The following is a 111780-nucleotide window of genomic DNA, read 5'->3' as shown; positions in this document are numbered from 1 at the left end:
AGCTGGGGGATGCCGAGGGTCAGCCGCTGCTGGCCGGAGGTCGGGTCGATGCCGACGGTCCCGATGAGCAGTCCGATGCCGAGTGAGGCGAGGCCACGGATCTTCGACGACCCCAGCACCGTGGTCACGGCGATGAAGGCCAACATCATGATGGCGAAGTAGTCGGGTGAACCGAGCTGGATCGCGAGCTTGACGATCTGGGGAGCGACGAGGGCGAGGGCCAGGGTGCCGATGGTGCCCGCGATGAAGGAACCGATCGCCGCCGTGGCCAGGGCAGCTGCGCCCCTGCCCTTCTTGGCCATCAGGTTGCCCTCGATCGCTGTGATGACCGACGCGCTCTCGCCTGGCGTGTTGAGCAGGATCGACGTCGTCGACCCGCCGTACATGCCGCCGTAGTAGATCCCCGCGAACATGATGAACGCCTGGGTGGGCTCGAGCGTGAACGTCAGCGGCAGCAGCAGGGCGATGGTCATCGCCGGGCCGATGCCGGGCAGCACGCCGATGGCGGTGCCGAGGACCACGCCGATGACGGCGTAGAGGAGGTTCGTCGGCGTCAGCGCGGTGCCGAAGCCGTCGATGAGGGCGTTGATTCCGTCCATCAGAGGATTCCCTTGAGCAGCCCGACCGGGAGCTTGATGCCCAGACCGAGGAAGAAGAGGTACCAGGACCCCACCGAGAGCACGATCGAGATCAGCGCCATGCGGACGTAGTGCCGCGCACCGAGGGCGTAGGTGGTCCCGAAGAACAGGATCGCCCCGGAGATCGGCCAGCCGAGCGGGTCGATGAGCAGCGCGTTGGCGGCGAACGAGCCCACGAGCAGGCCGATCGTGCGCCAGTCGCTGCCGTGGGTGAGGTCGACGTCCTCGCCACCCTCGGCCTCGCCCCGCCCACCACGGACCAGGTCCACGGTGAGCAGGACTGCCATGAGGATGAGCAGCAGCCCGACCGCGATCGGAACGGTGCGCGCATTGACGGGACCACGGGACGCAGTGTCGGTCACCCCGAGCGCGTCGACGATCGCCCAGGCGCCGAGGCCCAGCAGGAGGAGGGCCACCCCGTACTCGGAGCGGCCCCCCTTCTCTGCCGCAGTCGGGCTGCTGGACATCAGGCCAGTCCCAGTTCCTTGAGAACGCCGGCGACGCTGTCGTTCTGGGCGGTCAGGAAGGTCTTGAACTCGTCACCGGTCTGGAAGGAGTCCGTCCAGCCCTGGTCGGCCAAGGTCTTCTTCCACTGGTCGGTAGCGTGCATCTTGGTCAGCAGGGCGACGTACTCCTTGGTCTTGGCGTCGCTGAGCCCGGGGGGACCCACGATGCCGCGCCAGTTGGTGAACTCCATGTCCACACCGAGGCTCTTGAGGGTGGGAGCGTCCACGCCCTCCACGGGCTTGGCGCTGGTGACGGCAAGGATCTTCACGTCGCCGGACTTCGCCTGCTCGGCGACCTCACCGATGCCGGTCGCCGCGAAGGCGACCTTCTTGCCGAGGACACCGGTGAGCAGCTCGCCGCCACCGTCGTACGCCACGTAGTTGACGTCCTTCGGGGTGATGCCCACGGCCTTGGCGAGGAGCATCGGGGTCAGGTGGTCGGGGCCACCGGCGTTGGACGCGCCACCGACGGGGACCTTGCCCGGGTTGGCCTTCCACGCCGCGACGAGCTTGTCGAGGGTGTCGTAGGGGGAGCCCTTCGGCACGACGATCGCCTCGGACTCCTCGATCAGCTTGGCGATCGGGACGGTGTCGTTGAGCGTGGCCTTCGACTTGTTCGTGTAGACGGCGCCCACGACCCCGAGCCCCATCTGCATGAGGATGTCGTCGTGGCCCTTCTCGTTGACGAGGCGCTGGAGACCGACGGTGCCGCCGGCGCCTGCGGAGTTGAAGACCTCGATCGTCTCGCTGAGCTTGGCGTCCTGCATGGCCTTGGCCGCGAGGCGGGCGGTGGTGTCGTAGCCGCTGCCGGGTGAGTTCGGCACGAGGATCCGCAGACCCTTGACGGGGCCAGAGGAGCTGCTCGTCTCGCTTGACGAGTCGTCGCCGCTCACGCCACAGGCGCTCAGGGCGAGACCGGCGACCGTGGCGGCTGCCACGACCTTGAGGGGGGTCCGTACTTGCACGGGAGACTCCTTTGTCTGAGGGGGTTCGAAGCACACCGTGCCCCGGCCTCGATCGCGGTGTCACGGTTAGGTGCGCAAACTCTGTTTTGTCCTTTGTGCTCACGCGGTGCTGGTCGGACGCAGGCAGCCCAGACACAATCGAGCCGTGGACGTTCGATGGCGCGCGTGGCTGGCCCGCCGGCGCTGGCCCTGGCGGCGGCGCTGGACGCTCGCCAGCCGGATGCTGGCGATGCAGCTGGCCATCGTGTGCGTCGTCCTCGTCGGAGTGGCCGCGGTCTCCCTGGCCCAGTCCGACGCCCGCGCCCGCGAGACCGAGGGAAGCCGGGCCCTCGCCGTCGCGGAACGCCTGGCGGTCACCGCTGGAGTGCGGGAGGCTGCGGCATCGGGCGGTGAGGACTTCCTGGGCCAGGCCCAGTCGGTGGTCGAGTCGGGGCGCACCTTCTCGAGCTCGACCACGGTGCTGCTCGCGCTCAGGGACCGGCGGGTCATTGCCTCGAGCGACGCGCTTCCGCGGAGGGCCATGTACCTGCAGCAGACCGACGCCTTCGAGGGGCGGTCGTGGGTCGGTGCGCAGGAGGGCACGGGAGCGGCACTCGCGATGGCCCCGATCATCAACGTCGACACCCGTGAGACCGACGGTGTGGTGGCGGTCGTCCGCGCCTACCCCTCCATCCTCGACAACTTCGAGACCGCCCTGCCCAACCTGCTGACCTACCTGGGGATCGCGAGCCTGCTCGGGGTGGTGGGTTCGCTGCTCCTCGCCGGGCGCGTGAAGCGCCAGACCCTGGGGCTCGAACCACGCGAGATCGCCGGACTGGTGGAGCAGCGCGAAGCCCTCCTGCACGGCATCAAGGAGGGCGTGCTCGCGGTCGACCTCGACCACCGCATCACCATGGTCAACGACGAAGCGGCGCACCTGCTCGGCATACCCCTCACGTCCGGGGGGCGGACCCTCGCGGAGGTGGACGGCACGGGGCGGGCTGACCAGATCTTCGACGACGGGACCGAGCTCACCGACCACGTCATGCCAGTCCGTGGCAGGGTGCTCACCGTGAACCGGATGCCGGTCACCAGCCGTGGCAGGCACATCGGCTGGGTGGCCACGATGCGCGACCGCACCGAGATGCTCGAGCTCCAGCGCGAGCTCGACCTGACCAAGAGCACCACCGACACGTTGCGGGCGCAGGCCCACGAGTTCAGCAACCGGATGCACGTCGTGAGTGGTCTGATCGCGCTGGAGGAGTTCGACGGGGTGCGCAGCTACATCCGGCAGATCACCGACGACTCGAGCACCCTGACGACCAATGTCGCTGCGCACGTGCAGGATCCGGCGGTTGCCGCCCTGCTCATCGCCAAGGCCAGCCAGGCGGCGGAGCGCGGCGTCGAGCTGGTCGTCGACGCCACCAGCAACGTGCCCCCTCTCGACGACGCGCTGGCGGCGGACGTCAACACCGTGATGGGCAACCTCATCGACAACGCCTTCGACGCGGCCGCCGGTGGTGGCGCCGATCCCGTTGTGCAAGTGACTCTTTCGCACTCCGGCGACGCGATGACCGTGACCGTGCGCGACAGTGGCCCGGGCATCGACTCCACGATCGGTGAGCTGGTCTTCACCCGGGGGTTCAGCACGAAGTCCACGACGACGGCGCAGGAGCGTGGCATCGGACTAGCGATCGTGCGGCTCATCTGTCGCAATCGCGGCGGGGACATCATCGTCACCAACGACGAGGGCGCGGTCTTCGTCGCCACGCTGCCCGTGCTGGTGCACCAGGAGGCATCGTGATCAGGGTGCTGGTCGTCGACGACGACTTCATGGTGGCGCGGCTGCACTCCAGCGTCGTGGCGAGGCAGCCGGGCTTCGAGGTCGCGGGCATTGCCAGCACGGGCACCGACGCCCTCCGGGCGGTCGAGGTGACCCGGCCCGACCTGGTCCTGCTCGACATCTACCTCCCCGACATGACCGGGCTGGAGGTGCTGGCGCGGCTGCGCGAGGGCAGCGGCGAGGACGTCGACGTCATCGTGATCAGTGCCGCGCGCGACCTCGACACCTTGCGAACCGCCTTGCGTGGCGGGGTTTTCCAGTACCTCGTCAAACCGTTCGAGATCGAGTCACTCCAGCAACGACTCGGTGAGTATGCCGTGCACCGGGCTGAGCTCGCCGAGCTCACCGAGGCGGGGCAGGACGACGTCGACCGGGTGTTCCGGGCGAGCGGGGCCCGCTTGGTGGGAGGCTCACCCAAGGGCATCAGCCCGGAGACGACGGACCTGGTTCGCCAGGCCCTCGAGGCGGCCGACGAGGACGGGCTGTCGGCGACGGAATGCGCCGAGTCGACGGGCCTGTCCCGCAGCAGCACCCGGCGCTACCTCGAGCACCTCGTGTCGGTCGGCACGGCCGAGATGCGTCCGAGGTACGGCGCGGCCGGGAGGCCCGAGCGTCGCTACCGGCTTCGCTGACGCCGTGGACCGGGCCGCAGGCGTTCAGCCGGACTGCTCGAGCCGGTCGGAGATGGCGCTGAGCGCGGTGTCGCGCGCCGCGAGCACGTGCGCCTCGGCAACGGCGTGGGCGCGGACGGGGTCCCGGGCCACCAGGGCCTCGAGGATGTCCTGGTGCTCGCGCAGGGCAGCGGTCCGGCGTTCCTGGGACTGGTTGGTGAACGCGCGGTAGCGCGCCATCTGCCCGTCGACCTGCCCGTGCAGCCGAGAGGCCCACTCGTGCCCGGCGATCGCGCCGATGGCCAGGTGGAAGTCGTGTCCCGCGTTCATCGCGTCGCTGGGCAGGTCGACGAGCTTCTCGTTGCGGTCCACCAGTCGACGCAACGTGGCTGCGCCCTCGTCGTCGAGGCGGGCCGCGGCCTCGGCGGCCATCAGGCCCTCCAGCGCGGCGCGCACCGAGTAGAGCTCCTCGATCTCGCGCGCGCTCAACAGCCGGACCACCATCCCGCCGGTGGGCAGCTGGTCGAGCAGGTCCTCGGCGAGCAGCAACCGCAGCGCCTCGCGCAGGGGCGTGCGACTCACCTGCATCCGGGTGGCCAGCTCTGGTTCGTAGAGCCGTTCACCGGGCTTGAGCTCGAGGTCGAGGATCTGGCGGCGCAGCTCGCTGTAGACGAGCTGTCCGCCGGACGCCCGTCGTGGTCGATCCACCATCTGGTCTCTCCCATCTTGCACACTTGTATACAAGTATGCTTCCCTTCACGCAGTCTCGCACAGTCCGACCAAGGAGCGCCACGTGACCCAGGCCGAGCCCGCCGGAGGCGCTGCCCCTCGAGGGGCCAGCTTCGCGGCCACGGACCTCGCTGACTTCGCGACCCGCCTCCTGCGCGCCGACGGAGTGCCCGACACCGACGCCGTGCTCCTGGCCGACTCCCTCGTCACCGCAGAGCTGTGGGGCCACGCCTCGCACGGGATGCTCCGACTGCCCTGGTACCTCACCCGGCTGCGCAGCGGAGCGATGGAGGCGGTCACCGCCCCGGACGTGGCGCGGGACAGTGGCGCCGTGGTCGTGCTCGACGGACGGCACGGCATCGGCCAGGTCATCACGCAGCGGGCGGTCGACCTGGGGATCGAGCTCGCCCGGGAGCACGGCATCAGCGGGGTCGCGGTCCGCAACTCCGGACACTTCGGCACGGCGGCGTACTTCACCCGACAGGCGGCCGAGGCCGGCTGTGTCGCCCTGCTGGTCACCAACGCCAGCCCCGCGATGGCGCCCTGGGGCGGGACCGCGAAGAGCATCGGCACGAACCCCTGGTCCATCGCCGCCCCCGCAGGTCGTCATGGCGTGGTCGTCATGGACCTGGCCAACACGGCTGTCGCCCGCGGCAAGGTCTATCTGGCTGCCGAGCGTGGCGAGGAGATCCCCCAGGGCTGGGCCGCCGACAGCGATGGCGCGCCCACGACCGACCCCGCGGCGGCGATCGCGGGCCTGATCCTGCCGATGGCCGGGCCCAAGGGCTACGTCATCTCGTTCATGATGGACGTGCTGGCGGGGGTGCTCACGGGCAGCGCGTTCGGCGCCGGCGTCGCGGGTCCCTACGACCCGGAGCGGCGCAGCGGCGCCGGGCACCTCCTCATCACCATCGACGTGGCCGCGGTGTCCGACCCGGACGAGTTCTCGGCCCGCATCGAGGCGTTGGTCGACCAGACCCGCGGTGGCGCCCTCGCGACGTGGGCGGACGAGATCCTCGTCCCCGGTGAGCTCGAGGACCGCAGCCGGCGCCGGCTGTCCGCCGACGGCATACCCCTGGCCGATGCCACGACCGAAGCGCTCACCGCGCTCGGGCGGGAGGCGGGCATCGCCCTCCCCGCCCCACTCGCCGCCAACCCGACCGCCCCTGACGGACCGGAGGTCCCCGCATGATCGCCCTCGTCGTCTCTCTCGCCGTCGTCCCGGGGAGGCTCGACGAGTTCGTCGCCGCCATCGCCGTGAACGCCGAGCGCACCTTCGCCGACGAGCCGGGGTGTCTCTACTTCGACGTGACCCAGGACGTCACCGACGACCACCACTTCGTGTTCTACGAGGTCTACGCCGACGACGACGCAGTGGCCGCCCACCGCGCGACTCCGCACTTCGCGGACTGGCGCGCCGCCGCGAGCCGGTGCGTGGTGCCGGGCAGCCAGGTGAACACCCTCGCCACACGACGGTTCCACCACGACGGGAGCGAGCTGTGAGGATCCTCGTCCTGCCGGGGGACGGCATCGGCCCCGAGATCACCCGGGCGACCGTCGAGGTCCTGCTCGCCCTCGATCGCCGGCTGGGTCTGGGGCTCGAGCTGGAGCACCGTGACATCGGGCTGGCCTCGCTGGAGTCGGTCGGCACGACCCTGCCGGACGAGGTCCTGCAGCGGGTGACCGAGGTCGACGGCACCGTCCTCGGACCGGTCTCGCACTACGACTACCCGGCGCGGGAGCAGGGTGGCATCAACCCCAGCGCGGAGCTGCGGACCCGCTTCGCGCTGTACGCCAACATCCGCCCGTGCCGGTCGGTCGACGGCCTGAGCGTGCTGCGCACCCCGATGGACCTGGTCATCGTGCGGGAGAACACCGAGGGCTTCTACTCCGACCGCAGCATGTATGCCGGCAGCGGCGAGTTCATGCCCGACGAGGACTCCGCGTTCGCGATCCGCAAGATCACCGCCCCAGCCTCGCGACGCGTGGCTCGCGCAGCCTTCGAGCTGGCGCGCACCCGCCGGGGTCACGTGACCGCGGTGCACAAGGCGAACGTGCTCAAGCTGTCGGACGGGCTGTTCCTGCGCTCGGTGCGGGAGGTCGCGTCCGACTTCCCCGACGTCGAGCTGCGCGAGCTCATCGTCGACGCTGCCGCGGCCAGGCTGATCCGCGACCCCGGGTCGTTCGACGTGCTCGTGACCACCAACATGTTCGGCGACATCCTCAGCGACGAGGCCTCCGAGCTCTGCGGCAGTCTCGGCCTCGGTGGGTCGGTGAACGCCGGGGACGGGGTCTGCGTGGCGCAGGCCCAGCACGGGTCCGCGCCCGACATCGCCGGGCAGGGCATCGCCAACCCCACCTCGCTGATCCGTTCGGCCGGGATGCTCCTCGACTGGCACGGCGCACGATCCGGCAGGCCGGAGCTGCGCGAGGCAGGACGACTGCTCGACGCCGCGGTCACCGCCACCATCGCCGACCCCGCCACCCGCACCCGCGACCTCGGCGGCCCCCTCGGCACCGACGACTTCACCAGCGCCCTCATCGGCACCCTGACCCAGGAGCCCTCCCGTGCCTGACCAGCCCCTCGCCCCCACCCTGCTCATCCGCCCCGACGAGGTGCGGCCCTTCGACCGTGGCAACGGCGTCGTGACCGTCCCGTACGTCGGGAAGTGGAACTGCGAGGCCAACCGGATCACCACCGGCCAGACCCAGTTCCAGCCCGGCACCGGCCTGCCGCTGCACAGCCACAACGTCGAGGAGTCCGTCCTGGTCCTCGAGGGCGAGGCCGTTGCCGAGATCGGTGACGAGCGGTTCGACCTCGTCGCCGGCGAAGCCACGTGGGTGCCGGCCGGCGTCCCGCACCGCTTCTACAACCGCGGCGTCGGGCCGATGCGCATCTACTGGGTGTACGGCGGACGCGACGTGACCCGGACGATCACCGCCACCGGTGAGACGTTCGAGCACCTGTCGGAGAGCGACCGAGGCGGCCTGAGCACGCCATGAGCACGATCACGACAGTCAACCCCGCTGACGGGAGCGTCCTCTCTAGCTACGACTCGATGGGGGCCGACGACATCGAGAAAGCGCTGGTCGCCGGTGCCGCCGCAGCCCGTGCCTGGGGCCAGGTGGCGGTGGCAGACCGCGCAGAGCTGCTCGCCCGGCTCGCGGCCCACCTTCGCGCCGATGCCGAGAGGTATGCCGCGCTCGTCACCTCCGAGATGGGCAAGCCGCTGGCCCAGGCCCGCGGCGAGGTCGAGAAGTCAGCGGTCACCGCCGACTACTACGCGAGTCAGGCGGCCTCGATCCTGGCGCCCCGCCACGTCGAGATCGACTCGCCCGCAGGGGTTTCCGCCTTCGTGTCGCCAGAACCCCTGGGGCTGGTGCTGGCCGTGATGCCGTGGAACTTTCCCGTCTGGCAGGTGATGCGCTTCGCCATCCCGACCCTGGCTGCCGGCAACGGGGTCCTGCTCAAGCACTCGCCCAACGTCACCGGCTCCGCCCTCGCCCTCGCCGAGGCCTTCGTCCGGGCAGGGTTCCCCAGCGACCTGTTCACCACCCTGGTCGTGGCCGAGGAGGACGTTCCCGCGACCGTTGGGCGGCTCATCGAGGACGAACGCATCGCCGCGGTCACCCTGACCGGCAGCAACCGAGCGGGTGAGATGGTGGGCGCGGCCGCGGGTCGCGCGTCCAAGAGGTCGGTCCTCGAGCTCGGTGGGTCGGACGCGTTCGTCGTCCTCGCCGACGCGGACGTGCCCGCAGCGGCGGCGGCTGCCGTCGGCGCCAGGTTCACCAACTCGGGCCAGAGCTGCGTCTGCGCGAAACGGTTCATCGTCGAGGCGCCGGTCGCCGAGGAGTTCACCCGGTTGTTCCTCGCGGGCGTGCGGGCGCTGGTCGTCGGCGACCCCACCGACCCCACCACGACGGTCGGGCCGCTGGCCCGCTCGGACCTGCGCGACGCCCTGCAGCGACAGGTCGACCTGTCGGTGACCGCGGGGGCGACCCTGGCTGCCGGCGGGCACAGCGTCGACGGCGCGGGCTACTTCTACGCACCCACCGTGCTGCTCCACGCAGGTCCCGGGATGCCGGCGTTCGACGAGGAGACCTTTGGTCCGGTCGCGGCTGTCGCGGTGGCTTCCGACGAGGCCGACGCGATCCGGCTCGCCAACGCGACCCCTTACGGACTGGGCCTCAGCGTCTGGAGCCGGTCCCCCGAGCGGGCCGTTGCCGTCGCGCGACAGGTCACCTCGGGTGCGGCGTTCATCAACGCGGTGGTCGCTTCCGACCCCCGGGTCCCCTTCGGGGGCACCAAGCGCAGCGGTTACGGGCGTGAGCTGGCCGACGCGGGGATCCTCGAGTTCACCAACCAGCGCACCTACTGGGTGTCCGCCTGACCCATCGTCTCGCATCCGAGACGGTATGCCGCCTGCGCAGGGCGCGCACGCGGCATACCTCCGCTGCAATGGAGGCATGACCACCACTGTCACCTCAGCGCCGACCGTCACCGTCGGGACCGGGCCCGTCTCGTTCGACGACGTCGTCGCGGTCGCCCGGCACGACGCCAGGGTCGAGATCTCCCATGAGTCGCTGGCGGAGGTGCGCCGCACCCGCGAGGTGATCGAGGCGCTCGCCGACGACACGGTCGCGCACTACGGCGTCTCGACCGGGTTCGGTGCGCTGGCGACGCGGCACATCCCGGTCGAGCTGCGCGCCCAGCTCCAGCGCTCGCTGGTGCGCTCGCATGCCGCCGGGTCGGGCGCCGAGGTCGAGCGCGAGGTGGTTCGCGCGCTGATGCTGCTGCGCATCTCCACGCTTGCGACCGGGCGCACGGGCATCCGCGAGGAGACCCTGCAGACCTACGTCGCGATGCTCAACGCCGGCATCACCCCGGTCGTCCACGAGTACGGCTCGCTGGGCTGTTCGGGCGACCTCGCGCCGCTGTCCCACTGTGCGCTCGCCCTCATGGGCGAGGGAGTCGTGCGTGACGCGGACGGGGAGAAGATGGACACGGCCGCGGCTTTCGCCGCCGCCGGCATCACCCCGGTCGAGCTGCGTGAGAAGGAGGGCTTGGCCCTCATCAACGGCACCGACGGCATGCTCGGCATGCTCGTGCTCGCCATCACCGACCTGCGCTCACTGCTCAAGACCGCCGACATCTCGGCCGCGATGAGCGTCGAGGGCCAGCTCGGGACCGACGACGTCTTCGCGGCGGACCTCCACGCGCTGCGCCCGCAGCCGGGCCAGGCCAGGTCCGCCGAGAACCTGCGAAAGCTGATGCAGGACAGCGGGATCCGCGACAGCCACCGCGACCCCGAGGCTTGCACGCGCGTCCAGGACGCCTACTCGCTGCGCTGTTCACCGCAGGTTGCGGGCGCGGTCCGCGACACCGTGGAGTATGCCGCGACGGTGGCGGGCTTCGAGCTCGCCTCCGCGGTCGACAACCCCGTCGTCACGCCCGACGGACGGGTCGAGTCCAACGGCAACTTCCACGGGGCGCCGGTCGCGTACGTCCTCGACTTCCTGGCGATCGTCGCCGCCGACCTGGCCTCGATCTCGGAGCGGAGGACCGACCGGTTCCTCGACGTGTCGCGCAACCACGGGCTCAACGCCTTCCTCGCGGACGACCCCGGCGTCGACAGCGGCCACATGATCGCGCAGTACACCCAGGCGGCGATCGTGTCCGAGATGAAGCGCCTGGCGGTGCCCGCCTCGGTCGACTCGATCCCGAGCTCGGCGATGCAGGAGGACCACGTGTCGATGGGGTGGTCGGCTGCCCGCAAGCTGCGTCGCTCGGTGGACGGGCTGACCCGCGTCCTCGCGGTCGAGCTGCTCACCGCCGCCCGCGCCATCGACCTGCGGGCCCCCCTGACCCCGGCACCGGCCACCGGGGCCGTGGTCAAGGCGCTCCGCGACGCGGGCGCCCCCGCACCGGGTACCGACCGCTTCCTGGCCCCTGAGATCGAGGTGGCCGTCCAGCTCGTCGCGAGCGGCGCGGCCGTCGCCGCGGCAGAGTCGGTCACCGGCCCGCTCAACTGAACCCCCCGGCATACCCCGCTCGTCACTGAACCGTCTGACCAAGGCACTGAAGGAGAACGACATGGAAGGCGCCCGCCCCGTCCGCTCACCCCGCGGCTCGCAGCTCACCGCCCAGCACTGGGGGGCCGAGGCCCCGATGCGCATGCTGATGAACAACCTCGACCCCGAGAACGCCGAGCGTCCCGACGACCTCGTCGTCTACGGCGGCACCGGCCGAGCGGCGCGTGACTGGAAGTCGTTCGACGCCATGGTCCGCACCCTGACCACGCTCAAGCAGGACGAGACGATGCTCGTGCAGAGCGGTCGTCCGGTCGGCGTCATGCAGACCCACGAGTGGGCGCCGCGCGTGCTCATCGCCAACTCCAACCTCGTCGGCGACTGGGCGACCTGGCCTGAGTTCCGGCGGCTCGAGCACCTCGGGCTGACGATGTACGGGCAGATGACCGCGGGCTCGTGGATCTACATCGGGACCCAGGGCATCGTGCAGGGGACCTACGAGACGTTCGCCGCGATCGCCGAGAAGCGTTTCGGCGGAACGCTCGCCGGCACCCTCACCCTCACCGGCGGTTGTGGTGGCATGGGCGGCGCGCAGCCGCTCGCCGTCACGATGAACGAGGGCGCCTGCCTGATCGTCGACGTCGACGAGTCGCGGCTCCGGCGCCGCGTCGAGCACCGCTACCTCGACGAGGTCGCCTCGTCGCTGGACGAGGCGATCGACAAGGCTGTCGCCGCCAAGAACGAGCGGCGCGCCTGGTCGGTGGGTGTGGTCGGCAACGCCGCCGAGATCTTCCCCGAGCTGCTGCGTCGCGGGGTGCCGATCGACATCGTCACCGACCAGACCTCTGCGCACGACCCGCTGTCCTACCTCCCCGAGGGGATCGAGGTGGGCGACTGGCACGAGTACGCCGAGAAGAAGCCCGAGGAGTTCACCGACCGGGCGCGCGAGTCGATGGCCAAGCACGTCCAGGCGATGGTGGAGTTCCAGGACGCAGGGGCCGAGGTCTTCGACTACGGCAACTCGATCCGCGACGAGGCGCGGCAGGGCGGCTACGAGCGGGCCTTCGAGTTCCCCGGTTTCGTTCCGGCCTACATCAGGCCCCTCTTCTGCGAAGGCAAGGGCCCCTTCCGCTGGGTGGCGCTCTCGGGCGACCCGAAGGACATCGCGGCGACGGACAAGGCCGTCCTCGACCTGTTCCCCGACAACGACCGGCTGCACAAGTGGATCCGCGGCGCCCAGGACCGGATCGCCTTCCAGGGTCTGCCTGCCCGCATCTGCTGGCTCGGCCAGGGGGAGCGCGACAAGGCGGGTCTGGCGTTCAACGAGCTCGTCCGCACGGGAGCAGTGAGCGCCCCCATCGTCATCGGGCGCGACCACCTCGACACGGGTTCGGTGGCCAGCCCCTACCGCGAGACCGAGGCCATGCTCGACGGCTCCGACGCCATCGCGGACTGGCCGCTGCTCAACGCCCTCGTCAACACCTCTTCCGGCGCCTCGTGGGTCTCGATCCACCACGGTGGCGGCGTCGGCATCGGTCGCTCCCTGCACGCCGGCCAGGTCTCGCTCGCGGACGGCACGGAGCTCGCGGCGCAGAAGCTGGCCCGCGTCCTCACGAACGACCCGGCGATGGGCGTCATCCGCCACGTCGACGCCGGCTACGACATCGCCGAGCGCACTGCCCGGGAGCAGGGCGTGCGGATCCCCATGCGCGAGAGCTGATCTCGCACCAACGCGAGGTATGCCGGGTGGTCACCACCCGGCATACCTCGCGGTGGGGGTGGGTCCAGGCGGGGGGTTCAGGCCGGGTCGGTGACGTCGGCGACCTGGGCGCCGAGGGCGGCGACCACGTCGTCGGCCTGCGCGGTCGCGGCGACACCGTGGGCACCGGCGCCGATGGAGATGAGGCGTCCGGCCACGGAGGCGTCTGCCACGACGGGCCACGCCGTCAGTGAGCCGAAGGGCGTGATGGTGCCGCGCTCGTAGCCGGTCACGTCCTTGGCGGTGGCGGCGTCCGGCATCGACATCCGGTTGACGCCCAGCAGGGCACGCAGCTTGGGCCACGAGATCTCACGACCACCCGGCACGAGCACGAAGAGGTAGTCGTCCTCCGCCCGCCGCACCACGAGGGTCTTGATGATGTCGCCCGGTTGAACGCCCCGTGCCGCGGCCGCCTCCTCCAGCGAGCTGACCCGGCCGTGGCGCGTGATGGTGTGCTCGATGCCGCTCGCCGCAAGCGCTGCCGCCGCCCGCGCCGCGCCGTCGTCAGTCACGGTGGAAGCCTAGCCGCCACCCTGGGCGCCACCCTCTCGCCCGGCGCCTGTCTGTGATCCGAGACGGAATGGTGGAGGAGCCCGCACATCATCACGTCCGCTGGTGTGGAATGGTCTGGTCGTCGGTCTGCGTCCACCGCGGACCGGCCCCAGTCCTGCCGCCGCCGCCAGAGAGGGCACCGTGAGCTTCGAGTCGATGTGGGCTGACCTCCAGCCCGTCGGACGCAGCGCCCAGTCAGGTGGCTACCGGCGCTTTGCCTGGACCCGCGAGGACCACGACCTCCGCGAGTGGTTCACCGGCGAGTGCGGCGCGCGCGGGCTCGACCTCACCGAGGACCGGATGGGCAACCAGTGGGCCTGGTGGGGGGACCCCGATGCGGCGGCCGCCCGCGGGGACAAGGGAGTCGTCACGGGGTCGCACCTCGACAGCGTCCCCGACGGCGGTGCCTTCGACGGTCCGCTGGGGGTAGTCAGCGCGCTCGCGGCCATCGATGTGTTGCGGGACAAGGGGTTTGAGCCCTCCAGGCCGATCGGGGTGGTGAACTTCGTCGACGAGGAGGGCGCCAGGTTCGGCGTGGCCTGCGCCGGCTCCCGGGTCATCACCGGTGCCATGACCGCGCGTCGCGCACGCAGCCTGACGGACGCCGACGGCACCACCATGGCTGACGCGCTCAAAGCAGCTGGTCGCGACCCGCACCAGATCGGTCGGGACGACGACGCCATGCGCCGCATCGGGAGCTTCGTGGAGCTGCACGTCGAACAGGGACGCGGCCTCATCGACCTCGACCACCCCGTCGCGGTCGGCAGCGACATCTGGCCCCATGGCAGGTGGCGGCTGGACTTCACCGGCGAGGCCAACCACGCCGGGACCACCCGGCTCGAGGACCGCCACGACGCGATGCTCGGGTATGCCGGTGCGGTGCTCGCCGCGCGCGAGGCCGCCATCACGAACGGCTGCGTCGCGACCATCGGCAAGGTCGTGGTGACGCCGGGCGGTGTCAACGCCATCCCGAGCGCCGTGACGGGATGGCTCGACGCCCGTGGCGCCAGCCCTCGCGCCGTGCGCCGCGCGGTCGCCGACATCAGCGCGATGGTCGAGCAGTCCGGCGGGCGGATCACCGAGGAGTCGTGGACCCCGTCCACGCCCTTCGACGCCGGGCTGAGCGCGCGGCTGGGGACCCGGCTCGGCGGCATACCTGTCCTGGGCACGGGGGCCGGGCACGACGCCGGCATCCTCGCGAACGCCGGCATCCCCACCGCGATGCTCTTCGTCCGAAACCCCACGGGCGTCTCGCACTCACCCGAGGAGCATGCGGAGCTCTCCGACTGCCTCGAAGGGGTGGCGGCCCTGACGGCCGTCCTCGAGGACCTGACGGGGGCGCAGGCGTGACGGCTGGATCAACCCAGTACTGGGCGGAGCACGCGTGGCTCCCCACCGGACTGGCCACGGGTGTGCGGTTCGAGGTGGTCGACGGGGTCTTCGCAGGGGTGCACCGGGCCCGCCCCGAACCGGGTGACGAACGGCTGCACGGCGTGGTGCTGCCGGGATTCGCCAACGCCCACAGCCACGCCTTCCACCGCGCCCTGCGCGGGCGCACCCACGGAGACGGCGGCAACTTCTGGACGTGGCGACAGCAGATGTATGCCGTCACGCGGCACCTCACTCCGGACACCTACCTCGCCCTGGCCAGGGCGGTGTTTGCCGAGATGGTGCTCTCGGGGATCACCGTCGTCGGGGAGTTCCACTACCTCCACCACAGCGTGGGCGGCCGCCCCTACGCCGATCCCAACGCGATGGGGGAGGCGCTCATCGCGGCCGCGCGGGACGCCGGCCTGCGGCTGACCCTGCTCGACACCTGCTATCTCGCGGGTGGGCTGGCAGGGGACGGGCACGTGCCACTGGACGATGTCCAGCGGCGGTTCAGCGACGGCGATGTCGACGCGTGGGCAGCCCGGGTGGCCGCCCTGGCTCCGGACGCCACGACCCGGATCGGCGCCGCAGTGCACTCGGTGCGCGCCGTGCCGCGGGACGACCTGCGGGCGATGGCCGAGGTGACGCGTGGCCGCACGGTGCACGCCCACGTGAGCGAGCAGCCGGCCGAGAACCTCGCGACGCAGATGTTCTACAACGCCACGCCGACCGAGCTCCTCGACGAGGCCGGTCTGCTCGGCGGCCGGTTCAGTGCCGTGCACGCGACGCACCTGTCCGACCGGGACATCAGCCTGCTGGGCGAGTCGGGCACGACGGCCTGCTTCTGCCCGACGACCGAGCGCGACCTCGCCGACGGCATCGGTCCCGCGAGGGCGCTGACGGCTGCGGGCGCGCGCCTGTCGCTCGGCTCGGACCAGCACGCGGTCATCGACCCGTTCGAGGAGGTGCGGGGGCTCGAGATGCACGAACGGCTCGCCAGCAACGAGCGCGGCCGGTTCACCCCCGACGAGCTGCTGACGGCCGCCACCTCGGACGGCTACCGCAGCCTCGGCTGGCAGGACGCCGGTGTGATCGCGGAGGGGGCCGCGGCGGACTTCGTCGTCGTGCGCACCGACACCGTCAACACCGCTGGCGCCAAGGCGGGTCAGATCCTCTACTGCGCCACGCGATCCGACGTCGACCGGGTGGTGGTCGGCGGCAGCACGGTCGTGGAGGCGGGACGCCACCGGCTGGGCGACGTGGCGGCGCTGCTCGGCAAGGCGCTGGCCGACGTGAGGGAGCACCAGTGAGCAGCACCGTCGTCACCGGGATCGCCGAGCTCGTCACCTGCGACGGGTCGACCCCTGACCGGCTCGGCCTCGTGCGCGACGCCGCAGTGGTCATCGAGGGCGGGCACGTCGCGTGGATCGGTCCGGCGTCGGGCGCCCCGATGGCCGATGACCAGGTCGACGTGGGGGGTCGAGCAGTACTGCCGGGCTTCGTCGACTCGCACTCCCACCTCGTGTTTGCCGGGGACCGTGGTGACGAGTTCGCCGCGCGGATGGCCGGCACGCCCTATGACGGTGGTGGCATCGGGGTGTCGGTGGCCGCCACCCGGGCCGCCACCGACGACGAGCTGCGATCACTCGTCGCCCTGCGGGTCGCCGAGATGCGCGCCCAGGGCACGACGACCGTCGAGATCAAGAGCGGCTACGGCCTGACCATCGAGGACGAGGCGCGGGCCCTGCGCATCGCCCGCGAGTTCACCTCCGAGACGACCTTCCTCGGGGCCCACGTGGTGCCGCGCGAGTACGCCGAGGACCGGGCGACCTACCTCGAGCTCGTGACCGGCCCGATGCTCGAGGCGGCCACTCCGTACGCGAGGTGGGTGGACGTGTTCTGCGAACCACACTCGGCCCACGCGTTCACCGAGGACGAGGCGCGCACCGTGCTGCTCGCCGGACGTCGTGCGGGACTCGAGCTGCGGGTGCACGGCAACCAGCTGGGTCACGGGCCCGGGGTCCAGCTGGCCGTCGAGCTCGGAGCGGCCAGCGTCGACCACTGCACCTACCTCTCAGCCTCCGACGTCGACGCGCTGGCCTCCGCAGCGGACACCACGGTGGCGACCCTGCTGCCCGGGGTGGAGTTCTCCACGCGCTCGCCCTACCCCGATGCCGCTGCCCTGCTGGCGGCCGGCGTGTCGATCGCACTCGCCACGGACTGCAACCCGGGGACCTGCTACTCGTCGTCGATGCCGTTCGTCATCGCCCTGGCGGTGCGCGAGATGGGCCTGACGCCCGGCGAGGCGGTGCTCGCGGCCACGACGGGTTCGGCGAAGGCGCTGCGGCGCAATGACATCGGACGGATCGTCGTGGGGGCTCGAGCCGATCTCACCGTCCTCGACGCGCCGTCGCACGTCCACCTGTCCTACCGTGCGGGCGTACCGATCGCCAAGGCCCTCGACCTGGACGGGGCCTGACGCTCAGGCGTCGTGGAGGTCTGCGCCCTCAGGCGTCGCCGTGCTGCATCGCCTTGGGCAGGTGCCCGGCGGACTTCTCGTAGTACTCGGCGGCCTTGCGGGTCGCGATCACCCGGGCAGCACCAGCCGCCAGTCCGGTCAGCGCAGCGAACGCGATGGCGTCCTTCCACGGGGTGCGCGGGTCACGCGGGTCGACGACGGCGTCGCGGCCGGCCTTCTTCCACGCGGTGGTGACCAGCTTGTTGGCGACCACACCCGCGAGCACCGCCGATCCGGTCCCCAGCACTCGCCACACCAGTGGTCCCATGTCGCACACCTCTCCCGTACCTGTCGCGGACCCGTTGAGGATCCGTGTCCCCGCGTCGCGACCCGTCGCCACGCGAAATTGCCGCTGACCTGCGGCTCCACCCTGCCACACCCAGGAGTATGGTTCGACGGGTAACGACAGGGGAGCGCGCAAGCGCTGAGAGTGCGGGAGACCGCAGACCCTCACACCTGATCCGGTTCGCACCGGCGTAGGGAGTCGAGAATCTCAGACACCTGTCGGGTGAAGTGCGCCACCACAGGTGTCTTCTCCCGGCAAGGGGTCTCCCCGAGGCATCCACCGGATTCCACGGGAGAAGAACACATGAGCACCAAGAACACCCCGGCCACTTCGGCCGACACGGCACCATCCACCCCGGCCACCCAGGCCGACACCACCACCCCGGCCACCTCGGCCAGCGCGACCTCGTCCACCTCTTCCACCGGGACCCGCCGCGGCAGCATCCGCGCCAGCGGGAACCTCTGGGGTTGGCGCACTGTCGACCTCTTGACGGTCTCCTTCCTCGGCGCCGCGTTCGGTGTCGCCTACTGGGCCTGGGGTCTGGCCTACACCGCACCGGCGGCTGGGCTCGAGGCCCTCTTCCCACCGCTTCAGGGCATCACGGGAGCCCCCTGGTTGATGGCCGGGGTGGTGGGCGGCCTCGCCATTCGACGCCCGGGCTCGGCCTTGCTGTGTGAGGTGGTGGCGGCCCTCGTCTCGATGCTGCCCGGCACCAAGTGGGGTTTCACCACCCTCGTCTCGGGCATCGTGCAGGGTCTCGGCGCGGAGATCGCCTTCCTGATCCTCGGGTACGCGGCGTTCGGCCTCGGCGCCGCCCTGCTTGCCGGAGCCCTCTCGGCTCCGCTGGAAGCTCTCTACGAATGGCAGGTCTACTGGACCGACTGGGACATGGGCTACAAGCTCGCCTACGCCGGGATCCTCACCGTCGCGGGCGCGATAGTGGCCGGCGGTCTCGGGTGGCTGCTGACGCGCGGCCTGGCTCGAGCCGGCGCCCTGGGAGCGTTCCCGGCTGGGCAGGAAGCCCGGGAGTCACGCGCTGTCTGAGCACCCTCGTCCCGGCGCCCCCAAGGAGCGTCGGGGACATCTCGAGGTCCGGGGACTGACCTGGCGTCCGTACGGCCGCCGCGAACCGGTCATCCCCGGCCTCGACCTCGACATCCCCTCGGGACAGCGGGTCCTGCTCGTCGGTCCGAGCGGCTCCGGCAAGTCCACCCTCCTGCGTGGACTTGCCGGGGTGCTCGAGGTCGCCGACTCCGGGGAACGCACTGGCACCGTGCTGCTCGACGGCGCGGTTCCCGGGACGCGGGCCGGCGACGTCGGCCTCGTCCTCCAGGAGCCGGGCGCGGGCATCGTGTCGGCCACGGTCGGCCGCGACGTCGCGTTCGGCCTCGAGAACATCGGTATGCCGCGTGCGGACATGTCGGCGCGCGTCACCGCCGCGCTGGCCGCCGTCGGCCTCGACCTGCCCCAGGACACTCCCACCCATGCCCTGTCCGGCGGTGAGCAGCAGCGGCTTGCCCTGGCGGGGGCGCTCGCCCTCGAGCCCACGGTCCTGCTGCTCGACGAACCCACCGCGATGCTCGACCCCGCCAACGCCGACTCCGTCCGCAGGACCGTCGACGAGGTGACCCGGTCCCGCCGGCTGACGACGGTCGTCGTGGAGCACCGGCTCGGTCCGTGGCTCGACGTCGTCGACCGGCTCGTCGTCCTCGACCACAGCGGCCGGGTCGCAGCCGACGGCGAACCACTCGCCGTCCTCGCCCAGCACGGAGAATCCCTCGCGGCCCAGGGGATCTGGGTGCCCGGATTCCCCGACCCGCAACCACGCGGCATACCTGCGGGTGTCTTCGACACCTCGTCGACCGGAGCCAACCTGCTCACCCTCGACGCCGCCGACGTCACCATCACCCGGTCCGTGCAAGCGCTCGACGGCTCGACCCGCACCACGGTCGCGGTGCGGGACCAGTGGTTCCAGGCGCGCGCAGGGCAGGTGCACGCGCTGGTGGGCCCGAGCGGGGCGGGCAAGTCGACCTTGCTGCTGGCGCTGGCCGGGCTGCTGCGACGGCAGGCCGGTGAGGTGCGGCTGCGGCCCGACCTCGCCGTCGACGGGGAGCGCGACCCGCACGCGCTGGGCACCCTCGACCTGGCCCCGCGGGTTGCCTGGGTGCCCCAGTGGGCGAGCTCGACGATCGTCAGCCACACCGTGCTCGACGAGGTGATGACCACCTCGCGAGCGGTCGGGCTCGTCGAGTCCGAGGCGCTGGAGCGCGCCCGGGCCCTCCTGGACCACCTGGGCCTGGCCCACCTCGCGCAGGCTGACCCACGACACCTGTCCGGCGGAGAGCAGCGCCGGCTCGCCATGGCGTCCGCGGTGGTCCACCAGCCGGACCTCGTCTGCGCCGACGAAGCCACGGTCGGCCAGGACCGGCTCACCTGGGCCGCCGTCATGGGCATCGTCGAGGGCTTGCGGGACGCGGGTTCGGCGGTCGTCCTGACCACTCATGACGACGCAGTCATCACCAGGGCGGATGCGGTGACGATGATCGACCGGCCCGTGCAGCCACCCGTCGAACCGGCACGTCGACGCCCGCTGGTGGCGCGGGCCGGCCCCCTGTCGCTGATGGCGGGGGCGAGCCTCGCGATCCCGGCGGGCGTGGTCTCACCGCGCTGGTCCACGAGCCTCGTCGTGCTCGCGGTGCAGGTCGCGCTCGCGGGCCTGGCACTGCTGGCTCCTGGCGACGGGCCAGCGCCCACCGGTCGGCTGCGCGGGGTGCTCCTGCGGCTCGGCCCAGGACTCCTCGGCGCCCTGTCCGTGGCGTGGTCGACGTGGCTGCTGGGGGGCCACGACCTCGACACCGCCTTCACCGGGGGACTGCGGGTGCTCATCATCGTGCTGCCGTCGGCGGTGCTCATCCAGCACGTCGACGCGGATGCCCTCGGCGACCACCTCGGGCAACGGCTGCGGCTGCCCGCCCGTCCCGTGGTGGCCGTGGCGGCAGCACTGCAGCGGGTGCACACGTTCGGCGAGATCTGGTCGGAGATCGCGCGGGCCCGACGGGTGCGGGGGATCGGCGCCACGGCACGGTCGCCCCGGTCGGTGCTGGCCGAGCTCTGGGCCCTCACCATCGGGATCCTCGTGCGGTCGCTCCAGGCCGCGGCCACGCTCGCCGTGGCCATGGACGCCCGCGGGTTCGCCACGGCATACCGCCGCACGTGGGCTGCGCCGGCTCCGTGGCGGGGTGCGGACTGGCTGGTCGTCGCGGCGAGCATGCTGCCGGTGGTCGTGGCGGCCGGCTGGCGCTGACCGGGTGTCGTCCGGGTCTTGTGCGCCGTGGGTGACCGGAGCAAGGTGAACCCATGAACCGTGTCAGCGACGCCGCGGGTCCCTCATCGCCCGAGCAGATCCGCAACGTGGTCCTGGTGGGGTCGAGCGGGGCCGGCAAGACGGCCCTTTTCGACCAGTTCGTGGCGGCTCGGATCCCGGGCCGCCGCGCTCGTGAAGGGGACTCTTCGGCGACGTTGTCGCTCATGGCCGCGTCGGTCCCGACGGGTGGGCTGACTGTGAACCTGCTCGACACCCCGGGCCACCCGGACTTCATGGGCGAGGTGCGCGCCGGGCTGCGGGCGGCCGACGCGGCGGTGTTCGTCGTCTCCGCCGCCGACGGTGTCGACGAACCCAGCCGGCTGCTGTGGCGCGAGTGCGACGTCCTCGGTATGCCGCGCGCGGTCGTGGTCACGCGCCTCGAGCAGGCGCGGGCGGACTTCGAGGCGACGGTCGACGCGTGCCAGCGGGCGTTCGGTGACGCCGAGCCGCTTGCCCTCCCGCTGGTCGTCGACGGTTCGGTCAAGGGCCTGCTCAACCTCCTGCGTCGCACCGTGACCGAACAGCAGCCAGGGGGCGGTGAGGCCGACAGGGAGCCGAGCGTCGACGAGGGTGAGCTGATCGACGCCCAGCGTGGTGAGCTGATCGAGTCCGTGATCGAGGAGTCCGAGGACGAAGGGCTCCTCGAGCGCTATCTGGAGGGCGAGGAGATCGACACCGAGGTGATCGCCGCCGACCTGCGCATGGCCGTGGCCACGGCTCGGTTCTTCCCGATCCTGCCGACGCATGCACCCACGGGCGTGGGCATCGAGGCGTTGATCGAGCTGTGCGAGAAGGGATTTCCCTCACCCGTCGGAGCGGCGATCCCCACCGTCTACACCTCGGCCGGTGGGGACTTCGGTGCCGTGACCTGCGACCCGGCCGGCCCGCTCGTGGCCGAGGTGGTGCACACCACGACCGACCCGTTCGTGGGCCGGCAGTCGCTGGTCCGGGTGTTCTCGGGGACGCTGCGCCCCGACGAACCGGTGCACATCTCGGGGCACCTGCAGCACTTCGCGACCCACCTCGTCGACGAACACGCCGACCACGACACCGACGACGAGCGCATCGGGCCGCTGGCTGCCCCGCTCGGCGACGAGACCCGACCTGTCGGTGCGGGGATCGCCGGTGACATCGTCGTCGTCTCCAAGCTCGCGGGCGCGGAGACCTCCGACACGTTGTCGCGCAAGGACAGGGCCGCTCTGGTCGAGCCGTGGTTGTTGCCGAACCCGTTGCTGCCCGTGGCGATCCACGCCCGTTCCAAGGGGGACGAGGACAAGCTGGCCACGGCCCTGCAGAGACTGGTCGCCGAGGACGTCACGATGCGGCTCGAGCACAACTCCGAGACCCACCAGCTGGTGCTCTGGGCCATGGGGCCTGCCCACGTCGACCAGCTCATCGCGATGCTGGAGTCGCGCTACCACGTGCCGGTCGAGGTGGAGCCGGTGCGGACATCGCTGAGGGAGACCTTCGTGCGGCCCACCAAGGTCCAGGGTCGACTGGTGAAGCAGTCCGGCGGTCACGGGCAGTACGCCGTGTGCCACCTCGAGATCGAGCCCTTGGAGCGAGGGGCCGGCATCGAGTTCGTCGACAAGGTGGTCGGCGGGGCGGTGCCTCGCAACTACATCCCGTCGGTGGAGAAGGGCGCCCGAGTCCAGCTGGAGAAGGGCGTGCTGGCGGGCTACCCGGTGGTGGACGTGCGGATCACCCTCGTCGACGGCAAGGCCCACTCGGTCGACTCCTCGGACATGGCCTTCCAGACCGCCGCGGGGATGGCTCTGCGCGAAGCCGCCAACGACTCGACCGTCGCGATGCTCGAACCCGTGGACGAGGTGCACATCGAGGTCAGCGACGACGCCGTCGGCGGGGTCCTGGCCGACCTCCGCGGACGCCGCGGGCAGGTGCACGGCACCGAGCCTGCACAGGTCGGGGGGCGCACCCTGATCCATGCCGAGGTGCCCGCGCACGAACTGGCTCGCTACCCGGTCGACCTGAGGTCGGTCTCCCACGGCACCGGCACGTTCACGCGCAGCTTCGTCCGCTACGACTACATGCCGCCTGCCCTCGCCAGGGAGATCACCGCCGGCTGACGCCTCCCGGGCCGTCGGGCCGAGCCCGCTCTCGTTCTCCGGCGAACAGGTCGCTGGGGGTCTCGGCCCGGCCGCGACGCACGAGGTAGCCGTGCCACAGCAGTCGGGCAGCCGTCGATCGGTGCGGCCGCCAGCGCTCGCCCAGGGCTTCGAGGGCAGCCTGGTCGGGAACGGTGTCGAGCCCCAGGGTCTCGGCAGCGGCCACCTGCAGGGCGCGGTCGCCGACGGGCCACAGGTCCGGACGGCCCAGACAGGCCAGCAGGTACACGTCGGCGGTCCACCGGCCGATGCCCGGCAGGGCCGTCAGCGCACGACGGACGGCGGCGTCGTCGAGGTCACCCAGCCCGTCGAGGTCAAGGGTGCCCGTCTCGACGGCCGTGGCCAGGGCGCGCAGGTAGCCGTCCTTCTGCCGGGACACCCCGTCGAGCCGCAGCTCCTCCGGGGTGCTGGCGAGCAGTGCGCTGGGAGCCATGTCCCCGATCCGCTCCACGACCTTGCGGTATGCCGCAGCGGCACTGGCGAGGGAGACCTGCTGCTCGAGGATGAACAGGACCAGGCTCGGGAACCCCGTGGGCCGCAACCACAGGGCAGGAACCCCGTGGGTCGAGACGAGCTCGGCGAGCTGGGGGTCGGCAGCCGTGAGCCCCGCCACCGTCCGTCCGAAGAGGTCGTCGTCCACGTCGCGACGCTGCGGAGGGGACACCACCGCCGGACGCCACCCGCCAGCCTGCGGGCAGGGGACCCGTTCAGGCTGGCTCGCCCTCGACCTCACGGGCCGCGACCGTAGGGGATCGGTCGCGCCGGGGTCGGGCGAGGTGCAAGGTCCCCTCGGGGACAGTGTGGTGGGGGCCCGCCACACGTTCGGCTGCGGCGTCGTAGGCGTACGCCGTGCGCCACAGGACATCAGACCAGTCGTATGCCGGGCGCACAGACGTGTTGTACCGCTGGATTCGCGTCCGCAGACCAGCATCCGTGCAGAGCCGGACCAGCTGCCAGGCCAGCTCGGCGTCACTGCCGGCCAGCAGTCCCTCCACGCCGTCGGAGACGAAGTCGGCCACCCCGGTCCCGGATCGCGCGACCACGGCCAAGCCGGACGCGCGGGCCTCCAAGGCTGCGATCCCGAAGGACTCGAGCGTGGCAGGGGCCACGAACACGTCGGCTCGTGCATAGAGGGCCCGGATCTGCCCGTGCGCCAAGGCTCCCGGCGCTTCCACCCAGCCCTGCATGCCCCACTGCGAGATCCGACCCCTGACCTGGCCGAGCTGGGGTCCGTCACCGACCAGCACGACGCGAACCTCCACGTCCGGGGGAAGGGCCGCACGCATCCGGCGCAGGGTCGACACCAGCTGCAACGGCCGCTTGCGGCGGGTCATCCGCATGACGCTGACGATCGTGACCTGGCCGGCCTCGCGGTCGGTGGGGGCGCCGCCTGCCCCGAGGGGCCTGCCGTGCGCGGTGCGCCGGGCGGCGGGCGCCCACAGCGCTGTGTCGACGGCGTTCGGCAGGACCAGCACGGGACGACCTCGCAGGGCGCGACGCAGCGGTTCGGACGCCGCCTCGCTCACGGCTGCCCACTGGATCGGCAGCTCGGCCCAGCCCCGCACCGCCGAGGTCGCGCGATACAGCGGCCACGTGCCCGTCCACATCGAGTGGACCGTCGCCACGACCGGGATCCCTTGGGCAGCAGCGAACTCCGCAGTCCGCAGGGCGAGCGGGGAGATGGCCGACACGTGGGAGTGGACGGTGTCCGCCTGCGACGCCAGGGCCCGCGATGCGCGGACGTCACGCACGACGACCACGCCGTTCGCGCCGGGGCCGGTCGGGCCGGCGGTGCGGGTCAGCACGGTGACCTGGTGCCCTTCGGCCGCCTGGCGGCCGGCGAGGTCGTGGACCATCACCTCGATCCCGCCCACCGTGGGGGCATACGTGTCGGTGGTGTGCAGGATCTTCATCGCAGCACCCGGGCCATCCGGCTCCTGGCAACCAGCCAGCCCCCGAGCCACACTGCACCGACCGGGATCTCGAGCAGGAAGATGAAGCCGCGGTAGAGCAGGACCCCCGATGTCACGGCCAGCGGGTCGCCGCCCAGGGCAACGAGCGCCGCGACCGTCCCCGCCTCGGCCGTCCCGGTGCCCCCGGGTGTGACGACGACGAGCGAGAGGAGTCGTTCGACCGCGAAGGCCGCCAGCACGGCATACCAGGGCACGGTGGCCGCCACCACGTGCAGGCACCCCCAGAGCAGCGCCCCTTGGAGCAGCACGTAGGCGCCCATTCCTGCGCTCAGCTGCGGCCACGTGCGGGCCGCAACGGCGCACACCTGGGCACGCGTCTCGAGGACGCCGCGGGTGGCGCCCTCGAGCCACCGCTCGCCCCTCCCGCGCAGCAGTGCGCGGAGCACCCGCACCACGGCGCCGACGGAACGGCTGGCAGACCGTTCGCTGCGCAGCGCACCGAGGACGGCGGCCAGCACCGCCGCCAGCAGGAGCACGGCCCCGGCAGCGGTGGTTCGCACGAAGTGCCCGCTGCCGTGGCCGGCGAGGAGGAGGGCGCTGAGCGCAAGGACGGGCAGCAGCAGCTTGGAGAGGACGTCCCAGATGTTCGTGACCACGGTGAAGGCGGCGAAGGCGGTCTCGCGGAACCGCCAGGCCCGGACCATCGCCAGGTTGGTCGCCACCCCGAGGGCCCCGCCCATGGGCGCGACGTTCGAGACCGCGCTGCCCGTGAGGCTCAGGGTCAGCGCACGGCGTCGACTGAGCCCGGGGAGGGCGCCGGTGAGGACGAAGGAGTGGGCTACCAGGCCGGCGGCCCAGACCAGCGTGAGGACCACGAGCTCAGGTGTCCCGACCTTGGCGAGCACCCCGCCGATCGCGGACCACCGCGCTCCGGCGAGGGCGGGGAGGGCCCACCCGAACACCGCCCCGATGACGGCGGCCGCCGCACCGAGACGCAGCACGGCGCGACTCCACGGAGCTCGGCCCCATGGGGCGCGACCCGACGGCGCCCCTCGCCCCGGAGCGCGACCCGGCGGGGTGGCCCGTGGGGACGTCGGCGCTGCCAGTGCTGCCATGGGACCCCCTCGCTCGGCAGGTACCCACGGTGGCTACCCCGTCCACCATGATGCCTCGAACCTGAGCCATTCCTGAGAGTCACCTCGATGAGCTTCGCAGGGGTCCTCTCGCCAGTCCCGGGAGTCACTTCCTCAGGAATCGCTCAGACTCCGCGCCTGACACTGAGCACCCGAACCCCTGAGGAGCTCCGCCCATGAGTCACCCCGCCGCCCTGCCGACGTCGGCCGGACGCACGCCGCCATTCCCCTCGGTCCCGGGCGCCGTGGTGGCGTGTGCCGTGGCCGCCGTCGCCGCGGGACTCGGCGTCGTGGCGCTCGCGGACGGCGCCGGCGAGCACGGTGACCTCTCCGCCCACGACCCCGCCGTCACCGATGCGGTCGTCAGCCACCGGACCCCGGTCCTCACCGTGCTGGCCCACGCCCTGACCGCGATCGGCAGCGAGGTCTCGATCGGACTGCTGACCCTGGTCGTCGTGGCGTGGCTGGTGCTCCGCCGGCGCGACCTCGCCGCCGCAGCGGTCGTGGGCGGTGCGATGGTGGTCGGCTCGGCGTTGACCCTCGCCCTCAAGCACGTCGTCGGACGCGCCCGTCCCCCGGCCTCGACGATGCTGGGCGCCTTCGACTCGGGGTACTCCTTCCCCTCCGGGCACACGGCCTTCTCCACGGTCTTCTTCGGGCTGGTCGTCGGTCTGCTGCTCCGAGGGGCCTGGAGTGCGGCGCGCCGCTGGCTGGTCGTGTCGGCGTGGGTCGTGGTCAGTGGGGCGATCGGGGCCAGCCGGCTCTACCTCGGCTACCACTGGCTGACCGACGTGCTGGCCGCGTGGGCGCTGGCGGTGTGCGTGCTGGCCGTGACGGCGGCGGTGGTCCTGCTGTTCGGGCGGCGACTGTCGGACCTGTTGCGGCCCTACGCTGGGCGCTGGCAGTCCACCGACACCCGAGCCGACGAGAGTCGATCCGACAGAGGGGCAGGGTCCGATGCGCGTCTTGCTCGTTGAGGATGAGCTGGCCCTGGCCGACACGGTCCGCCGCGGCCTGACCAACGACGGCTTCGTCGTCGACGTGGCCCACGACGGCATCACCGGTCAGTGGATGGCGACCGAGAACCCCTATGACGTGATCGTCCTCGACATCATGCTGCCCGGGCGCAACGGCTATGACGTGCTGCGCAACATCCGCTCCCTCAAGATCTGGGCGCCCACGCTGATGCTCACCGCCAAGGACGGGGAGTACGACCAGACGGATGCCTTCGAGCTCGGCGCCGACGACTACCTCACCAAGCCGTTCAGCTTCGTGGTGCTCGTGGCCCGGTTACGAGCGCTCGTGCGCAGGGGCGCCCCTGCCCGACCGGTCACGCTGACCGTCGGCGACCTCGAGCTGGACCCGACGAAGCGCACGGTATGCCGTGCCGGTTACCAGATCTCGTTGACGGCTCGCGAGTTCGCGGTGCTGCACTACCTGATGCGCCACCCCGAGTCGGTGTTGTCGAAGGCCGAGATCCTCGAGAACGTCTGGGACCCGGCTTTCGACGGCAGCGAGAACATCGTCGAGGTCTACGTGGGCTACCTGCGCAAGAAGATCGACTCGGCCTTCGGGGTGACGTCGATCGAGACCGTGCGCGGCATGGGATACCGGCTGATGCCGGTCACGTCGACGGCCCCGGGTCCCGGGGGAGCCTGATCTCGAACCGGCACTGACCTGTCGGCGAGACGCCCGCCTGCGCAGTGCCGCCGTGGGCCTCCACCACCGTGCGGACGATCGCCAGCCCGAGCCCGCTGCCTCCGCGGTCTCGCTCGCGCGCCTGCTCCAGCCTGGCGAAGCGGTCGAACACCCTCTGCCGCTCGGTCTCCGGGATCGGTGGGCCGTCGTTGTCCACCGTCACCACCACCTCGCCACCCTCGACGCTCACCCCGAGGTCGACGCCGCCGGTGGTGTGCCGGGCGGCATTGTCGACGAGGTTGCGGATCGCCTGGCTGAGTCGCGCCGGGTCGCCGGTCACGCGGGCGGCCGCGATCGAGCCGGTGACCGGGAACTCCACGGTGGCGCGCAGCCGTCGTACCTCGACGTCCACCAGGTCGTCGACGTCGACTTCACGCAGGGACAGGGGTAGTCCGTCGTCGGCCTTCGCCAGGGTCAGCAGGTCGTCGACGAGCCGTTGCATGCGCAGCGCCTCGGACGCGATGACCTCGTCGCGGGCCGGGTCGGGGGTCGAGCTCCGGTTGGCGACGTCGATGGCGGCGATGATCGTGGCAAGCGGGCTCCGCAGCTCGTGCGACGCGTCGCTGACGAACCGCCGCGTCGTGGCGTCCGCCTGCTCCAGCCGGTCGAGCATCAGGTTCATCGTCTCGGCAAGTCGGGCGATCTCGTCCCCCGAAGGCGGCACCGTGAGGTGACCCCGACCGCGCACCTGGGTGATCCTGGCGACCTCACTGCGGATCCTCTCGACCGGTCGCAGGGCCTGCCTGAGGATGCGCCAGATGAGGAAGAGCAGCAGCACCAGCATGGCGGTCGCCCCGACCGCCAACAGACCGGTCGCGGTCTGCACCGTGGTGGTGGCCACGTCGAGTGGCGCGCCGACCACCACCACGAACTCGCTGCCGGCCGGGTCCCGGACCCCCTGCGCCACGATGGCGTGCGGCTCACCGGTCTCCCCGGGTATGCCGGTGACCTGGTCGACAGCGACGCTGCCGGGAGCGGGGCGCAGCTTGGTGATCGGTGCCCGCTGGGCCACCTCGGACGAGGCCACGACAACACCGCGACGCTCGATGATCTGAAGGATCGAGCCCGAGCCGGGGATCTGCTGGAGGGCGGCGCGGGCAGGCGCCTCACCGTCGGCCACGACCGCCGCGACCTGGGCGGCCTGGACCCGGGCGGCATCCTGCGCCGAGCGGTAGAGGATGCGGTCCAGGGTCAGGCCGAAAGCAGCCAGGCCCAGCACGAGCACGACCGTCGCGACGGCAGCGGCGACGACGAGCACGCGCCGCTGCAGCGACCAGGACCGCCACCGCTTCACGTCGGTCCCCCTCGTGGGCGTCTGCCGGGGTGGAGACCACGCGGCTCGGATCGTGCGCACCGGACTCTACCTTCGCGACCTGCTCCTCACCTGAGCAGGCACTGAACGGCAGCACGTCCGAAGAGAAAACTTCGCGGGAGTGGGAACACCCCGGCGCCGCACGAAGTTGAGTCGAGTGAACGCAAGTTTGGCGCCTCGATTTGCCACACGGCACACCGGCTTCTAACTTGAGTGCAGGCAACTCAACCCAGAGCTCTACCCAGACGTAACCCAGATACAACCCAGACACACAGGAGATTCACCATGGCACGTGCGGTCGGCATCGACCTCGGTACCACCAACTCGGCTGTCGCCGTCCTCGAGGGCGGGGAGCCGACGATCATCGCCAACGCGGAGGGCGGTCGCACGACCCCGTCCGTCGTGGCGTTCTCCAAGGGCGGTGAGGTCCTGGTCGGCGAGATCGCCAAGCGCCAGGCCGTCACCAACGTCGACCGGACGATCCGTTCCGTCAAGCGCCACATCGGCCGCGACTGGACCTCGCCGGAGATCGACGGCAAGACCTACACCGCGCAGGAGATCAGCGCCCGCATCCTGCAGAAGCTCAAGCGCGACGCCGAGTCCTACCTCGGTGAGGTCGTGACCGATGCGGTCATCACCGTCCCCGCGTACTTCGACGACCACGAGCGCCAGGCCACCAAGGAGGCCGGTGAGATCGCGGGCCTCAACGTGCTGCGCATCATCAACGAGCCCACCGCCGCGGCCCTGGCGTACGGTCTCGACAAGGGCAAGGAGGACGAGCTCATCCTCGTCTTCGACCTCGGTGGCGGCACCTTCGACGTGTCCCTCCTCGAGGTCGGCAAGGACCCCGAGGACGGCTTCTCGACCATCCAGGTCCGCGCGACCAGCGGCGACAACCAGCTCGGTGGCGACGACTGGGACGAGCGCATCGTCAACCACCTCCTCACCACCGTGAAGAACACGTCTGGAGTGGACCTGTCCAAGGACAAGATCGCCATGCAGCGGCTGCGCGACGCGGCGGAGCAGGCCAAGAAGGAGCTCTCCTCCTCGACCACCACCAACGTGTCGATGCAGTACCTCTCGATGTCCGAGAACGGCCCGATCCACCTCGAGGAGACGATCAGCCGCGCCCAGTTCGAGCAGCTGACCAAGGACCTGCTCGACCGGACCCGTCAGCCGTTCCAGAACGTCATCAAGGACGCCGGCATCGCGCTGGCCGACATCGACCACGTGGTCCTCGTCGGCGGTTCGACCCGCATGCCCGCCGTGAGCACCCTCGTCAAGGAGCTCACCGGTGGCAAGGAGCCCAACAAGGGCGTCAACCCCGACGAGGTCGTGGCTGTCGGCGCGAGCCTGCAGGCCGGTGTCCTCAAGGGTGAGCGCAAGGACGTCCTGCTCATCGACGTCACGCCGCTCTCGCTCGGCATCGAGACCAAGGGTGGGCTGTTCACCAAGCTCATCGAGCGCAACACGGCCATCCCGACCAAGCGCTCCGAGGTCTTCTCCACTGCCGAGGACAACCAGCCGAGCGTGCTCATCCAGGTCTTCCAGGGCGAGCGTGAGATCGCGCAGCACAACAAGCAGCTCGGCACCTTCGAGCTCAGTGGCATCGCGCCGGCGCCCCGTGGCGTCCCGCAGGTCGAGGTCACCTTCGACATCGACGCCAACGGCATCGTCAACGTGTCCGCCAAGGACCGTGGCACCGGCCAGGAGCAGAAGATCACCATCTCCGGCGGCTCGGCTCTCGCCAAGGAGGACATCGAGCGGATGATCAAGGAAGCCGAGGCCCACGCCGAGGAGGACAGGAAGCGTCGCGAGGAGACCGAGGCCCGCAACACCGCGGAGAACCTCGTCTACACCACCGAGAAGTTCCTCGGTGACAACGCCGACAAGATCCCTGCCGACGGTCGCGGCGACGTCGACGCGGCGCTCGCGGACCTCAAGGAGGCCCTCAAGCCGGAGTCGGGCGCGACGCCCGAGGACATCTCGGCGAAGAGCTCGAAGCTCTCCGAGGAGTCGCAGAAGCTGGGCACCGCGATGTATGCCGCGGCCGCCGAGTCCGAGCAGGCCGGCGCCGCCGGTGACGGTGCGCCTTCGGGTGACGCCCCCCCCCCCCCCCCCCCCCCCCCCGCCCCCCCCCGGCCCCCCTCGACGATGACATCCTCGCCGGCGACATCCTCGACGACGAGGCCCCCGTTGAGGCGGGCACGCCGCCCGAGGAGTCGGGGAGCGACACCGCTGCGTCCGACCTCCACCCGGACACGTTCCTGGCGGCGGAACGCCTCAGCGACCTCCAGCGGCTGCAGGCCGAGTACGTCAACTACAAGCGCCGCGTGGACCGCGACCGGGCGCTCGTGCAGGAGCGCGCCGCCCAGTCGGTGATCGAGGCGCTGCTGCCGGTGCTCGACGACATCCACGCTGCGCGGGAGCACGGCGACCTCACCGAGGGGCCGTTCTCCGCCATCGCCGACAAGCTCGAGTCCACCCTCACGAAGTTCGGGCTGCAGCGCTACGGCGCGATCGGCGAGGAGTTCGACCCGACCCTGCACGAGGCGCTGATGCACACCGCCTGGCCGCAGGACGGTTCCGTGGAGCCCACCGGTTCGACGACGGTCGTGCGCGTCCTGCAGCCCGGCTATCGCGCCGGGGAGCAGATCCTGCGGGCGGCGCGCGTGGCCGTGGCCGATCCTGAGTGACCAGGGGATGACCGCAGGTTTCCCACCCACTCGGAACGAAACCTGCATGACTCAGCAGAGAGGAGGGCGCCGACATGGCTAGCCAGGACTGGTTCGAGAAGGACTTCTACGCGATCCTCGGTGTTCCCAAGGATGCTGACAGCGCAACCATCAAGAAGGCCTACCGCAAGCTCGCCCGCAAGCACCACCCCGACCAGAACGCGGGGGATGCGGCAGCCGAGCAGCGCTTCAAGGACGTCGGCGAGGCGAACTCCGTCCTCTCCGACCCCGAGAAGCGCCGCGAGTACGACGCGATCCGGCAGATGGCGCACGGTGGCGCCCGCTTCACCGCGGGCGGTCCGGGCGGCGGCTCCGGGGGGTTCGACGACGTGTTCTCGGCGATGTTCGGGGGCGGCGGAGGTCGTGGCGGTGGCACCAGGGTGCGCTACTCGACTGGTGGCGGAGGCGGCGAGCCCAACCTCGAGGACCTGCTCGGGGGGATGTTCGGGGCCGGTGCCGGCCCGGCATACGGAGGGGCGGGTTTCCGTGCGCCGCAGGGGCCGCGCAAGGGTGCGGACCTGACTGCTCGCACGAGCCTGTCCTTCCGCGATGCGGTCGAGGGCGCGACGGTCACTCTGAGCACCACTGGCGGCGGCCAGATCACCACGCGGATTCCCGCCGGTGTCAAGGACGGCCAGAAGATCCGGCTGCGCGGCAAGGGCCAACCCGGCGACTCGGGCGCCGCGCCCGGCGACCTCATCCTCACCATCACGGTGGAGAAGCACCCGGTGTTCGGTCGCGACGGGAACAACCTGACGATCGACCTCCCGGTGACCTTTGCCGAGGCGACCCTCGGGGCCACCGTCTCGGTACCGACCCTCGACGGCTCGGCCGTCAAGGTGCGGGTGGCTCCGGGCACCCCCAGCGGCCGGGTGCTGCGTCTGAAGGGTCGCGGCGTGCCCCTGAAGGACAAGCCCGGCGACCTGATGGCCCGGGTCACCGTCGTGGTGCCGCAACGGCTGTCGGACGAGGCGAAGGCCGCCGTCGAGACGCTGAAGTCGCTGGACGAGGGCTTCGACCCCAGGGCCGAGCTGTTCGCCAACGCGAGGGCGTGACCGGGCGATGACCGAGGTGCGCGGTTTCTCCCCCGACGACGATGCGCCCATCTTCGTCATCTCCGTGGCGGCCACGTTGGCCGGCATGCACGCCCAGACGCTGCGCCAGTACGACCGGCTCGGGCTGGTCAGCCCGTCGCGGACCCGCGGAGGCGGCCGTCGCTACTCCGGCCGTGACGTCGCCATGCTCCGTGAGGTGCAGCGGCTGTCGCAGGAAGAGGGCGTGAGCCTCGCAGGCATCCAGCGCATCCTGGAGCTCGAGAACCAGGTGGCCGCTCTGCGGGGTCGGGTGCTCGAGCTCTCCGACGAGCTCGAGCGAGCACGGGTGTCGGCGGGGATGCGCCCGGCCTCGAGGGTCTTCGCCGTCGGCCCCACCGGAGATGTCATCGCCGTGCGGGCCGGTCAGCGCCCGCGCCTGCAACGGTCACAGGCACTGGTCGTCTGGCGTCCCTCGTCGCACTGACGACCAGGGCGAGAGCCCTCAGGCGTGGCGCAACGGTGCGGTGGCCAGCAGGGCGCGGTAGTCCTCGATCTGCAGCTCGCGCAGGAGAGCCGTGTAGAGCTCCGGGCTGACCCGCAGCTTGCTGCCGTTCTCGAGGTGCCTGATGTAGGACCTGTCGACCTCGAGCGCCGCGGCGAGATCTGCGACGCCACGCCCGCGGGCTTGGCGGATCACTCGAAGTGCGTAGCCGTGCACCTCGATGACACGGTGTGGCGATGTTCCCCCAGACATGACCATGAATGTAGTCAGGCACGGTCATTCGGGCAAGCGCCGCGCCTGGGAAACCACAGAAAGACGGCCCATCACGCGGCTGGTGGTCAGGAAGGGTGGTCGTGACGGGTCGTGATGTGACTGAGCAGGACCAGGAGTGACTGGATGTGACTGGGGGTGACTGGCAAGATGACGGCCATGAACCCGGAGCACCTGGAACAGCTGGGACACCGCGTCGAGCGCGCGCGGCTGGCCCGTGGCTGGAGCAAGGAGCAGGCGGCGAGGGAGGCGCGGATCTCCTCGATCACGTGGAAGCGGGTGGAGGACGGGCTCGGTGTCCAGGACGTCAAGCGCGCGCAGGTCCTCGACGCGCTGGGACTGGACGACCGCGGCGAGCCTGTCGGTGGGTCGACGCACAATGGCGGCTTCGTGACCGCTCCCGGTCCACGAGTCCGGCCAGGGGTCGGCGACGAGGAGGTCCTCGCGCTGATCGACGAGATGAGGAGCAGGCTTGATGCCCTCGAGCGACGAATCCGGGGTTCCTGACCCCTGGAAGCTGCTCCGCGAGATGCGTGACGTCGTCATGCTGCGGCAGCCCATTGCCGAGCCCGCCCGCTACTACCACGGTCGTCGCGCGATCGTGCTCCGCTCCGGACGCAGCCTCGAGCAGGAGCGGCAGTCCCTGTGGCACGAGCTCGTCCACGCCGAGCGCGGCGACACGGAGTGCACCGGCTGGGCAGGGTCGACCATCGAGCGCCGGGTCGAGCGTGAGGCGGCTCGCAGGGCCATGCCCGTGCCGGTCATGGAGCGACGCCTCGCCGTCGCCAGCGACTGGGAAGACTTCGTGTGGCACATGAAGGTGCCTGAAGCCTGGGTCCGGTTCCGGCTCGCGCAAGCCCGGCCGGCCGAACGGGTCCGACTGCAGCGGGCCTGTCGGTGGTCCGACTGGACGATGACCGCCTGACAGGCCTCCACGCGGCCACGCGGCATGAACGCGGCTCCACGCGGCCTCGACGCGGCATACTCCTGTCTGTGAGTGAACACCTGCTGGTCTTCCCGGACCGTGAGACCGCTGACGACGTGGCCGCGGAGCTGGCCCACGAGGGCTTCTCCGAAGTGCGCGTCGTGCGGGAAGCGCTTGCGGGAGAGGACGACTCCGAGGACCACGAGTGGGCCGTCCACGTCGTGGAGGAGATGGTCGCCGACGAGTCGGGGCCGGTCGAGTCAGGTCTTCGCGACCGGTTCAGCGCGCTCGCCGAGGAGCACGGCGGCTGGTACGACCCGGAGCCACGCACCGACTCCTGACGACAGCCAGCGTGTTCGGTCAGGGCGCCGGCGTCAGAGGGGTGAGGTCGAGGAAGTCGCCTACGTCGAGCAGGCCGAGGGCGGCCCGCTCGACCGGCCGGATGCCCTGACGCCCGGGGTCCCGGTAGACACGGGGCTGCCCACAGGCGACCAGCCTGCCGCGGGTCTCGATCGTGCAGCCGCCGGCGGCGAGGACGTTGCGCACCCAGTCGGTGTGCGGGCCGTAGGCGAGCGCGATGACGAAGCGGTCGCCGATCGTGAACAGGTTCACCGGTGTCTGGTACGCGCGGCCCGACCGCCGTCCGCGGTGGTGGACCACGGCGAAGCCGGGCAGGTGTCGCGCCACGGGCGTGCTCAACCGGTTGAAACCGACGCGGTTCCACCGCCCGACGACCAGGGGGATGGGCACGCCCCCACGGTATGCCGCGTGGCCGGCGCGCGCACGCGAGGTGCCCCGGTCCGGCTGGAGTCGGGGCACCTCATGGGTGGCCTCCTCCGGCGACGGGCTTCGGGGCGCCTGAGGAGGCGTTGGTAACTTGAGTGGAATAGACTCAACTTTGGTCCAGTTGTCGATAGTGGACCCAGTCACCGATCACAGGAGAGCATCCACGCATGGAGCTGAAGCCCACCGCCAAGGTGGCCGAGGCGCTCGCGCTCGCCCAGCGGGCGGCCCAGAGCGCCGGCAACCCCGAGATCACCCCCGACCACCTGACGAGCGCCCTCGTGCAGCTCGACACGGCGCAGGCCGACGCGCTGCTGCAGGCCGCCGGGACCGGCGCCGCCCACGTGCTCGGCCAAGCCGACGCCCGGCTGCGCGCCCTGCCGTCGACGACGGGCGCGACCCAGCCGCCCACGTTCGGTCGTGAGGCGTTGGCCGTCCTCCAGCAGGCGGACACCCTCATGCGGGCCAAGGGCGACACCTACCTCGCCCTGGACCTGCTCCTGCTGGCCCTCGCCGAGACGGGCCACCTCGCCGCCGTCCAGAAGCGCGGCGCCAAGGACATGGAAGCCAAGATCGAGGCGACCCGGGGCGGACGCACCGTGACGAGCGAGACGCCCACCGAGGGCGGGGAGGCCCTCGAGAAGTACGGCACCGACCTCACGCAGGAGGCCCGGGACGGCAGGCTCGATCCCGTGATCGGGCGCGACTCGGAGATCCGCCGCGTCGTCCAGGTGCTCTCCCGCCGCACGAAGAACAACCCCGTCCTCATCGGCGAGCCCGGCGTCGGCAAGACCGCGGTCGTCGAGGGACTCGCCCAGCGGATCGTCGACGGCGACGTGCCGGAGTCCTTGCGCGACAAGCGGTTGATCAGCCTCGACCTCGGCGCCATGGTCGCCGGCGCAAAGTACCGCGGGGAGTTCGAGGAGCGGCTCAAGGCCGTGCTCGAGGAGATCCGTGAGAGCAACGGGCAGGTCGTCACGTTCATCGACGAGCTGCACACCGTCGTCGGCGCCGGCGCCACCGGCGAGGGCGCCATGGACGCTGGCAACATGCTCAAGCCGCTGCTCGCCCGCGGGGAGCTGCGGCTGGTCGGCGCCACCACGCTCGACGAGTACCGCCAGCACATCGAGAAGGACGCCGCCCTCGAGCGACGCTTCCAGCAGGTGTTCGTCGGCGAGCCGTCGGTCGAGGACACGATCGCGATCCTGCGCGGCCTCAAGGAGCGCTACGAGGCGCACCACAAGGTCGAGATCGAGGACGCGGCCTTGGTCGCGGCGGCCTCCCTCTCCGACCGCTACATCAGTGGTCGACAGCTCCCGGACAAGGCCATCGACCTCGTCGACGAGGCGGCCTCGCGCCTGCGCATGGAGATCGACTCCAGCCCGGTCGAGATCGACGAGCTCCGACGGTCGGTCGACCGGCTCAAGATGGAGGAGCTGCACCTCGAGCGCGAGACCGACGACGCCTCCGTCGAGCGGTTGGCCCGGCTCCGCGAGGACCTCGCCAACAAGTCCGAGGAGCTGGCCGCACTCAACGCCCGCTGGGAGTCCGAGAAGTCCGGCCTCAACCGGGTGGGTGACCTGAAGACCCAGATCGACGAGGCCCGCACCCGGCTCGAGAAGGCGCGCCGTGAGTACGACTTCGAGACCGCCAGCCGGATCGAGTTCGGGGAGATCCCCGAGCTCGAGAAGGCACTGGCCGTCGCCAACGAGGACGAGGTCGCGTCCGGCCGCGCCAGCGCTGACCTCATGGTCAAGGAACGCGTGGGCGCCGACGACATCGCCGAGGTGATCTCGGCCTGGACCGGCATCCCGGCCGGCCGCCTGCTCCAGGGCGAGACCGAGAAGCTGCTGTCCATGGAGTCGATCATCGGTTCGCGGCTCATCGGGCAGAGCGCCGCCGTCGAAGCCGTCAGTGACGCCGTCCGTCGCTCCCGTGCCGGCCTCGCCGACCCGAACCGCCCGACGGGCTCCTTCCTGTTCCTTGGCCCGACCGGGGTCGGCAAGACCGAGCTCGCCAAGTCCCTTGCCGACTTCCTCTTCGACGACGAGCGGGCCATGGTCCGCATCGACATGAGCGAGTACTCCGAGCGGCACGCGGTCGCCCGCCTCATCGGTGCGCCACCCGGCTACGTCGGCTACGAGGAGGGCGGTCAGCTCACCGAGGCGGTCCGCCGCCGTCCTTACTCGGTGGTGCTGCTCGACGAGGTCGAGAAGGCGCATCCCGAGACGTTCGACATCCTGCTCCAGGTGCTCGACGACGGGCGGCTCACCGACGGCCAAGGCCGCACGGTGGACTTCCGCAACGTCATCCTCGTGATGACCAGCAACCTCGGCAGCCAGTTCCTCGTCGACCCGAGCATGGCCGACGAGGCCAAGCGCGAGGCGGTCATGGGGATGGTCCGGGCGAGCTTCAAGCCCGAGTTCCTGAACCGGCTCGACGAGGTCGTCATCTTCGACCCCCTCACGTCCGCCGAGCTGGGCCACATCGTCGAGCTCCAGGTCCGGGAGCTCGCCACCCGCCTGGTCGACCGCCGGATCACCCTCGAGGTCACCGATGCGGCACGCGAGTGGCTGGCGATCACCGGCTACGACCCGGCCTACGGCGCCCGCCCGCTGCGCCGGCTCGTGCAGAAGGAGATCGGCGACCGACTCGCCAAGGCCGTCCTCGGTGGCCAGGTCCGCGACGGCGACACGGTGACGGTCGACCTCGACCAGGAAGCCGACGCCCTGACCCTGCGCTGAGGCCACAGCGACGACCCGAGGGGTATGCCGCGTGGTGACCACCCGGCATACCCCTCGCCGCTGTGCCGCGTTGCGGCCATGGGGGGCGCTCCCTTCCGACTACCGTGGGTGGCATGCGCCTCAAGGGAATCGCCATCGCCGCCATCGCGGCACTCGCCCTCGTGGGTTGCTCGTCCAACGACAAGGCCCCGGCCAAGGAGGGCACCCCGGCCGAGCAGCTCGCGGCGGCGCGCACGAACCTCGAGAAGAGCCCGGCGGTCACGTTCACCCTCGATGCGACCGACCTGCCCAGCAAGGCGGTCGGCGTCTCGGCGGCCAAGGGGACGGGGCTGTTCACCCCGCCGTCGTTCCAGGGCACCCTCAACGCCACGATCGCCGGCGTGACAGGGACGGTCGACGTGATCGCCGTCGAGCAGGACGTCTACATGAAGTTCTTCACCCCGGACTACAACAAGATCGACCCGGCGACCTACGGAGCCCCCAACCCGGCGCAGCTCTTCAACAAGCAGACCGGGATCACCAGCCTGATCGGCAAGACCCAGTCCCTCGCCAAGGGTGAAAAGGTCCGCGACGGGGCGGATGTGCTCACGGCCTTCACGGGCAAGCTCCCGGGCGCCGCCGTGGCGGACCTGCTCGTCATCGGAGACCGCTCCGGGACGTTCGACGTGACCTACGGCGTCACCCAGAGCGGCCAGGAGCTGCGCACGGTCGTCCTCAAGGGACCGTTCTACGCCGGGGCCACCTCGACCTACTCCCTGCGGCTCAAGAGCCTGCCCCAGCCCGTTGCGATCACCCGCCCCTAGGGCGCTGCTCGCCACGGCGTCCGTGGCGGTGGCACTTGCAGCGGCGGACACCTACGTCGTCGTCCTGGCCCTGACGGACATGATGACCGGCGTCGGTCTCGGCATCGACGCCCTGCAGAAGGCCACGCCGATCATCTCGGGCTTCCTGCTCGGCTACATCGCCGTGCTGCCCCTCATTGGCCGTCTCGCGGATCTCGTTGCCAGACAACGGATCCTGGTCGCCTGCCTGACGATCTTCGTCGTCGGGTCCGCGATCACGGCCCTTGCTGTCGAGCTGCCGGTCCTGGTGACCGGGCGGGTTCTGCAGGGCATCGGGGGTGGTGGTCTCGTTCCAGCCACGCTCGCCATCGTGGCCGACCTCTGGCCGCCTGACCGGCGGGGCACCCCCTTGGGCGTGGTCGGCGCGGTGCAGGAGGTGGGCAGCGTCCTCGGGCCGGTGTTCGGAGCCGCCGTCCTCGCCATCTCCGGCTGGCGGACGATCTTCTGGCTCAACGTGGTGGCCGGTCTCGTCCTCGCTGGAGCGGTACTCGTCATCGGAGGCGTGCGGCCAGGACGACCACGCGGCATACCCCTCGTGCTCGGCGCCTCGGCGCTCGTCGTGGGCGGGCTCGCACTCGCTGCGCCGTCGCGGCTGGCGGCCGACGTGACGCTGGGAGTTCCGTTCGTGCCGTTCGGCGACTCGACGTCGCGGGTGTTGACCCCGATCGGGGTGGTCGCCCTGACCCTCGTGCTGGCGCTCGTCGTGGTGACGGCACCGCGGTGGTGGGTACTGCTGCGGCGCGCCGACCTGCCCGGTGCTGTGCTCCTCGGGCTGGCCCTCGGCAGCGTGGTGCTGACCTTTGCCGCCAGCGATCCCGAGCGTGAGGTGGTCGGGCCGCTGGGGTTCGCGTTGCTGCCGGTCGGGGCCCTCGCCCTGGGGCTCTACCTCTGGAGGCACCACACCGTTGCCGAGCCCCTCGTGGCGCGCGGTGTCGTGCGAGGCCGGGCGCGGACCTCCCTCGTCGTGAGCCTTCTCGTGGGCGCCGCCCTCGTGGCGGTCATCGTCGACGTGCCGGTGCTCGCGAGGCTGACGCTCACCGACTCGCAGACTGTCGCGGCGTTCGTGCTGGTGCGGTTCCTGCTGGCCGTGCCCGTGGGTGCGCTGCTCGGGGGCTGGTCGCTGCGCAGGCTCGGTGACGGGCTGGTCAGTGGGGCCGGCCTGCTGGTGGCGACCGTCGGCCTGTTCGCGATGAGCGGGTGGGGGGAAGGCTCCCTCGACGGGCCGATGGCCACGGTGGTCCTCGTGGCCGTGGGGCTGGGGATCGGGCTGGCGCTCGCTCCGGTCAACAACGCGGCCCTCGCCGACGCCCCGGCCGAGGCGCACGGCGTGGCCTCAGCCCTGGTCGTCGTGGCCCGCATGGTCGGGATGGTCGTGGGCCTGGCGCTGCTGACGGCGATCGGCCTGCACCGCTACTACGACACCGTCGCAGCGCTGCCCGACCAGACGGACACGAAGGCACTCCTCGCCGCAGGCCTCGTGCAGGTGCAGACGGTGTTCCTCGGCGCGGCGATCGCGGCCCTCCTCGGCGCCCTCGCGTCGGTGGGACTCGGTCTTCGCCGGAACGAGCAGCCGGTGGCTTCCCTCCAACCTTGGTGAACCCTTCTCGTGCGCTCGTGCTCGCCGGCGTGCTCGGCCTCGTGCTGACGACCGCGGCGTGTGTCCCACCGCCGCGGGCGTGCACGGAGATCGGCGCCACGAACGGTGTCCGCGTCACCATCGCCGGCTTTCCGCGGGCGTTCGACGCCCAGGCCCTCAACAACGAGATCAGCGTGCGCGCCTGCGTCAGAGGCAGGTGCGGGACGGCGGCCTTCATGGGTGCCGAGGAGGACTCGGCGTGGGTCGACCTCCCGGCCATCAGCTCCACCGAACCCGTCGACGTCACCGTCACCGCGCGCGACACGGCAGGCGCGGTGTTCGTCCCCGAGACCACGGTCCGCGTCACCCCGCGCAAGGTCCAGCCCAACGGGCCAGGGTGCGAGCCCACGGCCTTTCAGGCGCAGGTCACGGTCACGCCACCGGCGAGAGCAGTGTCGTGAAGGCCTCGACGACCTCGTCGGTGGCTTCGTACACCAGCATGTGACCGCGACCGGTGAGGATCCGCAGCTCTGCGTGGGGGATCAGCTCGGCGAGCCGTCGACCGTGCCGGGGCGGCGTGAGCCTGTCGCGGTCACCGACCAGCACCACGGTGGGTATGCCGGCCAGCTGGCTCAGTGCCTCGCTCTCGTCGTGCTCACCGAGGGCGCCGAAGAACCGGCCCATGGTCGGCAGCGACGTCCGCGCCACCATGTCGCGGGTCAGCTGCACGTGTGACGGGTCGGCGTCGGCACCGAACAGCAGCCGTCGCTGGCCCCGGTTCGTGACGAACCGGCCCGCCGGGATCCCTGGCATCCGCGATGCGAGGGCCATCAGGCGGGCCTCGACGGCTGAGAGGCGGTTCTGCAGGTCACCCGCGCTGGTCGCCACGAGCACCGTGCCGGCCACCCGGGTTCGGAACTCGTCGGGGTGCAGCCCCGCGTAGGCCATCACCGTCATCCCGCCCATCGAGTGACCTCCGAGGAGCACTCGTCCCCGCGGCGCCACCACGTCGAGCACCGCAGCCAGGTCGCCACCGAGCATCCGCACCGTCGGCCGGCCACGCAACGGGCTGGACCCGCCGTGCCCCCGCTGGTCGTAGGTCACCACCCGCACCCCCGCCGCGACGAGCTGCTCGACGACCGGGAGCCACGACGCCCGCGTGAGCGTCCACCCGTGCGCCAGGACCACGGTGGGGGCGTTGCCGACGGAGGTGGCGGCGCCCTTGGAGGCCGTGCCCGCGGCATACTCCTGCACCTGGAGCAGGGCTCCGTCGGGAACGGCGACGGTGAAGGTGCGGGACGTCATCCGCTCAGTCGTCCAGCTGCACGACGACGGGGGCGTGGTCGGAGGCGCCCTTGCCCTTGCGCTCCTCGCGGTCGATCACGGCGCCGGCCACCCGGGCCGCGAACGCCGGGGTGCCGAGGATGAAGTCGATCCGCATCCCGCGACGTTTCTGGAAGCTCAGCATCTTGTAGTCCCAGTAGGTGAAGGTCCCGGGCTCGGGGGTGTGGGGCCGCACGACGTCGACGAACCCGGCGTCCAGGAGCGCCTGAAAGGCCGCCCGCTCACCGGGGGAGACGTGGCTCTTGTCGAGGTAGTACTCCATCGACCAGACGTCCTCGTCCTGCGGTGCGATGTTCCAGTCGCCCATGAGCGCCGCCGTCTCGCCGGCCTCGACGGACGTCCTCGCCTGGTCGCGGAGCCGGGCCAGCCAGTCGAGCTTGTAGACCATGTGCGGGTCCTCGATGTGGCGACCGTTGGGGACGTAGACCGAGGTGACCTTGACGCCCCCGCACGTGGCGGTGAGGGCGCGTGCCTCGACGACCGGCGGGTCGCCCCACGCCGGGGCGTCGGGGAAGGACGGCGTGACGTCCTCGATCCCGACCCGGGACACGATGGCGACGCCGTTCCAGTGGTTCAGGCCGTGGTGGGCCACCTCGTAGCCGAGGGCCTGAAGCCGGTCGAACGGGAACTGGGCGTCGGTCGCCTTGGTCTCCTGGATCGCGAGCACGTCGACGTCGCTGCGCTGCAGCCAGGCCTCGACACGGTCGATGCGGGAGCGGATCGAGTTGACGTTCCAGGTGGCAATGCGCACGCAGGCAACCCTATGCGGACCCGCCTAGAGTGAGGACATGAGCACTGCCCTCGTCACCGGCGCCACCGCCGGCATCGGCCTGTCCTTCGCCCACGCCCTCGCGGAGCGCGGGCACGACGTCGTCCTCGTCGCCCGTGACCGTGCGCGGCTGGAGAACGTCTCCGACGAGCTGCACGCGAAGTACTCCGTCGGGACCGAGATCCTCGTCGCCGACCTTTCCGACCGGGCCGAGACGGGCAAGGTCGCCGAGCGGCTGGCCGACCTCGCCCGTCCCGTCGACCTGCTGGTCAACAACGCGGGTTACTCGCTCAAGGGCTCGTTCCTGCGCCACGACGTCACGGAGGAGGAGGCCAACTTCGACGTCCTGTGCCGGGCGGTCCTGGTCCTGTCGCACGCCGCGGGCAACGCGATGCGCAGCCGCGGGCACGGCGCCATCATCAACGTCTCGTCGGTCGCCTCGTTCATCACCGCGGGCACCTACTCCGCCAACAAGTCCTACGTCACGGTCTTCACCGAGGGCCTCGCCGCGGAGCTGCGCGGCACCGGCGTGACGGCCACCGCCCTCTGTCCCGGGTTCACGCACACCGAGTTCCACGAGCGGGCGCAGGTCGACATGTCGAGCATCCCCGACTTCATGTGGCTCAATGCCGACCGGCTGGTGCGCGACTGCCTCGACGACGTCGCCAAGGGCCGCGTCGTGTCGGTGCCGTCAGCGCAGTACAAGGCGATCGTCGCCGCGCTGCGCGTCGTGCCCCGCTCACTGGTGCGCCGCCGCGCCCGGAGCGTCCACCGCCCAGGGAAGTAGGTCTGTGCCGCGTGGCTGAGCCACGCGGCATACCTCGGCGTGGTCAGGGGTGGTCATCGGTGGCCCGCGGCGTAGTGCCGGGCCAGCAGGTCGCCACCCCAGTCGTCTGTGAGGTCCCGCCACACGCTGTGGATGTGGTTCGCGTCGTCCTGCGTGTTGTCGTACTCGAGCAGGAAGGTCGGTCCGAGCACCGAGTAGTAGTGGCCCTCGCCGGGACTCGTCCCGCCTGCCCACGCGAACCGGATCTCGTCGAGATCCGCCTTGTCGGCCGCTGCCCACGCGGCTGCCGCGGCTGTCTCGGGCGTGCGGCCGAAGTAGTGGCGCACCAGTTCGTGCAGTCGCTGCTGCTGCGTGGTGGTCAGGTCCGCGTGCCCGATGCCCGCGCTGATGCGGGAGGAATCGGCGACCGGGTCGTAGCGGGTCAGGATGTCGCGGGGGGCCTTGGCGGACGTGATGGCCCGCTGCCGCTGGGTTTCGTCGAGGGAGGCGAGCAGGTCGCGGGCGAGGTCCTCTTCGGCGGTGAGCGCACTCATTCCCTCGCGTGGACCCGTGGGCACCCGCGCCGGTTCGGACCCGAAGAAGCTCGGCGTCACGCTGAGGTCGTCACCGACGGCCGTCACGTGGACCGCCAGGTGGTGGCCGTTGACCCGCCAGGCCCACGCGCCCCCGTCCGACGGCGTGCCGAAGACCCGGAACCAGAACCGGTCGTCGCCCGGTTGTGGCTCGCCCCCGGCCAGCTGTCGGCGAACGAAGTCGAGCTCGATCACGGCCCGCGCGGTCTTCGCCCCTGCGGCACTGCAGCCGGTGTCGAGCAGGTTGAGAGCCGCCTCCCGCTGGTCCGTCGTCAGCTCGGCGAGCGACAGGCCGGGTCGGGGCCCGGGCAGGTAGGACCAGTCACGGAACCCCGGGTCGTCGAGGTCGGCAGCGAGGGCCCCCTGCTGTGGAGGCGTGAGCAACGCAACCAGTGCGGAGGCAGCGTCTGCCATCCGACCGGTGAGGCGCCGCGAGGTCGAGGCCATGACGTTCACCCTAGGCAGGGCGAGCGCGCTGACAAGGTCTGAGGCGGGGCCAGAACGGGCCTCGGTAGGCTGGCCAACCGTGACCGACACTGCCGCCGCCCGTGCCCGCCTGCTCGAGATCGTCAAGGAGAAGGCCATCGTCCACGGCCGGGTGACGCTGTCGTCCGGCAAGGAGGCCGACTACTACGTCGACCTGCGTCGCATCACCCTCGACGGCGAGGCCGCGCCGCTGGTCGGGATCGTCATGCGCGACCTGGTGGCCGACCTCGACTATGACGCCGTGGGCGGGCTGACGCTCGGAGCCGACCCCGTCGCCACCTCGATCCTGCACGCGAGCGCAGCTGCAGGGGATCGCAAGGACGCGTTCGTCGTCCGCAAGGCGGGCAAGGCCCACGGGCTCCAGCAGCGCATCGAGGGGCCCTCGATCGAGGGCCGCCGCGTCGTCGTCGTCGAGGACACGACGACCACCGGCAACTCACCGCTCGACGCCGTGGACGCCGCCCGCGAGGCCGGGGCCGAGGTCGTGGCCATCGCGACCATCGCGGACCGCGCGACCGGTGCCGGGCAGCGGTTCGAGGACGCCGGGCTCGAGTACCGGTTCGTCTACGGCCTCGACGAACTCGGTCTGGCCTAGGCTGCACTGCAGAAGGCGCACCGTGGAAGCTGCACCGCTGTAGGCGAGACGCCGCACAAGACGACGCCGCACAAAACAAGGGGATTGCTCATGTGGGTCTGGATCATCATCGCGGTCGTGCTCGTGCTGCTCGTCCTGTGGGCGGTCGGTGTCTACAACGGGCTGATCAAGCTGCGCAACCTCGTGCAGGAGGCGTGGCGCCAGATCGACGTCGAGCTCAAGCGCCGGCACGACCTCATCGGCAACCTCGTGGAGACGGTCAAGGGCTACGCCGCCCACGAGCGGGGCACGCTCGAGGACGTCATGAAGGCCCGCTCCGCCGCCATGGCCGGTGGTCAGAGCCCCGCGCAGCAGGCCCAGAGCGAGGGCTTGCTGAGCCAGGCGCTCGGCCGGCTCATCGCGGTCGCCGAGGCCTACCCCGACCTGAAGGCCAACCAGAACTTCCTGGCGCTGCAGCAGGAGCTGACCTCCACCGAGGACCGGATCGCCGCGGCCCGGCGCTACTACAACGCCAACGTGCGTGAGCTCAACACCAAGGTCGAGACCGTCCCGTCCAACATCATCGCCGGCATGTTCAACATCGGCCGCGCCGAGTACTTCGAGGTCGAGGGCGAGGAGCGCGACCCCGTGAAGGTCGACTTCGGCCAGCGCGACGCAACGATCCCCCCGCCCAGCGGGTATGCCGGGGGCACGCCAGCAGGCGCCCCCGCCACCCCGCCCGCCCCGCCCACGCAGGACACCCCGCCAACCCCGTAGGCGCGGCTGGGGTCCACCGGTCGGTGGACGGGGAATCAACCGGGTGGGGCTGACGCCGGCGCCTGCGGGCACGACAGGCTGTAGCCATGTCAACACCAGACGCACCCATCCGTTTGACCGGACTGCGCAAGACCTACGGAGCTCGCGAGGCCGTCGACGGCATCGACCTGCAGATCGAACGAGGCGAGGTGTTCGCGCTGCTCGGCCCGAACGGCGCGGGCAAGACGACGACCGTCGAGATCCTGGAGGGTTTCCGCAAGCGCGATGGCGGCACCGTCAGCGTCCTCGGCGAGGACCCGCAGACGGCGGGTCTCGCCTGGCGCAACCGGCTCGGCGTCGTGCTGCAGTCCTCGACCGGGCTGGACCTCATCACGCCTCGCGAGGCACTGGCCAGCACCGCCAAGGTGTTTCGCACCCCACGCGATGTCGACGAGGTGCTCGCCGCGGTCGGGCTCGTCGACAAGGCGAACGACCGGGTCGGCAAGCTCAGCGGTGGCCAGCGTCGCCGGCTCGACGTCGGCCTGGGCATCGTCGGCACCCCCGAGCTGCTGTTCCTCGACGAACCCACCACGGGCTTCGACCCCCAGGCCCGACGCGACTTCTGGGAGCTGATCGGCTCGTTGGCCGACGGCGGCACGACGATCCTGCTCACGACCCACTACCTGGACGAGGCCGAGCAGCTGGCCGACCGGGTGGGTGTCATCGCCGCGGGCAGGATGCTCGCCCTCGACACCCCGGCCAACCTCGGTGGCCGGGCCTCGTCCGAGGCCACGGTGACGTGGGAGGACGACGCGGGCACGCGGCATACCGAGAAGACAAGCACGCCAACGCAGTTCGTCGCGCGCCTCGGCGCCGAGCTCGGCGGCGAGGTCCGCAAGCTGACCGTGACCCGGCCCTCCCTGGAGGACACCTATCTCTCCCTGATCACCCCGCACCTCGCCGCCGCCGTGACCGGCCGCGAACCCGAACTGGAGGTCGTCGCGTGAACACGTTCGCCATCGGCTGGGACCGCACCGTCCTCGAGCTGAAGATGTACTTCCGCGAGAAGGAGGCGGTCTTCTTCTCGTTCGTCTTCCCGATCCTCATGCTGAGCATGTTCTCGGTGATCTTCGGCGACAGCTTCAGCAAGGGCGACGCTGCCGACGCCGGGGTCACCGCTGCCCGCTTCTTCCTCCCAGGGATGGTCGCGGCCGGCGTGATGCTGACCAGCTTCCAGTCGATGGCGCTGTCCGTCGCGGTCGAGAGGGACGACGGCACCCTCAAGCGCCTGCGGTCGACGCCGATGCCGCCGGTGGCCTACTTCCTCGGCAAGGTCGGGCTGGTGGCGATCACGAGCCTCGCGCAGTTCGCGCTGCTCATCGCCGTCGCCAAGCTCGGGTTCGGCGTCCAGCTGCCGACCGACGCGGGGCGGTGGGGCACCTTCGTGTGGGTGTTCCTGCTCGGTGTCGCCTCGGGCACGGTGCTCGGGATCGCCTTCTCCTCCCTGGCTTCCTCGTCCCGCTCTGTCGGCGCCATCGTCATCGCACCGACCCTCATCCTGCAGTTCATCTCCGGCGTCTACTTCGCCTTCACCGACCTGCCCGAGTGGCTCAAGCAGGTGGCTTCGGTCTTCCCCTTGAAGTGGATCGCGCAGGGCATGCGGTCGGTGTTCTTCCCCGGCGACTGGCAGGACCAGGAGATGGCCGGCGGGTGGGAGCACGGTCGCACCGCCCTCGTGCTCGCCGCGTGGCTGGTCGCCGGGCTCATCGTCTGTGCCCGCACCTTCCGCTGGACCAAGCGCGGCACGACATGATGGTCACGTGAGTGCCGGGATGAGGGCCACATGAGCACCGACAGCATCGGGCCGGCTGACTGCTCGGAGCAGGGCGCGTCAGCCGATGCCCTCGACGAGATGTGGCGCGGCCAGATGCGTTGGTGGCACGGACTGTTCGCCGTCCTCGTCGTGACGACCGTCGTGGTGATGGTGGCAGAGGACAAGGAGTACCTCGGCTGGCGGATCGCCTGCGTGGTCGCCATCGGCGCGGCGTATGCCGTGTGGGGCCGCCGCGGGATGGGTGAGCGTGACCCCGTGGCGGGCATCGCCTACACAGGGGTCGCCTGGGGGCTGATGATCGTCCTGATGTCGCTCGACGGCACGGGCACGGCCTGGATCCTGACGTTCGGGCTCTTCCCGCAGACCTGGGCGATCCTGCCACGCAACAAGGCTGCCGTGACGGTGATCCTCGCTGTGGTCGGGATCGGGCTTGCGCGCCTGTTGCAGGGCCCCCGCACCGGCGACGACGCCATCGGCATCGCGATCAGCACCGTCATCATGCTCGTGCTCTCGCTCACCCTGGGCCTGTTCATCGACCGGATCATCCGGGAGGCCGACGCCCGGGCGCGGACCATCGACGAGCTGCACCGCACGCAGGACGAGCTCGCCGCGGCCGAGCGCGCGCAGGGCGTCGCCGGCGAGCGCGAGCGCATCTCGCGCGAGATCCACGACACCTTGGCGCAGGGCTTCACCTCGGTCGTGACGCTGGCCCGGGCGACCGAGCTGGCGCTGGACCGCGGCGACCTCGCCGCGGTTCGCGAGCGGCTGCGGCTGATCGAGCAGACCGCCGCCGACAACCTCTCCGAGGCCCGGCTGATCGTCGCTGAGATGACGCCCGGCCACCTCCAGTCGCGGACGCTTTCCGAGGCCTTGCAGCGGCTCGTCGACGCTGTCTCGGCGGAGAGCGGCATGGCCGGGTCGCTCCGCGTGGACGGGGAGCCGGTCGTCCTGTCGGCCAACTCCGAGGTGGTGCTGCTGCGCACCGCCCAGGAAGGGCTGGCCAACGTGCGGCGTCACTCGGGTGCCTCCACCTTCGAGGTGTTCCTGTCGTATGCCGCGGACGGCCCCATCGCGCTCGTGGTCACCGACGACGGAGTCGGGTTCGACCCGGTCGCCGGGGCCCGGGGCTACGGGCTCGACGGAGCCACTGCCCGTGCCAGTGAGGTCGGCGGCCGGTTCGACGTCGACAGCACGCCGGGCGCGGGCTCGCGACTGAGGGTGGAGGTGCCCCGATGACCGAGGGTGGAGGTGCCCCGATGGCGTTGCGGCTCCTGGTGGTCGACGACCATCCGGTCGTCCGCATGGGCCTTGTGGCGATGCTGTCCGAGCACCCGGACTTCGAGGTGGTCGGTGAGGCCGCCGACGGAGCCGAGGCGGTGGTGCTGGCGGCCCGGCTCAGGCCCGACGTGGTGCTCATGGACCTGCGCATGCCGGTCATGGACGGTGCCGACGCCACCGCCAGGATGCGGGCGGGCGAGCCTGCTCCGGCGGTCCTGGTGCTCACCACCTATGACACGGATGCCGACATCGTCAGGGCGGTGGAGGCGGGAGCCAACGGCTACCTGCTCAAGGACGCGCCCCGCGAGACCCTCGCCGACGCCATCCGCCGTGCGGCGCGGGGCGAGACCGTGCTGGCGCCGCCCGTCGTCGCACGACTGGCCAGTCGGATGCGCGCGCCCGCGCCTCCCACCCTGACCGAACGCGAGACCGAGGTCGTGCGCTGCGTCGCCAAGGGCCTGTCCAACGCCGAGGTCGGTCGCGAGCTGCACATCGGGGAGGCGACCGTGAAGACGCACCTGCTGCGGGCCTTCGAGAAGCTCGGGGTGACCGACCGCACGGCAGCCGTGACCGCGGCATACCGGGCCGGGCTGATCGAGCTCTGACGACCGAGCCCGAAGGATTGAGCGCTGAGGATCCAGCCCTGAGTCACGCCGCGGGTGTCTGGCGGGCCCTTGATCCGGGTAAGACCCGGTTCGTCCGATGCACCTGGGGTAGTACCAGTGTCCCTGTCGGCGTGCGCTCGGGCCCGCGACCATGGGTGATAGACCGCGGCGCATCCGCACGCGCCCCGCGGCGAATGGAGAGGGGTCAACAATGCGCAATGTCTACCGGGTACTGGCGTTCCTCGTGGCGATCGAGGTGGCCATCCAGGCGATGTTCGTCGTCTATGGCGACGCAGGGTTGGGGCTGTGGATCGAGAACGATGGTGGTGTGGTGGACAAGGCGACGTTCGATGCGGCGATCGAAGGGGGCGAGGCGCCCTTCCCGGAGTTCCAGGCCCTCCTCCTGCACGGAATGAACGGGATGATGGTCATCCCCGCGTTGGCGCTGTTGCTGGTCATCTCGTCGTTCTTCGCGAAGGTGCCGCGCGGCATCCTGTTCGCGTTCGCGGTGCTGGTGCTCGTCCTGCTGCAGGTCACCCTGGGCCTGATGGGTCACAGCATCGCGGCACTGGGCGCCCTGCACGGGCTCAACGCGCTGGCGCTGTTCTCGACGGCGGCCTGGACGGGAATCAGGGTGAAGCGGGCGGCTCCGGCGAGGACCGGAGCGCGCGAGTCCGCTGATCGCGTTGCCGTCTGAGGGGCAGGCTCGCCGGCGTGGCCGGGTCCGACTGGTGGTCGCGCTTGCGGCGACCCTCGCGGTCCTGGTCCCGCTGGCCTGGATGTGGGCCGCCAGCCTGGTCCCGTCGTCCTACTCGGTGATGCGGATGGGGCCGGTCGACCTCGGTGGCGTGGCCGAGCTGCATGCGCACCTGCCGGGCGCCACCGGAGGCCGCGACGTCACCACCCTCGTCGAACCCGACGACGGGACTCCCGACGTCGAGGTCACCCTGACCGCGCGCCGGCAGAAGGTGACCATCGCCGGCGGACCCACGCTCACGGCATACACCCTCAACGGCACGACGCCGGGGCCGACGATCCGTGCGCAGGCGGGTGACCTCGTGCAGGTGACCCTCGTCAACGAGTCGGTTCCGGGCGGCACGACCCTGCACTGGCACGGGATCGATGTGCCCAACGCCGAGGACGGTGTCGCCGGGGTCACCCAGGACGCCGTGCCGATCGGCGGTCGGCACGTCTACCGGTTCCGCGCCGACCAGGTGGGCACCTTCTGGTACCACTCGCACCAGGTCTCGCACGCGCAGGTGGTCAAGGGCCTGCTGGGAGCTGTCGTCGTCACCCCTCGCGGTGGCATCGGCGGCGACGTCGACGTCGTGGGGCTGTCGCACCTGTACGCCGGCAAGCGGGCGGTGCAGGGCAGGGCCGGAGATGTGCCGGTCGAGGTCGCGCCCGGGGCGAGTGCCAGGGTGCGGATCATCAACACCGACAACGGAATCATGCCGGTGTGGGTGAGTGGGGCGGCGTTCGAGCTGGTAGCCGTCGACGGCACGGACGTGAACCAGCCGACGGCCGTCGAGGGCCGGAAGGTGCTGGTGCCGGCGGGAGGTCGGGCCGACCTGCGGGTGAGGGTGCCGACCTCGGGTGAGGCCGTACGGGTGGAGATGGGCGGAGCCGCGCTCGTGCTGGGTCCGGCCGGTCGCTCGGGGACCGCCACCCGCGCGCCCAGGCCCGTCGTCGACCTGCTGACCTACGGCTCGCCTGCCGCACTGCCCTTCGACCCGGCGAGTCCCGACCGGCGGTTCGACTACGAGATGGGTCGGCGCCCGGGCTTCCTCAACGGACGCCCCGGGGTGCAGTGGACGATCAACGGCCAGATGTTCCCGGCAGTCCCGATGTTCATGGTCTCCGAGGGCGACGTCGTCGTGATGCACATCGACAACCACTCGGGCGAGACGCACCCGATGCACCTGCACGGGCACCACGTCGTCGTGCTGGCGCGCGACGGGGTAAAGGCCACGGGCAGTCCGTGGTGGACCGACTCCCTGGAGGTCAACAGCGGTCAGACGATGGATGTGGCTTTCGTCGCCGACAACCCCGGCATCTGGCTGGACCACTGCCACAACCTGCCGCACGCCCAGGAGGGTCTGGTCGCCCACCTGATGTACGAGGGGGTGACCACCCGGTTCCGACTGGGGCGGGACACCCCCAACAGCCCTGAGTAAGTGGGGTGCCTTGGGGTGGCGTCACCCAAGTCCCTGAACCCGAGAAAGGTAGGACTGGTGGGTCAGACGCGGTCGTCGCGCAGGTCCTCGATGGCCTCGCCGGTCTCATCGACGATCTCCTCCGCGTCGGTCCGGCCGCGGCGAGCCCGGATCACCTCGACGACCATGGGGACCAACGACACGGCCACGATCGCCAGGATGGCCAGCTCGAGGTGGTCCTTGAGCGCGGGGAACGAGTTGCCCAGGAAGTAGCCGAGCAGCGTCACGACCCAGACCCACAGGACTGCGCCGACCCCGCTCCACAGGAAGAAGTGCCGGCGCTCCATCCGGCTCACCCCGGCGACGACGGTGATGAAGGTGCGCACGATGGGCACGAACCGGCCGATGACCAGTGCCTTGGCGCCGTGCTTCTCGAAGAAGGCGTGGCTGTCGTCGAAGTACTTCTTCTTCAGGATGCGGCCGTCGCGCTCATAGAGCGGTCGGCCCACGGCGCGGCCGATCTCGTACCCGACGACGTTGCCCGCGAACGCCGCGACGCTCAGCACCACGAGGGCGACGACCAGGTTCATCGAGAAGTCACCGGTGCTGATGAACAGCCCGATGGCGAAGAGCAGCGAGTCACCGGGCAGGATCGGGAAGAGCAGCCCGCACTCGATGAAGACGATCGCCACGCTCACCCAGAAGAACTGGGATCCGAAGTGGTCCAGGAGCCACTGGGGGTCCATCCAGTTGGTGCTGAGTGAGTGCATGGACTACAGGGTATGCCGCGTGCCCGCGACCGCCCGAATCCTCACCTGAGAGCAGCCTGAGCCCGACAGCAACCCCTCGGGCGCGAGTTTGAAGGATCTGCCGGACCAGGGTCCGGCAGATCCTGCAAAGACTCCAAGGTCAGTCGGGGTGGGCAACCGGCTTTCGGTCCGGCAGGGGCACGATGCCCAGCCCGAGGACCGCGGCGACGGGCAGCAGCGGCCACACCCAGTGGACACCTTCACGCGAGACGATCCCGGACGCCGCCATCACCCCGAGTCCACCGCACACTGCCGCGGTCGCGACCGCCGGGCGTCACACGGAGGGCGCGGGGCGACGGTCGCGGATGGGCTTCTCGAACCGGCCGAAGAGCAGGACCAGCCCGGAGGTCACAGCGCCGAGGACGGCGAACCACACAGGCCGGGTGGTCCACCAGGAGCCGGTGAGGGGAGTGGCCCGTAGCCCGAAACCCCCTGCCAGCAAGGACATCCCGATGACCAGCACCATGGCCGTGAGGTGCCAGAGGTAGAGCGACATGATGCGCAGGTTCACCGCCACGGTGACGGCCCACACCCTCGGCCGCTCCAGCAGGAGAGCCAGCCGCCGCTCGGCCAGCAACACCACCCCGGCCTGGACCATCCCCAGGAAGGCCAGCGTGACACGGGTCGGGTAGGAGTTGTTGAGGACGGCACCGTCGACCCCGATCATCGAGACGGGGTAGGGGCCGGCCCAGACGAGGGCCGCGAGCCCGACGAGGCCGACGGCGGCGAGCGAGGCCCGCCGCCCCGTGGTGGCCAACGAGCCGTCGAGCCAGGCGAAGCCCAGCTGGTGCACCGTCGCCCAGACGACGAGGTAGTTGGCGAAGCCCACCCAGTGGTTGTCGCCGGCGATGCTCCCCCAGTCGACCAGGCTCCCGAGGGCGAGCCCGGCCCCCACGCTCCACCAGCCCAGGCGCTCCCAGGCTGCGAGCAGGAGGGGCGCCACCGCGACCACGACGATGTAGGCCGCGAGGAACCAGGTGGGCACGAGGGCGACCTGCGACGCAGTGCGCAGCGTTGCCCCGGGGACGCCCGCGGCATACGCGATGGAGGCGATCGCCAGCCACACGAGGAGGAGGGGGACCACCGGAGCCGCGAGTCGCTGGAGTCGAGCCCGCAACCACGTGGCGTAGGTCTCGCCACGGCGGCGGGCCGAGCGCCAGGACAGGCCGTTGGCGTAGCCGCCGACGATGAAGAACAGCGGCATCACCTGGAAGACCCAGGTGAGCGGGTGGCTCCACGGCGCGATGTTGAGCACGGCGTTCGGCACGAGCTTTCCGTCCCGCACCATGACCGCGGCCATCAGCCAGTGGCCGAGGACGACGGTCAGGATCGCGGCGGCGCGCAGGAAGTCGACGACGCGGTTTCGGTCAGCGGGGGTGGCGGCAGCGAGGGCGCGGGGGTCCATGGGTCGAGCGTGGCGGGTCGGGGGGCGCGGCGCCTGAGTAGCAGCGCCCATCCGCTGGCAGCGGCTTGGCACACTCCGCCCCCTAGGGTGGCGGGCGTGAAGGACGAGGCGAGCCCGAGCGACGAGGTCGGCGTGGGCCCGTGGTCGGGCGACTGGCCGGCCGGCGACCACTGGGACCCCGAGCTGCTGCGTGACGGTGACCGCCGCAACGTCGTGGACGGCTACCGCTACTGGCGGCACGACGCGATCGTCGCTGACCTCGACACCCACCGCCACGACTTCCACGTGGCCGTCGAGAACTGGGGCCACGACTTCAACATCGGGTCGGTCATCAGGACGGCGAACGCCTTCAACGCCAAGGCTTTCCACATCGTCGGCAAACGACGGTGGAACCGCCGGGGAGCGATGGTCACCGACCGCTACCAGCACGAGCACCACCACCCGACCGTGGAGGACCTCGTCACCTGGGCCGCGACGGCGGGCACCGGCGCGGGCGCTGCGGATCCCGGTGCCGGCGCGGGCGGCGCGCCACGCGGCATACCCCTCATCGGCATCGACAACCTGCCGGGCTCGCTGCCCCTGGAGACCTATGACCTGCCGCGCGAGTGCGTGCTCGTCTTCGGACAGGAGGGGCCAGGGCTGTCGGCGCCGATGCGTGCGGCCTGTGAGGTGGTGCTGCACATCGAGCAGTTCGGGTCGACGCGCTCGATCAACGCCGGCGCTGCAGCAGCGATCGCCATGCATGCCTGGGTGCGGCGGAACATTTTCGGGCAGGCTGTCGATTAGCACTCCGCTCGCCCGTCATCAGGATGGAAGCACCCACCGATGAGAGGAACAGCCATGACCCAGTACATCGTCCTGCTGCCGGCCGACGAGACCCGCTACGCCTCGGCCTCCGCCGAGGAGCGCACCGACCTCACGGCGGCCCACGGGGAGTTCGTCCAGCTGCTCGCCGAGCGCGGGCACAAGATGACCGGCGGTGCGCAGCTGACCCCGGCCGGGGCGGCGCGGGTGGTCCGCGGGTCCGCCACCGACGAGGTCTCCGTGACCGACGGCCCCTATGCCGAGAGCGCCGAACAGGTCGGCGGCTACTACGTCGTCGAGACCTCGGACGTCGACGACCTGGCCAAGGTCTGCGGCCGGCTGCTCGCGACGCCGTTCCACGACGCGATCGAGATCCGGCAGCTCGTCGAGGGCATGTGAGGTCGTCATGACCGAGTACGTCGTCCTCATCGTCGGTGATGCCGACCGCTGGTGGACCACCATGAGCCCGGAGCGACGCCAGGCCGGGTATGCCGAGTACACCCGGTTCGGGGAAGAGCTGGGCCGGCGTGGTCACAAGATCGTTGGTGGAGCGGAGCTGCACGCGACCTCCGAGGGGCGTCGCATCCCGCGTGGCGGCGGCCCGGTCACCGACGGCCCCTTTGCCGAGGTGACGGAGCAGGTCGGCGGCTTCTACCAGATCGAGACCGACGACCTCGACGACCTGTTGGAGTGCTGTCAGATCATCGCCGCCGTCGGGGACGGCATCGAGGTGCGGCGGGTGGTCAAGCCCGAGGACCGCGGGTCGTGAGGTACGTCGTCCTCATCGCCTACGAGCCCGGCCGCTGGGCCGAGGCCGGCGAGGAGGTGCGGCAGGAGTACTTCGATGCCCACCACGCCTTCGAGCGGTTCGTCGACGAGCACGGACGGCGACTCGGCAGCGCGGCGTTGAGCGATGCCGACCTGGCGACGACGATCCGGCGTGACGGCGACGGCTCGGACGTCGTCACCGACGGACCCTTCGTCGAGCTCGCCGAGCAGATCGGCGGCTACTACGACGTCGAGCTGCCCGACCTCGACGCCGCCATCGCGGCCGCTCGGCTGCTGCCGCGGGACTACACCCTCGAGATCCGTTCCGTGGTCGGCGTGGAGGGCTACGAGAGCCGGTGAGCTCCGACGAGGTCGGCGGGTCGGCCGAGTACCCGGCCGAGGTGCTGGCCACCGTGGTGCGGGAGGAGTGGGGACGGCTCACGTCCCTGCTCCTCGCCCGCTTCCGCCGACTCGACCTCGTCGAGGACGCGCTCGCCGACGCTGTCGAGACCGCGACGCGGCGCTGGACCCGCGACGGCGCACCCGACAACCCGGCGGCCTGGCTCCACACGGCGGCCCGGCGCCGCGTGCTGGACCGGCTGCGCGCCGAGTCGATGGCGCACCGCAAGGTGCCACTGCTGATCATCGAGGCCGAACGCGAGGAGGGATCGCCCGTGCGCGCAGACCCCGGCGACCTCGTCGAGGACGACCTCCTGCGGCTGGTCCTCATGTGCACCCACCCCGCGCTCGACCCCGCCACGGCGAGCGCCCTCGCGCTGCGCCTGGTGCTCGGCGTGAGCACCGCCGACATCGCCCGCCTGTTCCTCGTGCCGGAGCCGACCATGGCGGCCCGCATCACCCGCGCCAAGCGCAAGATCGTCACGGCAGGTATCCCCTTCGCCTTCCCTTCCGCGGAGGGGCTGCCCGACCGGCTCGACACCGTGGCCCAGACTGCCTACCTGGCGTTCACGGCCGGCTACGCCCCCGGCTCCGGACCGGACGCCGTGCGCACCGGCCTCGCCGGTGAGGCGATTCGGCTGGTCCGCGTCGTGCTCGCCCTGCGCCCCGAGACGCCAGTACTGGTGGCCCTCCTCGCCCTGATGCTGCTCCAGCACTCTCGGCGTGACGCCCGGGTCGACGAGGCGGGCCGCATCGTGCTGCTGCCCGACCAGGACCGGTCCCGCTGGCACCTCGACGAGGTCGACGAGGCGGTGGAGCTGCTCGGGTCGCCGAGCCTCACCGGCCCGATCACCCTCCAGGCGGCGGGGTATGCCGTGCAGGCCCGGATCGCGGTCGAGCACGCCACCGCACCCACTGCCTCCGCGACGCCGTGGGATCGGGTCGTCGCCCTCTACGACGAACTCCTGGCGCTGACGCCCACTCCCAGCGCGCGGCTGGCGCGCGCCGTCGCCGTCGCCGAGGCCCGCGGACCGCAGGAGGGACTGGCGGCCCTCGAGGGACTGGACGACCTGCTCGCGCACACCCACCGGCTGCCTGCCGTCCGCGCCGAGCTGCTCACCCGCGCCGGCGACCGCGAAGGTGCGGCCGCGGCATACGCCGTCGCCTTCGAGCGCTGCGGCAACGAGGCGGAACGCGCCCTGCTCAGTGAGCGGCAGACGGCCCTGGGCATCAGCGGGGACTGAGCCAGGGGCGGGGCACTGGACCGACCCACCAGCCTGAGACACGGGTGTCCGCCTTCGCGCGGGTCGTGCAAAGATCGGCGACGACGCAAGGCCGCCCCACGCACGAGTCGAAGGAGACTTCCATGCCCATCGCCACCCCCGAGGTGTATGCCGACATGCTGGACCGCGCGAAGGCCGGCTCCTTCGCGTACCCCGCGATCAACATCTCGTCCTCGCAGACGCTGAACGCGGCGATCCGCGGCTTTGCGGAGGCCGGCAGCGACGGCATCGTCCAGGTGTCGACAGGTGGCGCCGAGTACCTCTCCGGCCCGACCGTCAAGGACATGGTGACCGGATCCATCGCGCTCGCGGCCTACGCCCACGAGGTCGCCAAGAAGTACGACGTCAACATCGCGCTGCACACGGACCACTGCCCCAAGGACAAGCTCGACGGCTTCGTCCGCCCGCTGCTGGCGGCCTCCGCCGAGCGCGTGAATGCCGGTGGCACGCCGTGGTTCCAGTCGCACATGTGGGACGGCTCCGCCGTGCCGCTCGACGAGAACCTCGAGATCGCCCGCGAGCTGCTGGGCCTCGCCAAGGCGGCCCACATCATCCTCGAGATCGAGGTGGGCGTCGTCGGCGGCGAGGAGGACGGCGTCGAGGGCAAGATCGACGACAAGCTCTACTCGACCCCCGAGGACGCGCTCGCGACCGTCGAGGCGCTGGGCCTGGGCGAGCAGGGTCGCTACCTCACCGCGCTGACCTTCGGCAACGTCCACGGCGTCTACAAGCCGGGCAACGTCAAGCTCCGCCCCGAGATCCTCAAGGCAGCCCAGGACGCCGTCGTCTCGGCCAAGGGACTGGCTGCGGATGCCAAGCCGTTCGACCTCGTCTTCCACGGTGGGTCCGGCTCGACGCCTGAGGAGATCGCGGCTGCGGTGGACTACGGCGTCGTCAAGATGAACGTCGACACCGACACCCAGTACGCCTTCACGCGTCCCGTCGCCGGTTACATGCTCAGCAACTACTCGGGCGTCTTCAAGATCGACGGTGAGGTCGGCAACAAGAAGCAGTACGACCCGCGCGCCTGGGGCAAGGAGGCCGAGGCCGGCATGGCGGCCCGCGTCGTCGAGGCCTGCGAGAACCTGCGCTCGGCCGGCACCCACGCATGAGCGACAACCTCCTCGGCATCCCCGAGACCCGGCTGCCCGTCGACCCCGCTGCGGCCAAGCTCGAGGAGGGGGTCGCCGCGGACCAGGTGGCCGCGGCATACCCGACCTCGTCGCTGGCCTGGGCCACGCTGGCCGAGGACGCGCTGGCGGACGGTCGCACCGTCGAGGGCTACGCCTACGCACGCACCGGCTACCACCGCGCCCTGGACTCGCTGCGCAAGAACGGCTGGCGCGGTCAGGGTCCGGTGCCGTGGGAGCACGAGCCCAACCGCGGTTTCCTTCGCGCGCTGGCCGCCCTGTCCAGGGCCGCCGGAGCGATCGGCGAGACCGAGGAGGAGCTGCGGTGTGCGCAGTTCCTGCGCGACTCCTCCATGACGGGGGCGCGCGAGCTCGGTCTCTGAGCGGGTCGGGCCGTCCTCTCGCCGGCGCGAGGACGGCGGGCTCGCGCACCCACGAGAAGCAGTGACGCCGGGGGACCGGACCCGATTTCCCAGATCCCGTCCCCCGGCGTCGCCCCCTGCCGCGGACCGGGGCCCGCGGGTGGCAACTCGTCAATGTCGTCCCCTGCCGCCTGACGAGCAGCGCTCGGTCATTGTGCACATACGAGGGGCACCCGAGGTGGCACTATGCTGCCAAAGGACAGAGGATGTCACTACCGTGTGGGAGGCGTCTTGACCAGCGGCGATGCCTTGTCTCGCGACGTGGAACGGATGCTCACCGAACCCATGGAGCGCCTGTTCGGCGTCCTCGAACGTGGCGAGCGAGAGCTGGAGGCACGCCGGGCCGAGCTCGCCGAGGTCCGCTACGCCCTCTTCCAGCTCTCGGCGGGCGGCGCGGCCGCCCAGCACGCGCGGCACAGCGTCGTCGAACCGCTCGCCGCCGACATGGCGGCTCCGATGCTGCGCTACCTGCTGCAGAACACCACCGGCTTGTCCCGGGTCAGCACGATGAGCGTCGACGTGGGGGCCGGGGTCGTGCAGGAGAACTACCGGCTCAACCAGGACCTGCTGACGCAAGGCCGGTTCCGCCAGCGGACGATCTACCCGATGGACATCATGGCCGGCGAGGACGGCCGCGCCTGGGTGCAGTCCTTCGCAGCGGCAGGCGAGGAGCAGCGGCTGTCACTGTCACCGCCGAGCGAGTTCTCCATCTTCGACCAGCACTCGCTCGTGGCCGTGTCCGAGTGGGGCAACCCCGACAGCGACTACGTCATGGTCCGTGACCCGATGCTCATCGCGGCCTTCACACAGCTGTTCGACCGCGCGTTCGACCTGGCCCTGCCGGTCGTGCCCCACGATGACCAGGACGACGAGGACCTGCGCCTCGTGAAGCTGCTGGGACTCGGTCTGAAGGACGAGTCGATCGCCCGCTACCTCGGGTGCAGCCTGCGGACCGTTCGCCGACGGGTGGCCTCGCTGATGGCTCGACACGGCGTGCAGACCAGGTTCCAGCTCGGGCAGGCGGCGGCCAGCGGTGAACTCGGCTCCCCTCGCGAGACCGTGGAACGGTAGCCTTTCCCGGTACGGGCCCCGTGCGAACACCACGGGGCCTGCTGCATGACCACGGTGACCGACTCCGTCACCGACGCAGACATGGAGAGGTGCGGTATGCCGGCAATCGTGCTCGTGGGCGCTCAGTGGGGCGACGAGGGCAAGGGCAAGGCCACCGACCTGATGGGCAGCGACGTCGACTACGTCGTGAAGTTCAACGGTGGCAACAACGCAGGCCACACCATCGTGATCGAGAAGGACGGCAAGCGAGAGAAGTACGCCCTCCACCTGCTCCCGTCGGGCATCCTCACCCCGACCTGCACCCCGATCATCGGCAACGGCGTCGTCGTGGACCTCGCGGTGCTCTTCGAGGAGATCGACGGCCTCGAAGCGCGAGGAGTCGACACCTCACGACTGCTGGTCAGCGCGAACGCGCACATCATCGCCCCCTACAACCGGGTGCTCGACAAGGTCACCGAGCGCTTCCTCGGGTCGCGCAAGATCGGCACGACCGGCCGCGGCATCGGCCCGACCTATGCCGACAAGATGGCGCGCAACGGCATCCGTGTGCAGGACCTGTTCGACGAGAAGATCCTGCGCCAGAAGGTCGAGGCGGCGCTGGCCCTCAAGAACCAGATCCTCGCCAAGATCTACAACCGCCGTGCGGTCGAGGTCGACGAGGTGATGGAGGAGCTCCTCGGGTATGCCGAGCGGTTGCGTCCCATGGTCGCCGACACCTCCCTGGTGCTCGAGCAGGCACTCAACGAGGGCAAGACCGTGCTGCTGGAGGCCGGGCAGGCGACCCTGCTCGACGTCGACCACGGGACCTACCCCTTCGTCACGTCGTCCAGCGCGACGGCTGGTGGCGCCTGCACCGGCTCCGGCATCCCGCCGACTCGGGTCAACACCGTGATCGCGATCCTCAAGGCCTACTCGACGCGAGTGGGTGAGGGCCCCTTCCCGACCGAGCTGTTCGACGCCAACGGCGAGTTCCTGCGCAAGACCGGCGCCGAGTTCGGCACGACCACCGGCCGCCCGCGCCGCTGCGGATGGGTGGACACCGTGGTCGGTCGCTACGCCACGCGGATCAACGGGGTCACCGACTTCGTCATCACCAAGCTGGACGTGCTGACGGGTCTGGACACCATCCCGGTGTGCGTGGCCTACGACGTCGACGGGGTCAGGCACGACGACATGCCGGTCAACCAGACCGACTTCCACCACGCCAAGCCGATCTACGAGGACCTCCCCGGCTGGTGGGAGGACCTGACAAAGTGCCGGACGTTCGAGGACCTGCCGGCGAACGCCCAGGCCTACGTCCTGCGGCTCGAGGAGCTCATCGGCGCTCGGGTCTCCGCCATCGGCGTGGGCCCGGGTCGCGACGAGATCATCAGTCGCCACTCCCTGCTCGGCGCCTGAGCTCACTGGTTCGTCCCGCCAAACCCTCCGGGCACGTTGTGCGGGACCCGCGCCGAGGTCAGGTGTGGGTCAGGCGGGGCGCAGCACAGTCATCCGGTGCGCGGCGCGGGTGAGGGCGACGTAGAGGACGCGCACTCCCCCCGGGGACTCGGCCGCGATCTCCTCGGGGTCGACGATGACCGTCGCGTCGTACTCCAGACCCTTGGTCGACATGGGGTCGATGACGCCGACCCGGTCGCTGAGGGCGCCCAGCCCGGCCAGCGACGCGGCATACCTGGTCGGGGTGATGACCGCGATCGAGCCCTCCACCTCGTCGAGCAGCGCCTCGACCGCGGAGGTCGCAGCGGCCTCCCAGCCGCCGTCGGCGACGGTCGTGTCGACTGGGTCGAAGCCGGTCTCACGGACAGCTCGGGGGATGTCGGCATCCGGCACGTGGGCCTGGACCACCTTCGCCGCGTAGTCGAAGATCTCGCGGGCGTTGCGGTAGTTGGTGTCCATGTGGAAGAGGCGACGCTCCTGTGACCCGAAGGCTTCCTCGCGGGCACGGCCTGCCTCCACGGCGTCGGGCCACGACGCCTGCGCAGCGTCGCCGACGACGGTCCACGACGAGTAGCGGCCGCGGCGACCGAGCATCCGCCACTGCATCGGGGACAGGTCCTGAGCCTCGTCGACGAGGACGTGGGCGTACTCGCCGGGGCCCTCGATGCGGCCCTGGAGGAGCAGCTCACGCGGGTCGGTGGGGGAGGTGCGTGACGACTTGGTGCCGACGGCGCGGGAGTCCAGACCTGCCCGCACCTCGGCGACACCGAACTGCGAGACGTCCTCGAACTCCTCGATCTCGTAGAATCCGCGCTCCTCGGCCGGGCCGTCCTGGACAGGACCGAGCCGGGCGGAGAGGTCGTCGACGAGGGCGGCGTCGGCGGCCGACCAGGTGCCGACCTCCAGCGCGTGGCGCATCGAGGCGGCGAACAGGTCGCACTCGTGCGGCGACAGGACACCGGCACCGTGCTGGCGGGCGCGCTCGGGATCGGCGAGCCACAGCAGCACCTCACGGGGGTCCACCTGCGGCCACCAGGCGGCGAGGAACGCGTCCACCTCCAGATGGTCCTCGAACCGGTCCATGAACTCGGCCCGGTCGCCCTCGCGGACGCTCGCCCAGGCAGCCTCGGCGAGCGCGCTCTGGACCGCCTTGGCCGACAGGTTGCGCTGGTGGTTGCGCAGCACCTGCGCCCGGATCCGGTCGAGCGCGGGTGCGTCGACCCGGACCGCCTTGCCGTTGACGAAGGCGCGGAACGCCTGCGGCGCGTCCGGGGGTGCGTCCGACGAGGCGCGCGCCAGCAGCCGCCGGATGCGCAGGGAACCCTTGATGGCGGCCACCTCTGGCGTGTCCAGCCGGGTCGCCGTGATGCCGTCGACGACGTCGCCGAGCGAACGCAGCGTCACCGACTCCTCACCGAGCGAGGGCAGCACGCGCTCGATGTATGCCGTGTAGGCGGACGAGGGGCCCACCACCAGGATGCCGCCCGCCTCGAACCGGCGGCGGTCGGAGTAGAGCAGGTAGGCGGCGCGGTGCAGGGCGACGACCGTCTTGCCGGTGCCCGGGCCGCCGGTGATCTCGGTGATGCCGCGCGCCGAGGCCCTGATCGCCTCGTCCTGGTGGCGCTGGATCGTGGCCACGATGTCGCGCATCTGGGCACCACGGCTGCGGGTGAGGGCTGCGAGGAGCGCGCCGTCGCCGACGACCACGAGGTCGTCGGGGGCATCGGTCACCATGAGGTCGTCCTCGACGCCGACCACGTCCGGGCCCTTGCACCGCAGGACCCGGCGGCGCAGGACATCCATGGGTTCGACGGGAGTGGCCCGGTAGAAGGCGGCGGCCGCGGGCGCGCGCCAGTCGATCACGAGGGGCTCGTAGTCGTCGTCGCGGACTCCGAGCCGGCCGATGTAGCGGATCTCGCGGTCCGGCTCCTTGGCCTCGTGGGCCAGGGCGTGGTCGAGGTCGAGCCGCCCGAAGACGAGGCCTTCGTACTGGGTGTCGAGCGTGGACCGGCGACGGGCGGCATTGAAGACCAAGGCATCCCGCTCGAACAGCCCGGTCAGCTCCTCGTCGCGGACGTCGCCGGTGCGGTCGGTCCGGCCGCGGGCCAGGCCATCGGCCTCGACCAGGCCGGCCCGGGCCTGGGCCTTGAGGAGCTCGGCATAGACCAGGTCGACATGGGCCTGCTCGATGGCGATCTCACGGGCGACCTCGGCGCTGGACGCCTTCGCGCTCGAGTGGTCCGATCCCGTCACGGTGCAACGCTTTCTGGTTGTGCGGCTTGGTGTGGTGCGACGTGCTTCCTCCCGGGGGAGAACGCACGAGTCTAGCGAGCACGAGGAGCCCCGCCGTGCACCAGTTCACAGGGTGGCGAGGGCTAGATCATCCCGCGGCGGGCGGCCTGGACGCCGGCCTGGAACCGGGTGCCGGCGCCGAGCTGGTCCATCAGCGCCCGGACTCGGCGCTCGACGGTGCGCTGGGACACCCCGGCCTGACGCGCGATCGTCGCGTCGGGAGCCCCGGCCGCGAGGAGGGCAAGGATCATCTGGTCGCGCCGTTCGTTGGCCATCCCGCCGAGGCCGAGTGGCGAGCCGAGGTCCCAGAGGTGGTCGGACAAGGCGATCAGGGCCAGCACCATCGACCGGGCGCGGATGAGGGCCGACCCGAAGCCCGAGGGGTCGAAGGCACTCACGTCGACGATCGCCGCGGCCTCGTCGACGATCACGGCGGAGAACGGCACCGAGGACGTCAGGCGGAACCGTTCGCCGCCGCGCTCGCGGGCCTCGAGGATCTCCAGCGCCCCGTCGATCTCCAGGACCTCCGTGTCGTAGACCGTCGTGTAGTCGAGCTGGTTGCCGCTCACGCCCCGTGTCGGCTCCTCGTGGCTGTGCAGCGGGCTGGCGAAGATCGCCCGCGTGCGCGGTGACAGCGACCGGAAGCTGCGGATCTGCCGGGTGCCGGCGGCCACGGCTTCCGCGGTGACCGCCGCGATCTCGTCCATGGAGTTCAGGATCCGCACTGTGCCCACGTCGGGTGTGCGGGACGCCGACCTCGCCTGGAAGAACACCTGCGCGAGCTCGTGTGCGGCAGAACGGGTTTCGCGCGCCCGACGCTCGTAGTCGAGGGCAAGGGCAGGCAGGGAGATGTCCGGCGGGATGACCTCGATCCGGTCGCCCGGGTGGACGCGGATCAGCCCGCGGCTCGCCAGGACCTCGAGCGAGTGGTCGATCAACGGAGCCTTCATGCCCTGGGCGACCAGCAGCGCCTTGGTGGGGTCCGGATGCTGCAGTGCGGCCAGGAAGACCCGGGTGATCACTCCTTCGGCCTCGTCGTCGTCGGCGGCGAGCTCCAGGCTGCTCGCCAGCGCGCGCTCGTCGATCGCCGGGTCCTTCGGCCGGTTGGTCGCCTGGCCCCTCCCGTCCACGGTCCCCGCTGACTGGCTCTCGACGACCATGGGGCACATGCTCGTCTCCTGGCGAGATTCCGTCAATGACGCAAGTCCGCCACCTCTGGGCTTTACCTCCGGGCCGACCATGGTCCACTCTGGAGTCAGTCGACAGCGTCGACCCACGTGCATGGTTGCAGGTTCCCCCGCCAGGCGACCGCACGTCGGCTGCGCGGCGTCCCCGGGAGATGTCCCCCCTGCCTCCCCGGGACGCCGCGCACTCATCTCCGGCGGACCGCTGACGACGACTTTCGCGACGACTCTCTACGCTGGGGGCCGTGAAGGTACTCGTCATCGGCTCCGGTGCTCGCGAGCACGCCCTCGTCAAGTCCCTGGGCGCCGACCCGGAGGTGGAAGCGGTGATCGTCGCCCCCGGAAACCCGGGGATGGACGCGATCGCCCTGTGTGAGGCCCTCCCGGGCGGCGTGCTGGACGGGCCGGGCATCGCGGCGCTCGCCCGCAGGCACGGTGTCGACCTCGTGGTGATCGGCCCGGAAGCGCCCTTGGTGGCCGGGGTCGCCGATGCGGTGCGCGACGAGGGTTTCGCAGTGTTCGGACCCTCCGCTGAGGCCGCCCGCCTGGAGGGCAGCAAGTCCTTCGCCAAGGAGGTCATGGCGGCAGCGGACGTGCCCACGGCCCTGGCCCGGGTCTGCGGCACCCTCGACGAGGTCGCCGACGCCCTCGACGCACTGGGCGCACCGCATGTGGTCAAGGACGACGGGCTGGCCGCCGGCAAGGGCGTCGTCGTCACCGACGACCGCGACCAGGCGTTGGCCCATGCGCAGCTCTGCCTGGCCAAGGAGGGCGGCACCGTCGTCATCGAGGAGTTCCTCGACGGTCCCGAGGTCTCGTTGTTCTGCCTCTGCGACGGCAGCACCGTCGTCCCACTGGCCCCGGCCCAGGACTTCAAGCGGGTCGGTGACGACGACCAGGGCCCCAACACCGGTGGGATGGGCGCCTACTCGCCGCTCGACTGGGCGCCGGCCACGATGGTCGACGAGCTGGTCAGCCGCGTGGCCCAGCCGACCGTCGACGAGATGGCTCGCCGGGGCACTCCGTTCGTAGGGGTGCTCTACATCGGGGTGGCGATCACCTCCCGTGGTCCACGGGTCATCGAGTTCAACGCCAGGTTCGGTGACCCCGAGACCCAGGTCGTGCTGGCTCGGCTGCAGACCCCGTTGGGTGGACTGCTGAAGGCTGCAGCCACCGGTCAGCTCGACGACATCGCCCCGCTCACGTGGTCGCGGCAGCATGCCGTCACGGTCGTCGTCGCGTCCCAGAACTACCCGGACACCCCGCGGACCGGCGACCCCGTGAGCGGCGTCGAGGACGCGGCTGACGTGCCCGCGGCATACGTGCTCCATGCGGGCACGGCCCGCGACGAGGACGGGGTGCTCGTCTCAGCGGGGGGACGGGTGCTGTCCGTGGTCGCCCTGGGCGAGAGCCTCACCCAGGCGCGCGAACGCGTCTACGAAGCCGTGGACCACATCGAGCTCGAGGGTTCGCACCACCGCACCGACATCGCGCTCGCGGCCCAGCGCAACGAGCTGCACGTCGGCTGAACCCCACGCATCACCCCGCCCGGCGCGCCGCCACGAAGCCGACGACGCCGACCATCGCGCAGCTCGCCATCGTCGACGCGAAGAGCCAGCCGGGCAGGTGGGGCGCCTGCCACGCGATGAGGGCGCCGGCGACGGCCAGTCCGACCGCCTGGGCCACGGATGCGGTGAGGCTCGACGCCGCCGTGATCCGGCCCTGGTCCTGCATGGGAGCGAAGCGCAAGAGCTGGGTGGACAGCGTCGGAGACACCACACCCATGCCCAGCCCCGCCACCCCCCAGAGCGCCAGGCCTGCGACGACGGGCAGCGCGTCGAGGCTCGTGAGGGCCGGGCCCAGGACACCGACGGCGATGAGCCCGAAACCGATCTCGAGCCGACGGACCGGGCTGACCGCACGCTGGACCGCGCCGAGCCCGTGGACCTGCGAGCCCGCCGCCCAGCACAGCCCGGTCACGGTGAGGCTGACGCCCGCCGCCGCGGGGCCGAGGCCGTGGATCGTCGTGAGCATGAGGGGCAGGAGGCTGCCGGCCGTGCCGAACGCAGCCGCCACGAGCCCGCGGAGGGCGACGAGCGCCGGTATGCCGTGGGCGAACCTGAGCGTCCCGGCCGGCAGGACGGCGCGCACGGCCGGGGCAGCGGAGGCGACCCCGATGAGGACGAGGCCGGCTCCGAGCAGCTCGACGGGTCCGGATCTGCCGAGCAGCGACCCGCCTGCGGTGAGGGCTGCCAGACCTGCCGCCGCCAACGCCGCGGCCCGGACGGCGCGGTGTTCGCGAGCGGTCCAGGCGGTGGGGTGCTCGTGGGGGGTGGCGGCCGTCATGGACGGTCGTAGGAGGAACCACGCCGGCGGGAGGAGCGCCACCCCCACGGCAAAGACCGCGCGCCACGACACGGCCTCCGTCAGCAGTCCGGCGACCGGTGGACCCAGCAGCGAAGGCAGCACCCAGGCTGCGGCGAACGCCGCGAAGACCTTGGCACGCAGCTCCTCCGGCAGCGCTCGCGCCATCAGGACCGTCAGCGAGACGTCCATCAGCGCCTCGGCGATCCCGGAACCGAACCGGCCCGCAGCGAAGACCACCATTCCCGGCGCGAGCGCCATCGCCACCTGCGACGCGGCGAACACCACCATGCCTGCCTGCAGCGGCCGCACCGGCCCACGGTGGTCGGCCCACGCGCCGGCCACCACCGTGGCGACGACGAACGACACCAGGGGTGCCGCACTCGCCGCGCCGAACAGCCACAGCCCGTCGAGCTCGCGAGCGACCGTGGGCAGCACGGTCATCGTGGCGCGGTTCTCGAAGGCGCCCAGCGTCACCAGCGCCACCGCCCCGATGGCGAACGGGAGGTGTGCGCGGTCCCGCAGCGTGGCGGTCCTGGTGGCGGCGTCGTGGGTCGCAGTGGGCATGGCGAAGAGTCTGGAAGTTGAAGTGGACTTCAAGTCAAGCGAGGAATCCGGCACGTCTTGCGCTGCCGTTGTCACGTGACGTCGAACTGGGGTCCACGTGCCGACCTGACGGCAGCACGTCGGGGCTACGGCTGGGAGGATGTCGGCCATGACGTCCTCCCAGCCCGACTCGACGCCCGCGCCCCTCGCCCTCCCCGGCTACGCCCACGTCTACTCCGGCAAGGTCCGCGACCTCTACGCCCCGCTGGACGACTCGGGCGAGCCGCGTGACGACCAGCTCCTGCTCGTGGCGAGCGACCGGCTCTCGGCGTTCGACTTCATCCTCGACACCCCCATCCCCGACAAGGGCGCGGTGCTGACCCAGCTGTCCCTGTGGTGGTTCGAGCAGCTCGCCGACGTGGTGCCCAACCACGTCGTCTCGACCGACGTCCCGGCCGAGGTGGCCGGTCGCGCGGTCCTGGTCAGGCGGCTGAACATGCTCCCGGTCGAGTGCGTCGCCCGCGCCTACCTCACCGGCGGTGGCCTGCGCGAGTACGTCACCGACGGCCACGTGAGCGGCGTGGCGCTCCCGGACGGTCTGGTCGACGGGTCACGGCTCCCCGAACCGGTGTTCACCCCGTCCACCAAGGCGCCCGTCGGCGAGCACGACCAACCCATGCCGTATGCCGCCGTGGAACGCGAGCTGGGCGCCGATCTGGCCGCACGCGCCAAGGACCTCACCGTGGCGATCCTCAAGCGGGGCAACGAGATCGCGGCCGATCGCGGCATCCTCATCGCCGACACCAAGGTCGAGTTCGGCCTCGAGGATGACGCCCTGGTGCTGGCCGACGAGGTGCTGACGCCGGACTCCTCGAGGTTCTGGCCGGCCGACCAGTGGGAGCCCGGCCACACGCAGCCGTCGTTCGACAAGGAGTTCGTCCGCGAGTGGCTGATCTCCCCGGCCAGCGGCTGGGACAAGGCCTCCGGCGAGGCCCCGCCCCGGCTGCCCGACGACGTCGTGGAGCGCACGCGTGCCAAGTACGTCGAGGCCTACGAACGCCTCACTGGACGCACCTTCACGGCTGGCTGAGCGGCCTACCGGCCGCCCTCAGGCCAGCGCCGCGTCCTCAGGAGCCTTCCTGCACCGCGTAGATCTCGTCGGCCACCAGGCCGTGCGCTTCGCGGTGGACGGTGTTGGCAGCCTCGGCGTCGGGCGCGTCGACGAGGCAGAAGATCTTGCCCTGCGACTCGTCGACCCAGTAGCGCAGGTACTGCACGTCGTGGCTCGACTGCTCCTGCAGGTCGGCCATGTGGGCCTGGGCGACGTCGCCGATGGCCACCCCGCCGTCGATCGTGTGCACGTCCATGAACAGTGGCATCGTTCTCGCCTTTCGTCCGGGACCCCGGTGGTCCCTCTCCCCGAAAGGTAGGAGTCGGCGGGGCCGCTCCTCATCGGTGACCGGTGCCTAGATTGCGGGGGCGACGGTGCCCATTTCCGTCGTGGGTGATGCGGCAGTGCCGGCCCCGTTCGCACGTGCCCTGGCCACGGCCTCGGTGCGCGACGCCGCGCCGAGCTTGGCGAGGACGGACGCCACGTGGTGGTCGACCGTGCGTTCGGAGATGAACAGGCGGGCGCTCACCTCGCGGTTCGAGAGCCCCTCACCGACGAGGGCGAGCACCTGCTGCTCGCGACCCGTGAGCCCGTGCGGGTGAGCCGTCGCCGCGGCCCGCGGCCCTCGGGGTATGCCGCGCGCCCCGGCCTCCTTCAGCCGTCGCCGTGCCAGGGTGGCGCCCGGCGTCGACCCGATCGAGGTGAACAGGTCGAGCCCCCGGCGCAGGTCGTCCTCGTCATCGGAGGCCATCAGCGCTGCCGCCGCCTCGTAGGGGCACCCGAGCTCCTGCCAGGTTGCGGCCGCGCGTCGGGGGTCTCCCGCGAACTCGGCCGCATAGGGGTCGGGCGCGTCGGCGGGCGCTGCCTCGAGCAACCCGGTGCGCCCCAGCCAGAGGGCGAGCTCTGCCCGGGGCCAGGGCCCCTCGTGCTCGCTTCCCTTCCACACGTCGAGCACCCAGGCCTCGTCGCCGACCGGGCCTCCGGACAGCCACGCTTGCTGGAGCACGGCGACGGCGGCGAAGGCCCGCCAGTAGGGCTCGCCGTTCGCGTCGGCCAGCTCTCTGCACTCGGCGAGTCGGGTCGTGGCCCGGGGGTCACCGAGCCGGGCGAGGGCGGGCCCCATGCCGATCAGGACGTGCAACCGGTTCACCGGGGAGATCTGCTCGGCCAGCATGCTCGTGCACAGGGCGACGGCCTCCGTCAGGCGGCCCATCCGCACCAGGGCCGTGACCCTCGACCCGAGCAGGCACCACCAGAACGTCGGCATCTCGCAGTCCTGGTTGTAGGCCGCCCCCTCCTCGTAGACCCACTCGTACTCGGCGACACGGAGGTGGTCGACGGCCGCCTGGTAGAGGTTGGCGTAACCCCGGGCCGCGTCCCGCTGGAAGCCACCGTCACGGGCGAGGACCAGCGCCTTCTCCATCTGGCCCCACCCGTCGAGGCCGTGGTTGATCCGGTCCCACCCGAGGTTCTGGAGGGTCGAGGCATACATCTCGTCCGACCCGAGCTCCTGTGCCATGGCAAGGCACTGCTCGGCCATGGCCATCCCTTCGTCGGCGCGACCCGTGTCCGACAGCAGGCCGGCCTTGTAGCCGTAGGCCATCACCTTCTCCGTCGACAGTGGGGCGTCGCGCATCATCGAGAAGATCTGCTCGACGAGCTCGGCATGGCCGTTGCCGTCGCAGAGCCGCCACCGCGTGATGGCGAGGGCGCGCAGGTTGCGGCACAGCTGCTCCAGGTCGCCGCTGGCGCGGGCGAACGCGACGGCCAGCTCGCGTGGCGGCAGCGACTCCTCCCACCGGTCCATGAGCGAGAGGGCGTGAGCCAGGCCTTCGTGCAGCTCCGCACGTTCGGTGTCAGTGGCCGACCCGGCATACCGAAGGGCCCGAGTGAACTGCGCGACAGCCTCGGTGGTGGACGACAGGGCGGCTGCCTCCCGAGCAGCCGCGGTCGACTCGGCGAAGGCCTCGTCGACCAGGCCGGCGGCATCCGCGTGGTGGGCGAGGCGCGCGTGGTCAGGGTCCCGGTTCTTCGTGGGGTCCGCAAACCATCGGTATGCCGCGGCGTGCAGCTGGGTGGCGCGGTAGGCGGGGACGTTGGTCTCGACGGCGAGCCGAGCCAGCTCGTGCCTGAAGGCGAACAACCGAACGGGGTCGCCCGGCCCGCCCGCCGGTACCAGTCCACCGGAGGCCAGGCACTCGTCGAGGTGGGCGGGCTCGCGTCCGGACACTCCGGCGATGGTCGCGGCCGAGGCCGGCTGCCCGATGATGGCGGCCGCCCACACGAGCTGCCGCGCGTCGTCGGTGAGCTGTGCCGTGCGGGCAGCGACCACGTCGCTCACGGAGGACGGGACGTGGTCGCTGGGGTTGCTGAGGAGCTCCTCGACGTAGAACGGGTTGCCACTGCTCAGCCGGTAGATGGCAGCCGCGTCCGCACGGCCCTGCGACCGCGCGAGCTCGGCAACCGCTGCGGGTGTCAGCGGCGGGAGGGTCATCCGCCTTGTCGGCCGCTGCGTGGCCAGGGATGCCAGCGCACTGCGCAGCGGACTGTCGGCGCCGACCTCCTCGTCGCGATAGGTCAGCAGCACCATCGTCGGCATGCTCGTGAGCCGTCGCGCCAGGTAGGTCAGCCAGTCGAGGGTCGCTTCGTCGGCCCAGTGCACGTCCTCGACAACCACCGCGGTCGGTCGGCCTGCCGCTCCGAGCCGCTCCAGCGACGTGGCGAAGAGGGTGTTCCGGTCGGCTCCCGTGCGGAACTGGTCGAGCAGGCCGTCGCCGTCCGCCGTCGCGATCTCGAACAAGGGGCCCAGCGGACGAGGGGTGAAACCACCGTCGCACGCCCCACGCAGCCATCTCAGGTCGGGCCGCTGCGCCGCGAAGGTGTCGAGCAGCGCGGTCTTGCCGATGCCGGCCTCGCCGGCGACCAGGACGAGGCGGCCGTGCCCGCGAGCCGCCTCATCGGCATACTCGCCCAAGGTCTCCAGGAAAGTGGCTCGTTCGAGCAGCTCCACGCCTCGAAGTGTGTCGGAGAAGCCGTCGGGACGACATCCTCCATTGTGCGGAGTTCAGCCCGCGGGCGTGAGCACGGCCACGGGGATGGTCCGCCCCGCCTTCCGGGCGTACTTCGCGACTCCTGGGAGCCTGGCCAGGATGACGTCGTTCCAGGCCTGGTCGCGCTCTTCGCCGTGCAGCTCGCGAGCCGATGCGCGCATGCGTTCGGCAAGCACCTGCAGGTCCGTCTCGCCCGCCACCCGCAGGTTCCTGAACCAGTCGGGGTCCCTTGGGCTGCCGGAAGCGCTGCCCCACACCAAGTAGCCCTCGGGCCTCGGAATCGCCCTCACGCAGGTCGAATGCGGCTCTCCGGTGCGGCGGCCCGGCGTGGTCAGCATGACCACCGGGGCATCCTTGGTCCCGCCCATGGCGCGACCGTTCAGCCGGCGGTACATCCACGCGCCGATGAGGGTCGACCAACGGGCCATCGACATGATCCGAGTGTCCCGCTCGCCCGGGCGCGTGAAAAGGGTCCCGGGCGGACCGCCGACCTGTCGTCCGGGAGGTGACCGTGCGGCATACCCACTGCCGTGGCGCGGATAGACTGCGGTCGCTTCCTTCCCCGCGCCACCGTGCTCAACCCAGGAGACCCCCGAATGGGCCACGTCGTCATTGACGTCATGCTGAAGCCAGAGATCCTCGACCCCCAGGGTCAAGCCGTGAACGGGGCTCTTCCCCGGCTCGGCTTCGAACAGTTCACGGACGTGAGGCAGGGCAAGCGGTTCGTCCTCACCGTGGACGGCGAGGTCACCGACGAGCACCTCGCGGCCGCCGCGGAGGCAGCTGAGAAGCTGCTGTCCAACCCCGTGATCGAGGACGTCGTCAGCGTCCGTGCCGAGGACCCCGACCAGTGAAGGTCGGGGTCGTCACGTTCCCGGGGTCGCTCGACGACCGCGACGCAGCCCGCGCCGTGCGCGCCGTCGGTGCCGAGGCGATCACCCTCTGGCACGGCGACGCCGACCTCAAGGGTGTCGACGCGGTCGTGCTGCCCGGCGGGTTCTCCTACGGCGACTATCTGCGGTGCGGGGCGATCGCCCGCTTCGCGCCCGTCATGGACGCGCTCATCCCGGCCGCGCAGGGCGGGCTGCCGGTGATCGGGATCTGCAACGGGTTCCAGGTCCTGTGCGAGTCGCACCTGCTGCCGGGCGCGCTGATCCGCAACGACCACCGCAAGTTCAACTGCGTCGACCAGCGCCTCGTCGTCGAGAACAACCAGACAGCCTGGACCTCGGACTTCGAGGCCGGCCAGGAGATCACGATCGTCCTCAAGAACGGCGAGGGCGGTTTCGTCGCCGACGAGGCCACCCTCGACCGGCTCGAGGGCGAGGGCCGCGTCGTCTTCCGGTATGCCGGTGACAACCCCAACGGCTCGTACCGCAAGATCGCGGGCATCACCAACGACCGCGGCAACATCGTGGGCCTCATGCCCCACCCCGAGCACGCCGTCGAGGAGGGCTACGGCCCCTCGACCGACGGGCTCCCGTTCTTCACCTCCGTCCTGAAGGCAATGGCCAGCGCATGACCGTCCAGACCCACAAGCCCACGCTCGACACCGTCTCGCACGCAGCCGACACCCCCGAGGTCGAGCAGCCGTGGGCAGAGCTCGGCCTCAAGGAGGACGAGTACGCCAGCATCCGCGAGATCGTCGGCCGTCGTCCCACCAGCGCTGAGCTCGCGATGTACTCGGTGATGTGGAGCGAGCACTGCTCCTACAAGTCGTCCAAGGTGCACTTCTCCCTCTGGGGTGAGAACACCACCGACGAGATGCGCGAGAAGCTCCTCGTCGGCATCGGCGAGAACGCCGGCGTCGTCGACATCGGCGACGGCTGGGCGGTGACCTTCAAGGTCGAGTCGCACAACCACCCGTCCTACGTCGAGCCCTACCAGGGTGCGGCCACCGGGGTCGGTGGCATCATCCGCGACATCATGTCGATGGGTGCCCGCCCGATCGCGATCATGGACCCGCTGCGGTTCGGCAACCTCAACCATCCCGACACCCAGCGGGTGCTCCCCGGCGTCGTCGCGGGGGTCGGCGGCTACGGCAACTGCATCGGCCTGCCCAACATCGGTGGCGAGGTCGTGTTCGACGACTGCTACCAGGGCAACCCGCTCGTCAACGCGTTGTGCGTCGGCGCCATGCGCATCGAGGACATCCACCTCGCCAAGGCCTCCGGCGTCGGCAACAAGGTGATCCTGTTCGGTGCCAAGACCGGTGGCGACGGCATCGGCGGGGTCTCGGTCCTCGCCTCCGAGACGTTCGACGAGGGCGGCCCGACCAAGCGCCCCGCGGTGCAGGTCGGCGACCCGTTCGCCGAGAAGGTGCTCATCGAGTGCTGCCTCGACCTCTATGCCGCGCACGTCGTCGACGGCATCCAGGACCTGGGTGGCGCAGGACTGTCCTGTGCCACCAGTGAGCTCGCGTCCAACGGTGACGGTGGCATGCAGATCGAGCTCGACCGCGTGCCGCTGCGCGACGCGTCGCTGCGACCTGAGGAGATCCTCATGTCGGAGAGCCAGGAACGCATGATGGCGGTCGTGGCACCCGAGCACCTCGACGAGTTCATGGCGATCACGGACCGCTGGGACGTCGAGGCCACGGTCCTCGGCGAGGTCACCGACGGCGAGCACCTCGTCATCACCTGGCACGGCGAGGTCATCGTCGACGTGCCGCCGCGGTCGGTCGCCCACGAAGGGCCGACCTACCACCGCCCGCTGGAGCGGCCGGCATACCTGGATGACCTCCAGGCCAACGGCACCGACACCCTGGGTCGCCCCGTCGACGGCCTCGGGCTCAAGTCCGACCTGCTCACGCTGCTTGCCTCCCCGAACCTCTGCGACAAGTCGTGGGTCACCGACCAGTACGACCGCTACGTGCTCGGCAACACGGCGCTCGCGATGCCCGACGACGCGGGTGTCGTCCGTGTCGACGAGGAGACCGGTCGCGGTGTCGCCGTCTCGACCGACTGCAACGGCAGGTTCGCCAAGCTCGACCCCTACGTCGGAGCCCAGCTGGCGCTGGCTGAGTCCTACCGCAACGTCGCGACGGCGGGCGCCACCCCGCTGGCGGTGACCGACTGCCTCAACTTCGGCTCGCCCGAGGACCCGGGCGTGATGTGGCAGTTCCGCGAAGCCGTCAAGGGCATCGCCGAGGGCTGCAAGACCCTGGGCATCCCGGTCACCGGCGGCAACGTCTCCTTCTACAACCAGACCGGTGACGTGGCGATCCACCCGACGCCGGTGATCGGCGTGCTCGGTGTCATGGACGACGTGTCGCGGCGGACCCCGTCGGGCTGGAAGACGCCCGGCCAGGTCATCTACCTGCTCGGCAGCACCCGCAACGAGCTGGCCGGCGGCGAGTGGGCCCACGTCGTGCACGGCCACCTGGGTGGCCTCCCGCCCGCGGTGGACCTCGGGGCCGAGCAGCTCCTGGGCGAGATCCTGGTCAACGCCAGCCGCGACGGCCTGGTCGACGCCGCCCACGACCTGTCCGACGGTGGCCTGGCGATCGCGCTCGCCGAGGCGACCATGCGCTACGGCGTCGGGGCCAGGATCTGGCTCGACGCGGTGTGCGAGCGCGACGGAATCGACCCCTTCACCGCGCTCTTCAGCGAGTCCACCGCCCGGGTGATCGTCTCGGTGCCGCGCTCGGAAGAGGTGCGCTTCACCGACATGTGCACCGCCCGTGGGCAGGTGCACGCCCGGATCGGGGTCGTCGACGACGAGACCGACGGCCTCGACGTGCAGGGCAATTTCGAGGTGAGCCTCGCCGACCTGCGGGAGGCCCACACCGGAACGTTGCGAGCGGTCTTCGGCGGCTGACCCTTCGGGGCGCGCGAGCGGCCCGGTCGCGTCCCCCAACGCGTCCGGGCCGTTCGTTCCCCTGGGTGTCCCCGCAAGGAACAGTACGTCCGTGGTCTGACAGCGTCGATGGGTAGAAGTACTCATCTTCGCCCGCCGAACGGCCATTTCCACGCAACCGCGGACGCCCGGGCGCCTCGTGCGACGATGCCGGTATGCCGCCGCGCCGCCGAGTTCCCGTCATCGACGGCCGCGCCGCCGTGGCCGCGTGGCAGGCGGGGGCGGAGTCGACGTCCCGGGCGGACCTGGCGACGGCGGTGCGCTACACGCTGGAGGAGCTGTCGGTCGTGGCGCCCGGTCGAAGCGTCGAGGTGCGGGTGCCACCCTTCGGGGCGGTGCAGTGCATTGCCGGGACCACCCACACCCGCGGCACCCCGCCCAACGTCGTCGAGACGGATGCGCAGACCTGGCTGGCGGTCGCGACCGGCGCGCTCAGCTGGGACGGCGCCTGGGAGGCGGGCACCCTCCGGGTGAGCGGCCACCGCGCCGACCTCGCGGCATACCTGCCCCTGGTGGAATGGTCTGGCGCACCCGAACAGCCGAAGGAGATCTGATCCCATGCAGATGAAGCTGGAGCTCGTCCCCGTGCCAGTGGCGGACGTGGAGCGGGCCATCGAGTTCTACGTCGGCAAGCTCGGCTTCATCAAGGACGTCGACGTGCAGCCCGCCGAGGGTGTCCGGATCGTGCAGGTGACCGCAGCGGGCTCTGGTTGCTCGATCGGCTTCGGGACGGGGCTGGACGTCTATCGCGGAGAGCCGGGCAGCATCAGGGGACTGCACCTGGTCGTCCAGGACATCGATGAGGCGCGGGCCGACCTCGTCCGCCGCGGTGTCGAGGTCAGCGAGGTCCACGACTTCGGCGGTGGGGTGAAGGGGGCGGAGTTCGCCGACCCCGACGGCAACTCCTTCGAGCTGCAGGAGATGCAGTGGCGCCGGGGCGAGACCTTCTAGCGAGTTGGTCTCCCTGGCAGAGTCCGTCCTGCCAGAGCTATCGGATCGTCCAGGTGTCGCCTAGGCACGCGCGCCCCAGGGTGGCGATGGCAGGACTCCGGGTGATTTCGTCCGGGCCCTTGGCTGGATAGGCCGAGAACCCGGCATCAGGAGTGCAGCCGGCGTCCCCGTGCTCGATGCGGACGTTGCGCCTGTCGTGGGGCAGGAGATCCGCGACCAGCACATTGCTGTCGGCCGTCAGCAGGATCTGAAGACGCTGATCGGTGTCGTTCTCGATCGTCATTCCCTCCGGAGTGCACCCTGACGCGAGAGTCGTGGCCATGACGACGCCCACGACCTGGGCGCACCCGCCCCAACCCGTCTTTCGGCCCATTCTCGCCCCTGGTCCAGTCCCCACTGATGCATGGTGTCAGGGCGACCCACCGCACCGCCGCCGAACGCAGTTTCCCGCCGGAGCTCCGCGACTTGTTGCGCGCGGATCGTCACCGAACCCCGAATTGGGGGTCCAGTGACCACGAGGCGGCAACAAGTCCGATGGTGTGGCGACCTGTTGCGCGCAGATCGTCACCGGACCCCGAATCGCAGCTCCGGTGACCACGAGGCGGCAACACGTCGCCTTCGTGGACGCGGGCTTCACTCGCCCGGGTAGCGCACCCCGACCTGGGCCCGTATGTCGTCCAGGGCGTCCATGATCCGCAGGGTCTCGGCGTGCGGCATGAGAGGTGACTCCACCTCGCCCCCCGTGACCCGGCGCGCCACCTCGACAGCCTCGAAGTGCAGCCCGTGCTCGGTGTCCTCGTTGACGTAGCGGTCGAGCTCGGTGCCGTCGTTGGCCACGAGCCGAACGACGGCGCTGGGCGCGTAGAACGGGCCGCTGATCTCGAGGCGCGCCTCAGTGCCGCAGACGGCTGCCACCGTCGGGGTCCTGGTCGCCATCGTCGTGCCGAGGACACCCATCGCCCCGCTGCCGCTCGTGACGCCGATGGCGGCCTGCGCGTCGACGCCGGTGTCCGTGAGCACCCCGGTCGCAGTCACGTCGACGAAGTCGCCGAGGACGAAGTGGGCGAACGACACCGGATAGATCCCCAGGTCGAGCAGGGCTCCGCCGGCGAGGGCAGGGTCGGCCAGTCGTTGCGGACCGTCGGGATACAGCGCCTGTCCGTGGTCTGCGTGCACGGTGTGGATCTCACCGAGCAGCCCGTCCTCGAGACAGCGACGCACGACGTCGACGTGGGGGAGGAACCGGGTCCACATCGCCTCCATGGCGAAAACGCCTGCGGCGCCGGCGGACTCGACGATGTCACGGGCCTCGGTGGCATTGCGGGCGAAGGCCTTCTCGACGAGCACGGGCTTGCCGGCACCGGTGGCGAGCAAGGCCTGGGTGCGGTGCTCCGAGTGCGGTGAGGCGACGTAGACGACGTCCACGTCCGGGTCGGAGACCAGGTCCGCATAGGACCCGTGCGCCGTGTCGATGCCGAAGTCGGCCGCGAAGTCCTGCGCGCGCGGCAGGCTCCGTGACGCGACAGCCTGGAGGTGTTGTCCCGTGCGGGCCTGCAGCGCGCTGGCGAACGAACGCGCGATGCCGCCAGGCGCGAGGATCCCCCAGCGGAGCGTCGGCGCGTCACGCGGATCCGGGGTGCGGGGAGGAGGCAGCGTCAGGGAGGGCACCGACCCATCATCGGTCCTGTCCGGTGACCGCGCACTCGGCATCCATCAGGTGTCACGGGGGGTCGCGACGAACGCGACGGCTCAGCGGATCCGCCAGGCATCGGGAGGGGTCGGTGGTGAAGGAGTCGGCGCCGCATCGGCGTCGGTGAACGGTCGACCCGAACCCAGGGCCCGGCTGAGCGCGGCTCCGTCGCGCACGGTGCTGGGGAACGCGCCCTTGGCGACGCTGCGGACGATCGAGCCCATCGCCAGTGGCTGACGGGAGCCGACCAGCACGAGGTTGCCGAAGCGGCGCCGTTTCCAGATGTCGACCTGAGCGATGGCGGCCGTGTGCGGGAGGTGGCGCGCGAGGCCGGCGTGGACGCGCGCCACGTGCCGATGGTCCGGCTCGTCGGCGGTGTTCATCACCAGCACACCACCGGGCCGCAGCACCCTCGCCACGTCGGCGAACCACTCCACGCTGGTGAGGTCGGCCGGCACCTGGCTGTCGGCATACGCGTCGACGACGATCGCGTCGGCACTCGAGTCCTTCAGGGCGGCCACTCCCTCTCGACCGCGCTGCGGACGCACGCGGATGCGGTGCCCGCGCGGCAGCGGCAGCTCGCGACGCACCTCCTCGGTGAGCGCCGCATCGGGTTCGAGGACGACCTGCGGCGACCCCGGCCGAGTGTGGTGGACGTAGCGCGGCAAGGTCATCGCAGCGCCCCCGACGTGCGTCACCGCCACCGGACCGTCGGGCAGGGAGTCGATCACCGCGGCCAGGTGCTGGACGTAGCCGAAGACGAGGAGCTCCGGATCGGTAAGGCTGACGTAGGACTGCGGGTAGCCGTCGACGAGGACGGTGCTCCCGCCGTGTTCGTCGACCTCGAAGCGGAACTCCTGCATCAGGTCGGGTCGGGTCAGGGACGGATCAGCGACTTGACGGCACGACGCTCGTCCATGGCGGCATAGGCCTCGCCGACCTCGGAGAGCGGGACCTCGAGGTCGAAGACCAGCCCGGGGTTGATCGCCCCGGAGAGCACGTCGTCCCGCAGCTGCGGGAGGTACTGGCGAGCCGGCGCGATCCCGCCGGCGATCCCGACGTTGCGCGCGAACATGTCCCGCACGGGGTACTCGATCCCGTGCGGCACGCCCACGTAGCCCACCGTCGCCCCGGGCCGCGCGGCAGCGATCGCCGTCGACATCGACTCGTTGGTGCCGACGCACTCCAGCACGGCGTCCGCGCCCACCCCGTCGGTCAGCTCCTTGACCGCAGCGACGGCCTCGTCGCCGCGGACCTCGACCACGTCGGTGGCGCCGAACTCGCGTGCCATCCGCTGGCGGGACTCGTGGCGGGACATCGCGATGATGCGTTCGGCGCCCATCCGTGCGGCGGCGAGGACGCCGCTCAGGCCGACCGCGCCGTCACCGACGACCACGACGGTGTCACCCTCCTGCACCTGGGCCGCGACGGCGGCGTGCCAGCCAGTGCCCATCACGTCCGACAGGGCGAGCAGGCTCGGCACCAGGTCGTCGCCGGGTACCTCTCGCGTGGCGACGAGGGTGCCGTCGGCGAGCGGGACGCGGACGTACTCGCCCTGGCCGCCGTCGGCCATGATTCCGTCGCGGTCGGGACCACCCCAGAAGCCGCCGTGGTCGCAGCGTGACTGGATCCCGACCCGGCAGTGCGGACACGTGTTGTCGGAGTACATGAAGGGCGCGATGACGAAGTCTCCCGCCCGCACGCTGCGGACGTCGCTGCCGACCTCCTCGACGATGCCGACGAACTCGTGGCCGATGCGGGTCGGCTCGGTGACCGCGTTGATCCCGCGGTACGGCCACAGGTCGCTGCCGCACACGCACGCTGCGGTGACCCGCACCAGCGCATCGGTGGGCTTGGCGATGCGGGGGTCGGGGACGTCTTCGACACGGATGTCGCGGGGCGCGTTCAGGATGGTGGCCTTCATGGTTGCCAGCCTGCCACGGTCCAAGGCGTCGGTATGCCGCGTGGTGACCACGCGGCATACCCTCGCTGCATGCGCTTTGGCATCACCATCCTCCCGGAGCACCGCTGGTCCGAGGCCGAGCCCCTGTGGCGGCGCGCCGAGGAGTACGGCTTCGACCACGCGTGGACCTACGACCACCTGGTCTGGGCGGGGCTCCAGGACTCGCCGTGGTTCGGCGCCCTTCCGACGTTGACGGCCGCTGCGATGGCGACGTCGACGATCCGGCTGGGAACCTTCGTGAGCTCTCCGAACTACCGTCACCCCTATGTCTTCCTCCGGGATCTGCTTGCGCTGGAAGACATCTCGAACGGTCGGCTGATCTGTGGCCTGGGAACGGGTGGTGACCTCGATGCGGCGATCCTCGGCGAGGAGCGGCCCCTGAAGGAGCGCGTCGACCGGTTCCACGAGTTCGTCGAGGTGCTGGACCGACTGTTCCGTGAGGACCACGTGTCGCACGACGGCACCAGCTACCGGACCGTCGACGCGCGCACCCTGCCCGGTTCGGTCCAGCAGCCTCGAGTGCCCTTCGTCGTCGCCGCCAACGGCCCGCGGTCGCTGCGGCTCGCCTCCGCCCACGGCCAGGGGTGGGTTACCTACGGCAAGGGTGGCGAGACCCTGGACGAGTGGTGGGCCGGGATCGCCGAGCTCAGCGCGAAGCTCGACGATGTCGAAGGTGCTGCCGCACGCCAGGTCCCACTCGACCGGTACCTCTCTCTCGACGGTGCACCACGCTTCTCGCTCGAGAGCGTCGAGCTCTTCACCGACCAGGTGGGACGGGCAGGTGAGCTCGGGTTCAGCGACGTCGTGACGCACTGGCCACGGCCGAACGGCGTCTACGCCGGCACCGAGTCGGTGCTGGCGGAGGTCGCCGGCCTGCTGCCCGGTCTGAGGTAGGCCTGGTTAGGAGAATGCGAACAGTGCGAGTGGTTCGGTCGTCGGTGCGGTCGAGCCGCCGGCCGGCTCCATCGTGATGCCGGCGCCGGTGGCCGTTGCGGCATCGCCGCTCAGGAGCACCGTGACGGTGTCGGCCGATCCGTGGGGCATGACGCCGGCACTGACCATGCCCCGGTTGGGCTGGTCCAGCCAGACCTGGAAGTCCTTGCCGTCGGGCGCAGCCGGCATGTGGTCGGCAATGATGACGGCCTTGCCGAGAGAGGCGCTGCGGACGATGGTCGCCTTGGCGCCACCGATGACCTTCTCGTAGCGCTGGGCGTCCTTGGCCTCGAGCACCTGCTCGGTGGCGCTGACGTTGCCGCGTCCGTTGGAGTTGTCGTCCCACGGGCTCCACGCGATTCCGCCGACGAGGAGCACGGCAGCTGCGGCCGCACTGGCGAGCCAGGCGGTCACCCGGCGCCGCGGGCGCAACTGGACCACGTTGGAGTCAGCCGGGGTCGGCGCGTCAGCGGGCGAGGATCCGCCAACGGGCCCAGAGGCGACTGGGCCACCGGACTGCGCCTCGAGAGGGGGGAGCGGGCGGACCATCTTGATGCCCGCCAGGACGGAGTCACGCATCGAGGAAGGAGGGGCGGTCTCGGTCATCAGGGAAAGCTGGGTCGCAGCCTCCTGCAGGGAGGCCACCTCCGCCTGGCACTCTGGGCACTCGGCGAGGTGCAGCTCGAAAGCGCTGCGCTCCTGCTCGTCGATGGCGTCGACTGCATAGGCGCCGACCAGTCCGTGGATGTCGGCACTCATGACTGCACCCCCATGGTGTCTCTCAGGCGGATAAGTCCGTCACGTATTCGGGTCTTGGCGGTGCCGAGGGGCACCCCCAGGAGGGAGGCCACCTCGGTGTGCGTGTAGCCACCGAGGTAGGCGAGCTCGACCGCGCTGCGCTGGGTCTCGGTGAGCGAGTCCAGGGCGTTGCGCACTCGTTGGGCGTCCAGGCGACGGTCGACCGTCTCGGCGGTCTCGTCGAAGCTGCGTTCCTGGTTCCGTGAGCCGTAGGTGTCCTCACGGTCGGTGGACGCCTGCGCGGACCGCACCCGGTCGACCGCCTTGCGGTGCGCGATGGTGAGCATCCAGCTCACCGCGCTGCCCCGCGCGGGGTCGAACCGGGCGCTGGTGCGCCAGATGTCCAGCAAGGCTTCCTGGGCGACTTCCTGCGACTGCGCCGGGTCCCGCACCACGCGGAGGACCAACCCGTAGATCCGGGCGGACACTGCGTCGTACAGGCGGGCGAAGGCTGCCTCGTCACCGAGGGCGCTGGCCCGCAACAGCCCGGCGAGGTCGGTGCCCACGGCAGCACCTCCCCAGGTCGGTTCGGGACCCGGGGTGGTTGCTGCCATGGACACCATCATCGCTGATTCAGCTCAGCCGGGGAGGAGAACGCCGTCGATGATGTAGACGGTGGCGTTCGCGGTCTGCACGTTGCCGCAGATTACGTTCGCCTCGCCGACCTTGAACGACTCACCGGAGCCGGTCACCTTGATGGTGCCGCCGCCGAGGGTCTTGTGCTCGCCGGCGAGCATCTCCGGGGTGAGCTTGCCGGGCACGACGTGGTTGGTGAGCACCTTGGTGAGCAGACCCTTCGGGTCCTTCATCGCGGCATCCATCGTGGCCTTCGGCACAGCAGCGAAGGCGTCGTTGCTCGGAGCGAAGACGGTGATGTCCTTGGCCGAGTTCAGGGTCTCGCCGAGGCCGGCCTCGGTCACCGCGGTGACGAGGGTCGACAGCACGGGGTTGTTGCTCGCGGCGGTCGCGACCGGGTCAGTGGCCATGCCGGAGAACGAGCCCTTGCCGTCCGCGGGAACCGCGGAGCAACCAGCACCGAACGGCTTGGCCGTCATGTCCTCGGACGTGCTCGAGGAGCTGGACGAGGAGCTGGAGCTCGGCATGGACGAGGTGCTGGAGGCCGCGGTGTCGGAACCGGAGTTCCCACAGGCAGCGAGGCTGAGCGGAAGGGCGAGGCTGAGGGCAGCAATGGTGCTGCGGCGTGCGAGTCGCATGATGGTGGCTCCTTGTTGTGGACTGTCTGACACCCGGTATTCGGACCTGCCCAACAGGTGGATTGGTCGCATTGAAACCTTTCTGGCACAAGGGTTTCCGTGGCCCGAGCGCAACGACGTCTGGCCACTGGTTCCCGATGGTGGGCGCTCAGAGCGCGACCATCGGGCACCAGTGGCCAGACGTGCAGGAAGAGTCTGCAGGGTCAGGAGATGAGGACGACGATCGAGTGCCAGCCGGACGCGCCACCCGGGAACGGGTCGGCCCGCTTCTCGGTCTGCACCTGGCCGGTCCCGTCGGTCGCGCGCACCGTCAGGTCGTGCCGGCCCGTCGTGGCGTCCCACACCCAGAACCACTGACGCCAGTAGTCGGTGCCGCCGTCCGGGCCGAGGGTGGCCTTCTGCCACGGACCCTTGTCGACGCGTACCTCGACCTCCTTGATGCCACGGAGCTGCGCCCAGGCGACACCACCGATGGCGACCTTGCCGGGCTTGTAGGTGGCGAGCCCGGCGGGGGTGTCGATCCGCGCCTGGGTCTTCACGGTGCCGTCGATCGCCCAGTCGCGCTTGGTCCAGTAGGCCTTCTCCGCCGCATACGTCGTCGCAGTGAGCTTGGTGAGCCACTTGGTGGCGCCCACGAACCCGTAGAGGCCGGGGGTGACCATCCGCGCGGGGAACCCGTGGCGGGCAGGCAGCGGCTGACCGTTCATCGCGACGGCGATCAGGGCGTCGCGGTCGTCGGTCAGCGCCTCGATCGGCGTCGAGATCGTCATGCCGTCGGTGGACTCGCTGAGGATCTGGTCGACGCCGTCCTGCACGCCGGCCCGTTCGAGCAGGTCACGGACGCGCACACCCAGCCAGCGGGTGGAGGAGATGTAGGGGCCGCCCACCTCGTTGCTGACGCAGTTGAGGGTGATGTCCTTCTCGACCATCGGCATCTTGAGCAGTTCGGCGAACGTGATCGAGAGCTTGTTGTCGACCTTGCCGTCGATCTCCAGCACCCAGTTGTCGATGTCGATGCGCGGGATCACCAGCGCGGTGTCGACGCGGTAGAACTGGTCGATCGGCGTGCTGAATGCGCTGACGCCCTTGACCTTGCCCTCGATGCCGGTGGGCAGCGCCGGCAGCGAGTTCTGCGGCGTGGGGAGGGTGACCGAGGACGGCAGGCTCGCGGGGGCCGCCAACTTCTGGCCCAGGGCGCCGAGCGCCGCGGCGCCGACCGTGACCCCGGCGGCACCGATGAGGAAGTTGCGGCGGGCGGGCGCGCCCTCCGCCCCCTTTGCGTATGCCGTGTGGTCCAGCGGCGACTCGGGCGTCACCCTGTCGGCCGTCCCCTTGTCGGGCGTCCCCTTGGCGGTCGTGACCGCACCGGGGGTGGGCAGGTTGGGGATCAGCGCGCGCAGGCCGGTGAGGGTCGCCACTCCGACGGCGGCCGTCACGAGGGCGGGCACGATGTCGAACGGTGCGGAGGCCGGACGGAACCAGGCGGCCAGACCGGCGAGCATGGCGAGAGCGACCACGAGGACGTTGGCCAGGCTCGGCTTGGTGCGCGACACCAGGCCGATCAGCGCGGCGGCGATGACGACGACGAGGGTGACGCTGCCGAGCAGCACCGGCTTGTCGGCCGTGCCGAAGTTCCGGACCGCCCACTCCTTGACCGGTGTCGGGGTGGCGTCGATGACCGTCGAACCGACGGCAAGCACGGGTGAGGCCGAGGGGTTGACGAACGCCGCCACAAGGTGACCCACCGCCATCCCGGCGGCGGCCGCGAGGACGCCGCTCACGGCATACCTGAGGCTTTGGCTCCGGGTGCCGGGTGACCTTGCGATGTGTTCCATAAGTGCTATTCGTACTCGCCTCTCCTGCGGATGGGTCCCTGGGCGAGGCGTCCGGGTGCGTCGCGGGTAGCGTGAGCACGTGCCACCGACCCGCCGATACCCCAACTTCGTCGCGTTCATCTCGACGGGCGTCATCCTCGGCTTCGTCGCGGGCTCGGCCGTGGCCTACCTCAGCGACGACACCGCGACCTACGGCCACGACTACAGCGTGACGAGCGCGGTGCTGTTCCTCGGCATCGTGGGCGCGTGCGTCTTCGGGCTCCTGGCCGCAGTCATCGCTGTGCTGCTGGACCGGCGCGGATGACGGCTGGGGCAATGCCGCTCGTCCCTGTGGGAGACTGAGCCACGTGGCACGCGGCGACGGACAGCTCTCGCACGATCTGCTTCCCGGCGAGAAGGGCCCGCAGGACGCCTGCGGGGTCTTCGGCGTCTGGGCTCCCGGCGAGGACGTCGCCAAGCTGACCTACTACGGGCTCTACGCCCTGCAGCACCGTGGGCAGGAGTCGGCAGGCATCGCCACCTCCGACGGGCGCTCGATCCTGGTCTACAAGGACATGGGCCTGGTCTCCCAGGTCTTCGACGAACGGTCGCTCGCGTCGCTGCGCGGGCACCTGGCCGTGGGTCACTGCCGCTACTCCACGACCGGCGGCTCGACGTGGGAGAACGCCCAGCCGACCCTCGGCGGGCACGCCGAGTCCACGGTGGCCCTGGCCCACAACGGCAACCTCATCAACTCCGCCGAGCTGCGCGAGCTGGTGGCGGACCGCCGCGCCGAGGGCTACGGCACCGGTGGTGGCGAGCTGGTGCGCGGCAACACCACCGACACGGCGCTCGTCACGGCGCTGCTGGCTGACGACCCCGACCGCTCGCTCGAGGCCGCGGCGCTGGACCTGCTGCCCAAGCTGCGCGGCGCCTTCTGCTTCGTCTTCATGGACGAGCACACCTTGTATGCCGCGCGCGACCCCCAGGGGATCCGCCCGCTGGTACTCGGTCGCCTCGAGCGCGGCTGGGTGGTGGCGTCGGAGACCGCAGCGTTGGACATCGTCGGTGCCTCGCTGATCCGTGAGGTCGAGCCGGGCGAGCTCCTCATCATCGACGAGGACGGCCTGCGTTCCCAGCGGTTCGCCGAGACCGACCGCAAGGGCTGCGTCTTCGAGTACGTCTACCTCGCTCGCCCCGACACCACCATCAACGGCCGGGGGGTCCACGAGTCGCGGGTCGAGATGGGACGCACCCTGGCCCGCGAGCACCCGGTCGAGGCCGACCTCGTGATGCCGACGCCCGAGTCGGGCACGCCCGCCGCGATCGGCTATGCCCAGGAGTCCGGCATCCCCTACGGCCAGGGGTTGGTGAAGAACTCCTACGTCGGCCGCACCTTCATCGCCCCCTCGCAGACGATCCGTCAGCTCGGCATCCGGCTCAAGCTCAACCCGCTCCGCGAGGTCATCAAGGGCAAGCGACTCGTCGTGGTCGACGACTCGATCGTGCGCGGCAACACCCAGCGGGCGCTGGTGCGGATGCTCCGCGAGGCGGGGGCCGCCGAGGTGCACGTGCGCATCTCGTCGCCGCCGGTGCGCTGGCCCTGCTTCTACGGCATCGACTTCGCGACGCGGGCCGAGCTGATCGCCACCGGCATCGGGGTCGAGGAGGTCTGCACCTCCATCGGTGCCGACTCCCTGGGCTACATCTCGGAGGAAGGCATGATCGCCGCCACCGAGCAGCCCGGCAACCAGCTCTGCACCGCCTGCTTCACCGGGACCTACCCGCTGGAGCTCCCCGACGCGAGCCGGCTCGGCAAGAACCTCTTCGAGACGCTGCCGATCGACGTCGAGGGCGTGGGCGGGGTCGACGTCGACGGTGTCTCGCTCGGAGTGCCCGGCGGCGCAGCAGACGCCCTCACCCGACCCTGACCCGCCCTCTCCCCGGGTCGATCTGCCGCGACGTGTTGCGCGCAGATCGTCACGGGACCGCGAAAACGCGGCTGAGTGACCACCAGATCGCAACAAGTCGGCATGCGCCGCGACTTGTTGCGCGCAGGTCGTCACGGGACCCCGAAATCGCCGCTGGGTGACCACCAGGTCGCAACAAGTCGGCCAAGGGAAGAGGGTCAGGCGCCGGCGACGGGGGCGTCCTGGCGCCGGGGCTCGCGCCACAGGTCGATCGTCTGGGTCAACCAGAACGTCGCGAACTGGCCGATCAGGGCCGCCTCGAGCCAGAACACCCAGTGGTCCAGCCACCCCAGCCAGGGACCGGTCACGGCGATCACGACGATCGAGGCCACCATCAGCACGAAGCCCCAGAAGTAGCGGTTCCAGAAATGGTCGCGCACCGGACGGTGGTCCTCGCGAGCCTGCTCGCGGGCCAGCCCGCGCGCATTCACGAAGACCACGGCGACGATGCCGAGGAAGAGCAGGATGGCCGCCGTGTCGTGGCCGTGGCACATGAACGCTCCCCGGTTGAACAGGTAGAAGGCGACCAGCCCGACGAAGGCCAGCACCGACAGGCCGATCGCCACCCCGACGCCCTTCGACAGCTCGCGCTCGTCCTCAGGCGTGGCGAAGAGCTGGATTCCCATGACGACGGCGAACGCCAGCACCGCGACGATGAACAGCGACCCGACGTTGTTGGAGATCGCCTCGCGCACGTCGGGAGCAATCGCCGAGGACACGCACTTCTCCTCCGGACGGGTGGGCACGAACGCCACGATGAAGGCGAAGAAGCCCGACCCGTTGAGCAGCACGTCCTCGAGCTCGCTGCTCCCCTGGTAGACGATGAGGCAGGTCCCGATGGCGCACAGCCCGGCGACGAAGACCGCCCGCACCGGCGTGTAGTAGGACGCGCTGATGGACTGGAGCATGGTGTCGGTGGACCAGATGTGGCCCACGACCGAGATGAAGATGACCAGGACTAGCAACACCATGGCCAGCCGTAGGAACCGGTAGGTGCGCAACAGGTCGAACTGGTAGCTCGTGGACATGGCAGATTCCCCTCCCTGACGAAACGGTCCCTGCCCGAGCAGGATCCCGCCGCCCGGACCGCCTCGGCTCAGTCATTCGTACCGGTCTAGGGTGGGCGCGTGAGCGAGCCGATCACCTATGCCTCCGCCGGTGTCGACGTCGAGGCCGGTGACAAGGCCGTAGAGCTCATGAAGGCTTCGGTCCGCCGGGCGACGCGTCCCGAGGTCCTGGGGGGTCTGGGCGGTTTCGCCGGCCTGTTCGACGCCACGGCGATCGCGCGGATGAGCCACCCGGTCCTGGCGACCAGCACCGACGGGGTCGGCACGAAGGTCGCGATCGCCCAGGCGCTCGACAAGCACGACACCATCGGGTTCGACCTCGTGGGCATGGTCGTCGACGACATCGTCGTGTGCGGCGCAGAGCCGTTGTTCATGACCGACTACATCGCCACGGGCAAGGTGGTCCCCGAGCGGATCGCGGCCATCGTGTCCGGCATCGCCGCTGCGTGCGAGCAGGCCAGGGTCGCGCTCGTGGGCGGCGAGACCGCCGAGCACCCCGGGCTGCTGCGGCCCGACGAGTACGACGTGGCAGGTGCCGCGACAGGCGTCGTGGAGTACGCCGAGGTGCTGGGTCCCGACCGCGTCGTGCCTGGCGATGTGGTCCTGGCGCTCGGGTCGAGTGGTCTGCACTCGAACGGATACTCGTTGGTGCGCAAGGTGATTGGCGCCGCGGGCTGGCAGCTCGACCGCCAGGTCGAGGAGTTCGGCCAGACCCTGGGCGAGGAGCTGCTCACCCCGACCCGCGTGTACTCCGCCGACCTGCTGGACCTGATCCGCACGGACGGCGTCGACCTGCATGCGCTGTCGCACGTGACCGGTGGTGGGCTGGTGGCCAACCTCGCCCGCGTCCTGCCGCCCACCGTCTTCGCCCGACTCGACCGCTCCACCTGGACCCCGCCGGCGGTGTTCTCGACGGTCGGCGGCCTCGGCCAGGTTCCCCGAGCCGACCTCGAGCGCACCCTCAACATGGGCGTCGGCTTCGTGGCGATGCTCCCGGCCGACCAGGTCGACGCCGCAACCCGGTTCCTCGAGGTACGCGGCATACCGGCCTGGGCGATCGGTGAGGTGACGGGTGCCGAGGACGCACCCACGGACGACGGCCATGAGGTGGTGCGCGGCGCCAAGGGCGTCGAGGGCGGCGCAGTCCAGCTCGTCGGGGACCATCCCGCGGGCTGAGTACCCGACCCCATGCGGTGGGCGCCCTTCGCCGACAACACTGAGCGGCATGAGCACCCGCTCGAGAAGCACCTTGGCCTGGTCCCTCGCGGTCGGGTGGGTCGGCGCGCTCGCCATCGGGGCGGCCGGACTGGTGCTGACGGTCATGTTGGGCGCCGTGTCCACAGCACTCGACGTCCTCGGCCACGCTCCGTCGGATCCGACGTCGGGCACCGACCTCTGGGTGGTGACCGGCGCGTCGATGGCGTTGTGCCTGGCCGTGGCCGGCGGTGGGGGCTGGACCCTTGCGGGGGCGCCTGACGGCCTGACCCCCCGCTGGCTGGCCGGACTGGCGGCGGGACTGGTGGGCGTGGCGGCGGGTGCGGCCCTCTTCGCGATCGTGGTCGGGTTCGCACCGGTCTGAGCACGCACGGGCCCACCGAAGCCGTCACTCAGCGGCTTCCGCCCGTGACGGCGGCGGGGTTACCGTCGGGCTGTGTGGGCGCCACAGCACGAGGACCAGGCGGTACGCCAGTACCGCTTCCTCCTGCGCACCGCCCCGCTCGACGCGCTCGAAGAGGCCCACGTGGAGGTGCTGGCGGCCATGGCCCGGGCTCGCCGGGCGATGGTCCTGTGGGCCGTGCAGGACGGGCTGGTGGCCGGGCTGCGCCTGCGGCCGGATGACGTCCGCCCCATCGCCCACCTGGTGACCCTGGGCGAGCGCCGGCGCCCGGGTGAGTTCCTGCGTTCCTGTCTTCCCAGCGTGCTGCTGGAGGTGGCCGAGGGCGTCATCGTGGCCGAGGCCATGTTCGGCCGCTTCGGCGGGTATGCCGCGTGGGACGGGGCCGAGCCCGAGCTCACCGAAGAGGGTGAGTGGGTCGACGGCGGCTTCGGCGAGCAGTGGCACGACGCGTTGATGGGACATGTGCTCTACCGCAACTTCGCGGGCGGGCCCAGCTCTCCGGACACCGCGTTCGGCGGCCACTGAGATCCAACGGAGGTCATGGGATCCCCCATCTGGTGGAGTCCGAAAACGCATTCTGGGTGAGCCCCTTTGCATGGCGGCTGCCTACCGTCGGTGGAGTGAGCATGACCCTGTTCAAGCGGCGGCAGGTCGAGCCTCCGGCCCCCGTCGAGCGTCCGGAGGTCCGTCAGTACCGCTACGTGCTCCGCACGGCCCACCTCGAGCAACTGGAAGCCCTCCATCGCGAGTCGATCGCTGCCCTCGACGTCCTGAACCGTGCCCACGTCCTGCGCACCGCGCAGGATCGCCTGCTCAGCGGGCGGGAGCTCACGGTGGACGACATCGCCGGGATCGCCCACCTCGTCACGGTCGGCGAGCTGCGGACACCCGGGATCATCGTGTCCGCCCTGAACGAGGCGGCGCTCGCACGGCTCGCCCACCTGGTCATCACCAGGTCGGCGGCAGTCCCGCTGCTCGAGGGCCACGAGGACTGGGACGGCCAGGACGGCGACGTCCGCGAGGCGCTCACCCGGTCGTCGCTGAAGGCAGCGTCGCGAGCAGCGCGGAGAACGGCGCCCGGGCTGGCTCCCGAAGGTGCCCACCAAGGCGCCTGACTGCGGCCTGGCATGAGGCATGGGGACCATCGCTGACCGTGCGCCGGAGGACCAGATCGTCCGGCAGTACCGCTTCCTGCTCCGCACCGGGCCGCTGGACGCACTCCAAGCCGCTCACCACGAAGCGCTCGACGACCTCGGCCAGGACGTTCGGGGCCGCGTCCTGACGGCAGTCCAGGACGGGTTGGTGGCCGGCCAACGGCTCGGTCCCGGCGACACGGCTGCGATCGCCCGGCTGATCAGCATCGGCGAGCGCCGCAACCCGCGGGGCTTCCTCGACGCCTGCGACCCGTCGGTGCTGCGGGTGCTCGCCCAGGCGGTCATCCACGCCGAGGCCGCCTTCGGCCTCTTCGCCGGGTATGCCGCGTGGGACGGCGTCGATCCCGCGCCCACCGATGTGGGCGTGGACCACGGTGGCGACTCGCAGTCGACCAGCACCGATGCGGCGGTGGCCGAGGCCCAGGCGCTGGCCTACGGGCACGCCATGGTCGTGTCGCCCTGGGTTGGCGGGGGAGGCTTCTAGGCCTGGGCCAACACCTCGGCCGTCGTCGCGAGTGACACCAATGGCGCGTAGAGCGACATCACGTCGAGGGCCTTCTGGTGGTTGTCATCGGTCGACCCCGCGCAGGCGTCGGTCACCACGGTGACGGTCGCCCCGGCATCGGCTGCGGCCAGCACCGTCGACACCACGCAGCAGTCCGTCGCCACGCCGGCCACGAACAGGGACGGCTGTTCGCCCACCACGGCTCGCAGGTCGGGGGTCCACTTGCCGAACGTCGTGGCGACGACGGTCGTGGTCGCGTGGGCGGCCACGTCGTCGGTCAGCTCGTACAACGGGTCGTCCGCGGGCTGAAGTGCCCACGCGAACTCCTCGTAGTAGCGCGCCCAGGCACCGGCGGGCTCGGCCGGCGCGACGAACCGGGTGAAGACCGTGCGGTCACCGAAGGCCGTGGCGAGGCGTACGACGTTGGCCGCGGCCGCGGCATACCGGGGAGCACGCCAGGCGCTGGCCGGGTCACCGAAGACACGTTGCAGGTCGATCGCCACGAACCAGGGGCGACCACTCACGTGCCGGCCTCCTGGCGGCGGACGGTGCCGCGACGCAGGACCAGCGTGACCACGAAGGAGAGCACCAGCGCCAGCAGGACCCCGAGGTTGGCGTAGGGCCAGTTGCCCTCCCAGTAGGGACCGGCCGGGTCGTCGACGAACTTCCCCAGCCCGAGGGGCTCGAGCAGGTAGCCCTGCCAGTTGTTCCACGACGCGTCGCCGGCGAAGCTGTTGACGACCAGGCCCCAGCCGAGCACGGTCGCGACGACCATGGTGCCGATCGAGGTCCAGTCCCAGGTGCCGTAGCGGCCGCGCGGGTCGAAGAGGGCGTCGTCGTCGTAGTCGCGCTTGCGCAGGACGAGGTCGGAGATCATGATCCCGGCCCACGCCGCCAGCGGGACACCGAGCGTGATGAGGAACGACTGGAAGGGGTTGATGAAGCTTTCGGCGAAGAAGACCACCCAGATGGTGCCGATCGTGAGGATGACGCCGTCGATGAACGCTGCGCGGGGCCGGGGGATCCGGACGCCGAGCGAGAGCAGGGTCAGGCCGGACGAGTAGATGCCCAGCACCGCCCCGCTCACCAGGGCGAGGATCGCGGCCACGAGGAAGGGCAGCAGGAACCACGTCGGAAGGATCGTGGCGAGGGTGCCGATCGGGTCTGCCTGGATGCCGTCTCGCAGCTTCTCGTCGGAGCCCGCCAGCAGCAGCCCGTAGATGACCAGCACGGTCGGTGCCAGCGCGCCGCCGAAGGTGTTCCAGGCCACGATCGAGGCGCCCGAGGCGTCCCGCCGCTGGTAGCGCGACCAGTCGGCGGCGATGTTGATCCAGCCGAGCCCGAAGCCGGTCATGACCAGGACCAGGGCCCCGACCACGGCGCCGGTGGAGCCGCTCGGCAGCGCGTTGACCGCTGACATGTCCACGTCGTCGACCGTGAGGGCGATGTAGACGACCGTCGCGATGCCGGTGATCCACGTGAGGTACGACTGCATCTTCATGATGATGTGGTAGCCGGCCACCGACGCCGCCACGATGAGGGTAGCGACGACGACGCACGCCACGATCTTGGTGCCGGTGCCGCCGCCCCAGCCGAGCTGCTTGAAGATCGTCGCCGTGGCCAGTGTCGCCAGGATCGCCAGGAAGGTCTCCCACCCGATCGAGGTCAGCCAGGAGATGACCCCGGGCACCTTCTGGCCGGTCACGCCGAAGGCCGAGCGCGACAGGATCATGGTCGGCGCCGAGCCACGCTTGCCGGCGATCGCGATCAGTCCGCACAGCAGGAACGACACGACGACGCCGACGACGGTGACCAGCACGGCCTGCCAGAACGAGATCTTGAAGCCCAGCACGAAGCCGGCGTAGCTGATCCCGAAGACCGAGACGTTGGCCGCGAACCACGGCCAGAAGAGGTCCTTCGGACGGGCCGTGCGAGCGGCCTCGTCGATGATCTCGATCCCGGTGGTCTCCACCCCAAGGCGCTGGGTCTCAGCGCGCGTGTCAGTGCTCATGACGCGAGCGTAGTGCTCACCCGAGCACAAACCGCTGCGCCACGGCACACGGACATGGCCGCACGCCGCGGCGCGGCGGAGGTGACACACGAGCCCGAGGGCCCGCGCATGAGGTGGAGGTCAGTCAGGACGTCGGGTCATTGCTGACCCGAGGCCCACTTTCCGTATTCGTCGTACTCGTCCTCGCCCACAGAGCTGTCGGAAACAGGTTCCGGCTCCGCGTAGGAAGACCCGTGCAGTTCTCGCTCAAGCGCCGTCAGGTCGGTGTTGGGAGAGAAGTACTTCAGCTCCCGAGCGACCTTGGTCTGCTTGGCTTTGGCCCGGCCGCGCCCCATGGCGTGACCCCCTCATGCGTCTGCCGGGACGGCATCGCCTTGTCGAGTCACCATGTCGGCGCCTCGGCTCGACGGAGCGGTCCCGGGAATCGTGTATTTGTCGTGAGGACAACGCTACATGAGCGATGCAAGTTCTGTGGCGAGACCCGCGTCTCACCGGGCGATCGCGTGCTCAGCGGGCAGGGAGCCAGATCCCGGCGGCCTGCCTGGCCGCCATCCGCTCCTCGGCGATGTGGTCGGCGGCCGCGGCAGGGGTGATGTTGCGCGCATCCGCCGTCTCGAGCACCTCGAGGGTGTGGTCGAAGATCGCCGTGGCGCCCTTCTTGGCGCGCTCGAAGTCGAAACCGTGCAGCTCGTCGCTGACCTGGATGACGCCGCCCGCGTTGACGAGGAAGTCCGGGGCGTAGGTGATGCCGCGTTCGCGGAGCCGGTCGGCCGTGCCGCCCTCACCCTCCACCACGAGCTGGTTGTTCGCGCCGCCACAGACGACGGTGGCCTTCAGGTTCTCGACCGTGGTGTCGTCGAGTGCGCCGCCGAGGGCGCACGGCGCGTAGACGTCGATGTCGGAGGTCACGAGGGTCGCGGTGTCGGGGACGACCTCGATCTCGGGGTGCTGCGCCGTCAGGGCCGCCAGCGCCTGCTCGTTGACATCGGTCACCACCACCGTGGCGCCGTCCTCCAGGAGGTGTCCGGCGAGGATGCGGCCGACCTTGCCGACCCCGGCGATGCCGACGGTCCGGCCCTTGAGCGTCGGCTGGCCCCACAGGTGCTGGGCGGCAGCGCGCTGGCCCTGGAAGACGCCGAAGGCCGTGAGCACGGAGGAGTCGCCGGCGCCGCCGTTGGCCTCGGAACGACCGGTCGCGAAGCGGGTGGTCTCGCTGACGATGTCCATGTCGGCGACGTAGGTGCCCACGTCGCACGCCGTGACGTAGCGGCCGCCGAGGGACTCCACGAAGCGGCCGTAGGCGCGCAGCAGGTCGGGGGTCTTGTCCGTCGCCGGGTCGCCGATGATGACCGCCTTGCCGCCGCCGAGGTCCAGGCCGGCCACCGCGTTCTTGTAGGCCATGCCCTTGGACAGGCGCAGCACGTCGGCCAGTGCCGCGTCCTCGCTGGCGTAGGGGTAGAACCGCGTGCCGCCCAGGGCCGGTCCGAGAGCCGTGCTGTAGATCCCGATGATGGCCCGCAGGCCGGTCGCCCTGTCGTGGCAGAAGACCACTTGTTCGTGCTGGGACGTGGAGGTGGCAGGCGTCGAGATGCTGGGCGACGAGGACGCGGTCACGGTGGTGACTCCTTGAGCTCGGTGAGGCGCAGGGCGGGGAGGTCGGCGCGGATCGCGCGCCTGGACCCAGCGTAATCCCGCTCACGGGTTGGTCCGGTGACTAGTCCCAACGGGCCATATCGGATGACCCGTTGGGAATGTTCCCAAAGGGTCCCGCTTGTCCGATTATGGAACCACGTCCCCTGCACAAGGAGTTAGACATGGTTACTCGCACCACCGAGGTCGAGAAGTTGCTCACGCCTGCGGAGGTGGCCTCACTGTTCCGGGTCGACCCCAAGACAGTGACGCGTTGGGCCAAGGCGGGGAAGCTCAACTCCATCCGCACGCTCGGTGGCCATCGCCGCTACCGCGAAGTCGAAGTTCGCGCGCTTCTCACTGACGTCCTCTGACAGTTCACTGACCTCCGCTGACGGACTCGCGCGTCGAGGGGCAGGGCCTGGCGCGCACCTGACAGCGGTGCTGGCGGTACGTTCGGTCCCATGGACTCGGCGCGCCGTTCTGGCCCTCTCGCGGGCGTCCGGGTCGTCGAGGTCGGCGGGATCGGTCCCGGCCCTTTCGCCGCGATGATGCTGTCCGACCTCGGTGCGGACGTCGTACGCGTCGACCGGCCAGGTGAGGACCTGAGGGCCACCCATGGAGTGCTGCTGCGGGGGCGGCGGTCCGTGGTCGTGGACCTCAAGTCCGACGAGGGTCTGGCTGTCGTGCTCGGGCTGATCGCTGCGTCCGACATCCTCATCGAGGGATTTCGTCCGGGTGTCGCCGAGCGGCTCGGCTTCGGTCCAGACGTTGCGCTGCAACGTAATCCGCGCATCGTATACGGCCGCATGACGGGGTGGGGGCAGGACGGACCGTATGCCGCCCTGGCCGGTCACGACATCACCTACCTGGCGGTGGCGGGCGTTCTCGACGCCTTCGCCGGCCCCGACGGGCGGCCGGTGCCGCCACTGAACCTGCTCGGGGACTTCGGCGGCGGGGGGATGCTGCTGGCACTCGGGGTCGTCTCGGCGCTGTGGCACGCGCGCGAGTCCGGGCAGGGCCAGGTCGTCGATGCGGCGATCGTCGACGGCGTCGGGGCGATGACCGCGATGCACCAGTCGATGCTCGGCTCGGGGATGTGGCCGGCGGCCAGGGGGTCGAACCTGTTCGACGGGGGAGCGCCGTTCTACCGCTGCTACCGCACGAGCGACGACCGCTGGGTCGCGGTGGGCGCGATCGAGCCGATCTTCTACGAGCGGCTCCTGGCCGGGCTCGGGCTGGACCGCGCCGCGGTGGGTGCCGACCAGATGGAGCTCGCCTCCTGGCCGAGGGTCTCGGAGATGGTTGCCGACCGCTTCGCCGCACGGTCCCTTGCGGAATGGGTGGCGGTCTTCGGTGACCTCGACGCCTGTGTGGCGCCGGTCCTGACCGCCCAGGAGGCGCGCTCCGATGCCCACCTCGACGCCAGGCAGGCGTATGCCGCCGTCCCCGGCACCCCCGGGACGGTCCAGCCGGCCCCGGCCCCGCGCTTCTCGGTGACCCCCACGACGGCGGGGCAGCCCGCGGGCCCGCCGGGACGGCATACCGACGAGGTCGTGCGTGGGCTAGCCGAACGTTAGGCGGATTGACGGTCCACCGAACAGCCGACCCAATGGTCAAGGCTTGGCAAAGTTCGTTCTCCGGAGCCGAAATCCGCGCTTCCATCAGGGGCACACCTCTTCACACCCTTGGAGCCCCCGTGACCAACAGCCTCGGCACCTTCCTGCAGGAGCAGCTTCGCGTGCTCGGCTGGAGCCGCGCGACCCTCGCGACGCGCAGTGGTCTGGACGAGTGGACGCTCGAAGGGATCCTCGACACCCCGGTCCTGCCGGAATGGCCCCAGCCCGACGAGATGCTGGCGCTGTCCCGTGCCCTGTGCCTCTCCGTCCGCGAGATCGTGCTGCGATCCGCCGAGGGGTGCGGCCTGTCCGTGCTCGGCGGCATCGAGCACCCCGAAGCTGTACTGCTGGCCACCAACGACGAGCTGATGCGCGAAGTGCGCCGTCGGCTGGCCCTCGGTGCACGCACAGGGCAGTACATCACCAGCGCACCCCAGCACTGGGGTGTCGACACCGGCATCCAGTCGGCGTAAGGGTGGCCGGCACCTCCCCCTGCGGTGCCGCGCCGTCCGACTCACCCAGCCCCCGTCCCTCAGCCAGACGGGCGCTGGAACGGCAAGAGAGCAAGTCCCTTCAACGGAAGCCACCGGTCATCCCACAGATGACCGGTGGCTTTCGTGATGGAGGCGTGGGGGTCAGGACAGCCGGCGCAGCGTGACAGCGAAGGACTCGAGCGCCCGGACGGCCGCGTCGAGCTCACGTTCCACGGCCACCAGGGCAGGCTGGTCGACGACCACGCCGTCCTCGCCGAGGTGCTCGACGTCCGCGCAGAGCAGTGCGAGCCGTTCGGCCCCGAGGTTGGCCGCGCTGCCCTTGAGACCGTGTGCCGCGCGACTCAGCTCGTGGGCCGCGCCCGCCTCGCGGTGCTCGCGCATGGTGGCCAGCGCGGCCCGGGAATTGGGCCCGAACCTGTCGATGAACCTCAGCAGCATCGTCGGGTCGCCCGGGTCGAGGTCGAGCAGCTCCTCGAGGCGCGAGGGGTCCAGCACGGTGGTGTCCGCCCGAGACGCGAGCCGTCGGCTGTCCGTGGCGTCGGTCTCGGCGCTGTGGTCGCCGTTGACCGGGACCCAGCGCTCCAGGGTGTCGCGCAAGAGCGCCACGTCGACGGGTTTGGTGAGGAAGTCGTCCATCCCCGACTCGAGGCAGCGCTCGCGCTCGCCGGCGATGGCCGCCGCCGTCATCGCGATGATGGGCGTCCGGTACTGGTCGTCCTCGAAGGAGCGAATCATGCGCGTGGCGTCGTAGCCGTCCATCTGGGGCATCTGGCAGTCCATCAGCACCGCGTCGTACGCGCCGTCGGCCGACTGGAACGAGTAGTAGCCGGCCAGCCCGTTCTCGGCGACGTCCACGGCATACCCGAGGCTCTCGAGGATGCCGACGGCCACCAACTGGTTGACCTCGTTGTCCTCCACGACGAGGACGCGGCCCCGGGAACCCATCGGGAGGCGCCGGTCGGCGCGGCCGGGAGTCGAGGAGGCGGTTCCAGGGACGCTCGGCGCACCGCTCGGCGCACCGCTCGGCGGGGCGGTCTCGGCGCGGGCGCCGGCCAGGTCGGCGAGGGTGTCCAGCAGACTGGAGGGCAGCACGGGCTTGGTCAATGACACGTCGATGCCGGCCGCCGTCAGGACCTCCGGATCGAGGTCCATGGCCGAGGTGAGCAGGACGATCCGGGTGTCGCCGAAGCGGCCGTCACCACGCATCATCCGGGCGAACTGCTCGCCGTTGACGCCGGGCATGAGGTAGTCCAGCAGCACCACGTCGAAGGGCTGCCCGCGCCGGTGGGCGTCGTCGAGGAGCCCGAGACCTTCGACCCCCGACGAGGCGATCGCCGCCTCGATCGACCAGCCGGCCAGCTGCTCCTCGAGGATGAAGCGGTTGGTCTCGTTGTCGTCGACGACCAGCACGCGCAGCCCGGCCACCGAGGGCACTGGTGCGGCGACGGCGGCGCTGACGCTGGCCGGCGCGAAGCGCACGGTGAACCAGAACGTGCTGCCGTACCCGGACTCGCTGTTGACGCCGATCTCACCGCCCATGGCCTCGACGATCTGGCGACTGATGGCCAGGCCGAGCCCCGTGCCGCCGTACTCGCGCGTGGTGGAGCTGTCGCCCTGGGAGAACGCCGTGAACAGCCGTTCCTTGACCTCGGGCGTCATGCCCGACCCGGTGTCACTGACCTCGACCCGCAGCACGATGCCTGCGTCGGTGGCCTCCGCGCTCGTCACGTCGCTGGTCTCGACGCGCGTCACGTCGGGCGTCACGTCGCTGGTCGCGTCGCTGGTCTCGTCCGTCGTCTCGACCGTGGCCCGGACGACGACCTCTCCACTGTTGGTGAACTTCACGGCGTTTGCGGTCAGGTTGGAGATGACCTGCCCGAATCGCACGGGGTCGCCGCTCACCACTGCAGGGACGTCCGGGTGGCAGGTCACCGCAAGCTCGAGGTCCTTGGCGCGGGCGCGCTCTGCCATCATGGTGGTGCTCTGCTCGACGATGGCTCGCGGGTCGAAGTCGACCGCCTCGAGGTCGAGCCGCCCGGCCTCGATCTTGGACAGGTCGAGGATGTCGTTGACGAGGGAGAGCAGGCTCCGGCCGGCGCCGTCGATGCCGTCGGCGAGCCGTCGCTGGTGCGGCGTGAGCTCGGTGCGTCCGAGCAGCTCGGACAGCCCGATCACGCCGTTGAGCGGGGTGCGGATCTCGTGGCTCATCGTCGCGAGGAACTCGGACTTGGCCATCGACGCGCTCATCGCGTTGTCGCGCGCCTGCTCGAGTCGCTCGGCGGCCAGCTGACGCTCCGCGACGCGGGAGAAGATCGCCGCCGCCCTGGCCACCGTCAGCCCGTCGCTGTCGGTGGGCGGGGTGGTCGCCCGCGTGTCCATGACGACGACGCACGCGGCGCGGTCCTCGGCCACCACGGGCGCGGCCACGAGGGCGGTGCCCTCCGTCGTGAGGGAGGCTTGGGGGCTGCGCGACTCGACGGCGGCCATCGCGATCCGGGTGGCCTCGGCGACGTCCTGTTCCGGCACGTCGCGGGTCTCGCCCGGGACGGGTTCGAGCTCGCCGTCCCTGGTCACCACCCACGCTGCCACCGGCTGCCATCCCGTGTGCCGTGCCACGTCCTTGAGGATCGTGGGGATGACCTCGGCCAACGTCGTCGCGTCGTTGGCCGCGGTTGCCATGGACGTGAGCAGGGCCAGGGCCTGTTCCGCGTCCTTGCTCTCGGTGATGTCCTGGGAGGTGCCGCCCATGCGCAGGGGGGCTCCGGTGACCTCGTCGCGGGTGAGGCGGCCACGGCCACGGATCCAGCGCAGGGAGCCGTCGCTGTGGAAGATGCGCGCGTCGAACTCGAACTCGCCCGTCTCCTCCAGGGCGCGCCGGACCACCTCGGCCACGGCGTCCCGGTCGTCGGGGTGCATCCGGTCGAGGAAGCCCTGGTAGTTGGGGACGAAGCCGGAGTCGGGCTCCACGCCGTAGATGCGGTAGAGCTCGTCGGACCACGCCACGACGTCGCTGCCGACGTCCCATTCCCAGCTGCCGATCTTGGCGATGTGCTGCGCCTCGGCCAGCTGCGTCTCGCGCCGTTGCAGGGTCTCGATCAGCCGTCGCTGATCGCTGTACTCGGTCACCCGGTGCAACCATCCGACGTGGTTGCCGTCGTCGTCCCTGATCGGGGTGTGGCTGACCAGTGCCCAGAACCGCTCGCCGTTCTTGCGCAGCAGGCTGCACTCGAGGTTGCTGCCGGGGGCGCTGCTGCCCTGCAGTCCGCTCAGGTGTTCGGCGAACTGGGCCTGGCCGGTCGCGTCCAGGGTCTCGAAGACGGACAGCCCGTCCATCTCGTCGACCGTCCTGCCCAGCATCTCCGCAAGTCGTGGGTTCGCGAGCACGGTCCTGCCCTCGGCGTCGAAGACCCACAGGCCGTCGGGCGACGCCTCGACCAGCCAGCGGCTCAGGTCGCCGAGGTCTGCCTTGCCGCCCAGGGTCCCGAGGTCGCTCGCACCTGCGGTACGTCCACGGGCGCCTGGGTCGAGGGGCTGCGGATGCTGCACGCAGTGATCTTCCTTCATCAGCCGCAAAGAAGCGCCCTCAAACACTCAATTCGGCCCAGATCCTGCACCACCAAGCCGCTGAACGACCACAGCGGAGCTGCTCTATCGAGGGGGATGGAGGGGTACCTCGAGGACCTGGGGCTTCTCGGGTGGTGGCCAGGGGCGGGGTCGAACCGCCGACCTTCCGATTTTCAGTCGGACGCTCGTACCAACTGAGCTACCTGGCCGTGGGTGCATGTGCGTGATGGTGACCATGCAATCCAGAACATGCGATCGCGGCGGTCTCGTGCCGAAGCCCGGGGGACCGTCGCGACTGCAGGATCATAGCCGATCCGTGCTGCCCCCTCACAACCGACGGCCATCGCGGAATGGCCCCGCGTGCAACCACGACTTCCTGCGCGGCCTGGGTGCCGAGCCGGTGACGTATGCCGCTGGGCTGGCCGAGCACGAGTGAGCTCGGCCCGTCGGCACGAAGGGCAGCCGCGCAACGGATTCCGTGCGTGGGAGCTCTTTGTCGTCCCACCATGCGAGAGACATATCCTACTTATTTGATAGGCAATGGAGGAGCCGCTACCTTCGACGCAGGTCATGAGCTCCAGTGACAAGCCCCGGCTCGCTGGACGGCAACCCTCCCACTCGCGGTGGGGTGCTCCGGGTGAAGACCAGGTGGCAGTCGAACGACCGCCGCAAGCGCGAGGCTCGAGCCTCATCCGAGGACGGAAACCCATGAAGGACAACGGATCCAGGCAGGCAGCCGATCGCTCCTGCCGACCCGTCCTGCGCAGGCACATCGACCTGCTCAGGGTTTCCAGCGCGCTCTGTCGCCCCTGACGCGCGCCCTCGTCGTTCGTCGGCTTCAGCCGGTCTCTGACCTGCGCTCGTAGGTCTGTTCGGCACCTGCTGCCTCGAAACCCATTCTCCTCCAACGGTTCTGCGCCTCGGCGCGGGACCGGCGATTCCCCTTGCCCGAAAGGATCCACCCATGGCTGTCATTGCCACGATCTCCAGCAGTCCCTCCCTCTCCTCCAAGACCGACGCCGTCCTCTCCGACATCGCGAGACAGCTCCAACGCGCCGGCCACGTCGTCGTCCCGATCGTGTTGCGGGACCTGCCGGCCGGCCCACTCCTGCGCGGGGACGCCCATGACCCCGACGTGGCCCGCGCCGTGGCTGCGCTCGAGGCGGCAGACGCGGTCGTCGTGTCCACCCCGGTCTACAAGGCGGCCTACGGCGGCCTGCTCAAGACCTTCCTCGACCTGCTGCCGCAGTTCGCGCTGCGGGGCAAGGTCGTCCTGCCGGTGGCCACCGGCGGCACGCCCGCCCACGTGCTGGTCGTCGACTATGCCCTCCGCCCCGTCCTGGCGAGCCTGTCGCCGAGCAGCATCACCCCGGGCTGGTTCGTCCTGGCCGACCACGTGAGGCTCGTCGACGGGGGTGAGGCCTTCCTCGACGAGGCTGCCCTGCGCCCGCTGCGCGAGGTCACGACCGTCTTCCTCGACACCGTGGCAGGACGCTCGCTGGTCACCGCGGGTGCCGTGCTCCGCGAGGCGGTGGCCTGATGCGCACGATCCGTGGTTCCTTCACCGCGAGCCGGGCGCTGGTCGCCTCGCTGGCGGCGGCCCTGCCACTCGTCCTGGTGTCCGGCTGCTCGCTCCCGTCGAGCGAGGCCAGCACGTCCGCGAAGGACAAGGGGCCGGTGACCATTCGCTACCAGGGGTGGGCCAACTCGGTGTCGCTACCCGAGCTCGCCTCCGACCTGGGCTACTTCCCCACCCTCAAGCTCAACTGGGTCGGCAACACCACCAGCGGTCCCCAGGACATCCAGTCCGCGGCCACGGGGCAGACCGACTTCGGCGGTGCGTTCTCCGGCGCCGTGGTCAAGCTCATCGGCGCAGGCGCCCCGGTCAAGGCCGTCATCAACTACTACGGCGAGGACGCCAGGACGTTCAACGGCTTCTACGTCAAGAACGACAGTCCGATCCGGACCCCGCACGACCTGATCGGCAAGAAGGTCGCTGTCAACACTTTGGGGGCGCACGCCGAGGCGGTCATCGACACCTACCTGAAGAAGAACGGCCTCACGCCGGAGGAGATCAAGCAGGTGCAGCTGGTCCCACTGCCCCCCAACGACACCGAGCTGGCCGTCCGGCGTGGGCAGGTCGACGTCGGCACCCTCTCGGGGGTCCTGCAGGACCACGCCATCGCCACGGGTGGGCTGCGGTCGCTGTTCAGCGACTACGAGCTGTTCGGCGCCTTCAACGGTGGTCAGTACGTCCTACGGGACGACTTCATCGCCAAGCATCCGGCGGCAGCCAAGGAGTTCGTCACCGGGGTCGCCAAGGCGATCGAGTGGGAGCGCACGAGCTCTCGCGAGACCGTCATCACGCGGTTCACCACCATCATCGAGAAGCGTGGTCGCAACGAGAAGACCGACAACCTCAAGTTCTGGAAGAGCGTGGGAGTCGCCAGCAAGGGCGGCTTGATCAGTGACCAGGACTTCACCCGCTGGGAGCCGTGGCTCGTCGACAGCGGGGTCCTCGAGCAGGGCGCGCTCAAGCCCCGCGACCTCTACACCAACGACTACAACGGGCTCGCGTCGAAGGCGTCCTCATGAGTGCCCACATCGAGCTGCGTGGCGTGACCAAGGAGTTCGCGCTCCGCCCGACCAGGGACCAGCCGCAAGCACGCCCGCTGGTCGCGCTGGACGACGTGTCCCTGGAGGTGCCACGCGGTGAGTTCCTCACGCTGGTCGGACCGAGCGGGTCGGGCAAGACCACCTTGCTCGACCTCCTCGGCGGGCTGAGCCGCCCCACGAGCGGCAGCGTCCTCGTGGACGGCGCCGAGGTGACCGGTCCCGGTCTCGACCGGGGCATCGTCTTCCAGCAGTACGCGCTCTTTCCCTGGCGGACCACCCTCGCCAACGTGACGTTCGGCCTCGAGCAACGGGGACTGAGTCGCCGCGAGCGCACCGAACGGGCCCGCGAGAACCTGGCCCTCGTGGGGCTCGAGGGGTTCGAGGACCGCTACCCCCACGAGCTCTCCGGTGGGATGAAGCAGCGGGTCGCGATCGCCCGGAGCCTGGCCTACCAACCCGGGATCCTCCTCATGGACGAGCCGTTCGCGGCCCTTGACGCGCAGACCCGTGAACAGCTGCAGGACGAGCTGCTGCGGATCTGGCGAGCCACCGACACGACGGTCGTGTTCATCACCCACGGCATCGAGGAGGCGGTCTACCTCGGCCAGCGCGTGGCCGTCCTGAGCGCCCGCCCCGGGCGTCTCAAGGCCCTCGTCGACGTCGACCTCGGCGACCGCGAGTCCACCACGGACCTGCGGTCGGACCCCCGCTTCGTGCACTACCGGCACGAGGTCTGGACGCTCCTGCACGACGAGGTGCGCCGCGCCCAGGACGCCGGTCACCTCAAGATCCAGCCCGACGGCACAGAGAAGGCAGCCTGATGAGCACCGCAACCCTGGACCCAGGTCGTGATCTGACAGCGCCGACGCAGCCCGGCCCGGCACCCGAGGCGAGCGTGGCTCGGCGGGCTGCCACGCGGCATACCTGGTGGGGTGCCGTCGCGCGCCGCCTCGGGCGGGGGACGCGCAGGTCTGCGGCCGTCGTGCTCTTCCTGCTGTTGTGGGAGTTCGGCACGCAGTACCTGCTCGACCCCGCGCGCAAGGTGTTCCTCCCGCCTCTGCACGAGGTGCTCCAGGCGTGGTGGGGACTGGTCCAGAGCGGCCAGCTCCAGCAGCACGTCGCGGCCAGCCTGACCCGGTCGGTGATCGGGTTCAGCGTCGCGGTCGTCGCGGGCATCGGGCTGGGACTCGTGGTGGCGTGGTACGACGGCCTGCGCGAGTTCCTCACGCCGCTGCTGGAAGCCTTCCGCAACACGGCCGCCCTCGCGCTCCTGCCGGTCTTCGTCCTACTGCTCGGGATCGGGGAGACGAGCAAGATCTCGATCGTCGCGTACGCGAGCTTCTTCCCGGTGCTGCTCAACACGATCGCCGGGGTGCGCACGGTCGACCCGCTCCTCGTCAGGGCCGCCCGGTCGCTGGGGCTGGGCAGCCTGAGGCTGTTCCAGAAGGTGGTCCTGCCCTCCGCGGTGCCCACCATCTTCACGGGCGTCCGGATGGCGGGCACGGCCTCGATCCTGGTCCTCATCGCCGCCGAGATGGTGGGCGCGAAGGCGGGGCTGGGCTACCTGATCGTCAACGCCCAGAGCAGCTTCCAGATCCCGGACATGTATGCCGGCATCCTCACCGTCTCGCTGTTCGGGCTCCTCGTGAACACCGTCCTCGTCCGGCTGGAGCGGCACTTCTCGCGCTGGCGCGTCGCTGCCGCGGCCCGCTGACCAGCACCCCAGATCCGTTGAAAGGAAAGCTGAACCATGTCCACTGAACCCCGAGAGCTCCATCTCAACGCCTTCATCATGTCGACCGGCCACCACGAGGCCGCCTGGCGACACCCTGAGGTCGAACCCGCCCGCGCGCTCACGCTGCAGCACTACGTCGACATCGCCAGGACGGCCGAGCGCGGCCTGCTCGACTCGGTCTTCTTCGCCGACGGAGTGGCGCTGCACGGCAACGTGAAGCACAACACGCACAGCGCCTTCGAACCGCTCACCCTGCTCTCGGCCCTGGCCGCCTCGACGACCCACGTCGGGCTCATCGCGACCGCGTCGACGACCTACAACCATCCCTACACACTGGCTCGCGCGTTCGCCTCGCTCGACCACCTCAGCGGTGGGCGGGCCGGGTGGAACATCGTCACGAGCGCCGGGCAGGACGAGGCGCGGAACTTCGGGCTCGAGGGTCGCCCCGACCACGAGGCGAGGTATGCGCGGGCCACCGAGTTCGTCCAGCTCGCCCAGGCGCTCTGGGACTCCTTCGACGACGAGGCCGTCATCGCCGACAAGGTGTCGGGCATCTACGCCGACACCGACCGCATCGCTCCGATCGACCACAAGGGCCCGCACTTCGAGGTGCGCGGCCCACTCAACATCCGCCGGCCCGTGCAGGGCTACCCCCTCCTGGTGCAGGCGGGGTCGAGCGAGTCGGGCAAGGAGTACGCGGCCCGCTTCGCCGAGGCCGTCTTCACCGCGCAGCAGACGCTCGAGGAGGCGCAGGCGTTCTACGCCGACCTCAAGGGCCGGCTCGCCGCCCACGGTCGGCGCCCGGAAGCCCTGCTCATCCTCCCTGGCATCAGCCCCGTCGTCGGGCGCACCGAGGAGGAGGCCAAGGAGAAGGAGGCCGAGCTCAACGCCCTGATCAACCCGGCATACGGGCTGGCGCAGCTCTCGACCATGCTCGACCACGAGCTGACCGAGGGCGACCTCGACGGACCACTGCCGCCCGTGGCGGTGGGCACGGAAGGCAACCAGAGCCGCAAGCAGCTGATCCTCGACCTGTCCGAGCGCGAGGGCCTCACGGTCCGCCAGCTCATCGAGAGGCTGGCCGGCGGGCGCGGCCACCGGGTGTTCGCCGGGACGGCCGTGCAGGTCGCCGACCAGATCCAGGAGTGGTTCGAGCAGGGGGCAGCCGACGGGTTCAACGTCATGCCGCCGACGCTGCCGGGCGGTCTGGACGACTTCGTCGACCTCGTGGTCCCCGAGCTGCAGCGTCGGGGCCTGTTCCGCACCGAGTACACGGGCAGGACGCTGCGCGACCACTACGGCCTGCCCCGGCCGGCCAACCCCAACACCGAGCACGCCCTCACCACGAAGGAGCACGCAGCATGACCGCCATCGCGACCGACCGGGACGTCCGCAAGATCACCGGACGGATCGGCGCCGAGATCGTCGGCGTCGACCTCACCTCCGACCTCGACGCCGAAACCATCCAGTTCCTCAACCAGGCTCTGCTGGAGCACAAGGCGCTCGTCTTCCGCCGTGCCCCGCTCACCGACGATCAGCAGGAACGGTTCGCCGCGCACTTCGGCCCGCTCACGACGGCGCACCCCACGGTCGCGTCGGCGCCGGGCGCCCCGCGGATCCTTCCCGTCGACAGCGAGAAGGGGGCGGCCAACCACTGGCACACGGACGTCACCTTCGTCCAGGCGCCACCGAAGGCGACCACCCTGTCGAGCAAGGTGGTCCCACCCCACGGCGGCGAGACGCTGATCGCCAACACCGGTGCGGGCTACCGCGACCTGCCCGAGCCGTTGAGGCTGCTGGCCGACTCGCTCTGGGCGATCCACACCAACGACTACGACTACGCCGAGCCGGAGGAGTCCCTCGACGACCAGGCCAGGGAGAACCGTGCTGAGTTCACCTCCACCGCCTATCGGACCGCCCACCCGGTCGTCCGCGTGCACCCCGAGACGGGGGAGAAGGGGCTCTACCTCGGCGGCTTCGCCCAGCGGCTGGTCGGGCTGTCCGCCGCGGAGAGCCGGGACCTGATCCGGCTGTTCCAGTCCTACATCACGCGCCCCGAGAACGTCGTGCGTGTCGCCTGGGAGCCGGACCAGCTCGTCATCTTCGACAACCGGATCACCCAGCACTACGCGATCGACAACTACGACCACCTGCCGCGCCGCCTCCACCGGGTCACGGTCGCGGGCGACGTGCCGGTGGGGCTGACGGGGGAGAAGAGCAGGGTGATCGAAGGGGACGCGTCGCACTACACGCAGGGGGACTGACAGGGATGCCGCAGGGCTGGGCCGGCGCACGAGGCCCAGCCCCGCGGCATACCCGGACATGCGAAGAGGCCCGCACGTGTGTGCGGGCCTCTTGGCTTTCGAGCGACCCCGACCGGGCTCGAACCGGCGACCTCCGCCGTGACAGGGCGGCGCGCTAACCAACTGCGCTACGGGGCCTAGATGGTGCTTTTACTGCGTATCCCCAACGGGATTCGAACCCGTGCTACCGCCGTGAAAGGGCGGGGTCCTAGGCCGCTAGACGATGGGGACCAGTTCAACGGCCCCCCGCCGTTAGCGCCAGGCGCGGATCCGTCGAGGACTCGCGAAAGCATACGGGCAGACCGCCCGGATAACCAAAACGGGTCCGTGGGCGAAGCGAGCGGGGGGCTGGTCGCCGCCCGTCCCCACGACCCGACGGTATGCCGCGTGGCTGGTCAGGCGCGTGCCTCGCGCAGCGCCGCGCGCACTCGGTCGACGGCCGCCGACTCGCTCAGCCCGGCCCGTGCGGCCAGGATGGCGTAGTCCGCGGCGCTGCGGTTGAGGGCGACATCGAGGGGTTGAGAGCCCGCCGCCACGACGGTCCCGGCGCGACTTCGGGTGGTGACGAGACCCTCGGCCTCGAGCTCCTTGTAGGCCCGGGCCACGGTGTTGACCGCCAGGCCCAGGTCGGCGGCCAGCCCGCGCACGGTCGGGAGCCGGTCGCCCTCCGCGAGGGTGCCGCGGGCGATCAGCCCGGCCAGCTGGGCGCGGACCTGCTCGAAGGGTGGCTCCGGGGCCGTCAGGTCGACCGACACCGGCGGGGTGCTCACCCGCCGCTCGCAGCCGTCTGCGGGGCGGCCCACGTCAGCAGGCGGTCGACGTCCCAGGTGGTGACGATCCGGTCGGGGTCGATGCCGAGCTCCTCGGCGCGCTCGCAGCCGTAGGCCTTCATCTCCAGCTGCCCGGGGGCGTGCGCGTCGGAGTCGATCGCGAACACGCAGCCGATCTCCATCGCCAGCCTGATCAGCTCGTCCGGCGGGTCGCGCCGCTCGGGACGGCTGTTGACCTCGACGGCGGTGCCGTGCTCGGCACAGGCCTCGAAGACGGCGCGCGCGTCGAACTCCGACTGTGCTCGCGTCCCGCGCGATCCCTCGACGAGCCGCCCGGTGCAGTGGCCCAGCACGTTGACGCGGGGGTTGGACACCGCGGCCACCATCCGCTTGGTCATCGGCGCCTTGTTCATCTTGAGCTTGGAGTGGACGCTCGCGGTGACCAGGTCGAGCTTGGCGAGCATCGCGTCGGTCTGGTCCAGCGACCCGTCGTCGAGGATGTCGACCTCGATCCCCTTGAGCAGCCGGAACTGCCCACCCAGCGACGCATTGACTGCGTCGACGATGGCCAGCTGCTTGGTCAGTCGCTCGGCCGTGAGCCCGTTGGCCACGCGCAGCTGGGGGGAGTGGTCGGTGAGGACCAGCCACTCGTGCCCGAGCTCCACGGCCGTGAGCACCATCTCCTCGATGGGACTGCCGCCGTCCGACCAGTTGGAGTGCGAGTGGCAGTCGCCCTTGATCTGGGCGAGCAGGTCCGTGCCGCCCTGGGCGAGCGGCCTCGCCTTTCCCTGCAACGACTCCAGGTATGCCGGGAGCTCACCGTCCAGGGCCTCGCTCACCACGGCGGCGGTGGACTTCCCGATCCCTGGGAGGTCCTGCAGGGTGCCGGCCTCGTGGCGGCTGCGGAGCTCGTCGTCCGGTGTCTCCCGGACCGTGACGACGGCTTTGCGGAACGCCTCGACGCGGTAGGAGCCTGCCCGTTCCCGCTCGAGCAGGAAGGCGATGCGTCGCAGGGCGTCGTCGGGCTCGACGGGTGCGGTGAGGGGTTCCACGGACGCGACCACGGCGCTACCCCTTGAACTGCTGCCGGATCATGAAGTCCCAGACCCGGTCGCCACCGAGCGTCCTCGTGGCGATGAGCGCACGGGCCGCCGGCGTCACGATGTAGCGCGACCGGGGGTGGCGCGACTCGACCGCCTTGACGACGACCTTGGCGACGGACTCCGGGCCGGTGGCCACCATGGGGTTTCCGTAGCCGCCGGTGGTGTTGCTGGCGCTGGAGGCCAGCAACGCGGCATACGGTGAATGTTGTTGTGCCGCAGCGGCATCGGAGGTGAGGGCGGTCTCCTCGAAGCCGGTCCGGATGAGGCCTGGCTCGATCAGGCTGACGCCGATGCCGAAGCCGCGCACCTCGTTGCGCAGGGCGTCGGTGATCGCCTCCACGGCGTACTTGGTCGCGTGGTAGTAGCCGCCGACGGGGAAGGTGAAGCGGCCCCCCATCGAGCCGATGTTGACGACGCGACCGCTGTGGGCTTCGCGCATCGCCGGCAGGACGAGCTGGGTGAGCCGGGCGAGTCCGAACACGTTGGTCTCGAACATGGTGCGCACCTTGTCGAGGTCTGTTTCCTCGATGGTGCCGTACTCGCCGTACCCGGCGTTGTTGACCAGGGCGCCGATGCTGTCGTGCTCGGCCTCGATCGTTTTGACCGCGCTGGACATCGACTCCTCGGAGGTGACGTCGAGGGCGAGAATGCGCGCTCCCGCGGCTTCGAGGTCGGTGAGGGTCTCGGTGCGACGGGCGGTGGCATAGACCGTGTGGCCGCGTGCGATGAGCGCCTCGGCTGCGGCACGGCCGATGCCGGACGAGCAGCCGGTGACGAGGACAGGTCCGGTGGGGGCGGCGCTCACTGCTCCTCGCCGCGCCCTGCGGGTCCGGCCGGTCCTGCGGGTCCTGCGGGTCCTGCGGGGCCGGCGGGTCCGCCCCCGTTGCGGCGCGCGACCCAGCGCTCGACGCCTGCGTACGCCAGCCAGCCCGCCGCCAGGGCGATGACGAAGACGACCCACGTGTTGAGGCTGGGGAGGACCGCCTCGAGACCTTCGCGGACGAGGACGATCGCACAGACGGCGACGACGATGGGGGCGAAGGCGGCGACGCCACCAGGTCGCTGCCCGGGGCGCTGTCCGGTGGTGGGACTCATGCCGCCAGTCTGCCCCATCACCCGCCGGGAAGGGGTCACGCGTCCCGGGCGCTGCGAGATGTGTTGGAGCGCGGGCGGATCCGCACGGCAGGCATCTCTGGCGCCGGCAGGTGCTTGACCTGGCCGGCGTACCCGTCCACCTCACCGAACCGCTCCGAGTGGGCCATCCACTCCTCGCGAGCGGTCACGATGTCCTCGTGGCTGCGGCCGACGAAGTTCCACCACATGACGATCTCCTCGTCGAACGGCGGCCCACCGAGGATGAGCGCCCGGGCGCTGTCGTTTCCGGTGTTGGTGAGGGTGAGCGTCGCGGTCGCCGTGGGGAGATAGGCCATGGCGCTGCGCGGGGTGGCGGTGCCGTTGACCGTGAGCCCTTCGCTGTCGGCCAGCACCCCGTGCTCGTATGCCGCGTCGAGACCCAGCTCGACCGTGGCCCCCGCGTCGAGGGTGACCTCGGCGCCGAGCAGGGGGGTGAAGCTCTCGACCGGGGAGGTCTGGCCGGCCAGGCTGCCGAGAAACACGCTCAGGGTGGCACCGTCGAGCCGCGTCGGCGTCGGCTCGTGGTGCTGGAATGCCTTGGGGGCGTTGCGGTACGCGTCGGGCAGGGCCACCCACAGCTGGGCCCCGTGGAGGACGGTCGTGCCCGGAGTGGACACCTCGGAGTGGGCGATGCCGAGCCCACCGGTCATCAGGTTGACCGCACCGGGGCGGATGATGGCGTGCGAGCCGAGGCTGTCGCGGTGCTCGATCTCGCCCGTGAACAGCCAGCTGACCGTCTGGAGCCCGCAGTGGGGGTGGGGCGGGACGTCCATGCCACCCGAGCCTGCGACGTCGTCCGGGCCGTAGTGGTCGGCGAAGCACCAGGCGCCGATGAGGGAGCGCTGGCGCTGGGGGAGGGTGCGACGGACTGTCATCGCGCGAGGCCCGCCGAGGGGCACGTCACGGGGTTCGAGGATCTCCACCCCGTCGACGGACGGCGCCGTCGAGCAGACGGTTTCTTGCGGCTGGGTCTCGACATTGCTCACGAACCCAGTCTGCACCGAACGCGCTCACCCGCAGCAGACGTGCCATCGAGTGTGCACGACACGCTGAGGACATCACGGTCGCGTCAGCGTGTCGTGCACTCTCGAGTCACGCGCGCCGCGTCAGACAGCCAAGTTTTTCGGGCACCGGTGGGCCTGTAGGCATTCGGCTGATGGTTGACGGTTTTACGTCGGTTGATCCTTGACACTCCTTACGTCAGTTTGTCCTGCGGGTCTTGGTCAGTGCACCTCCCAAGGGTCGTTTGTTGCGGACGGGGCCGGTGCTGTCGCGTCGCACGGTGCG

Annotated in this window: 113 protein-coding genes, 3 tRNA genes and 2 riboswitches (1 of these 118 only partly in view); of the genes, 70 read left to right on the top strand and 46 right to left on the bottom strand. The window is 70.7% G+C overall.

The annotated features are described in order from the left end of the window. The 3 genes in view from AC1DS4_RS11145 to AC1DS4_RS11135 are tightly spaced (each overlapping or abutting the next) and all read right to left on the bottom strand, a layout consistent with a single transcriptional unit that may run on beyond the window. Window positions 1-599, bottom strand: the start of a protein-coding gene (locus tag AC1DS4_RS11145; protein WP_477632820.1) for a tripartite tricarboxylate transporter permease. Its footprint begins 961 nt before the window's first position; only the first 599 of its 1560 coding nucleotides appear in the window; the start codon lies at window positions 597-599; its stop codon lies off the left edge, out of view. Next, window positions 599-1105 carry a tripartite tricarboxylate transporter TctB family protein gene (locus AC1DS4_RS11140; RefSeq protein ID WP_477632819.1) on the bottom strand — a complete coding sequence of 169 codons (507 nt, stop codon included), beginning with the start codon at window positions 1103-1105 and terminating at the stop codon, window positions 599-601. Before AC1DS4_RS11140 ends, AC1DS4_RS11145 begins: the two co-directional genes overlap by 1 nt. Next, window positions 1105-2109: a Bug family tripartite tricarboxylate transporter substrate binding protein gene (locus AC1DS4_RS11135; protein WP_477632818.1), complete on the bottom strand. Its 1005-nt coding sequence runs from the start codon at window positions 2107-2109 to the stop codon at window positions 1105-1107. The genes AC1DS4_RS11140 and AC1DS4_RS11135 overlap by 1 nt, the downstream gene beginning before the upstream one ends. Before the next feature lie 145 nt (window positions 2110-2254). On the opposite strand from AC1DS4_RS11135, the gene AC1DS4_RS11130 reads away from it, so the two are divergent. Both AC1DS4_RS11130 and AC1DS4_RS11125 read left to right on the top strand, forming a co-directional pair. Then, window positions 2255-3892 carry a sensor histidine kinase gene (locus AC1DS4_RS11130; RefSeq protein ID WP_477632817.1) on the top strand — a complete coding sequence of 546 codons (1638 nt, stop codon included), beginning with the start codon at window positions 2255-2257 and terminating at the stop codon, window positions 3890-3892. After that, on the top strand, window positions 3889-4563 hold the full coding sequence (locus tag AC1DS4_RS11125; protein WP_477624508.1) for a response regulator: 675 nt from the start codon (window positions 3889-3891) through the stop codon (window positions 4561-4563). Before AC1DS4_RS11130 ends, AC1DS4_RS11125 begins: the two co-directional genes overlap by 4 nt. A 24-nt stretch (window positions 4564-4587) precedes the next feature. On the opposite strand, the gene AC1DS4_RS11120 is transcribed toward AC1DS4_RS11125, so the two are convergent. Continuing rightward, window positions 4588-5253, bottom strand: coding sequence for a GntR family transcriptional regulator (locus AC1DS4_RS11120; RefSeq protein WP_477632816.1), 666 nt, complete (start codon window positions 5251-5253; stop codon window positions 4588-4590). A gap of 82 nt (window positions 5254-5335) precedes the next feature. On the opposite strand from AC1DS4_RS11120, the gene AC1DS4_RS11115 reads away from it, so the two are divergent. The 7 genes from AC1DS4_RS11115 (at window position 5336) to hutU (ending at window position 13021) form a co-directional block, all read left to right on the top strand. Continuing rightward, window positions 5336-6463 carry an Ldh family oxidoreductase gene (locus AC1DS4_RS11115; protein ID WP_477632815.1) on the top strand — a complete coding sequence of 376 codons (1128 nt, stop codon included), beginning with the start codon at window positions 5336-5338 and terminating at the stop codon, window positions 6461-6463. Further along, entirely contained in the window at window positions 6460-6774 is a 315-nt protein-coding gene (locus AC1DS4_RS11110; protein WP_477632814.1) for a putative quinol monooxygenase, read from the top strand. Before AC1DS4_RS11115 ends, AC1DS4_RS11110 begins: the two co-directional genes overlap by 4 nt. After that, window positions 6771-7847: an isocitrate/isopropylmalate dehydrogenase family protein gene (locus AC1DS4_RS11105; protein ID WP_477632813.1), complete on the top strand. Its 1077-nt coding sequence runs from the start codon at window positions 6771-6773 to the stop codon at window positions 7845-7847. The genes AC1DS4_RS11110 and AC1DS4_RS11105 overlap by 4 nt, the downstream gene beginning before the upstream one ends. After that, window positions 7840-8274 (top strand): cupin domain-containing protein, encoded by a 435-nt coding sequence (locus tag AC1DS4_RS11100; RefSeq protein WP_477632812.1) that lies wholly within the window; start codon window positions 7840-7842, stop codon window positions 8272-8274. Before AC1DS4_RS11105 ends, AC1DS4_RS11100 begins: the two co-directional genes overlap by 8 nt. After that, window positions 8271-9662, top strand: coding sequence for an aldehyde dehydrogenase family protein (locus AC1DS4_RS11095; protein WP_477632811.1), 1392 nt, complete (start codon window positions 8271-8273; stop codon window positions 9660-9662). The genes AC1DS4_RS11100 and AC1DS4_RS11095 overlap by 4 nt, the downstream gene beginning before the upstream one ends. Before the next feature lie 76 nt (window positions 9663-9738). After that, window positions 9739-11304, top strand: a complete 1566-nt coding sequence (gene hutH / locus AC1DS4_RS11090; RefSeq protein WP_477624502.1) for a histidine ammonia-lyase — start codon at window positions 9739-9741, stop codon at window positions 11302-11304. A gap of 61 nt (window positions 11305-11365) precedes the next feature. After that, a complete protein-coding gene (gene hutU / locus AC1DS4_RS11085) occupies window positions 11366-13021 on the top strand; it encodes a urocanate hydratase (RefSeq protein ID WP_477614111.1) in 1656 nt (551 codons plus the stop codon). A gap of 77 nt (window positions 13022-13098) precedes the next feature. Here the strand turns inward: hutU and AC1DS4_RS11080 are convergent, their stop codons facing one another. Then, window positions 13099-13572, bottom strand: coding sequence for an aminoacyl-tRNA deacylase (locus AC1DS4_RS11080; RefSeq protein ID WP_477632810.1), 474 nt, complete (start codon window positions 13570-13572; stop codon window positions 13099-13101). 181 nt (window positions 13573-13753) lie between these two features. On the opposite strand from AC1DS4_RS11080, the gene AC1DS4_RS11075 reads away from it, so the two are divergent. Genes AC1DS4_RS11075 through hutI form a run of 3 tightly spaced genes read left to right on the top strand, consistent with a single transcriptional unit; the run spans window position 13754 to window position 17462 of the window. After that, the gene (locus AC1DS4_RS11075) at window positions 13754-14962 is read left to right on the top strand and encodes an allantoate amidohydrolase (RefSeq protein ID WP_477632809.1); all 1209 of its coding nucleotides are present in this window, start codon (window positions 13754-13756) and stop codon (window positions 14960-14962) included. Then, the gene (locus AC1DS4_RS11070; protein WP_477632808.1) at window positions 14959-16293 is read left to right on the top strand and encodes a formimidoylglutamate deiminase; all 1335 of its coding nucleotides are present in this window, start codon (window positions 14959-14961) and stop codon (window positions 16291-16293) included. Before AC1DS4_RS11075 ends, AC1DS4_RS11070 begins: the two co-directional genes overlap by 4 nt. Continuing rightward, the gene (gene hutI / locus AC1DS4_RS11065) at window positions 16290-17462 is read left to right on the top strand and encodes an imidazolonepropionase (RefSeq protein ID WP_477632807.1); all 1173 of its coding nucleotides are present in this window, start codon (window positions 16290-16292) and stop codon (window positions 17460-17462) included. The genes AC1DS4_RS11070 and hutI overlap by 4 nt, the downstream gene beginning before the upstream one ends. 28 nt (window positions 17463-17490) lie before the next feature. Here the strand turns inward: hutI and AC1DS4_RS11060 are convergent, their stop codons facing one another. Then, a complete protein-coding gene (locus tag AC1DS4_RS11060; protein WP_477624497.1) occupies window positions 17491-17769 on the bottom strand; it encodes a DUF4235 domain-containing protein in 279 nt (92 codons plus the stop codon). 129 nt (window positions 17770-17898) lie between these two features. Continuing rightward, window positions 17899-18001: riboswitch (TPP riboswitch) on the top strand. Window positions 18002-18090: 89 nt separating this feature from the next. Here AC1DS4_RS11060 and AC1DS4_RS11055 point away from each other — a divergent pair. Genes AC1DS4_RS11055 through AC1DS4_RS11045 form a run of 3 tightly spaced genes read left to right on the top strand, consistent with a single transcriptional unit; the run spans window position 18091 to window position 23238 of the window. Then, a complete protein-coding gene (locus AC1DS4_RS11055; protein WP_477632806.1) occupies window positions 18091-18831 on the top strand; it encodes an ECF transporter S component in 741 nt (246 codons plus the stop codon). Next, window positions 18797-21091 carry an ATP-binding cassette domain-containing protein gene (locus AC1DS4_RS11050; RefSeq protein WP_477632967.1) on the top strand — a complete coding sequence of 765 codons (2295 nt, stop codon included), beginning with the start codon at window positions 18797-18799 and terminating at the stop codon, window positions 21089-21091. Before AC1DS4_RS11055 ends, AC1DS4_RS11050 begins: the two co-directional genes overlap by 35 nt. Window positions 21092-21144: 53 nt before the next feature. Then, window positions 21145-23238, top strand: coding sequence for an elongation factor G-like protein EF-G2 (locus tag AC1DS4_RS11045; protein ID WP_477632805.1), 2094 nt, complete (start codon window positions 21145-21147; stop codon window positions 23236-23238). Here AC1DS4_RS11045 and AC1DS4_RS11040 read toward each other — a convergent pair. From AC1DS4_RS11040 to AC1DS4_RS11030, 3 genes are all read right to left on the bottom strand, one after another. Further along, entirely contained in the window at window positions 23225-23917 is a 693-nt protein-coding gene (locus AC1DS4_RS11040; RefSeq protein WP_477632804.1) for a DNA-3-methyladenine glycosylase family protein, read from the bottom strand. The two genes, AC1DS4_RS11045 and AC1DS4_RS11040, sit on opposite strands and share 14 nt — an antisense overlap. Before the next feature lie 67 nt (window positions 23918-23984). Continuing rightward, window positions 23985-25190: a glycosyltransferase family 4 protein gene (locus tag AC1DS4_RS11035; protein ID WP_477632803.1), complete on the bottom strand. Its 1206-nt coding sequence runs from the start codon at window positions 25188-25190 to the stop codon at window positions 23985-23987. Next, window positions 25187-26191, bottom strand: coding sequence for a lysylphosphatidylglycerol synthase domain-containing protein (locus AC1DS4_RS11030; RefSeq protein WP_477614101.1), 1005 nt, complete (start codon window positions 26189-26191; stop codon window positions 25187-25189). The genes AC1DS4_RS11035 and AC1DS4_RS11030 overlap by 4 nt, the downstream gene beginning before the upstream one ends. Before the next feature lie 308 nt (window positions 26192-26499). Between AC1DS4_RS11030 and AC1DS4_RS11025 the strand changes: the two genes are divergently transcribed. Continuing rightward, complete coding sequence (locus tag AC1DS4_RS11025; RefSeq protein ID WP_477614100.1) at window positions 26500-27300, top strand: phosphatase PAP2 family protein; 801 nt, start codon at window positions 26500-26502, stop codon at window positions 27298-27300. Next, entirely contained in the window at window positions 27281-27982 is a 702-nt protein-coding gene (locus AC1DS4_RS11020; protein ID WP_477632802.1) for a response regulator transcription factor, read from the top strand. Before AC1DS4_RS11025 ends, AC1DS4_RS11020 begins: the two co-directional genes overlap by 20 nt. On the opposite strand, the gene AC1DS4_RS11015 is transcribed toward AC1DS4_RS11020, so the two are convergent. Continuing rightward, complete coding sequence (locus AC1DS4_RS11015) at window positions 27948-29315, bottom strand: sensor histidine kinase (RefSeq protein WP_477614098.1); 1368 nt, start codon at window positions 29313-29315, stop codon at window positions 27948-27950. The genes AC1DS4_RS11020 and AC1DS4_RS11015 overlap by 35 nt on opposite strands. A 303-nt stretch (window positions 29316-29618) precedes the next feature. Between AC1DS4_RS11015 and dnaK the strand changes: the two genes are divergently transcribed. The 4 genes from dnaK to AC1DS4_RS10995 all read left to right on the top strand — a co-directional run bounded on the left by dnaK (window position 29619) and on the right by AC1DS4_RS10995 (window position 33586). Next, complete coding sequence (dnaK, locus tag AC1DS4_RS11010; RefSeq protein WP_477646036.1) at window positions 29619-31715, top strand: molecular chaperone DnaK; 2097 nt, start codon at window positions 29619-29621, stop codon at window positions 31713-31715. Next, complete coding sequence (gene grpE / locus AC1DS4_RS11005) at window positions 31667-32029, top strand: nucleotide exchange factor GrpE (protein WP_477646035.1); 363 nt, start codon at window positions 31667-31669, stop codon at window positions 32027-32029. The genes dnaK and grpE overlap by 49 nt, the downstream gene beginning before the upstream one ends. Before the next feature lie 74 nt (window positions 32030-32103). Beyond that, window positions 32104-33123: a DnaJ C-terminal domain-containing protein gene (locus tag AC1DS4_RS11000; RefSeq protein WP_477614095.1), complete on the top strand. Its 1020-nt coding sequence runs from the start codon at window positions 32104-32106 to the stop codon at window positions 33121-33123. Between the two features lie 7 nt (window positions 33124-33130). Further along, on the top strand, window positions 33131-33586 hold the full coding sequence (locus AC1DS4_RS10995; protein WP_477614094.1) for a heat shock protein transcriptional repressor HspR: 456 nt from the start codon (window positions 33131-33133) through the stop codon (window positions 33584-33586). An 18-nt stretch (window positions 33587-33604) separates the two neighbouring features. Here the strand turns inward: AC1DS4_RS10995 and AC1DS4_RS10990 are convergent, their stop codons facing one another. Further along, a complete protein-coding gene (locus AC1DS4_RS10990; RefSeq protein ID WP_477614093.1) occupies window positions 33605-33856 on the bottom strand; it encodes a helix-turn-helix domain-containing protein in 252 nt (83 codons plus the stop codon). 177 nt (window positions 33857-34033) lie between these two features. Here AC1DS4_RS10990 and AC1DS4_RS10985 point away from each other — a divergent pair, with 177 nt between their 5' ends. From AC1DS4_RS10985 to AC1DS4_RS10975, 3 genes are all read left to right on the top strand, one after another. After that, window positions 34034-34381, top strand: a complete 348-nt coding sequence (locus AC1DS4_RS10985) for a helix-turn-helix domain-containing protein (RefSeq protein WP_477614092.1) — start codon at window positions 34034-34036, stop codon at window positions 34379-34381. Then, window positions 34350-34799: a hypothetical protein gene (locus tag AC1DS4_RS10980; protein ID WP_477614091.1), complete on the top strand. Its 450-nt coding sequence runs from the start codon at window positions 34350-34352 to the stop codon at window positions 34797-34799. Before AC1DS4_RS10985 ends, AC1DS4_RS10980 begins: the two co-directional genes overlap by 32 nt. A 68-nt stretch (window positions 34800-34867) precedes the next feature. Then, window positions 34868-35140, top strand: coding sequence for a ribonuclease E inhibitor RraB (locus tag AC1DS4_RS10975; RefSeq protein ID WP_477614090.1), 273 nt, complete (start codon window positions 34868-34870; stop codon window positions 35138-35140). A 19-nt stretch (window positions 35141-35159) separates the two neighbouring features. Here the strand turns inward: AC1DS4_RS10975 and AC1DS4_RS10970 are convergent, their stop codons facing one another. Continuing rightward, on the bottom strand, window positions 35160-35549 hold the full coding sequence (locus tag AC1DS4_RS10970) for a nitroreductase family deazaflavin-dependent oxidoreductase (protein WP_477614089.1): 390 nt from the start codon (window positions 35547-35549) through the stop codon (window positions 35160-35162). A gap of 203 nt (window positions 35550-35752) precedes the next feature. Here AC1DS4_RS10970 and clpB point away from each other — a divergent pair, with 203 nt between their 5' ends. The 4 genes from clpB to AC1DS4_RS10950 all read left to right on the top strand — a co-directional run bounded on the left by clpB (window position 35753) and on the right by AC1DS4_RS10950 (window position 41205). Further along, window positions 35753-38326 (top strand): ATP-dependent chaperone ClpB, encoded by a 2574-nt coding sequence (clpB, locus tag AC1DS4_RS10965; protein ID WP_477632801.1) that lies wholly within the window; start codon window positions 35753-35755, stop codon window positions 38324-38326. A 113-nt stretch (window positions 38327-38439) separates the two neighbouring features. Then, complete coding sequence (locus tag AC1DS4_RS10960; RefSeq protein WP_477614087.1) at window positions 38440-39129, top strand: LppX_LprAFG lipoprotein; 690 nt, start codon at window positions 38440-38442, stop codon at window positions 39127-39129. 28 nt (window positions 39130-39157) lie between these two features. Beyond that, window positions 39158-40765: an MFS transporter gene (locus AC1DS4_RS10955; protein WP_477632800.1), complete on the top strand. Its 1608-nt coding sequence runs from the start codon at window positions 39158-39160 to the stop codon at window positions 40763-40765. After that, complete coding sequence (locus AC1DS4_RS10950) at window positions 40762-41205, top strand: hypothetical protein (protein WP_477614085.1); 444 nt, start codon at window positions 40762-40764, stop codon at window positions 41203-41205. The genes AC1DS4_RS10955 and AC1DS4_RS10950 overlap by 4 nt, the downstream gene beginning before the upstream one ends. Here AC1DS4_RS10950 and AC1DS4_RS10945 read toward each other — a convergent pair. Then, window positions 41177-42049: an alpha/beta fold hydrolase gene (locus tag AC1DS4_RS10945; protein WP_477614084.1), complete on the bottom strand. Its 873-nt coding sequence runs from the start codon at window positions 42047-42049 to the stop codon at window positions 41177-41179. The genes AC1DS4_RS10950 and AC1DS4_RS10945 overlap by 29 nt on opposite strands. Before the next feature lie 4 nt (window positions 42050-42053). Then, window positions 42054-42839: an exodeoxyribonuclease III gene (locus AC1DS4_RS10940; RefSeq protein ID WP_477614083.1), complete on the bottom strand. Its 786-nt coding sequence runs from the start codon at window positions 42837-42839 to the stop codon at window positions 42054-42056. Window positions 42840-42876: 37 nt separating this feature from the next. Here AC1DS4_RS10940 and AC1DS4_RS10935 point away from each other — a divergent pair, with 37 nt between their 5' ends. Beyond that, on the top strand, window positions 42877-43644 hold the full coding sequence (locus tag AC1DS4_RS10935; RefSeq protein ID WP_477614082.1) for an SDR family NAD(P)-dependent oxidoreductase: 768 nt from the start codon (window positions 42877-42879) through the stop codon (window positions 43642-43644). A gap of 53 nt (window positions 43645-43697) precedes the next feature. On the opposite strand, the gene AC1DS4_RS10930 is transcribed toward AC1DS4_RS10935, so the two are convergent. Beyond that, window positions 43698-44663 carry a DUF3500 domain-containing protein gene (locus tag AC1DS4_RS10930; protein WP_477614081.1) on the bottom strand — a complete coding sequence of 322 codons (966 nt, stop codon included), beginning with the start codon at window positions 44661-44663 and terminating at the stop codon, window positions 43698-43700. A 79-nt stretch (window positions 44664-44742) separates the two neighbouring features. Between AC1DS4_RS10930 and pyrE the strand changes: the two genes are divergently transcribed. The 8 genes from pyrE to AC1DS4_RS10890 all read left to right on the top strand — a co-directional run bounded on the left by pyrE (window position 44743) and on the right by AC1DS4_RS10890 (window position 51926). Continuing rightward, a complete protein-coding gene (gene pyrE / locus AC1DS4_RS10925) occupies window positions 44743-45297 on the top strand; it encodes an orotate phosphoribosyltransferase (protein ID WP_477614080.1) in 555 nt (184 codons plus the stop codon). Window positions 45298-45387: 90 nt separating this feature from the next. Beyond that, window positions 45388-46053, top strand: coding sequence for a LemA family protein (locus AC1DS4_RS10920; protein WP_477614079.1), 666 nt, complete (start codon window positions 45388-45390; stop codon window positions 46051-46053). Window positions 46054-46139: 86 nt separating this feature from the next. Then, window positions 46140-47039, top strand: coding sequence for an ABC transporter ATP-binding protein (locus AC1DS4_RS10915; protein ID WP_477614078.1), 900 nt, complete (start codon window positions 46140-46142; stop codon window positions 47037-47039). Then, window positions 47036-47845: an ABC transporter permease gene (locus AC1DS4_RS10910; RefSeq protein ID WP_477614077.1), complete on the top strand. Its 810-nt coding sequence runs from the start codon at window positions 47036-47038 to the stop codon at window positions 47843-47845. Before AC1DS4_RS10915 ends, AC1DS4_RS10910 begins: the two co-directional genes overlap by 4 nt. Window positions 47846-47875: 30 nt before the next feature. After that, window positions 47876-49102 (top strand): sensor histidine kinase, encoded by a 1227-nt coding sequence (locus tag AC1DS4_RS10905; RefSeq protein ID WP_477632799.1) that lies wholly within the window; start codon window positions 47876-47878, stop codon window positions 49100-49102. Further along, complete coding sequence (locus AC1DS4_RS10900; RefSeq protein WP_477632798.1) at window positions 49099-49749, top strand: response regulator; 651 nt, start codon at window positions 49099-49101, stop codon at window positions 49747-49749. Before AC1DS4_RS10905 ends, AC1DS4_RS10900 begins: the two co-directional genes overlap by 4 nt. Window positions 49750-49960: 211 nt before the next feature. Next, window positions 49961-50446 carry a hypothetical protein gene (locus AC1DS4_RS10895; protein WP_477614074.1) on the top strand — a complete coding sequence of 162 codons (486 nt, stop codon included), beginning with the start codon at window positions 49961-49963 and terminating at the stop codon, window positions 50444-50446. A gap of 34 nt (window positions 50447-50480) precedes the next feature. Beyond that, entirely contained in the window at window positions 50481-51926 is a 1446-nt protein-coding gene (locus AC1DS4_RS10890; protein WP_477632797.1) for a multicopper oxidase family protein, read from the top strand. 62 nt (window positions 51927-51988) lie between these two features. Here AC1DS4_RS10890 and AC1DS4_RS10885 read toward each other — a convergent pair whose 3' ends face one another. The 3 genes from AC1DS4_RS10885 to AC1DS4_RS10875 form a co-directional block, all read right to left on the bottom strand. Beyond that, window positions 51989-52675, bottom strand: a complete 687-nt coding sequence (locus AC1DS4_RS10885) for a DedA family protein (RefSeq protein WP_477614072.1) — start codon at window positions 52673-52675, stop codon at window positions 51989-51991. 139 nt (window positions 52676-52814) lie between these two features. Continuing rightward, window positions 52815-52943, bottom strand: a complete 129-nt coding sequence (locus AC1DS4_RS10880; protein ID WP_477632796.1) for a hypothetical protein — start codon at window positions 52941-52943, stop codon at window positions 52815-52817. 45 nt (window positions 52944-52988) lie between these two features. After that, window positions 52989-54119, bottom strand: coding sequence for an acyltransferase family protein (locus tag AC1DS4_RS10875; protein ID WP_477632795.1), 1131 nt, complete (start codon window positions 54117-54119; stop codon window positions 52989-52991). Between the two features lie 87 nt (window positions 54120-54206). Here AC1DS4_RS10875 and AC1DS4_RS10870 point away from each other — a divergent pair, with 87 nt between their 5' ends. The 9 genes from AC1DS4_RS10870 (at window position 54207) to AC1DS4_RS10830 (ending at window position 61394) form a co-directional block, all read left to right on the top strand. Then, entirely contained in the window at window positions 54207-54905 is a 699-nt protein-coding gene (locus AC1DS4_RS10870) for a TrmH family RNA methyltransferase (RefSeq protein WP_477632794.1), read from the top strand. Window positions 54906-54959: 54 nt separating this feature from the next. Next, a complete protein-coding gene (locus AC1DS4_RS10865) occupies window positions 54960-55322 on the top strand; it encodes a YciI family protein (RefSeq protein WP_477614069.1) in 363 nt (120 codons plus the stop codon). Between the two features lie 7 nt (window positions 55323-55329). After that, window positions 55330-55692: a YciI family protein gene (locus tag AC1DS4_RS10860; protein WP_477614068.1), complete on the top strand. Its 363-nt coding sequence runs from the start codon at window positions 55330-55332 to the stop codon at window positions 55690-55692. Then, the gene (locus AC1DS4_RS10855) at window positions 55689-56051 is read left to right on the top strand and encodes a YciI family protein (protein ID WP_477614067.1); all 363 of its coding nucleotides are present in this window, start codon (window positions 55689-55691) and stop codon (window positions 56049-56051) included. The genes AC1DS4_RS10860 and AC1DS4_RS10855 overlap by 4 nt, the downstream gene beginning before the upstream one ends. Next, on the top strand, window positions 56048-57334 hold the full coding sequence (locus AC1DS4_RS10850; protein WP_477632793.1) for an RNA polymerase sigma factor: 1287 nt from the start codon (window positions 56048-56050) through the stop codon (window positions 57332-57334). The genes AC1DS4_RS10855 and AC1DS4_RS10850 overlap by 4 nt, the downstream gene beginning before the upstream one ends. Window positions 57335-57456: 122 nt before the next feature. After that, on the top strand, window positions 57457-58485 hold the full coding sequence (fbaA, locus tag AC1DS4_RS10845; RefSeq protein WP_477614065.1) for a class II fructose-bisphosphate aldolase: 1029 nt from the start codon (window positions 57457-57459) through the stop codon (window positions 58483-58485). Beyond that, window positions 58482-58886: a DUF3151 domain-containing protein gene (locus tag AC1DS4_RS10840; RefSeq protein WP_477632792.1), complete on the top strand. Its 405-nt coding sequence runs from the start codon at window positions 58482-58484 to the stop codon at window positions 58884-58886. The genes fbaA and AC1DS4_RS10840 overlap by 4 nt, the downstream gene beginning before the upstream one ends. A gap of 258 nt (window positions 58887-59144) precedes the next feature. Further along, a complete protein-coding gene (locus tag AC1DS4_RS10835; RefSeq protein ID WP_477632791.1) occupies window positions 59145-59996 on the top strand; it encodes a hypothetical protein in 852 nt (283 codons plus the stop codon). A 96-nt stretch (window positions 59997-60092) separates the two neighbouring features. Beyond that, a complete protein-coding gene (locus tag AC1DS4_RS10830) occupies window positions 60093-61394 on the top strand; it encodes an adenylosuccinate synthase (RefSeq protein WP_477614607.1) in 1302 nt (433 codons plus the stop codon). Between the two features lie 69 nt (window positions 61395-61463). On the opposite strand, the gene AC1DS4_RS10825 is transcribed toward AC1DS4_RS10830, so the two are convergent. After that, window positions 61464-63686: a HelD family protein gene (locus AC1DS4_RS10825; RefSeq protein WP_477632790.1), complete on the bottom strand. Its 2223-nt coding sequence runs from the start codon at window positions 63684-63686 to the stop codon at window positions 61464-61466. 122 nt (window positions 63687-63808) lie between these two features. Then, window positions 63809-64894, bottom strand: coding sequence for a helix-turn-helix transcriptional regulator (locus AC1DS4_RS10820; protein ID WP_477614061.1), 1086 nt, complete (start codon window positions 64892-64894; stop codon window positions 63809-63811). Window positions 64895-65154: 260 nt separating this feature from the next. Between AC1DS4_RS10820 and purD the strand changes: the two genes are divergently transcribed. Continuing rightward, entirely contained in the window at window positions 65155-66438 is a 1284-nt protein-coding gene (gene purD, locus AC1DS4_RS10815; RefSeq protein ID WP_477614060.1) for a phosphoribosylamine--glycine ligase, read from the top strand. Between the two features lie 10 nt (window positions 66439-66448). On the opposite strand, the gene AC1DS4_RS10810 is transcribed toward purD, so the two are convergent. Continuing rightward, entirely contained in the window at window positions 66449-67840 is a 1392-nt protein-coding gene (locus tag AC1DS4_RS10810; RefSeq protein WP_477632789.1) for an MFS transporter, read from the bottom strand. A 148-nt stretch (window positions 67841-67988) separates the two neighbouring features. Here AC1DS4_RS10810 and AC1DS4_RS10805 point away from each other — a divergent pair, with 148 nt between their 5' ends. Then, entirely contained in the window at window positions 67989-68909 is a 921-nt protein-coding gene (locus AC1DS4_RS10805) for a phosphoribosylaminoimidazolesuccinocarboxamide synthase (RefSeq protein ID WP_477614058.1), read from the top strand. A 37-nt stretch (window positions 68910-68946) separates the two neighbouring features. Here AC1DS4_RS10805 and AC1DS4_RS10800 read toward each other — a convergent pair whose 3' ends face one another. The 3 genes from AC1DS4_RS10800 to AC1DS4_RS10790 form a co-directional block, all read right to left on the bottom strand. Next, a complete protein-coding gene (locus tag AC1DS4_RS10800) occupies window positions 68947-69198 on the bottom strand; it encodes a DUF4242 domain-containing protein (protein ID WP_477614057.1) in 252 nt (83 codons plus the stop codon). 87 nt (window positions 69199-69285) lie between these two features. Continuing rightward, window positions 69286-71940 (bottom strand): ATP-binding protein, encoded by a 2655-nt coding sequence (locus AC1DS4_RS10795; protein ID WP_477614056.1) that lies wholly within the window; start codon window positions 71938-71940, stop codon window positions 69286-69288. 54 nt (window positions 71941-71994) lie between these two features. After that, the gene (locus tag AC1DS4_RS10790; RefSeq protein WP_477614055.1) at window positions 71995-72414 is read right to left on the bottom strand and encodes a nitroreductase/quinone reductase family protein; all 420 of its coding nucleotides are present in this window, start codon (window positions 72412-72414) and stop codon (window positions 71995-71997) included. Between the two features lie 162 nt (window positions 72415-72576). Between AC1DS4_RS10790 and purS the strand changes: the two genes are divergently transcribed. The 5 genes from purS (at window position 72577) to AC1DS4_RS10765 (ending at window position 76789) form a co-directional block, all read left to right on the top strand. After that, entirely contained in the window at window positions 72577-72834 is a 258-nt protein-coding gene (gene purS, locus AC1DS4_RS10785) for a phosphoribosylformylglycinamidine synthase subunit PurS (RefSeq protein ID WP_477614054.1), read from the top strand. Beyond that, entirely contained in the window at window positions 72831-73502 is a 672-nt protein-coding gene (gene purQ, locus AC1DS4_RS10780; protein WP_477614053.1) for a phosphoribosylformylglycinamidine synthase subunit PurQ, read from the top strand. Before purS ends, purQ begins: the two co-directional genes overlap by 4 nt. Beyond that, a complete protein-coding gene (gene purL / locus AC1DS4_RS10775; protein WP_477632788.1) occupies window positions 73499-75799 on the top strand; it encodes a phosphoribosylformylglycinamidine synthase subunit PurL in 2301 nt (766 codons plus the stop codon). The genes purQ and purL overlap by 4 nt, the downstream gene beginning before the upstream one ends. Window positions 75800-75993: 194 nt before the next feature. Then, window positions 75994-76392 carry a sterol carrier family protein gene (locus AC1DS4_RS10770; protein WP_477614051.1) on the top strand — a complete coding sequence of 133 codons (399 nt, stop codon included), beginning with the start codon at window positions 75994-75996 and terminating at the stop codon, window positions 76390-76392. Between the two features lie 4 nt (window positions 76393-76396). After that, window positions 76397-76789, top strand: a complete 393-nt coding sequence (locus AC1DS4_RS10765; protein WP_477614050.1) for a VOC family protein — start codon at window positions 76397-76399, stop codon at window positions 76787-76789. Window positions 76790-76826: 37 nt separating this feature from the next. On the opposite strand, the gene AC1DS4_RS10760 is transcribed toward AC1DS4_RS10765, so the two are convergent. The 4 genes from AC1DS4_RS10760 to AC1DS4_RS10745 form a co-directional block, all read right to left on the bottom strand. Beyond that, on the bottom strand, window positions 76827-77072 hold the full coding sequence (locus tag AC1DS4_RS10760; protein WP_477614049.1) for a hypothetical protein: 246 nt from the start codon (window positions 77070-77072) through the stop codon (window positions 76827-76829). A gap of 350 nt (window positions 77073-77422) precedes the next feature. Then, on the bottom strand, window positions 77423-78457 hold the full coding sequence (locus tag AC1DS4_RS10755) for a Gfo/Idh/MocA family protein (protein WP_477614048.1): 1035 nt from the start codon (window positions 78455-78457) through the stop codon (window positions 77423-77425). Between the two features lie 81 nt (window positions 78458-78538). After that, window positions 78539-79342: a spermidine synthase gene (locus AC1DS4_RS10750; RefSeq protein WP_477614047.1), complete on the bottom strand. Its 804-nt coding sequence runs from the start codon at window positions 79340-79342 to the stop codon at window positions 78539-78541. Between the two features lie 14 nt (window positions 79343-79356). Further along, window positions 79357-80403 carry a zinc-dependent alcohol dehydrogenase family protein gene (locus AC1DS4_RS10745; RefSeq protein ID WP_477632787.1) on the bottom strand — a complete coding sequence of 349 codons (1047 nt, stop codon included), beginning with the start codon at window positions 80401-80403 and terminating at the stop codon, window positions 79357-79359. Window positions 80404-80472: 69 nt separating this feature from the next. Here AC1DS4_RS10745 and AC1DS4_RS10740 point away from each other — a divergent pair, with 69 nt between their 5' ends. Further along, the gene (locus AC1DS4_RS10740; RefSeq protein WP_477632786.1) at window positions 80473-81336 is read left to right on the top strand and encodes an LLM class flavin-dependent oxidoreductase; all 864 of its coding nucleotides are present in this window, start codon (window positions 80473-80475) and stop codon (window positions 81334-81336) included. Between the two features lie 6 nt (window positions 81337-81342). Here AC1DS4_RS10740 and AC1DS4_RS10735 read toward each other — a convergent pair whose 3' ends face one another. From AC1DS4_RS10735 to AC1DS4_RS10720, 4 genes are all read right to left on the bottom strand, one after another. After that, a complete protein-coding gene (locus AC1DS4_RS10735; RefSeq protein WP_477632785.1) occupies window positions 81343-82134 on the bottom strand; it encodes an anti-sigma factor in 792 nt (263 codons plus the stop codon). Then, the gene (gene sigK / locus AC1DS4_RS10730; RefSeq protein ID WP_477614043.1) at window positions 82131-82727 is read right to left on the bottom strand and encodes an ECF RNA polymerase sigma factor SigK; all 597 of its coding nucleotides are present in this window, start codon (window positions 82725-82727) and stop codon (window positions 82131-82133) included. Before sigK ends, AC1DS4_RS10735 begins: the two co-directional genes overlap by 4 nt. Window positions 82728-82751: 24 nt before the next feature. Beyond that, on the bottom strand, window positions 82752-83387 hold the full coding sequence (locus tag AC1DS4_RS10725) for a fasciclin domain-containing protein (RefSeq protein WP_477614042.1): 636 nt from the start codon (window positions 83385-83387) through the stop codon (window positions 82752-82754). Between the two features lie 203 nt (window positions 83388-83590). Then, window positions 83591-85222: a molybdopterin-dependent oxidoreductase gene (locus AC1DS4_RS10720; RefSeq protein ID WP_477646034.1), complete on the bottom strand. Its 1632-nt coding sequence runs from the start codon at window positions 85220-85222 to the stop codon at window positions 83591-83593. A gap of 79 nt (window positions 85223-85301) precedes the next feature. Here AC1DS4_RS10720 and AC1DS4_RS10715 point away from each other — a divergent pair, with 79 nt between their 5' ends. Together AC1DS4_RS10715 and purF are read left to right on the top strand one after the other, a co-directional pair. After that, entirely contained in the window at window positions 85302-85526 is a 225-nt protein-coding gene (locus tag AC1DS4_RS10715) for a hypothetical protein (RefSeq protein WP_477614040.1), read from the top strand. Window positions 85527-85569: 43 nt separating this feature from the next. Beyond that, the gene (purF, locus tag AC1DS4_RS10710; RefSeq protein WP_477614039.1) at window positions 85570-87132 is read left to right on the top strand and encodes an amidophosphoribosyltransferase; all 1563 of its coding nucleotides are present in this window, start codon (window positions 85570-85572) and stop codon (window positions 87130-87132) included. Between the two features lie 197 nt (window positions 87133-87329). Here the strand turns inward: purF and AC1DS4_RS10705 are convergent, their stop codons facing one another. Further along, window positions 87330-88199 carry a hypothetical protein gene (locus AC1DS4_RS10705; RefSeq protein WP_477632784.1) on the bottom strand — a complete coding sequence of 290 codons (870 nt, stop codon included), beginning with the start codon at window positions 88197-88199 and terminating at the stop codon, window positions 87330-87332. 99 nt (window positions 88200-88298) lie between these two features. Between AC1DS4_RS10705 and purM the strand changes: the two genes are divergently transcribed. The 5 genes from purM to AC1DS4_RS10680 all read left to right on the top strand — a co-directional run bounded on the left by purM (window position 88299) and on the right by AC1DS4_RS10680 (window position 91494). Continuing rightward, complete coding sequence (gene purM, locus AC1DS4_RS10700) at window positions 88299-89414, top strand: phosphoribosylformylglycinamidine cyclo-ligase (protein WP_477632783.1); 1116 nt, start codon at window positions 88299-88301, stop codon at window positions 89412-89414. A gap of 49 nt (window positions 89415-89463) precedes the next feature. Next, window positions 89464-89817, top strand: coding sequence for a hypothetical protein (locus AC1DS4_RS10695; RefSeq protein ID WP_477614036.1), 354 nt, complete (start codon window positions 89464-89466; stop codon window positions 89815-89817). Between the two features lie 72 nt (window positions 89818-89889). Next, window positions 89890-90381 carry a hypothetical protein gene (locus tag AC1DS4_RS10690; RefSeq protein WP_477624475.1) on the top strand — a complete coding sequence of 164 codons (492 nt, stop codon included), beginning with the start codon at window positions 89890-89892 and terminating at the stop codon, window positions 90379-90381. A gap of 95 nt (window positions 90382-90476) precedes the next feature. Beyond that, complete coding sequence (locus AC1DS4_RS10685; RefSeq protein WP_477624474.1) at window positions 90477-90971, top strand: hypothetical protein; 495 nt, start codon at window positions 90477-90479, stop codon at window positions 90969-90971. 19 nt (window positions 90972-90990) lie between these two features. Beyond that, window positions 90991-91494 (top strand): hypothetical protein, encoded by a 504-nt coding sequence (locus AC1DS4_RS10680; protein WP_477614033.1) that lies wholly within the window; start codon window positions 90991-90993, stop codon window positions 91492-91494. Here AC1DS4_RS10680 and AC1DS4_RS10675 read toward each other — a convergent pair. The 4 genes from AC1DS4_RS10675 to AC1DS4_RS10660 all read right to left on the bottom strand — a co-directional run bounded on the left by AC1DS4_RS10675 (window position 91491) and on the right by AC1DS4_RS10660 (window position 95140). After that, window positions 91491-92039, bottom strand: a complete 549-nt coding sequence (locus AC1DS4_RS10675) for a cysteine hydrolase family protein (RefSeq protein ID WP_477632782.1) — start codon at window positions 92037-92039, stop codon at window positions 91491-91493. The two genes, AC1DS4_RS10680 and AC1DS4_RS10675, sit on opposite strands and share 4 nt — an antisense overlap. After that, the gene (locus AC1DS4_RS10670; protein ID WP_477632781.1) at window positions 92036-93526 is read right to left on the bottom strand and encodes a purine-cytosine permease family protein; all 1491 of its coding nucleotides are present in this window, start codon (window positions 93524-93526) and stop codon (window positions 92036-92038) included. Before AC1DS4_RS10670 ends, AC1DS4_RS10675 begins: the two co-directional genes overlap by 4 nt. Window positions 93527-93663: 137 nt before the next feature. Further along, on the bottom strand, window positions 93664-93861 hold the full coding sequence (locus AC1DS4_RS10665; protein WP_140739237.1) for a DUF3073 domain-containing protein: 198 nt from the start codon (window positions 93859-93861) through the stop codon (window positions 93664-93666). 172 nt (window positions 93862-94033) lie between these two features. Next, window positions 94034-95140 (bottom strand): Glu/Leu/Phe/Val dehydrogenase dimerization domain-containing protein, encoded by a 1107-nt coding sequence (locus tag AC1DS4_RS10660; protein WP_477632780.1) that lies wholly within the window; start codon window positions 95138-95140, stop codon window positions 94034-94036. Between the two features lie 200 nt (window positions 95141-95340). Between AC1DS4_RS10660 and AC1DS4_RS10655 the strand changes: the two genes are divergently transcribed. The 3 genes from AC1DS4_RS10655 (at window position 95341) to AC1DS4_RS10645 (ending at window position 97247) form a co-directional block, all read left to right on the top strand. Next, window positions 95341-95529 (top strand): BldC family transcriptional regulator, encoded by a 189-nt coding sequence (locus tag AC1DS4_RS10655; RefSeq protein ID WP_179421480.1) that lies wholly within the window; start codon window positions 95341-95343, stop codon window positions 95527-95529. A gap of 90 nt (window positions 95530-95619) precedes the next feature. After that, window positions 95620-96735, top strand: a complete 1116-nt coding sequence (locus AC1DS4_RS10650) for a CaiB/BaiF CoA transferase family protein (RefSeq protein WP_477632779.1) — start codon at window positions 95620-95622, stop codon at window positions 96733-96735. 119 nt (window positions 96736-96854) lie between these two features. Continuing rightward, on the top strand, window positions 96855-97247 hold the full coding sequence (locus AC1DS4_RS10645) for a hypothetical protein (RefSeq protein WP_477614028.1): 393 nt from the start codon (window positions 96855-96857) through the stop codon (window positions 97245-97247). Window positions 97248-97409: 162 nt separating this feature from the next. Here the strand turns inward: AC1DS4_RS10645 and AC1DS4_RS10640 are convergent, their stop codons facing one another. Beyond that, window positions 97410-100814, bottom strand: coding sequence for a response regulator (locus AC1DS4_RS10640; RefSeq protein WP_477632778.1), 3405 nt, complete (start codon window positions 100812-100814; stop codon window positions 97410-97412). Between the two features lie 150 nt (window positions 100815-100964). Next, window positions 100965-101041: transfer RNA gene (locus AC1DS4_RS10635), tRNA-Phe, on the bottom strand. Between the two features lie 357 nt (window positions 101042-101398). Beyond that, window positions 101399-101513: riboswitch (SAM riboswitch) on the top strand. A 283-nt stretch (window positions 101514-101796) separates the two neighbouring features. Between AC1DS4_RS10635 and ssuE the strand changes: the two genes are divergently transcribed. The 6 genes from ssuE to AC1DS4_RS10605 are packed head-to-tail and all read left to right on the top strand — an operon-like array spanning window position 101797 to window position 107447. Next, window positions 101797-102372, top strand: coding sequence for an NADPH-dependent FMN reductase (gene ssuE / locus AC1DS4_RS10630; RefSeq protein ID WP_477614015.1), 576 nt, complete (start codon window positions 101797-101799; stop codon window positions 102370-102372). Then, a complete protein-coding gene (locus AC1DS4_RS10625; RefSeq protein ID WP_477632777.1) occupies window positions 102372-103427 on the top strand; it encodes an ABC transporter substrate-binding protein in 1056 nt (351 codons plus the stop codon). The genes ssuE and AC1DS4_RS10625 overlap by 1 nt, the downstream gene beginning before the upstream one ends. Further along, entirely contained in the window at window positions 103424-104269 is an 846-nt protein-coding gene (locus AC1DS4_RS10620) for an ABC transporter ATP-binding protein (RefSeq protein WP_477632776.1), read from the top strand. The genes AC1DS4_RS10625 and AC1DS4_RS10620 overlap by 4 nt, the downstream gene beginning before the upstream one ends. After that, a complete protein-coding gene (locus tag AC1DS4_RS10615; protein WP_477614012.1) occupies window positions 104269-105162 on the top strand; it encodes an ABC transporter permease in 894 nt (297 codons plus the stop codon). Before AC1DS4_RS10620 ends, AC1DS4_RS10615 begins: the two co-directional genes overlap by 1 nt. Window positions 105163-105198: 36 nt before the next feature. Next, on the top strand, window positions 105199-106548 hold the full coding sequence (locus AC1DS4_RS10610; RefSeq protein WP_477632775.1) for an LLM class flavin-dependent oxidoreductase: 1350 nt from the start codon (window positions 105199-105201) through the stop codon (window positions 106546-106548). Next, on the top strand, window positions 106545-107447 hold the full coding sequence (locus AC1DS4_RS10605; RefSeq protein ID WP_477614010.1) for a TauD/TfdA dioxygenase family protein: 903 nt from the start codon (window positions 106545-106547) through the stop codon (window positions 107445-107447). Before AC1DS4_RS10610 ends, AC1DS4_RS10605 begins: the two co-directional genes overlap by 4 nt. 103 nt (window positions 107448-107550) lie before the next feature. Here AC1DS4_RS10605 and AC1DS4_RS10600 read toward each other — a convergent pair. The 7 genes from AC1DS4_RS10600 to AC1DS4_RS10570 form a co-directional block, all read right to left on the bottom strand. Beyond that, window positions 107551-107624, bottom strand: a tRNA-Asp gene (locus tag AC1DS4_RS10600). A 20-nt stretch (window positions 107625-107644) separates the two neighbouring features. Continuing rightward, window positions 107645-107717, bottom strand: a tRNA-Glu gene (locus AC1DS4_RS10595). 164 nt (window positions 107718-107881) lie between these two features. Beyond that, window positions 107882-108256: a GntR family transcriptional regulator gene (locus AC1DS4_RS10590; RefSeq protein WP_477632774.1), complete on the bottom strand. Its 375-nt coding sequence runs from the start codon at window positions 108254-108256 to the stop codon at window positions 107882-107884. Next, window positions 108253-109320: a PHP domain-containing protein gene (locus AC1DS4_RS10585; RefSeq protein WP_477632773.1), complete on the bottom strand. Its 1068-nt coding sequence runs from the start codon at window positions 109318-109320 to the stop codon at window positions 108253-108255. The genes AC1DS4_RS10590 and AC1DS4_RS10585 overlap by 4 nt, the downstream gene beginning before the upstream one ends. A gap of 4 nt (window positions 109321-109324) precedes the next feature. Beyond that, window positions 109325-110164 (bottom strand): oxidoreductase, encoded by an 840-nt coding sequence (locus tag AC1DS4_RS10580; RefSeq protein ID WP_477614007.1) that lies wholly within the window; start codon window positions 110162-110164, stop codon window positions 109325-109327. Further along, window positions 110161-110454 (bottom strand): hypothetical protein, encoded by a 294-nt coding sequence (locus AC1DS4_RS10575; RefSeq protein WP_477614006.1) that lies wholly within the window; start codon window positions 110452-110454, stop codon window positions 110161-110163. The genes AC1DS4_RS10580 and AC1DS4_RS10575 overlap by 4 nt, the downstream gene beginning before the upstream one ends. Window positions 110455-110489: 35 nt before the next feature. Then, window positions 110490-111479, bottom strand: coding sequence for a pirin family protein (locus AC1DS4_RS10570; protein WP_477624455.1), 990 nt, complete (start codon window positions 111477-111479; stop codon window positions 110490-110492). Between the last annotated feature and the right edge of the window lie 301 nt (window positions 111480-111780).

This window comes from Pedococcus sp. P3_C7 (assembly GCF_056402615.1).
This window is presented reverse-complemented; position numbering and strand designations above follow the sequence as displayed.

Bases quoted from the DNA above. Each gene is read 5' to 3' on its own strand.
- AC1DS4_RS10740 (WP_477632786.1), top strand. From the start codon at position 80,473: ATGCGCTTTGGCATCACCATCCTCCCGGAGCACCGCTGGTCCGAGGCC.
- AC1DS4_RS10725 (WP_477614042.1), bottom strand. From the start codon at position 83,387: ATGCGACTCGCACGCCGCAGCACCATTGCTGCCCTCAGCCTCGCCCTT.
- dnaK (WP_477646036.1), top strand. From the start codon at position 29,619: ATGGCACGTGCGGTCGGCATCGACCTCGGTACCACCAACTCGGCTGTC.
- AC1DS4_RS11045 (WP_477632805.1), top strand. From the start codon at position 21,145: ATGAACCGTGTCAGCGACGCCGCGGGTCCCTCATCGCCCGAGCAGATC.
- purS (WP_477614054.1), top strand. From the start codon at position 72,577: ATGGGCCACGTCGTCATTGACGTCATGCTGAAGCCAGAGATCCTCGAC.
- AC1DS4_RS10650 (WP_477632779.1), top strand. From the start codon at position 95,620: ATGGACTCGGCGCGCCGTTCTGGCCCTCTCGCGGGCGTCCGGGTCGTC.
- hutU (WP_477614111.1), top strand. From the start codon at position 11,366: ATGGAAGGCGCCCGCCCCGTCCGCTCACCCCGCGGCTCGCAGCTCACC.
- AC1DS4_RS10810 (WP_477632789.1), bottom strand. From the start codon at position 67,840: ATGCCCACTGCGACCCACGACGCCGCCACCAGGACCGCCACGCTGCGG.
- AC1DS4_RS11120 (WP_477632816.1), bottom strand. From the start codon at position 5,253: ATGGTGGATCGACCACGACGGGCGTCCGGCGGACAGCTCGTCTACAGC.
- AC1DS4_RS10665 (WP_140739237.1), bottom strand. From the start codon at position 93,861: ATGGGGCGCGGCCGGGCCAAAGCCAAGCAGACCAAGGTCGCTCGGGAG.
- AC1DS4_RS11095 (WP_477632811.1), top strand. From the start codon at position 8,271: ATGAGCACGATCACGACAGTCAACCCCGCTGACGGGAGCGTCCTCTCT.
- AC1DS4_RS10895 (WP_477614074.1), top strand. From the start codon at position 49,961: ATGCGCAATGTCTACCGGGTACTGGCGTTCCTCGTGGCGATCGAGGTG.
- AC1DS4_RS10885 (WP_477614072.1), bottom strand. From the start codon at position 52,675: ATGCACTCACTCAGCACCAACTGGATGGACCCCCAGTGGCTCCTGGAC.
- AC1DS4_RS10765 (WP_477614050.1), top strand. From the start codon at position 76,397: ATGCAGATGAAGCTGGAGCTCGTCCCCGTGCCAGTGGCGGACGTGGAG.
- AC1DS4_RS10985 (WP_477614092.1), top strand. From the start codon at position 34,034: ATGAACCCGGAGCACCTGGAACAGCTGGGACACCGCGTCGAGCGCGCG.
- hutH (WP_477624502.1), top strand. From the start codon at position 9,739: ATGACCACCACTGTCACCTCAGCGCCGACCGTCACCGTCGGGACCGGG.
- AC1DS4_RS11025 (WP_477614100.1), top strand. From the start codon at position 26,500: ATGAGTCACCCCGCCGCCCTGCCGACGTCGGCCGGACGCACGCCGCCA.
- AC1DS4_RS10805 (WP_477614058.1), top strand. From the start codon at position 67,989: ATGACGTCCTCCCAGCCCGACTCGACGCCCGCGCCCCTCGCCCTCCCC.
- AC1DS4_RS10770 (WP_477614051.1), top strand. From the start codon at position 75,994: ATGCCGCCGCGCCGCCGAGTTCCCGTCATCGACGGCCGCGCCGCCGTG.
- AC1DS4_RS10720 (WP_477646034.1), bottom strand. From the start codon at position 85,222: ATGGAACACATCGCAAGGTCACCCGGCACCCGGAGCCAAAGCCTCAGG.
- AC1DS4_RS10990 (WP_477614093.1), bottom strand. From the start codon at position 33,856: ATGTCTGGGGGAACATCGCCACACCGTGTCATCGAGGTGCACGGCTAC.
- AC1DS4_RS10830 (WP_477614607.1), top strand. From the start codon at position 60,093: ATGCCGGCAATCGTGCTCGTGGGCGCTCAGTGGGGCGACGAGGGCAAG.
- AC1DS4_RS10695 (WP_477614036.1), top strand. From the start codon at position 89,464: ATGAGCACCCGCTCGAGAAGCACCTTGGCCTGGTCCCTCGCGGTCGGG.
- AC1DS4_RS10920 (WP_477614079.1), top strand. From the start codon at position 45,388: ATGTGGGTCTGGATCATCATCGCGGTCGTGCTCGTGCTGCTCGTCCTG.
- AC1DS4_RS11140 (WP_477632819.1), bottom strand. From the start codon at position 1,105: ATGTCCAGCAGCCCGACTGCGGCAGAGAAGGGGGGCCGCTCCGAGTAC.
- AC1DS4_RS10860 (WP_477614068.1), top strand. From the start codon at position 55,330: ATGACCGAGTACGTCGTCCTCATCGTCGGTGATGCCGACCGCTGGTGG.
- AC1DS4_RS10745 (WP_477632787.1), bottom strand. From the start codon at position 80,403: ATGAAGGCCACCATCCTGAACGCGCCCCGCGACATCCGTGTCGAAGAC.
- AC1DS4_RS10705 (WP_477632784.1), bottom strand. From the start codon at position 88,199: ATGTCCACGAGCTACCAGTTCGACCTGTTGCGCACCTACCGGTTCCTA.
- AC1DS4_RS11060 (WP_477624497.1), bottom strand. From the start codon at position 17,769: ATGGGACCACTGGTGTGGCGAGTGCTGGGGACCGGATCGGCGGTGCTC.
- AC1DS4_RS10820 (WP_477614061.1), bottom strand. From the start codon at position 64,894: ATGTGCCCCATGGTCGTCGAGAGCCAGTCAGCGGGGACCGTGGACGGG.
- AC1DS4_RS10760 (WP_477614049.1), bottom strand. From the start codon at position 77,072: ATGACGATCGAGAACGACACCGATCAGCGTCTTCAGATCCTGCTGACG.
- AC1DS4_RS10945 (WP_477614084.1), bottom strand. From the start codon at position 42,049: ATGACGTCCCGCACCTTCACCGTCGCCGTTCCCGACGGAGCCCTGCTC.
- sigK (WP_477614043.1), bottom strand. From the start codon at position 82,727: ATGGCAGCAACCACCCCGGGTCCCGAACCGACCTGGGGAGGTGCTGCC.
- AC1DS4_RS11055 (WP_477632806.1), top strand. From the start codon at position 18,091: ATGAGCACCAAGAACACCCCGGCCACTTCGGCCGACACGGCACCATCC.
- AC1DS4_RS11020 (WP_477632802.1), top strand. From the start codon at position 27,281: ATGCGCGTCTTGCTCGTTGAGGATGAGCTGGCCCTGGCCGACACGGTC.
- AC1DS4_RS10800 (WP_477614057.1), bottom strand. From the start codon at position 69,198: ATGCCACTGTTCATGGACGTGCACACGATCGACGGCGGGGTGGCCATC.
- AC1DS4_RS10865 (WP_477614069.1), top strand. From the start codon at position 54,960: ATGACCCAGTACATCGTCCTGCTGCCGGCCGACGAGACCCGCTACGCC.
- AC1DS4_RS10980 (WP_477614091.1), top strand. From the start codon at position 34,350: ATGCCCTCGAGCGACGAATCCGGGGTTCCTGACCCCTGGAAGCTGCTC.
- AC1DS4_RS10930 (WP_477614081.1), bottom strand. From the start codon at position 44,663: ATGGCCTCGACCTCGCGGCGCCTCACCGGTCGGATGGCAGACGCTGCC.
- AC1DS4_RS11000 (WP_477614095.1), top strand. From the start codon at position 32,104: ATGGCTAGCCAGGACTGGTTCGAGAAGGACTTCTACGCGATCCTCGGT.
- AC1DS4_RS10900 (WP_477632798.1), top strand. From the start codon at position 49,099: ATGACCGAGGGTGGAGGTGCCCCGATGGCGTTGCGGCTCCTGGTGGTC.
- AC1DS4_RS10905 (WP_477632799.1), top strand. From the start codon at position 47,876: ATGAGCACCGACAGCATCGGGCCGGCTGACTGCTCGGAGCAGGGCGCG.
- clpB (WP_477632801.1), top strand. From the start codon at position 35,753: ATGGAGCTGAAGCCCACCGCCAAGGTGGCCGAGGCGCTCGCGCTCGCC.
- AC1DS4_RS10610 (WP_477632775.1), top strand. From the start codon at position 105,199: ATGTCCACTGAACCCCGAGAGCTCCATCTCAACGCCTTCATCATGTCG.
- AC1DS4_RS10995 (WP_477614094.1), top strand. From the start codon at position 33,131: ATGACCGAGGTGCGCGGTTTCTCCCCCGACGACGATGCGCCCATCTTC.
- AC1DS4_RS10735 (WP_477632785.1), bottom strand. From the start codon at position 82,134: ATGAGTGCCGACATCCACGGACTGGTCGGCGCCTATGCAGTCGACGCC.
- AC1DS4_RS10620 (WP_477632776.1), top strand. From the start codon at position 103,424: ATGAGTGCCCACATCGAGCTGCGTGGCGTGACCAAGGAGTTCGCGCTC.
- AC1DS4_RS10840 (WP_477632792.1), top strand. From the start codon at position 58,482: ATGAGCGACAACCTCCTCGGCATCCCCGAGACCCGGCTGCCCGTCGAC.
- AC1DS4_RS10680 (WP_477614033.1), top strand. From the start codon at position 90,991: ATGGGGACCATCGCTGACCGTGCGCCGGAGGACCAGATCGTCCGGCAG.
- AC1DS4_RS10790 (WP_477614055.1), bottom strand. From the start codon at position 72,414: ATGTCGATGGCCCGTTGGTCGACCCTCATCGGCGCGTGGATGTACCGC.
- AC1DS4_RS10605 (WP_477614010.1), top strand. From the start codon at position 106,545: ATGACCGCCATCGCGACCGACCGGGACGTCCGCAAGATCACCGGACGG.
- AC1DS4_RS10615 (WP_477614012.1), top strand. From the start codon at position 104,269: ATGAGCACCGCAACCCTGGACCCAGGTCGTGATCTGACAGCGCCGACG.
- fbaA (WP_477614065.1), top strand. From the start codon at position 57,457: ATGCCCATCGCCACCCCCGAGGTGTATGCCGACATGCTGGACCGCGCG.
- purL (WP_477632788.1), top strand. From the start codon at position 73,499: ATGACCGTCCAGACCCACAAGCCCACGCTCGACACCGTCTCGCACGCA.
- AC1DS4_RS10655 (WP_179421480.1), top strand. From the start codon at position 95,341: ATGGTTACTCGCACCACCGAGGTCGAGAAGTTGCTCACGCCTGCGGAG.
- AC1DS4_RS10670 (WP_477632781.1), bottom strand. From the start codon at position 93,526: ATGAGCACTGACACGCGCGCTGAGACCCAGCGCCTTGGGGTGGAGACC.
- AC1DS4_RS11110 (WP_477632814.1), top strand. From the start codon at position 6,460: ATGATCGCCCTCGTCGTCTCTCTCGCCGTCGTCCCGGGGAGGCTCGAC.
- ssuE (WP_477614015.1), top strand. From the start codon at position 101,797: ATGGCTGTCATTGCCACGATCTCCAGCAGTCCCTCCCTCTCCTCCAAG.
- AC1DS4_RS10915 (WP_477614078.1), top strand. From the start codon at position 46,140: ATGTCAACACCAGACGCACCCATCCGTTTGACCGGACTGCGCAAGACC.
- AC1DS4_RS10880 (WP_477632796.1), bottom strand. From the start codon at position 52,943: ATGGCGGCGTCCGGGATCGTCTCGCGTGAAGGTGTCCACTGGGTGTGG.
- AC1DS4_RS10625 (WP_477632777.1), top strand. From the start codon at position 102,372: ATGCGCACGATCCGTGGTTCCTTCACCGCGAGCCGGGCGCTGGTCGCC.
- AC1DS4_RS10750 (WP_477614047.1), bottom strand. From the start codon at position 79,342: ATGCAGGAGTTCCGCTTCGAGGTCGACGAACACGGCGGGAGCACCGTC.
- AC1DS4_RS10875 (WP_477632795.1), bottom strand. From the start codon at position 54,119: ATGGACCCCCGCGCCCTCGCTGCCGCCACCCCCGCTGACCGAAACCGC.
- AC1DS4_RS11035 (WP_477632803.1), bottom strand. From the start codon at position 25,190: ATGAAGATCCTGCACACCACCGACACGTATGCCCCCACGGTGGGCGGG.
- AC1DS4_RS10575 (WP_477614006.1), bottom strand. From the start codon at position 110,454: ATGAGTCCCACCACCGGACAGCGCCCCGGGCAGCGACCTGGTGGCGTC.
- AC1DS4_RS10960 (WP_477614087.1), top strand. From the start codon at position 38,440: ATGCGCCTCAAGGGAATCGCCATCGCCGCCATCGCGGCACTCGCCCTC.
- AC1DS4_RS10935 (WP_477614082.1), top strand. From the start codon at position 42,877: ATGAGCACTGCCCTCGTCACCGGCGCCACCGCCGGCATCGGCCTGTCC.